Below are 112348 nucleotides of genomic sequence, written 5' to 3'. Positions count from 1 at the left end.
GCTGCCCTCGGGCGGCTACGACATCACCCACGGCACCCAGGTCTTCGCGGTGACCGAGCAGGACGTCGCACCGGTGTTCTGGAACCAGGACACCACCTCGGCGCAGTTCGCCGAGGACATCGCCCAGTTGCTCGCGAGCTGAGGAGCCCCTCGTGTCCCTGCCGGTGACCCTGTGGTCCATCCCCAGCCCGTCGGAGTCGATCTGGTACCTCGGCCCGCTGCCGCTGCGCGGCTACGCGCTGGCCATCATCGTGGGGATCGTGGCCGCGGTGTGGATCGGCGAGCGCCGCTGGGTGGCCCGGGGCGGTACGGCGGGCGAGATCGTCGACCTCGCCGTGTGGGCCGTGCCGTTCGGGCTGGTCGGCGGCCGGCTCTACCACGTGCTCACCGACTGGAGGCTCTACTTCGGGGAGGGCGAGAACCCGGTCACCGCGCTGTACATCTGGCAGGGCGGCCTCGGCATCTGGGGCGCCATCTCGCTCGGTGCCCTGGGAGTGGTGATCGGGGCCCGGGCCAAGGGCATCCGGCTGCTGCCGGTGCTCGACGCGATGGCGCCCGGCGTCCTGGTGGCCCAGGCCATCGGGCGGTGGGGCAACTGGTTCAACCAGGAGCTCTACGGCCGACCCACCGACCTGCCCTGGGGGGTGGAGATCGACGCGGCGCACCGCCCGGTGGAGTACCTCGACCAGGCCACCTACCACCCCACGTTCCTCTACGAGTTCGGGTGGAACCTGGCGGCCTTCGCCGTGGTGATCTGGCTTGACCGGCGCCTGCGGCTGGGTCACGGCCGGGTGGTGGCGCTCTATGTGATGGCCTACACGCTGGGTCGGGGCTGGATCGAGATGCTGCGCATCGACGACGTGCAGCTCGCGGACGTGTTCGGGCTGCGGCTCAACGTGTGGACCTCGATCGTGCTGTTCCTGCTCGCCGCCGGCTACTTCTGGTGGGCCACCCGGCACCGCCCGGGCCGCGAGGAGAGCGTCTACACCGACGCGCGGCTGGCCGAGACCGCCACGGAGCGTGCTGAGTAGGCTCGTCCCATGGGCCTCGGAGGTCCGCCCTCGGCGGACACCGGCAGCGAGCACCCCGACGTCACCGGCGGGTGGCTGCGACCTGCCGTGTTCGGGATGATGGACGGCCTGGTCTCCAACTGCGCGCTGATCACCGGCGTGGCCGGCGGCACCGCCGACTCCGAGGGCTCCGGCGCGGTGGTGCTGGCGGGCCTGGCGGGCCTGGCCGCCGGTGCCTTCTCGATGGCCGCGGGCGAGTACGCCTCGGTGGCCAGCCAGTCCGAGGCCGCCGAGCGCGAGGTGCGCGAGGAGCGCGAGGAGATCCTGGACAACCCGGAGGCGGAGATCGCCGAGCTGGCGAAGACCTACGAAGACCGCGGGGTGAGCCCGGAGCTCGCCACCGAGGTCGCCCGCCAGATCCACCGCAACGTGGACGCCGCCGTCTCGGCGCACGCCCACGAGGAGCTCGGTGTGGACCCCGACGACCTGGCCTCGCCCACGCTCGCGGCCGTCTCGTCGTTCTGCGCGTTCTCGGTGGGGGCGCTGGTGCCGCTCGTGCCGTTCCTGCTCGGCCGCGGCGCCCTGGCGGCCTCGGTGGTGCTGACCCTGCTGGCGCTCTTCGTGTGCGGCGCCGTGGTCACCCGGGTGACCAGCCGGGCGTGGTGGTTCGGCGGGCTGCGCCAGGTCGCCCTGGGCGGCGCCGCCTTCGCCGCGACGTACGTCGTGGGGGCCGGGGTCGGCACCCAGGTGTAGGCGCGCGAGCGGTCCGCGGTGTGGGATCTGCGACACCCGCGGGGGGTCCGCCGGGTGATAGCCTGAGGAGTCTGCTTGGGCCAATGTCGTCCCCTGTCTGATCCCACCTGCACAGCCATCCCGTCTCCGGCCCGGACCCGCTCGCGCGCCCGGGCGGCGAGACGCAGAAGACGACGGGAGAATGCTCTCCATGCACGCATTCCCGGCGCCCCAGGGCCTCTACGACCCCCGCCACGAGCACGACTCCTGTGGTGTGGCCTTCGTCGCGACCCTGACCGGCGTAGCCAGTCACGACATCGTCGCCAAGGCCCTCACGGCCCTGCGCAACCTCGACCACCGCGGCGCTGCCGGCGCCGAGCAGAACTCCGGGGACGGGGCGGGGATCCTGCTCCAGGTCCCCGACGCGTTCCTGCGAGAGGTGGTCGACTTCGAGCTTCCCACCCCGCAGGCCTACGCCGTCGGTACGGCGTTCCTGCCGGGTGACGAGGACAGCGTCGCCAAGACGAAGACACGCATCGAGGAGATCGCGGCCGAGGAGGGCCTGGCCGTGCTCGGCTGGCGCGAGGTCCCGATCGACGCCTCCAACGTCGGCGCGCTCGCGCGCGGCGTGATGCCGTCGTTCAGCCAGATCTTCGTCGCCGGCGCCGGCGGCCGGGTCACCGGGATGGCGCTGGAGCGCCTCGCCTTCTGCCTGCGCAAGCGGGCCGAGCGGGAGACCGACGTGTACTTCCCGTCGCTGTCCTCGCGCACCATCGCCTACAAGGGCATGCTCACCACCGAGCAGCTCGACGAGTTCTTCCCCGACCTGCTCGACGAGCGGGTGGCCTCCGCGCTCGCCGTCGTGCACTCGCGGTTCTCGACGAACACCTTCCCGAGCTGGCCGCTGGCCCACCCGTTCCGGTTCATCGCCCACAACGGCGAGATCAACACCGTGATGGGCAACCGCAACTGGATGCGGGCCCGCGAGGCGCTGCTGGCCTCCGACATCATCCCCGGCGACCTCGAGCGGCTCTACCCGATCTGCACCCCGGGCGCCTCGGACTCCGCCTCGTTCGACGAGGTCCTCGAGCTGCTCCACCTCGGTGGCCGCTCCCTGCCGCACTCGGTGCTGATGATGATCCCCGAGGCGTGGGAGAACCACACCGAGATGGACGAGCGGCGCCGGGCGTTCTACCAGTTCCACTCCGCGGTGATGGAGCCCTGGGACGGTCCCGCGTGCGTCGTGTTCACCGACGGCTCCCAGATCGGCGCGGTGCTCGACCGCAACGGCCTGCGGCCCTCGCGCTACTGGGTCACCGACGACGGGCTGGTCGTGCTGGCCTCCGAGGTCGGCGTGCTCGACCTCGACCCGGCCACCATCGTCCGCAAGGGACGCCTGCAGCCGGGGCGGATGTTCCTCATCGACACCGACGAGCACCGCATCATCGAGGACGAGGAGATCAAGTCCGAGCTCGCCTCGGAGCACCCCTACGACGAGTGGCTGCACGCCGGGCTGATCCACCTCGACGACGTGCCCCAGCGTGAGCACATCGTGCACACCCACGCCTCGGTGACGCGGCGCCAGCAGGTCTTCGGCTACACCTCCGAGGAGCTGCGGATCCTGCTCACCCCGATGGCCAACACCGGCGGCGAGCCGCTCGGCTCGATGGGCACCGACACGCCCATCGCGGCGCTCTCGGACAAGCCCCGGCTGATCTTCGACTACTTCAGCCAGCTGTTCGCCCAGGTCACCAACCCCCCGCTGGACGCCATCCGCGAGGAGCTCGTCACCTCACTGAACGGCTCCATCGGCCCGGAGTCCAACCTGCTCAAGCCGACGCCGGCCTCGTGTCGTCAGGTCGTGCTGCCGTTCCCGGTGATCGACAACGACGACCTGGCCAAGATCCGCCACATCAACCGTGACGGTGACATGCCGGGCTTCATCACCCACGTCTCGCGCGGCCTCTACGAGGTCGAGGGCGGGGGAGCGGCCCTGGCCCGCCGCATCGACGAGATCTGCCAGGAGGTCTCCGAGGCGATCGCCGGGGGCGCGCGGGTGATCGTCCTCTCGGACCGGCACTCCACCGCCGAGCTGGCCCCGATCCCGTCCCTGCTGCTGACCGGGGCGGTGCACCACCACCTGGTGCGGGAGAAGACCCGCACCCAGGTCGGGCTCCTGGTCGAGGCCGGGGACGTCCGCGAGGTCCACCACGTCGCCCTGCTGGTCGGCTACGGCGCGGCGGCGGTGAACCCCTACCTGGCGATGGAGTCCGTCGAGGACCTCGCCCGCGAGGGCCACTACGTCAAGACCGAGCCCGAGCAGGCGGTGCGCAACCTGGTCAAGGCGCTCGGCAAGGGCGTGCTCAAGGTGATGTCCAAGATGGGCGTCTCCACCGTGGCCTCCTACACCGGTGCCCAGATCTTCGAGGCCGTCGGGCTCTCGCAGACGGTCGTCGACAAGTACTTCACCGGCACCACCTCCAAGCTCGGCGGCATCGACCTCGACACGATCGCCGAGGAGGTCGCCCGGCGCCACGCCGCGGCGTACCCCCGCGGCGGCCTGGTCCCGGCCCAGCGCGAGCTGGCCACCGGCGGCGAGTACCAGTGGCGTCGCGACGGTGAGCCGCACCTGTTCGACCCCGAGACGGTCTTCCGCCTCCAGCACGCCACGCGCAACGGCCGCTACGACGTGTTCAAGCAGTACACCGCCCGCGTCGACGAGCAGTCCGAGCGGCTGATGACGCTGCGCGGGCTCTTCGAGCTCAAGGACGCCGAGGCGCTGGGCAGGACGCCGCTGCCGATCGAGGAGGTCGAGCCGGTCTCCGAGATCGTCAAGCGCTTCTCCACCGGGGCGATGTCCTACGGCTCCATCAGCATGGAGGCTCACGAGACGCTCGCGATCGCGATGAACCGGCTGGGCGGCAAGTCCAACACCGGTGAGGGCGGCGAGGACGCCGAGCGGCTCTACGACCCCGAGCGGCGCAGCTCGATCAAGCAGGTCGCCTCCGGGCGCTTCGGGGTGACCGCGGAGTACCTGACCAACTCCGACGACATCCAGATCAAGATGGCGCAGGGCGCCAAGCCCGGCGAAGGCGGCCAGCTGCCCGGCCACAAGGTCTACCCCTGGGTGGCCAAGACCCGGCACTCCACGCCGGGCGTGGGCCTGATCTCGCCGCCGCCGCACCACGACATCTACTCGATCGAGGACCTGGCGCAGCTGATCCACGACCTGAAGAACGCCAACCCGGCGGCCCGCATCCACGTGAAGCTGGTCTCCGAGGTCGGCGTCGGCACCGTCGCGGCGGGCGTCTCCAAGGCGCACGCCGACGTGGTGCTGATCTCGGGCCACGACGGCGGCACCGGCGCGTCCCCGCTGACGTCGCTCAAGCACGCCGGCGGACCCTGGGAGCTCGGCCTCGCCGAGGCCCAGCAGACGCTGCTGCTCAACGGCCTGCGCGACCGGATCGTGGTCCAGGCCGACGGCCAGCTGAAGACCGGGCGCGACGTGGTCATCGCCGCGCTGCTGGGGGCCGAGGAGTTCGGCTTCGCCACCGCCCCGCTGGTGGTCTCCGGCTGCGTCATGATGCGCGTGTGCCACCTCGACACCTGCCCGGTGGGCGTGGCGACCCAGAACCCGGTGCTGCGCGAGCGGTTCACCGGCCGCCCGGAGTTCGTCGTCAACTTCTTCGAGTACGTCGCCGAGGAGGTGCGCGAGCTGCTCGCCCAGCTCGGCTTCCGCACGCTCGAGGAGGCCGTCGGCCACGCCGAGGCGCTCGACACCCGCCGGGCGGTGAGCCACTGGAAGGCCGAGGGCCTCGACCTGACGCCGATCCTGCACGTGCCCGAGCTCCCCGAGGGCACGGCGCTGCACAACACGACCGAGCAGTACCACGCCCTCGACAAGGCGCTCGACAACGAGCTGGTGCGCCTCTGCGCCCCGGCGCTCGAGAGCGGCGAGCCGGTGCGTGCCCAGCTGGCGATCCGCAACGTCAACCGCACGGTCGGCACGATCCTGGGCCACGAGGTCACCAAGCGCTACCGCGCGGCCGGTCTCCCCGACGGCACCATCGACCTCACCTTCACCGGGTCGGCCGGGCAGTCGTTCGGCGCCTTCGTCCCGCCGGGCATCACCCTGCGCCTCGAGGGCGACGCCAACGACTACGTCGGCAAGGGCCTCTCGGGTGGGCGGATCGTGGTGCGGCCCGACCGCACCGCGACGTTCGCGCCGCACGAGCAGATCATCGCCGGCAACACCATCGCCTACGGCGCCACGTCGGGGGAGATCTACCTGCGCGGCGGGGTGGGCGAGCGGTTCTGCGTGCGCAACTCCGGCGTCCACGCGGTGACCGAGGGCGTCGGCGACCACGCCTGCGAGTACATGACCGGCGGCCGGGTGGTGGTGCTGGGCAAGACCGGGCGCAACTTCGGCGCCGGCATGTCCGGCGGCGTGGCCTGGGTGCTGGACCTCAAGCGCCACCGGGTCAACACCGAGCTGGTCGAGATGGGGCCGGTCGAGGGGGAGGCGGCGCTCGAGCTCGAGCAGATGGTCCGCCGCCACCTCGAGGAGACCGGCTCGAGTGTCGCCGAGGAGCTGCTGGCGGACTGGGAGACGTCGCTGCAGCGCTTCACCGAGATCATGCCCACCGACTACCGCCGGGTGCTCGAGGCCAAGGCCGCCGCAGAGGCGGCCGGGCTGAGCGAGAGCGACACCGCGGCCGCGATGATGGAGGCTCTCCATGGCTGACCCGAAGGGTTTCTTGAAGCACGGCCGCGAGAGCGCCGAGCGACGCCCCGTCGAGGAGCGCGTGCACGACTGGAACGAGGTCTACCCCGGTGGGGCGGGACGGGCGCTGCTGCCGATCATCAACACCCAGGCGAGCCGCTGCATGGACTGCGGCATCCCGTTCTGCCACCAGGGCTGCCCGCTGGGCAACCTGATCCCGGAGTGGAACGACCTGGTCTGGCGCGACGACTGGAAGGGCGCCATCGACCGGCTGCACGCCACGAACAACTTCCCGGAGTTCACCGGGCGGTTGTGCCCGGCCCCGTGCGAGACGGCCTGCGTGCTGGGCATCAACCAGGACCCGGTGACGATCAAGAACGTCGAGGTCGCCATCGCCGACAAGGCGTGGGAGTCCGGCTTCGTCACGCCTCAGCCCCCGGAGTGGCTCTCGGGGCGCACCGTCGCCGTCGTGGGCTCCGGGCCGGCCGGCCTGGCCGCCGCCCAGCAGCTCACCCGGGCCGGTCACACGGTCGCGGTCTACGAGCGCGCCGACCGGATCGGCGGACTGCTGCGCTACGGCATCCCCGAGTTCAAGATGGAGAAGCAGCACGTCGACCGGCGCGTGGAGCAGATGCGCCGCGAGGGCACCGTCTTCCGCGCCGGCGTGGCGGTGGGCGAGCAGATCACCGGCGAGGAGCTGCGCGGACGCTACGACGCGGTCGTGCTGGCGGTCGGGTCCACGGTGCCGCGCGACCTGTCCGTCCCGGGCCGGGAGCTGGCCGGGATCCACCAGGCGATGGAGTTCCTGCCGCAGGCCAACCGGGTGGCGCTCGGCGACGAGGTCGAGGGCCAGATCACCGCGACCGGCAAGCACGTGGTGATCATCGGCGGCGGCGACACCGGCGCCGACTGCCTGGGCACCTCCACCCGACAGGGTGCGGCGAGCGTGACCCAGCTGGAGATCATGCCGCAGCCCGACCAGGCGCGCCCGGCCGGCCAGCCGTGGCCGACGTACCCGATGGTCTTCCGGGTCTCCTCGGCCCACGAGGAGGGCGGAGAGCGCGTCTACGCGGTCTCCACCCAGGAGTTCCTCGGCGACGAGGACGGCAACGTCCGGGCCCTGCGCCTGGTCGACGTCCGGTTCGAGGGCGGCAAGCTGGTCGAGCTCGAGGGCACCGAGCGGGAGATCCCGGCCGACCTGGTGCTCTTCGCGATGGGCTTCACCGGACCCGAGCAGGGCGGGCTCCTCGACCAGCTCGGCGTCGAGCTCGACGCCCGCGGCAACGTCCAGCGCGACGGGAGCTACATGTCGTCGGTGGACGGCGTGTTCGTGGCCGGTGACGCCGGCCGCGGTCAGTCGCTGATCGTCTGGGCGATCGCGGAGGGGCGCGCCGCCGCCGCCGCGGTCGACGAGTTCCTGACCGGAACCACGGCCCTGCCGGTTCCGATCCCGCCCACGGAGCGTCCGCTCGTCGTCTGATCGGGCCCGCTCCACACGGCGCAACCACCCTCTCGATCGAGAGGGTGGTTGCGTCTTTTCTGCTCCGGGACACGATCCGGTGACATTCGTTGGAACGATCCAGAAGAAGCGCGTGCATGTGGCGGCGGCCAGTAAGGTCGAGGGTGTGAGGAAAGCGAAGATCGTCTGCACACTCGGCCCTGCCACCGCCAGCCCCGAGCGGATCCGTGAGCTCGTCCATGCGGGGATGGACGTCGCCCGCCTGAACATGAGTCACGGCTCCCGCGAGGACCACGCCACGTCGTACCGGCTGGTCCGGGAGGCCTCCGACCTCGAGGGACACGGCGTCGGCATCCTCGCCGACCTGCAGGGTCCCAAGATCCGGCTGGAGACCTTCGGCGACGGCCCGGTCCGGCTGGAGGCCGGCCAGCCCTGGACCATCACCACCCGCGACGTCTCCGGCGACGCCGAGATCTGCGGCACGACGTACAAGGGGCTCCCCGGTGACGTGAAGCCCGGCGACCCGATCCTGATCGACGACGGGCGGGTCCGGCTGCGGGTCACCGAGGTCCAGGGCAGCGAGGTCCGCACCGAGGTCGTCGTGGGCGGCAAGGTCTCCAACAACAAGGGCATCAACCTGCCCGGCGTGGCCGTCTCCGTCCCGGCCCTCTCGGAGAAGGACGTCGCGGACCTGCGCTTCGCCCTCCAGCTCGGTGTCGACTTCGTGGCGCTGAGCTTCGTGCGCTCCGCGGCGGACGCCGCCGACGTACGGCAGATCATGGACGAGGAGGGCATCCACCTCCCGATCATCGCCAAGATCGAGAAGCCGCAGGCGATCGAGAACCTCGACGAGATCATCAAGGCCTTCGACGGCTTCATGGTCGCCCGCGGGGACCTCGGCGTGGAGTGCCCGCTCGAGGACGTGCCGTTCCTGCAGAAGCGGGTCGTCGAGAAGGCCCGCCGCAACGCCAAGCCGGTCATCGTGGCCACCCAGATGCTCGAATCGATGATCTCCTCGCCCTCGCCGACGCGGGCCGAGGCCTCCGACGTGGCCAACGCCGTGCTGGACGGGGCCGACGCGGTGATGCTCTCCGGCGAGACCAGCGTGGGGGAGTACCCCATCCAGACCGTCGAGACGATGGCCCGGATCATCAACTCCACCGAGACGCAGCGACTCAAGAGCATCTCGCACATCGAGTGGAACCCCCGCACGCCCGGCGGCGTGATCGCCAAGGCCGCCGAGGAGGTCGCCGAGCGGGTCGGCGCCAAGTACGTCGTGGCGTTCACCCAGAGCGGCGACTCCGCGCGCCGGATGTCGCGGCTGCGGGGCTCGATCCCGATCCTGGCCTTCACCCCCGAGGACGCCACCCGCTCGCAGCTCTCGCTGAGCTGGGGGGTCGAGACCTTCCGTACCGAGCCGGTCATCCACACCGACGAGATGGTCTACCAGGTCGACGAGGCGCTGCTGCGCATCGGGCGCGTCGAGGAGGGCGACCTGGTGGTGATCGTCGCCGGCGCGCCCCCCGGCATCCCGGGCACCACCAACGCGCTGCGCATCCACAAGATGGGCGCCGCGACCTTCGAGTTCGCCCGCAGGACGCACACCTCCTGAGCGGCGGCCTGCGGCGCTGCCGCGCGAGGGTGCCCCGGGTGGGATTCGAACCCACACTGAATGGTGTTTGAGACCATCGCCTCTGCCGTTGGGCTACCGGGGCCGGCGCCCCAAGGTACCGGATCGTGACTCCCGCTCTCACCGGGCCCGCCCGCTGCGGCTAGCCTGTCTCCCGTGAGTCAGCCCGCCGCCACCCGCAGCCGTCGCGTCGTGATCGCCGAGGACGAGGCGCTGATCCGGATGGACCTCGCCGAGATGCTCGCCGAGGAGGGCTACGACGTCGTCGGTCAGGCCGGCGACGGCGCCCGCGCGGTCGAGCTCGCCGAGCAGCTCCGCCCCGACCTGGTCATCCTCGACGTCAAGATGCCCGTCCTCGACGGGATCACCGCGGCCGAGCGGATCGCCGCCCAGCGGATCGCCCCGGTGGTGATCCTGACCGCCTTCTCCCAGCGCGACCTGGTGGAGCGGGCCCGCGACGCCGGCGCGATGGCGTACCTGGTCAAGCCCTTCTCCCGCAACGACCTGGTGCCGGCGATCGAGATGGCGGTGAGCCGGTTCACCGAGGTGCAGCTGCTGGAGAAGGAGGTCCTCGACCTCGCCGAGCGGCTCGAGACCCGCAAGTCGGTGGACCGCGCCAAGGGAGTGCTGCAGCAGCAGCTGGGGCTCTCCGAGCCGGACTCGTTCCGGTGGATCCAGAAGACCGCGATGGACCTGCGCCTGTCGATGCGCCAGGTCGCCGACGGCGTGGTCACCCACGGTCCCGGCATCGCCACCGCCGCGCCGGCGGAGCCGACCGAGCCGACCGGCTGAGCAGCGCTGGGGGAGCGGGTCGCGCCCGCGCCGTGCGACGCAGATCACGAATCGGCAACGAGAACACACATTTTCGCGCTGTCCTAGGGCCCTCGACCCCCTGGAGGGGCTAGGTTCACCTGCATCGAAAGTCGATGCCCCGGCGGTCCCGGCTGCCGGCAGGTGCAACATATCTCCACGGAGGCCCCATGATCCGCCAGAACCGTGCCATGCGCACCGCAGCGGCCCTGGCCGCAGCCGCGCTCTTCCTCAGCGCCTGCGGCGGCGAGGACAGCGACGACGAGACCCAGGGGTCCGACGACGCCTCGTCCGAGGCCGCCGCGCCCCAGGGCGACGGGTCGCTGACCATCGGCTCCCTGCTGCCCCAGACCGGCGACCTCGCCTACCTCGGCCCGCCGGAGTTCGCCGGCGTCGACCTCGCGGTCAAGGAGATCAACGCCGCGGGCGGCGTGATCGGCAAGCCGATCCAGAGCTTCAAGGCCGACTCGGGCGACGGCACCCCCGACATCGCCGGCGCCTCGGTCGACAGCCTGCTCGGCAAGAACGTCGACGTGATCATCGGCGCGGCCGCCTCGGGCGTCTCGCTCAGCGTCATCGACAAGATCACCGGCGCCGGCGTCGTGCAGTTCTCGCCGGCCAACACCTCGCCGGCCTTCGACGACTACGACGACAACGGGCTCTACTTCCGCACCGCGCCCTCGGACCGGCTCCAGGGCCAGGTCCTCGGCAACCTCGCGGTCGAGGACGGCTTCACCAACGTGGCCGTCGTGGCCCGTCAGGACTCCTACGGCGAGGGCCTCGCCCAGCAGGTCGTGGACACCCTCGAGGACAAGGGCGCCGACGTCGCGGAGCACATCCTCTACGCCGCCGACGCCCAGAACTTCACCGCCGAGGTCAACAAGGTGGCCGCCGCGAAGCCGGACGCGATCGTCCTGATCGGCTTCAACGAGACCACCAAGATCGTTCCCCAGCTGGTCTCCAAGGGCGTCGGCCCGCAGGACGTGCAGCTGTACTTCGTGGACGGCAACATGGCCGACTACTCCTCGGAGAACTTCGACCTGACCGGCGTCAAGGGCACCTTCCCCGCCCCGGCCGAGGTGGACGAGAGCTTCAACAAGAAGCTGCTGTCGATCAACCCGAAGCTGAAGGACTTCACCTACGGTCCGCAGTCCTACGACGCCGTCATGCTGACCGCGCTCGCGGCGACCGCGGCTGAGAGCGACAACGGGGAGGCCATCGCCAAGGAGCTGGTCAACGTCTCCAAGGGTGGCACCAAGTGCACCACCTACGAGGAGTGCACCACGCTGATCGAGCAGGGCGAGGACATCGACTACGACGGCGTCTCGGGTCCGTGCGACCTGAACGACAACGGCAGCCCGAGCACCGCCACGATCGGCATCCAGCTCTACGACAAGGACAACAAGTACAAGCAGGTCGACGCGGTCTCCGGAACGCTGGAGTGACCTGCACCGCCTGAACCACGAAGGGCCCGGCTTCCTCTCGGAAGCCGGGCCCTTCTGTGTGCCGCCTGGATGCCTTCTGTGTGCCGTCTGGGGGCCGGCGCGGAGCGGATCAGGCCTTGGCCAGGGTCCCGAGGTAGAGCTCGATCACCTTGGGGTCGTTGCCCAGCTCCTTGCCGGTGCCGGTGTAGGCGTTGCGGCCCTGGTCGAGCACGTAGCCGCGGTCGCAGATCTGCAGGCAGCGCCGGGCGTTCTGCTCGACCATCACCACCGAGACGCCGGCCCGGTTGATCCGCCGGGTCTGGACGAACACCTCGTCCTGCATCACCGGCGACAGGCCCGCGGAGGGCTCGTCGAGCAGGAGCACCGAGGGCTCCATCATCAGCGCCCGGCCCATCGCCACCATCTGGCGTTCCCCGCCGGAGAGGCTGCCCGCGCGCTGCGCGCGCCGGTCGACGAGCGCGGGGAACAGGTCGCCGACGAACTCGAAGCGCTTGCGGAACGTCGAGGGGCGCTGGTAGACGCCCATCTCGAGGTTCTCCTGGATGGTCAGCGACGGGAAGACGTTGTTGGTCTGGGGAACGAAGCCGATCCCCTTGCTGACCAGGGCGTCGGCCCGCAGGTTGGTGATGTCCTCGCCCTTGAGCTTGACCGTCCCGGTGCCCACCTTGACGAGTCCGAAGAGCGCCTTGAGCAGCGTGGACTTGCCGGCCCCGTTGGGCCCGATGATGCCCACCAGCTCGTTCTCGCGGCAGTAGAGGTCGGCGCCGTTGAGGATGTTCACCCCGGGGAGGTAGCCGGCGATGAGGTTGTCCGCGCGCAGCACGGCTCCCTCGGCCGCGGCCAGGTGCACGCGGCGTACCTCGTCGAAGTCGCCGGCGGCGTCGCTCGGGCGGGACCCGGCGGGCGGTGGCGCGGAGGAGGGCTTGGCGAACGGGTCAGTCATGGGGCGTCTCCCTGCTCTGCTGGGCCTGGTCGAGCTCGGTCTCCGCGGCGGCGAGGATGCGCTCCTCCTCCTCGAAGTCCAGGACGGTGTCGTGGTGGGCGCCGAGGTAGGCGTCGATCACGCGGGGGTCGCTCATCACCGAGTCGGGTGGGCCCTCGGCGATGATCCTGCCCTGGGCCATCACGATCACCCAGTCGGAGATGTCGCGGACCATGTCCATGTCGTGCTCCACGAAGAGGACCGTGCGGCCCTCGTCGCGCAGCGCCTTCACGTGACCCAGCAGCGACTGCTTGAGGGCCGGGTTCACCCCGGCCATCGGCTCGTCGAGCATCACCAGCTCGGGGTCCGCCATCAGGGCGCGGGCCATCTCCAGCAGCTTGCGCTGGCCACCGGAGAGCGAGCCGGCGAAGTCCTCGCGCTTCTTGATCAGCAGGAACCGCTCGAGCAGGGCGTCGGCCCGCTTCGTGTTGGCCTCCTCCTGGGAGCGCCAGAGCGGGGCGAACATCGCCTTGAACAGGTTCTCCCCGGACTGACCGGTGGCGCCGACGCGCATGTTCTCGATCACCGTGAGCTTGGAGAGCACCTTGGTCAGCTGGAAGGTGCGCACCATCCCCAGCCGGGCCACCCGGTAGGCCGGCACCTTCGCCAGACTCTTGCCGTTGAAGGCCCACTCGCCCGAGTCCGGCCGGTCGAAGCCGGTCAGCAGGTTGAAGAACGTGGTCTTCCCGGCGCCGTTCGGGCCGATCAGGGCGGTGATCGCGCCGCGCTGGATCTCGACGTGGTCGACGTCCACCGCGGTCAGGCCACCGAAGGTGCGGACCACGTGCGAGGCCGTGAGGATCGGGTCCGGCTTGGTCGCGCCCGGCTCGTGCTCGACCCCGACGAACATCTCGCGCGGCGTCAGCCTGCCGCCCGGGGGCACCGGGGCCCCGGCGTCCTTGGTCATGTCAGCGGCCATCGATCGCCAGCTCCCTTCGGTCCCCGAAGATCCCCTGGGGCCTGTAGATCATCAGCAGCATCAGTGCCAGGCCCATGAAGATGAAGCGCATCAGGCTGGCCTGGTTCTCGGTCATGATCCAGTCCGGGATCAGGTCGTTGCGGGTGGCCTGCTCGAAGAACACGTCGAGGAAGGTGAGCAGGAACCAGAAGATGATCGATCCGACCACCGGTCCCAGGACCCGCGCCGCCCCGCCGAGCAGGAGCACGGTGTAGGCGAAGAACGTGATGTCGGTGGCGAAGAACGACGGGTTGATCGCCGCGCTGCGCAGGGCGGTGATGAAGCCGGCGAGAGCTCCGAAGAGTCCGCCGATCACCAGGGCCTGCATCTTGTACGCGTAGACGTTCTTGCCGAGGCTGCGTACGGCGTCCTCGTCCTCGCGCACCGACTTCAGCACGCGTCCCCAGGGACTGCGCATCAGCAGCCACACCACCAGGCAGGACAGGGCGACCAGGGTCCATCCGACCAGCATCACCCACGCGTCGTTGGCGCGCCAGGTGACCAGGCCGGGGATGCCGACCTCGTCGCTGAAGGGGTTCAGCGAGCGGAACGCCTGACTGAAGCCGGTCAGGCCGTCCTGGCCCCCGAAGTACTCCATCAGCGTCACCGAGCCGACCGTCTGGCGGATCATCTCCGCGGCGGCGATGGTGACGATGGCCAGGTAGTCGGCGCGCAGGCGCAGGGTGGGGATGCCGAGCAGGAGAGCCAGCAGGACCGTGAGCAGCAGGCCCACCACGATGCCGAGCCAGAACGGCAGGCCCCAGGTGGACACGATGGAGGCCATCGCATAGCCGCCGACGGCCATGAAGCCGGCCTGGCCGAAGTTGAGCAGTCCGGTGTAGCCGAAGTGCACGTTGAGGCCGATGGCGGCCAGGCAGTAGATGATCGCCGAGGGCCCCAGGCCCTGCTGGAGCGACCGGCTGATCAGGTCGAGTACGTCCACGGTGTGCTCCTAGCCGATTCGCTGTGCCCGGCCGAGGAGGCCTTGGGGACGGAACATCAAGACGACGATCAGGACGGCCATCGCCCCGACGAACTTCAGCTCGGCGGGGATGAACAGCGTCGAGACCTCGATGAAGATGCCGATGATGAACGCGCCGAGCATGGCTCCCCAGATGGTGCCCAGGCCGCCCAGCACGGTGGCCGCGAAGACCAGCAGCAGGATCTTGAAGCCGAGCTGGTAGTCGAAGCCCTGGGTCAGCCCGAGCAGGGCGCCGGACAGCGCGGCCAGCGCCGCTCCGCCCGTCCAGACCACGGCGATCACGCGCTGCACGTTGATCCCCGAGGAGGCCGACAGCGCCGGGTTGTCGGCGACCGCCCGGGTCGCCTTGCCGGTGCGGGTGTACTGCAGCAGCAGCGAGACCGCGACGAGCACGAGGAGTCCGACGACCATCACGATCGCGTCCTTGGGCGTGAGCAGGATCGGACCGATCTCCCACGGCTGGACTGCGGAGAACTGCGAGTAGTTGTGGTTCTGGCCGCCTGCGAAGTACTGGAAGACGTTGCGCAGGAAGATCGACAGGCCGATGCTCACGATCATCATCGCGATCACGCCGGTGCCGCGCATCCGCAGCGGCTTCCACAGCGCCTTGTCGTTGAGCAGGCCGAAGAGGCCGCCGACCACGAACGCGGTGATCACCGCGACGACCACCGTCACGTCGGTGCCGAACACCCGGATCGCGCCGGGCAGCTGGTCCACGGCGTAGGCGACCAGCGCCCCGAACGTGATCAGCTCGCCGTGGGCGAAGTTCGTCAGGCCGGTGGTGCCGAAGATCATCGAGAGGCCGAGTGCGGCCATCGCCAGCAGTACCGAGAAGACGATTCCGCCGACGGCCAGCTGCAGGCCCTGGGTGAGCGTGCCCGCGTTCTCGGGCAGCGCGTCGCCCACCGGGAAGGCCACGTACACGTCCGAGTCGAGCTGGATCTGCTGCTCGAGCTCGACCTGGTCGGGGTCGCGCAGGTCCGAGCCCTCGGGGAGGGTGTCGGTGTCGATCTTGATGACGTAGGTCTGGCCCAGGTTGGTGATCGCCGTGCCGGGCAGGGCCACGTCGAAGATGCCGGACTCGTCGGTCGTGGTCTCACCCACCACGGTGCCCTCGCTGTCCTCGACGGTGATCGAGACGTCGGGGACCGGGCTCGCCGGCTGGTCGCGGGTGTCGGTGAGGCAGCCCTTGATGTGGATCGTGTCGTCGTCGCGCGGCGGGGGCTGGACGCAGGTCTTCGTGTCCTCGGCCTGGGCTGCGCCTGCCCCGGGCCCGAGGATCGCCAGCAGGGCGATCGCCAGTGCGCCGAGCACGGCCACCCACGGAGCGCGCGGCGCGGCCGTGAGGAGAGGTGAGCGGGGGTGCATGGGCCTCCTGTCGCAAGGACAGACTCGAACGTGGTGCGGTGACTCCGACGACTGCGTCGCTGGACCGACCGACTCACCGCACGGCCGGGTGGCCGGGGTTTGGGGGAACACAGTAGGGCCGCAGGGCCCGTCGTGGGGGTCCGCGCGGCAACAATGGGATTACAGATGTGCTCGCACTCCGCGCGCGACGCGCCGCGGCGTCAGCGCGCCAGCACCACCAGCTGGGTGAGCGCCGGTGCCAGCAGCAGCGCCGGCAGCAGGTCGGCGACCGGGATCTCGCGGATCCGCAGCAGGCGCAGCGCGACCCCCACCAGCAGCAGGCCGCCGACCGCGGAGATCGCGGCCAGGTGCGCGTCGGGGAGCACCTCGCCGATGCCGACGCCGGCGAGGGTGAGACCACCCTGGACGACGACGATCGTGACGACGCTGGCGCCCACCCCCCAGCCGAACGACGCCGCGAAGGCGAGGGCCGCGAAGCCGTCCAGGGCGGACTTGAGGAAGAGCTGGTCGGCGCCGTTGCCCAGCCCGTCGTTCAGCGAGCCCAGGATCGTCAACGGTCCGGTGCAGAAGAGCAGCGAGGCGGCCACGAACCCCTCGACGAAGCGCTGGCGCTCACCCGAGTCGCTGCTCGCCCGCAGCCGCCGCTGCAGCCAGCTGCCGAGCTGCTCGACACGCTGCTCCAGGCGCATCGCCGACCCCCAGATGCCGCCGGCGAGCAGTGCGGCGAGCACGATCAGCAGGGGAGCGTTGTCGCCGACCGCCGAGCTGAGGGCCCCGTCGAGCACGGCGAGGGCGGTGGTGGCGGCGATGAGCAGCGTGACCAGGCCGAGGCCGTCGGTGACCACGTCGCGGGTGCGGGCCGGCAGCCGGTTGCCGAGCAGGACCCCGAGCAGGGTCCCGAGCGCGACGGCGAGCACGTTGACCACGGTGCCGATTCCGACGAACACGGGACTCCTCTGTCAGCGAAGGTGGCCTGAGCGTAGTGTGATCGCCCGGACTGCACTCGGGGGAGGTTGGCGTGGTCTTATTTCCCTTGAGGCAGCAGACCGTGGTGTCTGCGCGGACCGAACCCCAGGAGGCGCTGCGATGACACGGTCGACCGTGATCCTGCGTGATGCGACACCGGCGGATGCAGTCGCGCTGGCCGAGCTGTGGGCCGACACCCTGCGCCGCGGCGAGCGCGTCGAGCGCGCCGCCGACCTCGACGTGCTGCTCGCCCGGGCGGCGGCCGACCCCGACCTGCGCATCGTCGTCGCGGAGTGCGAGGGGCACCTCGCCGGCGGCGTCCACCTGCAGGCCACCACGCTGTCGGCGCTGAACCTCGAGCCGGTCGTGCAGGCGCTCTCGCCCCAGGTGTTCCCCGAGTTCCGCCGCCGCGGCGTCGGCCGGGCGCTGATGGAGGCCGCGGTCGTCTTCGCCGAGGAGAAGGGGATCTCGCACATCGCCACCGCGTCGTTCAGCAGCTCGCGCGACGCCAACCGATTCATGGCCCGCCTCGCGTTCGCCCCCCAGGCGGTGCTGCGCATCGCCCCCACCGCCGCGGCCCGCGCCAAGCTGACCGCCCAGCGGCCGGCGTTCGCCCGGACCACGACGAACCGCCCGCTGGGCCAGCTGCTGGCCGCGCGACGCTCGATGCGCCGCTCCGAGGTCACCCAGGGCTGAGCGCCGCGCGCGAATCGGCGACGCGCTCGGCCGCCGACGTGCACAGCCGTGCCGGGCTCAGCCGTTGAGGCGCTCGGTCGGGATCAGCGCGCAGGTGATGCGCGAGGTGCAGATCCGCTTGCCGCGCTCGTCGCTGACCACGATCTCGTAGGCGGTGCTGGTCCGGCCCAGGTGGATCGCGGTGGCCACGGCGGTCACCGTCCCGGAGGTCGCGGAGCGGTGGTGGGTGGCGTTGATGTCGACGCCCACCGCCAGCCGGTCCGGGTACGCGTGGATGGCCGAGCCGATCGAGCCCAGGGTCTCGGCGAGCACCACCGAAGCGCCGCCGTGCAGCAGGCCGTACGGCTGGGTGTTGCCCTCGACGGGCATGGTGGCCACCACCCGCTCGGCGGAGACCTCCTGCAGCTCGATGCCCATCTTGTCGTTGAGGCCGCCCATGCCGTGCGGCATGGAGGCGAGGTAGGCGTGCACGTCGAGGTGGCCGTCGGCGTCGGGCGCGGGCTGGGCGGGGGGAGTGGCGTGGCTCATGGCCGCCATTGTGGCCGACCCCATCGTCGCCGGGAGCGGGGGTGGTCCCCGATAGAGTCGGCGGGTGCCCGAGATCGCCCCTTCGCCCGACGCCCCCGCCGACCGTCCGCGGCTGCTGCTGCTCGACGGCCACTCCCTGGCCTACCGCGCGTTCTTCGCGTTGCCGGTGGAGAACTTCTCCACCAGCACCGGCCAGCACACCAACGCGGTCTACGGCTTCACCTCGATGCTCATCAACGTGCTGCGCGACGAGGAGCCGACCCACGTCGGGGTCGCCTTCGACAAGTCGCGCCAGACCTTCCGCCTCGAGGAGTACCCGGAGTACAAGGCCAAGCGGAACAAGACCCCCGACGAGTTCAAGAGCCAGCTCCCGCTGATCCAGGAGGTGCTGGACGCGCTGCACATCCCGCACATGGAGCTCGACGGCTACGAGGCCGACGACATCATCGCGACGCTGACCACCCAGGCGGTGGCGCAGGGCTTCGAGGTGCTGATCCTCACCGGCGACCGCGACTCCCTGCAGCTGGTCGGACCGACCTCCACCGTGCTCTACCCGATGCGTGGCGTGAGCGAGCTGGCCCGGATGACGCCGGAGGCGGTCCAGGACAAGTACGGCCTGCCGCCGCACCGCTACCCCGAGCTGGCGGCGCTGGTCGGTGAGGACTCCGACAACCTGCCCGGGATCCCGGGCGTGGGCCCGAAGACGGCCGCGAAGTGGATCAACACCTACGACGGCCTCGACAACGTCATCGCCCGCGCCGACGAGGTCAAGGGCAAGGCCGGCGAGAGCCTGCGCGCCCACCTGGGCGACGTGATCCGCAACCGTCACCTCAACCGCCTGGTCTGCGACCTCGCCCTGCCGGCGTCGCCCACCGACCTGCTGCGTCGTCCCTGGGACCGTCAGCAGGTGCACACCCTCTTCGACGGCCTGGAGTTCCGGGTCCTGCGCGACCGGCTCTTCGAGACCCTCGAGTCCGAGGAGCTGGTCGAGGAGGGCGGCTTCGAGCTCGACGGCAGCAGGCTGGCCCCCGGCGAGGTGGCCGGCTGGCTCGAGGCCCACGGGCGCGCCACGGACGGGGCGCGGGTCGGCGTCGCCGTACAGGGCAGCTGGCGTGCCGGGACCGGCGAGATCTGGTCGGTGGCGCTGGCCGCCTCCGACGGCACGGCCGCCTGGGTGGACACCGCCGCGCTGAGCCCCGAGGACGACGCCGCGCTGGCGGCGTGGTTCGCCGACGCCGAGGTCGCGAAGGTCCTGCACGACGCCAAGGGGCCGATGCTCGCCCTGGCCGCACGCGGCTGGCCGCTGCGCGGCCTGGTCAGCGACACCGCGCTCGCGGCGTACCTGGTCCGCCCCGATCAGCGCTCCTACGACCTCGCCGACCTCACCCTGCGCTACCTGCGCCGCGAGCTGCGCCAGGAGTCCGCCGACAGCGGTCAGCTCAGCTTCGACAGCGTCGACGACACCGGCGCCTCCGACACCGCGATGCTGCACGCCCGGGCGGTGCTCGACCTGGCCGAGGCGCTGGACGAGGCCGTCGAGGAGCACGGCGGGACGCGCCTGCTCGCCGAGGTCGAGCTGCCTCTGGTCGACCGGCTCGCGGCGATGGAGCAGACCGGCATCGCCGTCGACGTCGAGCACCTGGAGAGCCTGGAGTCGCACTTCGGTGACGAGGTGCGCACGGCGGCGCAGGACGCCTACGACGTCATCGGCAAGGAGATCAACCTCGGCTCTCCCAAGCAGCTGCAGGTGGTGCTCTTCGACGAGCTGAACATGCCGAAGACCAAGCGCACGAAGACCGGCTACACCACCGACGCCGACGCGCTGCAGCAGCTGTTCGAGAAGACCGAGCACCCGTTCCTGCAGCACCTGCTGCGCCACCGCGACGTGATCCGGCTGCGCCAGACGGTGGAGGGGCTGCTCAAGACGGTGGCCTCGGACGGGCGCATCCACACCACCTTCAACCAGATGATCGCGGCCACCGGCCGGCTCTCCAGCACCGACCCGAACCTGCAGAACATCCCGGTGCGCACCGAGGAGGGGCGGCGCATCCGCGAGGCGTTCGTGGTCGGCGAGGGCTACGACTGCCTGCTGACGGCCGACTACAGCCAGATTGAGATGCGGATCATGGCGCACCTGTCCGAGGACGAGCTGCTCATCGAGGCGTTCCGCTCGGGCCAGGACTTCCACTCCATCACCGCCGCGCGGGTCTTCGACGTCGAGCCGGACGCGGTCGGGCCCGAGATGCGCGCCAAGATCAAGGCGATGAACTACGGCCTGGCCTACGGCCTCTCGGCCTACGGGCTGGCCCAGCAGCTGCGGATCAGGCCGGGGGAGGCCCAGGGCCTGATGGACGAGTACTTCGAGACCTTCGGCGGGGTGCGCGACTACCTCGGCGGCATCGTCGACGAGGCACGGCGCTCGGGCTTCACCGAGACGATCATGGGGCGCCGGCGCTATCTGCCGGACCTGACCAGCGACAACCGCCAGCGCCGGGAGATGGCCGAGCGGATGGCGCTCAACGCGCCGATCCAGGGCTCGGCCGCCGACCTGATCAAGGTCGCGATGCTCAACGTCGACGCCGCCCTCGCCGAGCAGGGGCTGCGCTCGCGGATGCTGCTGCAGGTCCACGACGAGCTCGTGCTCGAGGTGGCGCCCGGCGAGCGCGAGAGCCTGGAGGCGCTGGTGCGCGAGCAGATGGGCCGCGCCGCGGACCTGACCGTGCCGCTGGACGTGTCGGTGGGCACCGGACGCAGCTGGCACGAGGCGGCTCACTGAGCGGGGCGGCTCACTGAGCGGGGCGGCTCACTGAGGGCGGCTCAGTGAGCGCGCTGCTCACTGGGTGGGCGGCGCCTCAGCCGGCTCCGGCGCGTTGCGGCGGCGCAGGTTGACGGCGAGCAGCATCGCCAGCAGCAGCACGTCGGCGCCGACCACCACCGCGAGCAGGGCGCCGAGACCGGTGGTGGACAGGCCGGCCGCGACCAGCACCGCCAGGGCCGCCCAGACCAGGTAGACCGAGCGCTGCCCCTGGCGGGCCAGCACGGCGTAGACGAGGAGCTGGAGCATGGACAGCACCGTGCCCAGCACCGAGAAGAGCCACAGCCGTGACTCGACGTCGGCGTAGTCCACCCCGCCGACGAAGACCATCGCCAGCCCGGGCAGCAGCGCGACCGCCAGCGTGCACAGGGCACCCAGCGCGGCCACCAGCCCCAGGCTGCGGGTCAGCGCCCGGCGACGCTCGTGCGGCGAGGACATCTCGGGGAAGGCCACCACCACGACGAACTGGGGCAGGAACAGCACGGCCTTGGTGAGGATCAGGCCGCCGGCGTACAAGCCGGCGTCGTGGTCGTCGAGCACGTTGCGCGCCACCACCACGTCGATGTTGGACAGGGCGTAGAACGCCAGCAGCGCCTGGGAGTTGTGCACGGTCTCGCGCACCACCGCGCCGGCCGCGTGGAGGCTGCTGCGCCCGCCGGTCCGGCGACCGCGCAGGACGTACCAGCCGACCAGCACCGGGGCGACGGCCCCGAGGGTCACGCCGAGCATCGCACTGGTCGCGCTCGGCTGCCACAGGATCAGGGCGATGCCGAGGAGCAGGCGCGGAACGCCGCTGGCGACGTACATCAGGGCCAGCGGGAACCAGCGCCGCTCGCCCTGGAGGATCCCGGCCTGGCCGCCCATCAGCGTGAGCGGTACCGCGGCCACCGCGACCAGCATCGCGGTGGGCAGGTGGTCCAGGCGCAGGACCAGGTTGACCACCGGTGAGAGCACCAGCATCACGACGCCGAGCGCGATCGCGCCGCGCACGGTCACCCGCATGATCACGTCCTCGATCTGCGCGACGTGCTCGGGGTCGGCGGAGATCCGGCGCGCGGCCGTGGCCTGCAGCCCGAGCTGGACCACGCTGACCACGAGCAGGGTGGCCATCAACCCGGCGAGCGCGCCGTAGGAACGGGGCCCGAGGAGGCGAGCGGCCAGCATCGTGAAGCCGTAGGTGGCGAGGTTCATCACCGCCATCGCGACGGCGATGGAGCCGCCGCTGCGCATGAACGCCCCCACATTGCGCCTGGTGTTCACCACGGGCCGGAGTGTGTCACAGGACCCCGGCGCCACCGCGTCCGGACGACTCCCAGCGGTGGCACGCCCGGCCCTCTACAGTGGGTCCCCACATGAGCGTCCGAAAGCCCTGGCACCCGAGTTCCTGGTGGTGCCTCTTCGTCTATGTCGTGCTCGGTCTCTCGATCTTCATCGAGCAGTTCGGCTCCACCACGTCGGACACCAGGCTCGACCTGACCGGCAACCCGAGCGGCTTCCTGCAGTCGAGCTTCTCGCTGTGGAATCCCCGGGTCTCGCTGGGCGAGCTGCAGAACCAGGCCTACGGCTACCTCTTCCCCCAGGGGCTGTACTTCGCGGGCCTCGACGCGCTGGGGCTTCCGGACTGGTTCTCCCAGCGGCTCTGGTCCCTGCTGCTGCTGGTCCTGGCCTGCGAGGGAATGCGCTGGCTGTGCCGCGCCATGTCGCTGCCGCCCGGCGCCGCGGCGCTGGCGGGCCTCTTCTACGGGCTGAGCCCGCGTATCGTCTCCGAGCTCGGGGTGCGCTCGGCAGAGATCCTGCCCACCGCGGTCGTGCCGTGGGCGATGCTTCCCGTGGTGCTGGTGGCCACCCACCGGATGGGGCCCAAGTCCGGTGCGATCCTCTCCGCGGCGGCGTTCGCCACCGCCGGCGGGGTCAACGGGACCGCGACCGCCGCCGTACTGCCGGTGGTGGCGATCTTCGTGCTGTGGGCGGTGCTGCGCGGCCGCACCCGCTGGACCTTCCTGCTGTGGTGGGGAGGCGCGATCGCGGCGGTCAGCCTGTGGTGGGCCGTCTCCCTGCTCACCCTCGGGCAGTACAGCCCGGCCTTCTTCGACTACGTCGAGGACGCTCCGACCACGACGTCCACGGCGGGCTTCGCCTCCTCGCTGCGCGGGGGGAGCAACTGGGTCAACTACATCGTCGTCGCGGGACGTCCCTGGTGGCCGGCCGGCTGGGAGGTCTCCTTCAACCCCTGGATCGTGTTGGCGAGCGGGGCGCTGGCGGCACTGGGCCTGCTGGGGCTCAGCCGGTACCGGGGCGCCTATCGCATGCCCCTGGTGCTGTCCGCCGCGCTCGGACTGATCTGCCTCACCTTGGCGCACACCGGGACGGGGTCGGGCTGGCTGAACCCCGTCGTGCAGGACCTGCTCGACGGCGCGCTGGCCCCGCTGCGCAACGTCCACAAGGTGGACGCGGTGCTGCGTGTCCCGTTGGCCTTCGGCGTCGGGGTGATCGCCGGCGAGCTGATCGCGGCGCTTCCACGTCGACGACCCCGCCCCAGCGCGGGGCGAACCGTGCTGGCAGGGGCCCTGTGCCTGGCCATGGTGGCGTCCCTGACCGCGATGGCGTGGCCGATCGTGCGCGGAGAGACCAGGACACCGGGCTGGCGCGCGGTCCCGTCGTACTGGACCGAGGCATCGGACTACCTCGATGAGCGTCGTGACCAGGGCGCGGCCTGGGTGGTGCCCGGGGCCGGCTTCGGTATCCAGTCGTGGGGCTGGACCATGGAGGAGCCTCTTCAGGTGCTGGGCACGGCGCCGTGGGTGACCCGATCTCAGGTCCCGCTCACCCCCGCCGCGTCCATCCGGATGATGACGTGGCTCGAGGAGCTGCTCGAGACCGGCACCGGCTCGCCGTACCTGGGCACCATCCTGCAGCGGGTCGGGATCGGGCGCATCGTCGTTCGCCACGACCTCGACCAGGAGCTGTCCGAGGCGCCGCTCTCGTCGATGGTGGCGATCGCGCTCGCACGCTCTCGTGGCATCACGCGTGCCGCGCACTTCGGGGCCGGCGACCTCGGACCGATGGTCGAGATCTTCGAGGTCGACGGCGGCGCCCCGGCGCGCTACCAGCTGCGCGACGCCGACGACGCGGTGACTGTGACCAGCAGCGTCGAGGACGCCCTGGCCGCAGTGGGCGCGGGCCTGGTGGACGACGACCAGGCGGTGATGGTGCAGGGCGACACCGGCTGGGACGAGCAGGCCGAGGTCGTGGCCGACGGCTATCGCCTCAGGGAGAGGAACTTCGGGCGGGTCCACGACGCGGAGAGCGCCGTGATGACCCCGCAGGACCCGGTCCAGATCGGCCGGGTCGTGGGCAACTATCCCGCCGCCGACGGGGCCGAGCCCGTGATCGCGCGCTACCGCGGCTTCGGCGGCATCGTCGCCTCGACCTCGAGCGGCTACGCCCAGGTGTTGGGCCCCGTCCGCCCCGAGGTGGCGCCGTTCGGGGCGCTGGACGGGGACCTCACCACCCAATGGCAGTCCGGGTACCTCGTGGAGGCGACCGACCAATGGCTGGAGCTCGACCTGGGGCGCAAGCGGACGGTGCCCTCGATCACGGTGACCTCGCCACTCGACGATCCCGCGTCCAACGCGGTCACCCGGTGGGGTGTCCGGGCCGGTGGCCGGGTGTTCTCCGCAGAGGCCGACCCGATCACCGGGATCACCCGCATCGACCTGGACGGCGTGCGGGCTCGGACCGTGCGCCTGGAGGTCGACGCCGTGGCCAGGCCCGACTCCAGTGCGCCGGTCGGGGTGGCGGAGATCGAGGTCCCGGGTGTGGTCTTCGACCGGACCCTCGAGATGCCGGCGGACCGGGCGCGGGGGGACGCGAGCTACCTGTTCAGGGCTCGTCCCGAGACCCGCTCCTGCATCACGACGCTGCTCAACGCGGACTGCTCGCTCTTCCGCGGGCGGGGCAGCGAGGAGTCCGGGGGGATCGACCGGACCTTCGTGGTGCCCGAGCGGGGCACCTGGGAGATCAACGGGCTGGCCGTGGCCAGGTCGCGCCGGGGCACCGCCAACCTGTTGGAGCCGATGACCGGCCTCTCGGGCACGGGGACGTCGTGGTTCGAGTTCGAGCCCGCGGTGTCACCGCGGATGGCCTACGACGGGGACGTGTCGACTGCGTGGCTTGCTTCGCCGGCCGACCGGACTCCCACCCTCACGCTGACCTGGCCCAAGGCCCGCACCTTCGACCGGATCTCGGTGGACGCACCGCCCGCGCCGGGGCGGGCGCCGACGAGCGTCACGATCCGTGGTGGCGGACAGCGTCGGGTCGTCGACCTGACTGAGTTCGCGATCTTCGAGCCCCTCACGGCGAAGCGGCTGGAGATCACCTTCTCGCGTCCCGACGACGAGTCCGCGATCGCGCTGGGCGCCTCGGAAGTGCGGTTGAGCGGCCCGGACGGTGCGCGGTCAGGTAGCGCGCCCGTCGACGGCGCGGTGCGCAGTGGTGCGGTCTGCGGCTGGGGACCGATCCTCGAGATCGACGGCCGGGAGTACCCGACCCAGGTCGACGGCTATCTGGGAGACGTCGTCTCGGGTGGGCAGCTCTCCGTGCAGCCGTGCGAGGGCCCGGTGCGGCTGACCCCGGGCGAGCACCGCGTCAAGCTGCGCTCGACCGAGCAGTTCCAACCGGTCTCCCTGCAGCTGCTGGCGCAGGATCGCAGGCGCACCGCGGTGTCGCCGACCAGGGATGTGGAGGTGCTGGACACCGGTTCGGTCCAGGACCGGATCAGGATCAGCGACGGACCCGAGGCGATCCTCTCCACCCCGAGGAACTTCAACGCGGGGTGGGTGGCGAGGGTCGACGGGCGAGAGCTGGAGCCCCTGCGGGTGGACGGCTGGTCGCAGGGCTGGCGTGTGCCCGAGGGCGTGCGTGGCGAGGTCGACATCACCTTCGCCCCCCAGCAGTCGTACCGGACGGGGCTCGTCGGCGGGCTCGTGCTGTTGGCGGCCGTCCTCCTCGCAGCCCTGGTCGTACTCGTGCGACACCTGGTGGCGCCCCGACCCGCGTCGGGCACGACGCGGCCGGGGCGCAGGAGGAGCAGCCGACGCCGCGGGCGCGGCAAGCGTGGCGGCGTCGCGGCCCTGGCGTGTGTGGCGATCGCAGCGGTGCTGGGCGGTCCGGCTGCGCTGGGCGGTGCCCTGTTCGCGGTCGTCCTCGCCGGAGCCCCCCGCACGCGTCTGGCAGTGCTGGTGGCGGCCCTGTTCACGGGGGTCGTGATCGGGGCGGTCGCGGTGGCGAACGAGCCTGCCTACCCACCGGGCGTCGCTGACGTCTTCACCGGCTTCGGGGCGGCCCTCGCCCTCACCATCGCCGTGCTCCCGCTCGGATTCCGGCTTCGGCGTGCTCCCCTCGGCTAGGACCCTCGGCGGGCTCGTCACCGGCATCATCCTGGCGGTGGCGGTCCTGGGCCCGGTGCTGCTGCTCGAGGGCTACACCCTGCGCGGCGACATGGTCTTCGTCCCGCGCCAGCCGTGGAAGGACGCCTGGCTCGGGCTGGACGGCTCGGTGCCGCGTGCGGTGCCGATGGACGCGGTGATCTCGGTGCTGACCCAGGTGGTGCCGGGGTGGCTGGTGCAGCGGCTGCTGCTGGGGGGCGCTGTCATGGCCGGGGTGCTCGGGGTGCACCGGATGCTCCCTGCGTATCCCTGGTACGCCCAGGCCGGGGCGAGCGTGCTCTTCGTGTGGAACCCCTGGGTGGCCGAGCGCCTGCTGATCGGCCAGTGGGCCACCGTGCTGGGCTACTGCCTGCTGCCGTGGGTGGTGCTGGCGGCGCTGGCGCTGCGCGAGGACGTACGGCGGGGGTGGCCCGCGCTGGCGCTGGCGCTGGCCCTCTCGGCCGTGGCGAGCCCGTCCTCGGGACTGATGGCCGGTCTCGTCGCCGGGGTGCTGCTTGCCGGTCGATGGGCCGCCTGCGCGGTGGCCGGTGGCCTCTGGCTGGCCACGAACCTGCCGTGGATCGTGCCGGGAGTGCTCGCGGTCTCGGCGGGTGCCGCCACCGGCGAGGGCTTCGAGGCGTTCGCCGCCCGTGGCGAGTCCTCGGCCGGGCTGCTCGCCAGCCTGCTCTCGCTCGGCGGCATCTGGAAGGGCTCGGTGCACCCGGTCGAGCGCACCAGCGCCGTGCTGGTGCTCATCTCGTGCGCGCTCACCGTGGTCGCCCTGCTCGGGCTGCGGCACGCGGCTCGCCGAGAGCCGCCCCGGGTGCTCGTAGCGCTGGGGGTCGTCGCCGCGGTGTCCTTCCTGGTGGCGCTGCTCGCGGCGGCTCCCGGGGGAGCGCAGCTGATGGGTCGGCTGGCCGAGTGGCTGCCCGGGCTGGCGATGCTGCGCGACTCGCACCGGTTCCTGGCTCCGGCGGTGCTGGTGCTGCTCCCCGGCCTCGCGGCGGCGCTGGTCTGGCTGCGCGAGCGCGCCGGACCCGGGAGGGAGGCGCTGCTGGGCGTCCTCGCCCTCATCGCCGTGCTCCCCGTGCTGCTGCTGCCGAGCCTGGCCTGGGGCGCCACCGGGGCCCTGGAGCCGGTGGACTACCCCGAGGAGTGGCACGACGTGGCGGCGATGCTGGAGCGGGAGGGGCCGGCCCGCACGGTGGTCCTGCCCTGGACCGGCAGCTACCGGGGGTTCGACTGGAACGAGCACCGCGCGGTGCTGGACCCCGCGCCGCGGTTCTTCCCCGGCGAGGTGCTGATCGACGACCGGGTGCTGCTCGGCGACGAGGTGATCGCCTCCGAGGACCCGGCGCTGGGGCGGATCGCCCAGGCTCTCGACGCCGCCGACCAGGCGGCCGCGCTGCGTGCGCAGGGCGTGCGCTGGGTGCTCATCGAGAAGGGGCACCGGATCGGGCGGCAGCCGGCGGGGGAGGTGGTCCACGACGGACACGGACTCAGACTGATCGACCTCGGGAGACCGGAGTCGAATTCTCCGCCGGACTCTGCCCATCTGCCGGTCCTGGGCGCTATGTTACTCACTGGTCTGGTCGTTGGTGCGGCATTGGTCACACGACTGCGTCACACCAGGTAGTCTTCGGCCACTGAAATATGTTCTAGAGAGGATCCCCGTGATCAACAGTCTTATCGCCGCCGTCGCCGGCAGCGTCCTGGCCAGCGTCACGCTGGTCGGTGGAGTGAACCTCTACCAGTCCAGCGGCGAGAGCGAGCCCGTCTCCTCCTCCGAGCTCTACACCTACGCGGACGAGTAGACCTCCGCACCCGATGCGGGGCTTCGGCCCTCGCCCACCACACGACGCGACCGGGGGTCGCGCCGTCCCTGCTGCAACGGATGGGAGGGCCGTCACTTGCTGCAACTGATCATTCCTGCGTTCAACGAGGAGCACCGACTTCCGCGCACCCTGCGTGACCTGCGCAACTACGTGGCGGGCCGCAGCAGGATCCCGGGCGGGGTCGAGGTGATCGTCGTCGACAACGCCAGCACCGACGCCACGGCCGACCGGGCGCGTGCGGCGCACAGCCCCGCCCTGCCGGTGCGCGTGATCTCCTGCCCCACCCCGGGCAAGGGCGCCGCGGTGCGGGCGGGCGCCGCGGCCACCGACGCCGACCTCGTCGGCTTCATGGACGCCGACGGCGCCACCGCGCTCGAGGCCATCGACGAGGCCTGGCGCCTGCTGGCCGTGGGCGCGGACGTCGCCATCGGGTCGCGGGCGGTCAGCGGCTCGGTCACCCAGGCGCGTCACTCCTGGCTGCGCGAGCAGGGCGCCCTGGCCTATCGCCGGGTGGCGTCGCAGATCGTGCCGGGGGTGCAGGACACCCAGTGCGGCTTCAAGGTCATGCGCGGCGACCTCGCCCGCTCGGTGTTCTCCGAGGTGCGCACCACCGGCTTCTCCTTCGACGTCGAGCTTCTGGCCCGCGCCCGAGCCGGCGGGGCGAGGATCGCGGAGTTCCCGGTCGTGTGGACCGACGTACCCGGCTCCACCTTCGACCCGGCGCGAGACGGCGCGGGCTCGTTCCGCGACCTGGCGCTGATCGCCTGGCGTCTGCGCGACGTCCGCTCGGGTGCCCGGGTGGCCTCGCTCGTCCCGGCCGTCGCCGTCCCGGCGACCACCGCAGCCGAAGGCTGAGGTCCGAGGTGGTCACCGGCACCCGCGTCGCGGTCCTGAACTGGCGGGATCTGGGGCACGCCCTCGCGGGCGGCTCGGAGCGCTATGCCTGGGAGGCTGCTCGTGCGCTGCACGAGGAGGGTGCCCGGGTCGAGTTCGTGACCGCCCGCGAGCCGGGCGACCGCGCGGTCGAGGTCGTCGACGGCATCACGGTGCGCCGACGCGGTGGCCAGTTCACCTACTACTTCTGGGTGGTCTGGTACCTGCTCACCCGGCGTCGCAGCCTGGACGTCGTCATCGACCCCGAGTGCGGGATCCCCTCCTTCGCGCCGCTGTTCGTGCGCCGCCGCACCGCGGTCGTGCTGGTCGTGCACCACGTCCACCTGCGTCAGTTCGACGCCTACTTCCCCCGACCGCTGGCACTCCTCGGCCGCTTCCTCGAGGGGTGGCTGATGCCGCGCGTCTACGCGCGCACCCGCACGGTGGCGGTCTCGGAGTCCACCCGCCAGGAGATGCGCGACCTGCTCGGCTTCCGCAGCGAGATCGAGATCCTCGCCAACGGCGCGAGCGTGCCCGCCGACGAGGCGGTCCATGTCGCGGACAAGGATCCGGACCGGCTCCTGGTGCTGGGCCGGCTGGTGCCGCACAAGCGGGTGGGGCTGGTGATCCGGGCCGTCCGGGCGCTGGCCCAGGAACGGCCCGCCCTGCGCCTGGACATCTGCGGGCGCGGCCCCGAGGAGGAGTCGCTGCGCGCGCTGGTCGCCGAGCTCGGCCTCGAGGACCGGGTGACGCTGCACGGCTTCCTGCCCGAGGAGGAGAAGGCGACACTGCTGCGCCGCAGCGGGCTGCACGTGTGCGCCTCCGATCTCGAGGGCTGGGGGCAGGTCGTCGTCGAGGCGGCCGGGTACGGCGTGCCGACCGTGGCCCGCGACGTACCCGGACTGCGCGACTCGATCCGTCCCGGGCAGACCGGGTGGCTGGTCCCCGACATCCCGGGGGACTCCGATGCTCTGAGCCTCCGCATCACCGAGCAGCTGCGAGTGACCCTCGCCGAGCTCGACCAACCAGAGGTCCGCGCCCAGACGTTCAAGGCGTGCCGGGAGTGGGCCTCGACGTTCAGCTGGCACCGGATGCGTGCCGAGACCCGCCAGCTGGTCGCCGAGGAGCTCGCCCGGCGCCGCTGAGCGCCGCCACTGACCGTTCCCGGGCGTCGGACCCCGCCGCCCGCCATCTGACCACAACCAACGAAACGCCAAACGGCCCGCGAGTGGTTCGCGTGCCGCATGAGTGAGAGGGAACCACCCCCATGCGTCGAAAAATCGGCCCCATCCTCGTCGGATTGGGTGTCTTCCTCCTGGTGGCTGCCGCCCTGATGCGGTTCTACGCCTACCCGGCGCTCGCCGTCGCGCCGGACGACCAGAACTCCGTGACCAAGCTCGAGGCCGAGGGGGCCACGCTGTTCGACAGCGACCCCGAGGTGCTCGAGACGTTCACCACCGACCTCTCCGCCGTCAACCGCACGGTCAGCGACGCCGAGGCCACCAAGGACGCCCCCGAGGGCGTCCTGATCTACAGCGGCACGCAGTCGGTCTCCGACGGTGACGGCGTCGTCCGCTCGCGCAGCGCCGAGCGGGTCGCCTTCGACGAGGTCTCCGGGGCGGGCGTCGACTGCTGCGACACCTTCGAGGAGGCCGAGGAGGGCAAGGTCGAGGTCGTCACCCGCAAGGGCCAGGTGCTGAAGTTCCCCTTCGACACCCAGAAGAAGGACTACGACTTCTGGGACGGCGACCTGCGCGACGCCACCCCGGCCAAGTACGAGGGCGAGGAGGAGATCAAGGGCCTCAACACCTACAAGTTCGTCCAGACGATCCCCGAGACCGAGGTCGGCACCCGCTGGGTCCCGGGCTCGATCCTGAACTCCGACGAGGACACCGTCGAGGCGAACATCCTCTACCGCAACACCCGCACCATGTGGGTGGAGCCGGTGACCGGTGCCATCATCGACCGCACCGAGGACCAGCACAGCCAGTTCGAGTACGAGGGCGAGCTGCTCACCACCACCGAGGCCGTCCTGAACTACACCGACGACCAGGTGCAGGAGAACGTCGACGAGTACGGCAGCAAGGCGCTCCTGCTCGGCGGCATGCACGGCACGTTCCCGCTCGTGGCGCTGCTGCTCGGCCTGATCCTGATCGTCGCCGGCGTGCTCCTCGCCCGGCGCCAGGAGCAGGAGCCGGGGGAGAGCACCACCCACCGCGGAGACCCGGTCCCGCTCAACAAGTGATCCCGGGGCCGGGCCCGCAGGTCTGACCTGCGGGGCCCCTCAGCCGGGCAGCGCGGCGTCGATGTGTGCGAGGAGCTCCTCGCACACGTCGGCGCCGTGTGTCTTTCCGCGCCCGCGCAGGGTGAGCGTGGTGCCGGCGCCGAGCACCGTCGCGCAGCCCAGCGAGATGCCCGATCCGCCGCCGGTGACCGGGTAGAACGCGAGGTCACGCACGCCGGGGGCCCGGATCTCGCCGAGGTGCGAGACCAGGACCGTGGAGCCCAGCCGTGCCGAGAGCAGGCGCAGGCCGAGACCCATCGCGCGGGCCAGCACAGGATGGCCGCCGCCCCCCGGCTCAGCCTCGGGCGCTGCTTCGCGCAGCCGTCGGCGTACTTCCTGGGAAGTGAGCCGCTCGACCTCGAGCAGGCGCAGCAGCGCGCTGCGATCGGCGATGACGAGGTCGTCGCCGGAGCGACGCGAGGCGCCCACCGCCACCGCGACGCGCCGCGTCGGCCTGCCCCGCTCACCGTGGTACGCCGCGACGCCGGCGGCCGCGGCCACGACCAGGTCGGCGACCCGGGGTGAGCCGGGGCGTCGGCGCGCCACGCAGGTGTCGCCGGGGTGGCCCCGACGCCCGGAGCCGGGTGCGACCCGGGCCGGTGGGCGCACGGCCACCTCGGCGAGGCGGCGCAGGATCGCGGCTGCACCCCCCGGCGCCGCGGGACGCTCTCCGAGTCCCCGCGCGGAGCTGGTCACCTCGAGGCCGGTCAGCCGGTGCAGGAGGCCGAGCAGTCCCAGCCCGTCCACGTGCTGGTGGTGTGCCGCGACGACGATCGTGTCCTGGCTGACCCCGACCAGGGCGGGTCGAGCCGGCGCGGTGCTGAACCGGGCCACGAGCTCGCCGGGATCCGCCGCGGTCTCCACGGGGGCGGGGCGCCAGCCGAGCTCGGCGGCGACGACCTCGAGCCGGGAGCGGACCTCGGCCACGTCCGGCGGGTCGACGAGGCGGGCGGCCAGCACGACGTTCCACACCACGGTGGGATCGGCGACCCAGTGCGGGGGCTCGGGCGGTGGCTGTGGCGGCGTCATCGGGCGAGGTCGGCGATGTAGACGGCCGTGCCCGGGGTCAGTCGTCCGCGCACGCCCGACCAGCCGCCCCACACCCGCTCGTGCCCCTCGGGCCACTCCGGCTCGGCGATGTCGACGAGCACGAAACCGTGCCGGTGCAGGATCCGGACCCAGTCCCCGATGGTGCGGTGGTGCTCGACGTAGGAGACCCGCTCGGTCTCCGCGTCGACCTCGACGTAGGGGCGCCGGTCCCAGTAGGACTGCGAGGCGGTCAGGCCCGCCTCGCCGGGGTCGTCGGGGAACATCCAGCGGGTCGGGTGGGTGATGGAGAAGCTGAACCGGCCTCCCGGGCGCAGAACTCGGGCGACCTCGGCCACCGCGGTGTCGGCCTCGGCCACGAACTGCAGCGCACCGAAGGAGGAGAACACCACGTCGAAGGAGCCGGCGCGGAACGGCAGCGCCGTGGCGGTGCCGTGGATGTTGGCGACCGCGACACCACTGGACTCGTCGATGCGCCGGGAGTGCTGCAGCTGGCGGAAGGACAGGTCGAGCCCGACCGCCCAGGCCCCCTGGGCGATGGTCCACCGAGAGCACTGCCCGGCACCGGAGCCGACCTCGAGCACGTCCTTGCCGGCCAGCGGGCCCAGGAACCCGGCCTCGTCCTCGGTGAGGCCCTCGGGGCCCCACACGAAGCCGACGTCGCCGAGGAACTCCCCGTGCGTGGACTGGTACTCGTCGGCGTAGGCGTCCCAGTCGCGCCGGTTGGCGCGCACCGAGTCGGACTCGGTGACGGGCTCGCGCTCCACCCGGATCGCCGGCTGTGGTGCCCAGGGGATCGGCCGGTCGCTCATCGGGGCTTCACGGCGCGGGCCACGATGCTGATCCCGGGCAGGTCGCGCACCGGCAGGAAGCGCTCGGTGGCGACCGCGAGGCGCAGCCCGGCGTTGACGAGGGGGTGCACCTCCTCCATCTCGCTGTCCCCGGTGTTGGAGCGGCGTCGTACCTGGGCGACGGGGCGCAGCAGCACGTTCCACGACATCACGTCGCGCACCTCGAACCCGGCCTTCTCCAGCAGCGCGGTCAGGTCGGCCTTCTCGTAGCGGCGCAGGTGACCCAGGGCGACGTCGTGGCCGCTCCACAGCTTCATGCTGCAGGGCACGGCGACCAGGGCCCGGCCTCCGGGGCGCAGCACCCGGAAGGTCTCGCGGGCCACGGCCTCGTCGTCGTCGACGTGCTCCCACATGTCGGTGGACATGACCAGGTCGACCGAGGCGTCGGCGAAGGGGAAGCGACGCGCGTCCGCGCGCACCACCGGCAGGTCGCGGGAGGCGGCGAGGGCGGCGGCGACGGGGGAGTACTCCAGGCCGGCCACCTGCCAGCCGAGGTCGCGCAGCACCGCGGTGTTGCCGCCCGAGCCGCAGCCGATGTCGAGGGCGCGCCCGGGGGGCAGCGGCGAGACCAGCCGCCGGACCAGCGCGCGTCGCTCGGCGTACCACCAGTGCCGCTCCTCGAGCGACGCCGACTTCCTGATCTCCTGCTCGTCCACCGTGCTCCTTCGCCGCGTCCGCCGGCAGCGGACGTCCTGGCGCAGACTTTACTGGCCCCGAAGGGGCGCCCGGTGGCGGTTGAGCGGAATCCGCTCCGCGCGCTCGCCGGGGCGTGTGAGGAGGGACCCCGCAATGCGCGCTCCGGGTTGGACGCGGCCCTCCCGCGCGCGTAGTCTCTAGCCTGCGCCGAGGTCTGCCTGGGTTCCAGACGGAGCGGACCCTCGCTCGCTATCAGCGCCGACGCCCTCCGGGGTGCCCGGCGCGTCACCGCGATAGTGAACAACTGACCTCATCAGCGCTCCCGCACGACCCCATCCATCCAAGGAAATCCTTCCCTTATGACGAGTAGCATCTCCATTCTTCCTGACTACGATGCGCCCCAGGTGGCCATCAACGACATCGGGTCGGAAGAAGACTTCCTCGCGGCGATCGACGCGACCATCAAGTACTTCAACGACGGTGACATCGTCGAGGGCACCATCGTGAAGGTCGACCGTGACGAGGTCCTCCTCGACATCGGTTACAAGACCGAAGGTGTCATCCCCTCCCGTGAGCTCTCGATCAAGCACGACGTCGACCCCTCCGAGGTCGTTTCCGTGGGCGACAAGGTCGAGGCCCTGGTCCTCCAGAAGGAGGACAAGGAGGGTCGCCTGATCCTGTCCAAGAAGCGCGCCCAGTACGAGCGCGCCTGGGGCACCATCGAGCAGGTCAAGGAGGAGGACGGCGTCGTCGAGGGCACCGTCATCGAGGTCGTCAAGGGCGGCCTCATCCTGGACATCGGCCTGCGCGGCTTCCTGCCCGCGTCGCTGGTGGAGATGCGCCGCGTCCGCGACCTGCAGCCCTACGTGGGCCAGACGCTCGAGGCGAAGATCATCGAGCTCGACAAGAACCGCAACAACGTCGTGCTCTCGCGTCGTGCGTGGCTCGAGCAGACCCAGTCGGAGGTTCGCCAGGGCTTCCTGACCCAGCTGCAGAAGGGCCAGATCCGCAAGGGCGTCGTGTCCTCGATCGTCAACTTCGGTGCGTTCGTGGACCTCGGCGGCGTCGACGGTCTGGTGCACGTCTCCGAGCTGTCCTGGAAGCACATCGACCACCCCTCCGAGGTCGTGGCCGTGGGCGACGAGGTCACCGTCGAGGTGCTCGACGTGGACATGGACCGCGAGCGTGTCTCCCTCTCGCTCAAGGCGACGCAGGAAGACCCGTGGCAGCACTTCGCCCGCACCCACCAGATCGGCCAGATCGTGCCGGGCAAGGTCACCAAGCTGGTGCCCTTCGGCTCGTTCGTCCGGGTCGAGGAGGGCATCGAGGGCCTGGTGCACATCTCCGAGCTCGCCGAGCGTCACGTCGAGATCCCCGAGCAGGTCGTGCAGGTCAACGACTCGGTCATGGTCAAGATCATCGACATCGACCTCGAGCGTCGCCGGATCTCGCTGTCGCTCAAGCAGGCCAACGAGACCGCAGCCGCGTCTGACTCCGAGGACTTCGACCCGACGCTCTACGGCATGACGGCGTCGTACGACGAGCAGGGCAACTACATCTACCCCGAGGGCTTCGACCCGGAGACCGGCGAGTGGCTCGAGGGCTACGACGAGCAGCGCGCCACGTGGGAAGAGCAGTACGCCAAGGCTCACGCCCGCTGGGAGGCCCACGTCAAGCAGCAGGCCGAGGCCAAGGTTGCCGAGGCGGAGGCCGGCGAGGCCACCTCGTACTCCAGCGGTTCCGAGGAGGTCGCCGAGGCCGAGACCGGCGGTTCGCTGGCTTCGGACGAGGCGCTCCAGGCGCTGCGCGAGAAGCTCACCGGCGGTCAGTGATCCACTGACCCCGGCCCGCGCCGTGACGGCGCGGACCTGAGCACGAGGGCGAGGGCCCCGTCCACCTCCGGGTGGGCGGGGCCCTCGTCCGTCAGCGGCCCAGGGCGGTCAGCGCCAGCCCGAGCAGGAGCCGGTCCCGGGCGTCGCCGAGGCTGCGTCCGGTCAGGCCCTCGATCTGGCGCATCCGGTAGATCACGGTGTTGCGGTGGCAGAACAGCGACTCCGCCGCGTGGGTCGGTGAGCCGTTGTGGGTCAGCAGTGCCGAGAGCGTCTCCAGCAGCACCTGCCCCTGCTGCGAGGGCAGCGCCAGGACCGGTCCCACGGTCTCGGCGACCAGCAGGTGGGCGACCTCCGGGCTGGCCCCCAGCAGGACCTCGGGCAGCCGCTCGGCGACCGAGACGACCCGCGCGGTGCCGCGGGGCAGCGTCCCCGAGGCCTTCTCCGCCAGCCGGTAGGCGGTGTGGATGCCGGCCAGCCCGTCCGGGCTCTGGGCCACGCCCACCCGCCCGGTGGCGCCGGGGGCGAGCAGGGCGACGAGGTCGCTGACCGTGAGCTCGCCCAGGGAGACGAGACCGAAGTTGATCTCGCCGCGCACCCGCCAGTACGACGTCAGGCCGCTGCGCTCGAGCCTGTCGTCGGCGGCGCGAAGGGGGCCGTCGAGCTGTCCGTCGAAGTGGCCGACCACGCAGGCGACGGCGTCGTCCGGGGTGAAGCCGAGCACCTCGCGCACCTCGGCCAGGAAGGCGGCGTCGTGGTTGCCTCCCTCGACGAGCCGCTCGAGGAGGTGCTCCTGGCGCCTTCGGTCCTGCCGCTCCAGGCGAGCGCTCTCCCGGCGGTAGGCGTCGATCAGCGTGGAGCTCTGCAGGTCCAGGGCCGACCAGATCCGCTGGCCGGCGGTGAGCAGCACGCTGTCGTCCTCGTCGAGCACGCCGCGGTCGCGCTGCTCGACCAGCGCCTCCCACAGGACCCGGGTGCCGAGCGTGTAGGCGTTGAGCACGTGCTCCAGGGGCACGCCCTGGGCAGCGCGCCGCCGGCCGGTGTCGCGCCACACGTGGATGGCGCCCTCACCCGGCTCCGCGAGCCCGGCCATCGTCCGGATGCCGCGCCGCACGTGCTCACGGGTGCTGGCCCGGATGTCGGCGCGCAGCTCCGGCTGGTCGGCGTACCAGTCCTTCTCCTTTTCCAGGAGCGTCAGGGTGATGTCGTCGGCGATCGCGTCCGCCCGGTCCAGAAGCGTCGCCCAGGCGCTCTGGATCCGCTGCTTCAGGTCGGGCTCGCCTCCCCGGTGCCACGCGGGCAGCTGAGGGCGCGATGTGGCGGGCGTCACAGACATGGGCTTACGATTGCACGCTGCGCACAGGTCGCCAACCCCTCCTGGGGTGATTGGGGCGTCGCGCACGACGGATCTTGGGCGCTGAGCCCATATCGCCCGGTGGGCGCGGAGACCAAAGTGAGGGGCGTCACATTCGACGCCCCGCACGAGGTGCGGGGTTCTGCCCCAGGAGGCACCGATGGGAGCGAGCTCCTCGCCCGCGTCGCCGGTCCCGCCCACGTCCGTCCCTCCCGGCGAGCCGGTCTTCACCATGCGCGACGTGTCGGTGAACTTCGGCGGCGTGCACGCGCTGACCGGGGTCTCGCTCGAGGTGGCCGATCACCAGGTCCTCGGGGTGATCGGGCCCAACGGAGCGGGGAAGACCACCCTGTTCAACGTGGCGTGCGGGTTCGTGCGCCCCGACACCGGCCGGTTGGGCTGGCAGGGCCGGGACGTGACCGGGCTGCGTCCCCACCAGCTGGCCGGCCACGGGATCGCCCGGACCCTGCAGAGCCTCGGCCTCTTCGACCGGATGCCGGTGCTGGAGAACGTGATGGTCGGCGCCGGGCGGCACGCCCGCGGCGGGTTCTGGTCGGCCCTGGCCGGGGTGGGGCGGGGCCCGCGTGAGGACGCCGAGCTGGCCCACCACGCGATGGCGATCCTGACCGAGCTGGGCATCGCGGACTGCGCCTGGCGCTACCCCGCGAGCCTGCCCTACCCGGTGCGCAAGCGGGTCGCCCTGGCGCGTGCGCTGGTCACCCAGCCCCGCCTGCTGCTGCTCGACGAGCCGGCCAGCGGGCTCTCCCACGACGAGATGCAGGAGCTCGGCGAGCTGATCCGGGGGCTGACCGATCGGATGGCGGTGATGCTCGTGGAGCACCACATGGACCTGGTGATGAGCGTGTGCGACGACATCACCGTCCTGGACTTCGGCAAGGTCATCGCGCAGGGCGGGCCCGAGCAGGTTCGCCGCGATCCTGCGGTGCTCGCGGCGTACCTGGGCGACGAGGTGGCCCCCGACGAGGACGGCCCGGACCGCTCGGGCGACGCGACGGGCGAGGGGCGGGTCCGATGAGCGCCTTCGAGGTGCGTGGCCTGACCGCCCGCTACGGCGCGGTGACCGCGCTCGACGGGGTCTCCTTCGCGGCGCCGCAGGGCAAGATCACCGCCGTGCTCGGCGCCAACGGGGCGGGGAAGACGACGCTGCTGCGCGCCGCCTCGGGGCTGGTGCGCGCCGCGGGGGGCCAGGTGATCGTCGGCGGGGACGACGTGACCCGCAGGCCGGCCGAGCGGATGACCGACATCGGCGTCGCCCACGTGCCCGAGGGGCGCGGGGTGATCACCCAGCTGACCGTCGCCGAGAACCTGCGCCTGGGCGGCCTGCACCGGACCGAGGGCTCGGACCCGATCGAGGTGGAGCAGATCTACGAGCTGTTCCCGGTGCTGGGCGAGCGCCGCGGCGCGGTGGCCCACGTGCTCTCCGGGGGCGAGCGGCAGATGCTGGTGATCGGGCGGGCGATGATGGCCTCGCCGCGGGTGCTCCTGCTCGACGAGCCCTCGCTGGGCCTCGCGCCCCGCATCGTCGCCCAGATCTTCGCGCTGATCCGCGGCCTCGTCGAGAGCCAGGGGCTCACCGTCGTGCTGGTCGAGCAGAACGCGCGCAGCGCGCTGTCCATCGCCGATCGCGGCGTCATCCTCAACCTCGGCCGGGTCGTGGCCCACGACGATGCGGCCGTGCTGTCGGGTGACGAGCAGCTGCGCCACGCCTACCTCGGATTCTGAACGGGAGATCACGTGCAACAGCTCCTCACCACCTCGCTCACGGGCCTGACCCTGGGGGCGGTCTACGCCGCGTTCGCCCTGGCGCTGTGCCTGATCTGGCGCTCCACCCGGATCGTGAACTTCGCCCAGGCGCCGATGGCGATGGTCACCACCTACATCGCGCTGATGATCATCGACGCCGGCTACTCCTACTGGCTCGGCTTCGCCGCGGCCCTGGTCTGCGGGCTGGTCCTCGGTGCCGTCGTCGAGCGGGTGCTGGTGCGTCCGGTGGAGGGCAAGAACGAGATCAACGCGGTCATCCTCACCCTCGGCCTGTTCGTCGTGCTGCACTCGGGTGCGGCCCTGGTGTTCGGGTCGCGCTACCGGTCCTTCCCGGCGCCGTTCGGCATCCGCGGCTTCGAGGTCGGCGACACCACGCTGGCCATCACCGGGTTCGGCGTCTTCAGCATCGTCGCCGTCGCGGTGGTGCTGGTGCTGCTGGTGCTGCTCTTCCGCGGCACCGACCTCGGCCTGAAGATGCGGGCGTCCGCCTTCAACCCGGAGGTGGCGCGGATCCTCGGGGTCAAGGTGGGGCAGATGCTCACCCTCGGCTGGGCCCTGGCCGCCGTCGTCGGCTCCCTCGCGGGACTGCTGATCGCCGGCGGGAGCCTGGTGCACCCGGCGTACATGGACTCCGTCGTGGTCTTCGGCTTCGTGGCTGCCGTCCTGGGCGGGCTGGACAGCCCGGTGGGCTCGGTCCTCGGCGGCATCCTGCTCGGCCTGTCGCTGAGCTTCGTCAGCGGGTACGCCGGCTCCGAGCTGGTGCCGCTGGCCGCCCTGATGATCCTGATCGCGGTGCTGCTGGTGCGCCCCGGTGGCCTCTTCTCCCACACCGTCGAGCGGAGGGTCTGACCATGACCGCCACCATCCCCGAGTCCACCAGCAAGCCGTCCAGCGCCCCGGCGCGCGACCGCCGGCTGCCGCGGCTGCGCGCCTGGTGGCGCCGCTCGGTGCTCGGTCGACACCTCGTCATCGCCGGGCTCGGCCTGCTCCTGGTGGTGGCCGTGCTGGAGAGCGTCGACCCGTTCCGGGCCGTCCAGCTGACCTCGATGGCCTACCTGGCCATCGCCGCCGGTGGGCTGACCGTGCTGACCGGCCTGAACGGCCAGCTCTCGCTGGGCCATGGCGCGTTCATGGCCATCGGCGCCTACACCGCCGCGCTGATGCTCAATGACGGCGAGCCGCCGGTTCCGCTGGTGGGAGTGCTGGTGGCCTCCACCCTGGTGGCGCTGCTCGTGGGCGCGGTGGTCGGCCTGGCCGCGGCCCGCCTGCACGGCCCCTACCTCGCCGGCGCCACCCTGGCCCTCGCGGTCGCCGTGCCCAGCACCGCGCTGTACTTCGACGACCTCGGTGGCGAGCAGGGGGTCACCGTGCTGGTGCCCCCGATCCCCGACTGGGTCCTGGACGCGTCCTTCTTCGTGCTCGGCACCGAGATCGACCGGACCCGCTACATCGCCTACATGGCCTGGATCAGCCTGCTCGTCTGCTTCGTCCTGCTGGCCAACCTGAGCCGCAGCCGGGTCGGGCGCAGCTGGCGGGCGGTGCGCGACGACGACGTGGCCGCCGAGCTGGCCGGCATCCACCTGGGCCGGACCCGGGTCCTCGCCTTCCTGGTCAGCGCCGGGTGCGCGGGCCTAGCCGGCGCGGTGATGGCGATGGCCGTGCGCATCGCCGCGCCCAGCGGCTTCACGCTGACGCTGTCCCTGACCCTGCTCAGCGCGGTGGTGCTGGGCGGGCTCGGCAGCCTGACCGGGGCACTGATCGGCGCCGCGCTGATCACCTTCCTGCAGCCTCTGGTCACCGACCTCGGGCTGAGCGCGGGGCTGAGCGACGTCCGGGCCGCCGAGCTCGCCCCGTTGGTCTACGGCCTCACCACGATGGCCGTGATCCTCCTCGTCCCAGCCGGCATCGCCGGCACCGCCCGGATGGCCTGGCTGACCCGTCAGCAACGCCGTCCCTGAAGCCCCGACGCGCAGCTCCCATCACCCGAAGGAAGGCACCATCCATGAAGAGTCCGCACATCTCGAGGAACCGTGGCGCAGTGGCGCGCCGGAGTGTCCAGCTCGCCGCCGCGGTCACCGCCACCTCCCTGATCGCGGCCTGCGGCGCCGGCGGGCGTGAGGAGGGCGACGAGGGCAACGACGCCGGCTCGTCGGTCGGCGTCACCGCCGACACGATCAAGATCGGCGGGCACTACCCGCTGACCGGCGTGGCTGCCCCGGGCTACAGCGAGATCCCGACCGGTCACAAGGCCTACTACGACTTCGTCAACGCCAACGGCGGGATCAACGGCCGCCAGATCGAGTACCTGGTCAAGGACGACGCCTACAACCCCACCAACACCTCCACGGTCACCGACGAGCTGGTCCTGCAGGAGGAGATCTTCGGCATGGTGGCCGGCCTGGGCACGCCGACCCACAGCGCGGTGATCGACTTCCTCAACGGCGAGGAGGTGCCCGACCTGTTCGTCTCCAGCGGGTCGCTGGCCTGGGGTGACGACCCGGAGAAGTACCCGTGGAGCTTCGGCTGGCAGCCGGACTACGAGATCGAGGGCAAGATCATGGGGCAGTACGTCGCCGAGAACATGCCCGACGCCAAGGTGGGCTTGTTCCTCCAGGACGACGACTTCGGCGAGGACGGCGAGAAGGGCGCGCGCCAGTTCCTCGACGACCAGATCGTCGAGACCGTCTCCTACACGCCGGGCAACACCGACGTGGCTCCGCAGATCGCCAAGCTCAAGGCGGCCGGGGTCGACCTGGTGCTCGGCTTCAACGTGCCCTCCTACACCGCGCTGAGCCAGCTGGTGTCGATGAAGATCGGCTTCACGCCGACCTGGTTCTACAGCAACGTCGGCGCGGACCCGGCCCTGGTCGGCTCGCTGCTCGCGCGGTTCTCCGAGGGAGCGGTCAAGGACAGCGCCAGCCTGCTCGACGGCGTGATGACCACCGAGTACATCCCCGGCGTCGACGCCCCGGACGACCCGTGGATGCAGCTGTGGCAGAAGGTCTGGGACGAGCACGGCGAGGGTGAACTCACCAACTACGTGGTCTACGGCATGTCGCAGGCCTACACCTTCGTCCAGGCGCTCCAGGCGGCCGGGGACGACCTCACCCGCGAGCGCGTGGTGGAGGTCCTGGAGGAGGAGGGCGGCGACTTCGAGGGTCCGGCCCAGGCGCCCTTCCGCTACTCCGAGGACAGCCACCTCGGCATCTCCGGCATGGCCGTCGTCGAGCTCAAGGGCGGCAAGGCCGAGCCGCAGACGCCGGTGCTGGTCACCGACATCGGCGACGCCGAGATCACCGAGGACGAGTCGGCTGCCGGCGACGCGCCGCCGGAGAGCGGCCTGCCCGAGTAGTGCCGGCACCCGCGACCCGGGAGATCCTGTGACCCTGCTGAGCCTGGCCTCCGTCCTCGCCGAGCCGGCGCGCCGTACCCCGCACCACACCGCCGTGGTGGAGGGCGAGCTGCGTGTCGACTACGCGACGCTGTGGGAGGAGGCCAGGCGCAGCGCGGCCGCGCTGGTCGAGCGGGGCGTGGGGCCGGGCACCCGGGTCGCGCTGATGGCGCCGAACGTCGTCGACTTCGTGCGCACCTACTACGCCATCCTCGCCGCCGGGGGAGTCGTGGTCCCGATCCCGACCCTGCTCGGGCCCCAGGAGGCGACGTACCTGGTGCGACACAGCGGGGCCGGGCTGGTGCTCCATCACGCCTCCTTCGCGCAGATCGCCGAGCAGGCCGCGCACGAGGCCGGAGCGGTTGCCCTCGCGGTCGAGGGGCTCGGTGCCGGGTGCGAGCCGCTGCCGGCGGCCGCGCCGCGGGAGGCAGAGGACCCAGCGGTGATCTTCTACACCAGCGGCACCACCGGGCGACCCAAGGGCGCGGTGCTCACCCACCTGAACCTGGTGCTGAACGCGACCGCCAACGCCTTCGACGCCAACCCGTTCCTGCGCGAGGACGTGGTGATGGGCTGCCTGCCGTTGTTCCACACCTTCGGGCAGTCGGTGTCGATGAACTCGGCCTTCCGGGTCGGGGCCACGCTGCTGCTGCAGCCGCGCTTCGACGCGGCGAGCGCGATCGAGCTGATGGTGCGTGAGCGGGCCACGCTGTTCTTCGGGGTGCCGACGATGTACGTCCAGCTCCTGCAGGCCGCCCGCGAGCTGCTCGGTGCGGGCCCCGGGGCGCAGCTGCCCACCCTGCGCGACTGCGTCTCGGGCGGCGCCTCGCTGCCGGTGGCGGTCCTGGAGGAGTTCGAGAAGGTCTTCGCCACTCGGGTCTTCGAGGGCTACGGGCTCTCGGAGACGTCCCCGACGGCCACCGTCAACCAGCCCTGGTTCGGCACCCGACCGGGCACCGTGGGCCATCCGATCTGGGGGGTGGAGGTCGAGATCGCCGAGGCCGACGTGGAGGCGCGCATCGAGCTGGTCGAGACCGGCCGGCTGGGGGAGATCGTGGTGCGCGGACACAACGTCTTCGCCGGCTACCTCGACGATCCCGAGGCCACCGCGGCCGCGATCGTGGACGGCTGGTTCCGCACCGGCGACATCGGTCGCAAGGACGACGACGGGTTCGTGGAGATCGTGGATCGCAAGAAGGACCTGATCATCCGCGGCGGGTTCAACGTCTATCCGCGCGAGGTCGAGGAGGTCCTGGCGCGCCACCCGGCGGTCGCCCAGGTGGCGGTCATCGGCCTGCCCGACCTCGAGCGCGGGGAGGAGGTCTGTGCGGTGGTCGTGGCGCTTCCCGGCGCCGCGCTGGACGCCGAGGAGCTGCGGGCCTGGTCGCGGGAGCGGCTCGCCGGCCACAAGTACCCGCGCCGGGTCGAGGTGGTCTCCGAGCTGCCGCTGGGGCCGAGCCACAAGGTGCTCAAGCGGGAGCTGCGCCGCCGGCTGAGCGACGCCGAGGGCTGAGCGACGCGGTCAGCGGCTGAGCCCTTCGCTGCGGGTCTCCACGCGATGCGAGCCGGGTGGCGGCAGCCCGCCGCGGCTGTCACGCCGTACGGCGTGGGCGGTGCCGAGAGCGGTCAGCAGGGACAGGATGATCAGGATCGCCAGGAAGGTCATGGCAGAAAGTCTGCGCTGCGTGGGTTCCTGCCACGAGTGGCAGGAATGACATTGCTCGTTGATTATCTGCCATCACCGGGGCAGACTCTGCTCATGCGCAAGGTGGCGGTCCTGGTCCAGGACGGAGCCGAGCCGTTCGGGCTGGGCACGATCTGCGAGGTGTGGGCGGAGCCCTACCACCCCGAGGACGACAACCCCGTCTTCGAGTTCGTGGTGGCGGCGCCGCGCCCCGGGCGGGTCGCCGGCGCGTCGGGCTTCGACCTGTACGTGGAGAACGGGCTCGAGGCGGCCGCCGACGCCGACCTGGTCTGCGTGGTCCCGAAGCGGGACTTCCTCGCGCCCTCCCCGGAGGTCGCCGAGGCCGTCGGCGCCGCGCACCGGCGCGGGGCGCTGGTGATGGCGCACTGCACCGGCACGTTCGTGCTGGGGGAGGCCGGGCTGCTGGACGGGCGGCGGTGCACGACGCACTGGCGCCACGTGGGCGCGCTGGTCGAGCGGCACCCGCTGGCCCGCGTCGACAAGGACGTCCTCTACGTCCAGGACGGGCGGGTCGTCACCGGAGCCGGATCGGCCGCCGGGCTCGACGCCGCCCTGCACCTGATGCGCCAGCAGTTCGGCGCCCGCACCGCCGCCACGACGGCCCGCCGGATGGTGGTGCCGCCGCACCGCGACGGAGGCCAGGCCCAGTTCATCGCCTCGGCGGTGCCCGACTGCGACGCCGAGACCCTGGGACCGCTGCTGAGCTGGATGGTGGAGCACCTCGCCGAGGACCTCAGCGTCGAGGCGCTGGCCCGCCGCTGCCACATGTCCGCGCGGACCTTCGCGCGCCGGTTCCGCGCCGAGACCGGCACCACCCCGCACAGCTGGGTGGTGGCGCGGCGCGTCCAGGCGGCCGAGGAGCTGCTCGAGGCCACCGACCATCCCGTGGACTGGGTGGCGGCCCAGGTCGGCTTCGGCAACGCCGCCGGGCTGCGCCACCACTTCACCCGGGTTCGCGGGCTGAGCCCACAGCGCTATCGCCGTTCGTTCCAGACCCCCGCCTGACCGGCTCTGCCGCCCCACCCGAGAGGGACCCATGCCCCAAACCCTGATCACCGTCCGCGGCAGCCACACCTCGCACCGGCCTCCCGAGCGGGCGACGGTCCGCCTGCGGGTCGGGCTCGAGGGGGCTGCCGCTCACCAGGTGTTCCAGGCGGTGGCCGACGCCTCGGCGGCGGTGTCCGCCGGGCTCGTCCGCCTGCACGACCCCGACGCCGGCCCCGTCACGTGGTGGTCCAGCGAACAGGTGCGGACCTGGGCGCAGCGCCCCTGGAACCAGGAGGGCAAGCAGCTGCCGATCGTCCACCATGCGCAGACCCACTTCCAGGCCAAGTTCCGCGACTTCGCCGCGCTCGGGCGCTGGGTGGGCGAGGTGGTCGAGATCGCCGGCGTGAGCGTGGCGGGCATCGACTGGGCCCTCACCGAGGCGCGCCGCGTCGAGCTGGCCGGCCGGGCCCGTACCGCGGCGGTGCGCGACGCGGTCGACAAGGCGCAGTCCTACGCCGACGCGCTGGCCCTCGGCCCGGTGACGGTCGTCGCCATCGCCGATGCCGGCATGCTCGGCGAGGGGCTGCACCCGGTCTCGAGCGCCGGCGTCGCGATGAGCTCCCGGGCAGCGGCCGGGGGAGGCCCGGCGGACCTCAGCTTCACCCCTGAGGACATCGGCGTCTCGGCGGCGGTCGACGCGCGGTTCGCGGTGGGCTGAGGGGGCGGTACGACGGAGCGGGCGCGGCGGCGTACAGCGAGCGGTGCACCAGAGGCGCAGGTGACTGCAGAGACGGTGGGGGTAGGGCCGCCTGTCAACTACTGAACTTGTCGGGCGAAGTTTCGGCCGACAAGTTCAGCGTTCCCCGGTCGACCGGGGAAACCAGCACCCGCGGCGTACGAAACCAGCACCCGGACGCACCCCACCAGCCCCCGCGGGCTACCGCTCAGCCCGGAGCCTGCGCGGCGTTCTCGGCGAGCTCGAGACGGCGCACCTTGCCGGTGGCGGTGCGGGGCAGGTCGGTGAGCAGGTGGTACTCCTTGGGGCGCTTGGCCGGGCCCAGCCGCTCACGCGCCCAGGCGTCCAGCTCGGCCACGGTGACCGAGCCGACGACGGCGGCGCAGACCCGGTGCCCCCAGACGTCGTCGGGTACGCCGTACACGGCGACGTCCTCGACGCCGGGCAGCTCGCGCAGCGCGTTCTCGACCTCCAGGGGGTAGACGTTGACCCCGCCGGTGATGACCAGGTCCTCGCGCCGGCCGTCCAGCCACAGGTAGCCGTCGTCGTCCATCCGGCCGAGATCGCCGACGGAGAAGGCGGGGCCGTGGGGGGTGGTGCGCCACGCGGCCGCGGTCTTCTCCGGGGCGCCGAGGTAGCTGAAGCGGGCGTGCTCGGGGACCACGCACCAGATCGTTCCGTCCGGGTCCACGGTGAGCAGGCGACCCGGCCGGGCCCGCCCCACGGTGCCGGGTCGCTCAAGCCACTCCTCGCTGCGGCACGCGGTGAACTGGCCCTCGGTCGAGCCGTAGAACTCCCAGGTCGAGCCGGCCGGGAACAGGTCGATCAGCCGGTGCTTGATCGCCGGCGGGCACGGCGCGCCGGCATGCGCGACGAGCCGGAAGCACGACAGGTCGGGGACGCCGACCTCCGCCCAGTGGGCGAAGAGCCGCTGCAGGTGCGCCGGGACGCAGAACATCGTGGTGGGGCGCTCGGTGCGGATCGCCTCGGTGACGGCGGCGGCGTCGAAGGGGCCGGGCACCACCAGCCGCCCGCCGGCCAGGCGGGTGCCCATCGCGAAGCGGAGCGGCGCGGAGTGGTGCAGGGGACTGAGCACCAGGTTGACGTCGTCGGCGCGGAAGCCCCACAGCTCGCGCTCCTCGGCGACCAGCGCCGCGGCGCGCTCCTGGTCGAGCAGGCCCGAGTCGACCGCCTTGGGGGAGCCGGTGGTGCCGCTGGTGACGTGCATCGGGCGCCCCAGCGGCAACCCCGGCGCCCCGGCCACCGGGCCGGCCGTCGAGCTGGGTGCCGAGCCGAGCAACGACTCGAGCAGCGGCGCGAGCTGGTCGGGGGAGTCGAGAACAACCGCCGGGTGCAGGTCGGCCAGCAGCCGTCGGCGCTCGTACGCCGTGAGTCGGGGATCGAGCGGCACCGGGAAGACCCCGGCCGCCAGCAGCGCGAGCACCAGCTCGACGTAGTCCGCCGAGCCGGGCACCAGGAAGGCCACCCGGTCCCCGGGCTCCAGGTGCGGCACCCCGTCCCCGGTCTCCAGCGTCTGCCCGCCCTCTGCGTCCTCGCTCACGGCGCCATCCTCTCAAACCGCGCCCCCTCACGACCGCGCCGGCGGGCTGGGATACTGCCCGCGTGACGATTCGAGTGGGGCTCACCGGCGGCATCGCGTCGGGCAAGAGCACGGTGTCGGCGATCCTGCGAGAGCTCGGAGCGGTGGTGATCGACGCCGACCAGCTGGCGCGCGAAGTGGTCGCCCCGGGGACCGAGGGGCTGGAGGAGATCGTGGCCGCCTTCGGCGAGCAGGTGCTGACCGCGGACGGCGAGCTGGACCGCCCCGCGATGGGCGCGCTCGTCTTCGCCGACGAGGACCGGCGTCGGGCCCTCGAGGCGATCATCCACCCGCGGGTGCGGGCGCGCAGCGCGGAGATTGAGGCCGCCGCGCCGCCCGACGCGGTGGTCGTGCACGACATCCCGCTGCTCGCCGAGAGCGCGATGGCGGGCACCTTCGACGCGGTCGTCGTGGTCGACGTGCCGCAGGAGGTGCAGCTGGACCGGATGGTCTCCCTGCGCGCGATGTCGCCCGAGGATGCCCGGGCCCGGATCGCGGCGCAGGCCACCCGCGCGCAGCGCCGGGAGATCGCCACGCACCTGGTCGACAACACCGGAACACGCGAAGACCTCCGCCACCGGGTGACGGAGGTCTTCGAGAGCGTGCGTCGGATGAGCTGAGGAGGCCCGGCCCGGCCCGGTGCCGCGGTCAGGCAGCCAGGTCGGGGTCGGCGAAGCCCCGCAGCTTCTGCAGCGCCTCGCGCTCGAGCTGGCGCACCCGCTCGGCGGAGATGCCGTGCCGCGCGCCGATGTCGGCGAGCTTGTGCTGGCGACCGTCGACCAGGCCGTAGCGCGAGCGGATGATGTCGGCAGCGCGCTCGTCGAGCAGCTCCACCAGCCGGTTCAACCGGTCGCGGGCCTCGGTGTCGAGCACCTCCAGGTCGGGGCTCGGCGTGGTCTCCTGGGCCATCAGGTCACCCAGCGAGGTGTCGCCGTCCTCGTCGACGGGAGTGTCGAGGCTGACGTGCTCGCGCCCCCACGCCATCAGGTCCAGGACACGGTCGACGTCCATGCCGAGCTCCTCGGCGATCTCGTGCGGCTCGGGGTCGCGGCCGAGCTGACGCTCGAGCGTGCGACGGGCGCCGCCCACCTGGTTGAGCTCCTCGACCACGTGGACGGGGAGCCGGACCACGCGCGCCTGCTGGGCGATGCCGCGGGTGATCGCCTGGCGCACCCACCAGGTGGCGTAGGTGGAGAACTTGTAGCCCTTGGCGTAGTCGAACTTCTCGACCGCGCGGATCAGGCCGGTGTTGCCCTCCTGGATCAGGTCGAGCATCGGCATCTGCGCGCGGCCGTACTTGCGGGCGATGGAGACGACGAGTCGCAGGTTGGCGGTGATGAAGGTCTGGACGGCACGCTGGCCCTCCTCGGCGAGCCACTCGAGCTCCGCCTGGGTGGCCGACATCGGGGCGCCGCCCTTGCGCCGACCCACCCGGCCCTCCTTGAGCAGGTGCTCGGCGAGCAGGCCGGCCTCGATCGTCTTGGACAGGTCGACCTCGGTGACCGCGTCGAGCAGCGGCGTGCGGGCGATCTCGTCCAGGTACAGACCGACGCTGTCGCGACCCTCGATCTCGCGCGCTCCGGTCGCCCGGGTTGCAGTGCTGGTAGCCATGAGCCCTCCTCATCAGGTGGGTACCCGTCCCGCGGGAAACCCACACTTTCTGCAACTCATCCGTCACCGGGTCGATTCCCGGATTGGTGCTGCGTACACCCTGTAACGACGAGTGGGTTTGCCGAGGAGTTGCCGGCCAGGCTGGTTCTCAGGGACTTCTCAGGGCCGGCGCGCTCTTCTCAGGCCCGGACCACGGTTTTCGAGCATCGGTGCGAAGCGCGGGCTCAGCTGTCCGCGAGCCCCATCCGGTCCAGGATCCAGGCCAGCGAGAAGGCCCGGTCGTGCCAGGACTTGTAGCGTCCCGAGACCCCGCCGTGGCCGGCGCTCATCTCGGTGCGCAGGCAGAAGTCGCGCCGTCCGGTCGCGGTGGCCCGCAGCCTGGCGATCCACTTGGCCGGCTCGACGTAGAGGACGCGGGTGTCGTTGAGCGAGGTCTCGGCCAGGATCGGCGGGTAGTCGACCGCGGCCACGTTGTCGTACGGCGCGTAGCCGCGCATGTAGGCGTAGACCTCCGGGTCGGCCTCGGGGTTGCCCCACTCGTCGTACTCGGTGACGGTCAGCGGGAGCGTCGCGTCGAGCATGCTGGTGAGCGCGTCGACGAAGGGCACGCTGGCGACGACGCCGCCGAAGAGCTCCGGGGCCTGGTTGACGACCGCCCCCATCAGCAGCCCGCCGGCGCTGCCGCCCTCGGCGACCAGCCGCTGCGGCGTCGTCCAGCCGGTGTCGACCAGGTGGCGGGCGCAGGCGATGAAGTCGCCGAAGGTGTTCTGCTTGTGCAGCAGCTTGCCCTCGTCGTACCAGCCGCGTCCCATCTCCCCGCCTCCGCGCACGTGCGCGATCGCGAACGCCGCGCCTCGGTCCAGCAGGGAGAGCCGGCCGATCGAGAAGTAGGGGTCGACCGAGTGCTCGTAGGCGCCGTAGCCGTAGAGCAGCACCGGGACGGGACCGTCGGCGCGGGCCCCGCGGCGGCAGACCAGCGAGATCGGCACCCGGGCGCCGTCCTCGGCCTCGGCCCACAGCCGGTGCTCCTCGTAGTCGTCGGGGTCGTAGCCGCCGAGCACGGGGGTACGACGCAGCAGCGTGAGGCTGCGCTCGCGCACGTCGTAGTCGTAGACCGAGGGCGGCACGGCCATCGTCGTGTAGCCCAGTCGCACGGTGGGCTGCGCGAAGTTGGGGTTGCCCCCCGCCCCGACGGTGTAGACCGCCTCGTCGAAGCCGATCAGGTAGTCCTCGCCCAGCCCCTGCTCGGCGGTGTCGTCGAGCTCGATGATGCGCAGCTGGGTGAGCCCCTCGCTGCGCTGGTGGACGACCAGGTGGCCGGCGAAGGCGTCGACGTCCTCGAGCCGGGTGGCCGGGTCGTGGGCGATCAGCGGGACCCAGGACTCCGCCGGGGTGGGACGGATCGGGGCGCGGCCCAGCTCGAAGTCGGGGCCGGTGGCGTTGTGCATCACCAGGAAGACGTCCTCCCCGCCGATCACCGCATGCTCCAGGGAGTACTCCAGGCCCTCGCGCCGCTCGCAGAAGACCTCGAAGCCGCGCTCGGGGTGCTCGGTGTCGAGGAAGCGGTACTCCGAGGTGGTCTTCGAGCCCGAGGCGATCATCAGGAACCGGTCGGTGCGGGTGCGGCCGACCCCGACCCAGAACCGCCCGTCGGTCTCGTGGTGCACCAGCTCGTCGTCGGCCTGGGTGGTGCCCAGGCGGTGGCGCCAGATCTTGTCGGCGCGCCAGGTCTCGTCGACGGTCGTGTAGTAGAGCTCGCTCCCGTCGCGCGACCAGGTGACGCCGCCGAGGACGCCGGTGATCTCGTCGGGCAGCAGCTCACCGGTGGCGATCTCCTTGACCCGCACCGTGTAGCGCTCATCGCCCACGGTGTCGCTCGACCAGGCGATCAGCGTGTCGTCGGGGCTGACCGCCGAGCCGCCGAGGGAGAAGAACTCGTGGCCCTCGGCCAGCTCGTTGAGGTCCAGCAGGCGCTCCTCGCCCGGCAGGGCCGGCTGGTCGGGGGCGCAGTCCTCGACCGGCTGGGGCGGGGTCCAGTCGTCCTCGGCGACGACGGGAACCCGGCACGACGCGCCGTACTCCTTGCCCTCGAAGGAGCGGCCGTAGTACCAGTAGCCACGCCGGCGGGTGGGCACCGACAGGTCGGTCTCCAGGGTGCGGGAGCGGATCTCCTCGAAGATCGTCTCCCGCAGGCCCGCCAGGTGGGCGGTACGGCGCTCGGTCCAGGCGTTCTCGGCCTCGAGGTAGGCGGTGACCTCGGGGGAGTCCTTCTCGCGCAGCCACTCGTAGTCGTCGACGCGGGTGTCGCCGTGCACCGTGGTCTCGACCGGCCGGCGCTCGGCGAGGGGAGCGGAGTCGGCTCCGCTCGCCGCGTCGCCCGGCGATCCGTGGGCCGGTGCGGCGGGCGGGTGCTGTTCGGTGCGGGAGGACTCCATGGCGCAGACGATAACGACGTGGCCCTGATCGCCCTCAGCTGCCGTCGTCGGTGCCCGGGGGTGCGAGGCCGGCCGGGTCATCGTCGGTCGACTCCGCCGTGGGTCGTTGCGCCGTCAGCTCGGGGTCGTCGGCGCGGAAGGAGCGCACCGGCCCGGGCCCGGTCTCGGCGGTCTCGAAGCGGACGGTGACCACCCCGCGTCCCGAGCCCCACACCCAGCCGGGGCCGTGCACGGCGTGCACGACGTCCATCCCCGGAGCCCAGGTCTGCTGCCGGGAGGTCTCGGGCAGCACGATCTCCTGCTCGGGCTCCTCCTCCTGGCCGACCTCCCCGAAGAGGTCCTCCTGCACCCAGTCGGCCAGCCCCGAGACCCCCACGCCGAGCAGGCGGACGCCGTCGGAGACGTCGAGGCCGGCGAGCAGCGCACGGACGGTGCGGGCCAGGACCACGGGGTTGTCGGTGGGGGAGGCCAGGGTCGAGGAGCGGCTGAGCGTGGTGAAGTCGTGCAGGCGCACCTTCAGCGACACCGTGCGCCCCGAGAGGCCGTTCTTGCGCAGCCGGGCGGCCACGTCGCCGGCCTGGCGGGTGAGCAGCCCCTCCATCAGCCGGCGATCGGTGAGGTCGGTGTCGTAGGTGCCCTCGACGCTCACCGACTTGGCCTCGCGGTCGGCCGTCACCGGGCGGTCGTCGCGGGCCCGGGCCATCGCGTACAGGCCGTGGCCGTGTGCGTTGCCGACCAGCCGGACCAGCTCGTCGAGGGGGAGCTGCTCCAGCTCGGCGACGGTGTTCACCCCGACTCGCCGCAGCCGCTCGACGGTGGCCGGGCCGACCCCGGGCAGCACCCGCACGTGCATGGGCCGCAGCAGCTCCTGCTCGGTGCCCGGAGGCACGACCACGAGCCCGTCGGGCTTGTCGAGGTCGCTGGCGATCTTGGCGAGCAGCTTGGAGGTGGCCACGCCGACGGAGGCGGTGATGCCTCCGGTCGCCTCCCGGACCCGCTCGCGGAGCTCCTCGGCGAGCTCGGTCACCGTGGCCACGGAGCAGTCGGACAGCCCGGCCTGCTCGAGGTCGACGAACGCCTCGTCCAGCGAGAGCGGCTCGACCAGGGGGGAGACCGAGCGCAGCAGCGCCATCACGGTGTCGCTGGTGGCGCGGTAGGCGTGGAAGCGGCCGCTGAGGTAGGCGGCGTGCGGGCACCGGGACCGGGCCTCCCGGGTGCTCATCGCCGAGCGCACCCCGAAGCGCCGCGCCTCGTAGGAGGCGGTGGACACCACCCCGCGCCCGCCCACGCCCCCCACCACGACGGGCTTGCCGCGCAGTGAGGGCTTGTCGCGCTGCTCGACCGAGGCGAAGAACGCGTCGAGGTCGAGGTGCAGGACAGAGGCCTCCTGACGCATCACGAGCTCCGGTCACCGGCCATGGGCGGCAAACTACCTGGCGCCGCCCCCAGCCCGGTCAGCGTGCACAGGGTCTGACTCCACGGCGCTTCTCCACAGGCGGGAAGGGGCCGGGTGAGGAGTCGAAGCCCCGGGGCAGGAGGCAGCCATGACCTCCTCGACCCGCTACACCGCGCAGACGCCCGACGACCTGCTCGCCCTGGTCCCCGTCGTCCTCGGCTTCGTCCCCCACGGCTCGGTGGTGATGCTGACCTTCGCGGCATCGGCCGACGCGCGGGAGCGACCCGCGGGCGCTGAGCCCGCCCGTCCCTTCCACGCGCGGATCGACCTGCCCGACGCGCACGACCCGGGGGAGGTCGCCGAGATGGTCGCCGCCCTGCTCGACCCGGTGCTGCGCCACCGGCTGGGTCGCGTCGTGTTCGTGCTCTACACCGACGCCGCCGGTGACGCCGTCCGGGTCGCCGACGCGCTGTGCGTCCACTTCGCCTCGGCCGGCATCGAGGTGCTGGAGGTGCTGCGCGCGGACGGCCGGCGCTGGTTCCCGATGCTGCCGGGCCGGCCGCCGGCCACCTACGCGGGCATCCCCTACGACGTCTCGGCGCACCCGTTCCTGGTGCGCTCGGTGCTCCAGGGGCAGGTGACCCACGCCTCCCGGGCGGAGCTGGCCGACACCCTCGCGCCCGCGCAGGTGCTCGACCCCGGAGCCCTGGCGCCGGCGCTGGCGACCCTCGAGCGGCTGGGGGAGCCAGGCCAGCTCGCCGCCGAGGCCGCCTGGCTGCGGGCGACGTTGCGCCGCCACCTCGAGCAGCGCTCGACGCCTGACGACGCGGAGGCCGCCCGGATCCTCGCCGGGGTCCGCGAGATCGAGCTGCGCGACGTGGCCTGGTCGCTGATGGACCAGCGCGGCGCCACGCGCCATGTCGAGCTGTGGACGGGGCTGCTGCGCCGCGCTCCCGTGGCGCTCGCGGCGCCGGCCGGCGGGTTGCTGGCCTTCGCGGCATGGCTGTCGGGACACGGCGCGCTCGCCTGGTGCGCGGTCGACCGCTGCACCGCGGTGGAGCCGGACTACCGGCTGGCCGGATACGTGGCGCAGGCGCTCATCCACGCCGTACCGCCCTCGGCCTGGGAGCCGCCGGCGGCCGTGGGGCTGGCCGCCTTCGACCCTGTGTGACGGCACACCTCCGCGGTTGGCGGCCGTCAGGGTGGGTACGACGTGCGCATGACACGCACCCTGGGCATCGAGGAGGAGCTGCTGCTGGTGGACCCGGAGACGCGGGAGGTCACCGCCCGCTCGCACCGGGTGATGAAGCACCGGCGCGAGCACCCGGAGCACCCGCTGGTCCCCGCCGCGGCGACGGCCACCGGCGACCTCGACCAGGAGCTGTTCCTGCACCAGGTCGAGACCCACACCGATCCCGTCGTCGAGCTGGACCGGGCCCTGGAGCAGGTGGTCGCCGCCCGGCGTACCGCAGGTCGCGCCGCGCGCGCCGCGCAGGCGGTCGCGGTGGCGGCCGGCACGCTGCCCTTCAGCGCCGGGCCGTCCCGGGTCACGCCCGAGGACCGCTACCGCTCGATCGTGGACACCTTCGGCGCGGTGGGACGCACAGGCGGCACCTGCGGCATGCACGTCCACGTGGCGGTGGACTCCGACGAGGAGGGCGTCGCGGTCCTGGACCGGATCCGGCCGTGGCTGCCGGTGCTGCTCGCGGTGAGCGCCAACTCGCCCTACGCCGACGGCGCGGACAGCGGCTACGCCTCGTGGCGGGCCCAGGTCTGGGGACGGTGGCCGACCGCCGGGCCCGCGGAGCCGTTCGGCAGCGCCGCGCGTTACCGGGAGGTCACCGCCCGGCTCCAGGCCTACGGCGCCGCGCTCGACCCGGGGATGCTCTACTTCGACGCCCGGCTCAGCGCGGCGCACCCGACGGTCGAGATCCGGGTCGCCGACGTGTGCACCGACCCCCTCGACACGGGGCTGGTCGCCGCCTTGGCCCGCGCCCTGGTGGAGACCGCGGCCCGGGAGTGGCACGAGCAGCGCCCGGCGCCGTCGTGGCGCAGCGACCTGCTGAGAGCCGCACACTGGCGGGCCTCGCGCGACGGGACCGCCGGCTCGCTGGTGCATCCGCTCCAGGGCGTGCTGGCACCCGCCCGGGAGGTGCTCGAGTCGCTGGCCGAGGCGGTCGCCCCGGCCCTGGCCGAGGCGGGCGACGCGTCGTTCGTGGCGACCGGGATCGAGCGGGTCCTCGCCGTGGGCGGCGCGGCGCGCCAGCGGGCGGCGTTCGAGCGCGCGGGCGACCTGGCAGCCGTGGTCGACGACCTCGTCGCACGCACCGAGTCCTCGTGGTCTGACTAAGGTTCGCTCATGGGTGAAGAGGTCGAAGCACAGGAGTTCTCCCGCACCGACCGCACGCGGTACCGGGAGAAGGTGCGGCGCTGCCTGGACGTCTTCGCGCGGATGCTGCGCGAGGAGCGCTTCGACACCGACGACCCGATGACCGGGCTGGAGGTGGAGCTCAACCTCGTCGACGAGGCCGGGGACCCGGCGATGAAGAACGCCGAGGCGCTCGCGGTGATCGCCGACCCCGACTTCCAGACCGAGCTCGGGCAGTTCAACGTCGAGATCAACGTGCCGCCGGCCCGCCTGCGCGAGGGGGGCCTGGCCACCTTCGAGTCCCACCTGCGCAGCAGCCTCAACGCGGCCGAGAGCCGGTCGTCCTCGGTGGGGGCCCACCTGGTGATGATCGGGATCCTGCCCACCCTGGCCGAGGGGCACATGGGCCCCGGCGCGTTGAGCGCGAACCCTCGCTACCGGCTGCTGAGCGACCAGATCCTGCACGCCCGCGGGGAGGACATCGAGATCTCGATCGCCGGCGCCGAGCGGCTGCGCACGACGTCGGAGACGATCATGCCGGAGGCGGCCTGCACGAGCACCCAGTTCCACGTGCAGACGTCTCCCGACCAGTTCGCGGCCTACTGGAACGCCTCGCAGGCGATCGCCTCGGTGCAGCTCGCGATCGGCGCCAACTCGCCGTACCTGCTGGGCAAGGAGCTGTGGCGCGAGACCCGGATCCCGCTCTTCGAGCAGGCCACCGAGACCCGCAGCGACGAGCTCAAGGCCCAGGGGGTCCGGCCGCGGGTCTGGTTCGGGGAGCGCTGGATCACCTCGGTCTTCGACCTCTTCGAGGAGAACGTGCGGTTCTTCCCCGCGCTGCTGCCGATCACCGCGCCCGAGGACCCGCTGGAGGTCCTGGAGCAGGGCGGCGTGCCCCACCTGGGCGAGCTGCGGCTGCACAACGGGACCGTCTACCGCTGGAACCGCCCGGTCTACGACGTGGCCAACGGGGTCCCCCACCTGCGCGTCGAGAACCGCGTGCTGGCGGCCGGGCCCACGATCGCGGACACGATGGCCAACGCGGCGTTCTACTTCGGTCTGGTCCGCGCGCTGGCCGAGGGGGAGCGGCCGCTGTGGTCGCAGATGTCGTTCAGCGCGGCGGAGGAGAACTTCCACGTCGCCGCCCGGCAGGGCATCGAGGCGCAGCTCTACTGGCCCGGGGTGGGCCAGGTGGGGGCCGCCGAGCTGACCCTGCGCCGCCTGTTGCCGCTGGCCGACCACGGGCTCCAGGCGTGGGGAGTGGAGGCCGCCGAGCGCGACCGGCTGCTGGGGATCATCGAGCAGCGCTGCCTGCTCGGCAGCAACGGAGCGGAGTGGTTCGTGCGGCGGATGCGGCAGGAGGGCCCACGCGTCGACCGGTACGACGCCCTGCGCTCGTCCCTGCGCGACTACCGCGAGCGGATGCACACCAACGACCCGGTGCACACCTGGGAGTAGCCGCCTCAGCGCTGACGGAGCCGGACCCACTCGCGCCGCACGCCGGTGCGCGCGTCGCGCCACCCCCGCCGGGTGACGATCACCAGCGGCAGCGTGAGCCCGCACTCGAGCGCCGCGCCCTCGGTGGCGCCCAGCCAGGCGGCGTCCTCGTCGTGCACCGTCAGCTCGCCGCACCGGGTGAGCCACAGCGCGGGGGCCGAGCCGTGGCGCAGCGCGCGGTCGAGCAGGGCCACCACCAGGTCCGTGCGCAGCGCCGCGTCGAGCTCGGGGGTGGGCGGGGCGACCAGGGACTCCCGGGCCCCGCCGGGCGTGCCCGCGTGCAGGGCGGGCGCGAACTGCCGCCGCCCGCGGGTGAGCACGTTCAGCTCCGCCACGGCCGCGCGCCAGCGAGCCCGCTCGCCGGCGGGCACCGGCTCGTGCAGGGCGCCGTCCGCCCGGACCGTGTCTGCCGCCAGGGGGTGGGCGAGCGGCGGCGGGTCCACCCGTGCAGCCTGCCGCAACCCGGGGTGTGGCGCTCAGAGTCCTCCACAACCCATGCCCTCCTGCACGGGGATCGGCTACGGTGCCAACGACGCCCGGTTCGCGGCGTCGTGTCTCGTACGAGGAGGGTCCATGGGGACCGTGGTGGTGGGTTACGTGCCCAAGCCGGAGGGCGAGGCCGCTCTGGAGAAGGCGATCGCCGAGGCCGAGTTGCGGGGCCTCAAGCTCGTCGTCGTCAACTCGCACCGCGGAGGGCACGAGTTCGACCGGGAGGCGCCGCAGGTCGAGACCGAGCTCGCGTCGGTGCGCGCGCGCCTGGACGACTCCGGCGTCGAGTACGACCTGCGCCAGCTGGTGCGTGGCTTCGAGCCGGCCGAGGACCTGATCAGCATCGCGGAGGCCAGCTCCGCCGAGCTCATCGTCATCGGACTGCGCCGGCGCTCGCCGGTCGGCAAGCTGATCCTCGGCAGCAACGCCCAGCGGGTGCTGCTCGACGCGCACTGCCCGGTGCTGGCGGTGAAGGCCGACGCCTGACCCGCCGGGGTCGGTGCGCGATACTCACGCCATGGCTTTCCACATCACTGGCGAGTCCAGCAGCGACGCCGTGCTGGACGAGTATCCGTTCGCGCTGCTGGCCGGGATGATGCTCGACCAGCAGTACCCGATGGAGCACGCGTTCCGCGGACCGGCGAAGGTGCTGGAGCGGTTCGGGTCGCTCGATCCGGGGCGCATCGCCGGCGCGGACCCCGAGGAGTTCGCCGCGCTGTGCGCGACCCCGCCCGCCGTACACCGCTTCCCGGGGTCGATGGCGGCCCGGCTGCAGGCGCTCGCCGCGCTGGTCGAGGAGCGCTACGACGGCGACGCCGCCCGGTTGTGGACCGAGGCCACCTCCGGCAAGGACCTGCTCAAGCGGGTGATGGAGCTTCCCGGCTTCGGCAAGCAGAAGGCGCAGATCTTCGTGGCGCTGCTGGCCAAGCAGTGCGACGTGCGCCCCGAGGGGTGGGAGCAGGCGGTCGGCGACTACGCGCTGGAGGGGTTCCGCTCGGTCGCCGACGTCGTCGATCCCGACTCGCTGCAGCGCGTCCGTGACTTCAAGAAGCAGAAGAAGGCCGCGGCCAAGGCGCAGGCGGGCTGACCTGCGGCGTTACGCATTCTTGGCCACCTCAGTCCGCACAGAGTCCGCAAGAAGGGCGAAGGCGGTCCGCCCGTCGATGGTCTTGAGTTCGTCGAGCGCGCGCGCCAGACCGATGACCGCGGCCCAGTCCGCCACGACAAGTGAGCGGATAGCCCGGGTGGATGTCGGATCGTCGAGCATTCCACTCGACTTGCCGAGGTCGTCATGACCTCCGGTCAGAACAGCGGCTGCGAGATAGTCGTTCCACTCGAGCAACCGATCCTCCGCGTCATTCTTGATGTGCTGCGCCTCAGCGATCGGGCCCGCACTCGCAACGAAGCTCATGGTGCCCACAGGAATGCGCCGTGGTCTCCATGGCCTGCAGATGCCTGATGTGGTCGGGTCGGTTGGACGGATGGTGATGTAGCGCAGGGGTAAGCGCGCACGCCAGTACGCCCATGCGTGTCCGGCTTCGTGAACTGCGGCGCGGGTCATTTGGCAGTCTGCATGTCGGTAGGGGTGACTGACAGTGCGGTCAGCGCCGCGTCCATGACGTCCCGAGTTCGGTCGTCGTCGCCGGGCCAGAGGTGCGCGTAGGTCTTCAATGTGATGACCGCGGACGCGTGCCCGAGGACTGTCTGAACCTGCTTGACCGAGGCGCCGCCCGAGATGAGCGCCGAGGCGAAGAAGTGCCGCAGTCCATGGGCGGTGAAGTCCACGCCGGCCACCTTGGCTGCGTGCGTCCACAGCGTCTTCCAGCGGCGGTAGGCGAGCGGCTCGCCGAGCTCGTCGACGAAAAGCGCGTCATCGCTCGGGTACGCCGCCAGGTGAGCGGCGAGCGCGTCGATCACTACCTGGCCAACCGGGACGGTGCGCCGAGATGACGCCGACTTCACCGGGGCAACCTGACCCGATTGCATGCGCTGGCGCTCGACGCGGATAGTTCGCCGAAGGAAGTCAACGTCCGAGACCTGTAGGCCCAGCAACTCTCCGATGCGCAGTCCGGACCCGGCCAGCGTGATGACGACGGCGCGCCATCTGTCGCCGATCGCGTCCGCCGTTGCCATCACCTGCTCGAGCGTGGGCGGCACAACCTCGCCCCCCTCGCCCTTCGGCAGGCGGATCTTGCGACACGGCGACGACGCGATGAGCCGGTCGTCCACCGCGGCCGAGAAGACTTGGGAGGTGACGTGGTAGATCACGCGCACCGAACCAGCAGACAGGCCCTTGCTCTCGAGGCTCTTCACAAAGCCCTGCACCGCAGAAGGGCGCACGGTTGCGATCGGGTGCTGCCCAAGGGCGGGGTAGAGGTGCAGGCGTAGGGCGTTGTCCACGATGCGCTTGGTGCCCTCGCTAGAGACCTGCACGGCCTCCCAGGCGGCTCCGTAGTCGCGCACGGTGACCTTGCCGGCCTTCGGGTCCACGTAGTCCCCACGGACCACGGAGGCCGTTACCTGGTCAATCCAGCGCTGAGCGTCAGTCTTGCGATCGAAGTGGCGCGCGTGCTCCTTGCCTGCAACATCGCGGTAGCGGGCTCGCCACTTGCCGTTGTCGCGCTTCTGGATGCTGGCCATCTACTCGGCCTCGAGGTGGCGCAGCATCGTTCGCGCTTCGTCCGTCATCTGTCCACCCTTGCGGCCCTGTTGGCCGCCCGTGAACAGTCGTGGACTTGCGTCACGTCGCGCCCACGAAAGCAGGTCGCGCACCGCTGATCGACTCATGTGGAACTCACTGGCCACATACTCGAGCGTCCGACCCTCGGCCTGCGCCTTCTCCACGGCGGCGAGGATGCGGAGCTTCTCAAGCAGTGATCGCTGGGGCGGTCGTCCAGGCTTGTGGGCCTTCGGGGTGAGAAGTGCCTTCGCCTCAGCGGACAGGGACTTCGTCGCCTTCGACCCCCTCGCAAGGCTCTCTCGCGCCTTCTCGAGCAGTCGGCCTTGGGAGGCGTGCTCGAAGACGTAGCGGGGGATTCCGACCGGGTCGAACGGCCCCTCGCCGAGGGCCTCGTCACGAGCCTGACTCTCCATGGCCTCCAGTGCCTGATGCAGGTTCACGACATCGTCGAACATCCGCTCCCCGCGCCGGATCTGCCTGACGCGGAACTCGACGCAGACGGGGTCACCCTGTTCGCTCTGCACGTAGGCGGCGACCACCGCCCAACCGACGCGCCCGCTGCGGCGGTCCATCACTTCGCTGCTGATCGTAACGAGGCCCTCGGTCATCTGCTTCTCATCTCTGTCCAGTGCGAGTTAGTCAACAGTGGCATACTGTCGGGCAACCTGTCAACAGAGACACCGCCGATTCGCGGTGGTCAACGTTGAGAGGGGCAGGGAGATGGGCAAGTACCTGACTACCCAGGAAGTCGCCGATGCGCTGCGAACATCGGCCGAGACCGTCCGCTACTGGCGCCACAAGAACAAGGGTCCGAAGTCGTTCAAGGTCGGCAGGCGGGTCCTCTACGCCGTCGAGGACGTGGAGGCGTTCATCGCGGCCGCTCGAGAGGGCGTGCTGGCGTGACCGATACCTGCGCAAGGAGAAACCGCCCCGAGCTGGCACTCGAGGCGGCTAGTAGTCACTGGCTGGCGACTACTCATGAGTTTACGCAGACTCTCGACAACCCGTCACTCGGTGATGGCCGATGAAGAGCATCACCGTCACCCTCGGCCCGAGCTATGCCAACGTCGCCGGCTTCATGGCGCGGGAGCTGATCGTCCAGGCGGGTTGCGCCTCCCCGATGTGGTTGCCGCGCCTCAAGGTCTGGAACTGCTCCCGCCATCGGGGCCTGGACGTCATCGCGGCTGCGGAGCGTCGGGGATACGTGGTCACGGTGGCAGAAGAGGTGCCACCTAAGCCGAAGCCGGGGCCTGTCGCGCTCGGTGAGGCGATCGAGGAACTGGCTCTCTGGTGAGCGCCGAGCGCAGGCAGTGGGCGGCACGCATGATGGCGGCGGCCGAAGGTCATCCGATCCCTTACGGGTCACCGGAGTGGCTGGCGCTGCCTGATGCCGATCGCCGCAAGGTGGCTTCGGTCGTCCGCGCCGCTGAGAGCTGGGCTCGTGATGGAGACGAGCTCGAAGTGCGGTTGCTCGCGGAAGTCCTGGCCGGCAGCCGTGCCCACAAAGCTCTCGACGACGCTGAGTTCTTCGCCCGCCGTGACGAGCACCGCGAGTCATGGACGGGCCGTGGCTTCAAGCCTGACCCTCGCACGCTCGAGGACATTGCTCGCGAGTGGGAGCAGTGGGCCGCGGGGGAGCAGGCATGAAGCGCCCCAAGAAGCACCTCGAGAGCGTCGCGTGGGCACGCCACTACCAAGACGTCTGGCACGAGCGCTCGGGGAACCACCGACTGCCGCGCTGGCTGCGTGTGGTGGCTCTGGCCTACGGCTGCCACGACAACGACGGGCACGCCCGGTTCAAGCGCGGCGAGATCGCACTCGTCCTCGGCACCGTCGACCACGAGACCGGGGCCGTCGTGCCCCTGACTCGCCAGCGCGTCTCCGAGGCCGTCAAGCAGGCCGTGGACCTGGGCTTCCTCGGCGTCGGGTCCATCCCCATGTGCCTGATCGTGCCGGCCCACGACGTCAAGAAGGGGCCACTCGACACCCCATCGAAGCCCTGCCCCATCCACATCAGGAGAGCGGCATGACCGCCGAAACGTCACGGAAAAACCGTGACGTTAGGTCCGAAACGTCTCGGACAAACCGTGACGTTTCGACCGAATGTCACACCTCAAACGTGACGTTTCAGCCTGAGCCTTCTCTTTCTTTCTGCACCACCCACCGACCTCACACGGAAGGCAACCCCAACCCCATGACCATCCAGTCCTATTGGCTCGACTGCGCCCATCCCGGCTGCAACCGCGGGACGTTCGCGGACCCTCGCCACCTCGCCAACATCGCTGCCTCTGGCGGCTGGTACTGCGGCACCCACGACGAGGAGGCGTGATGAACGCCAAGCAGCTCGAGCTCATTCCTGACCAGATGCTCAGCGGTCGAGACACCGCCCGCCTTATCTGCTGGCTTCGGGAACGCGGCTGGCACATGACGCTCCTCGAGCTCGACAGCGAGCGGCGACGGAGAGGCATTCAGCGAGGACGACTCGACGCCGGTCCGCAGCAGACCACCCGCGCCACCCACGTGAGCACCACCAACTAAGGAGCACCCGATGCCCGCAAGCGAGGAGCACCCGATGACTGAGAACGATCCCGCCGAAGAGAGGCGCGCCTGGCTGCGCGAGCTGATCGCACGATCGCAGCCCCACTCGCGCCGCTTCATCTTCGCCCCCAAGCCGTCCACCACCGACAACAACAGGAGCAACTGATGCCCATCACCGCACACACCACCCTCTCCCAGGTCCGCCAGCACTTCCGCCACCTCGGACTCTCCATGCCGAGCAAGGTCGAGGCAGCCTTCGCCGACATCGACAACGCCACCCTGAAGTTCGATCCGGCCAATGCCGGCGGCGTGCTCGAAGCTGCGATGGCGGCACAGGTGGACGGACGCGACCCTGCCACTGACGAGGCGGTCCGAACCGCGCTCACACGGATGCTGCTCGTGCACCACTCCGGCGCGATCTCCGCGGCACAGGAGGGCAGGCAGGAGGACGCCCGCAAGGCGGCCCTGGTCAAGCACGCACCTGTGCTGATCGAGACCATGCGCCCCGTCGTGGAGGCTGCCGAGCACGACATCGCCAAGGCCCGGGAAGTGTTGGGGACGAGCACGCTGCGACTTGACGACCACAAGATGGTCAGCTCGCTGGACTCCACCCGGCTCGGACCTTGGGCAGTCGCTCGAGAGGCCCTGCTGCGAGTTGAGCGCGTCGAGGAAGCTTGGGTCTTCCTTGCCCTTGCGACCCGGCTGGCAGCCGTATCGGACGGCACCAAGGCCCTCATCGTGACGGATGTCGACGACCTCACGCCGATCTCCCAGCGGAGTCGAGGCTTCGACGTCGCTCACAACGTCACCAGCGCCCGGGCGGTCGTGGAGGCCGGCCTTTCCCTGTCGCTCGCGACCTTCGAGCAGTACCGAGACAGGGTCGCTGCGGTCAGTGAGCGTGAGCAGACCAATGCCGAGCGGGCTCGCGTGCGTGTGGAGCAGCAGCGGTTCCCGTCAAACACGATCCGCGTCCCGCAGGCGTCGGCCTGAGGAGAGGGGCGGGTGGCCCCCATCGGTCACCCGCTCCGCACCTCTTTGGCATAGGCGAAGACCCCCCACGGACTCCCCAAACAATCGGCCCTAGGAGGCCCAGAATGGCCGCAACGGCACCCAAACCACCCGGTGACCTGCAACGGTCTGGCCGCGCCTTGTGGCGCGCCGTGGTAGCCGACTTCGACCTTGACGAGCACGAGCGTCAGTTGCTCCACGAGACCTGCCGGACGCGTGACCTGTGTGACCGCTTGCAGACCGTGCTCGACGCCGAGGGCGTCATGAGCAGCTCTTCCCAAGGTGTCCGCGTTCACCCTGCGGCGGTGGAGCTTCGCCAGCAACGGATCGTGCTGGCTCGCTTGCTCGCGGCTCTCAATGTCCCGTCCGGAGAAGAGGAAGCGCCTAGTGCTAAGCCGCGTGGCGTCTATGCCATCCGTGGCGGCGCCGGATGAGACGCCGGCCCAAAGAGATCGCGAACGACCCCGATCGTCGCCCGTTGCATCTCACTCGCTATCGGACCGAGGACTGGATCGAGACCCCCGCGCCAGCCGACTCGGGCTTCAAGCCGGGGTGCACCGTCTGCGCCTACTGGCTCGCACAGGGCGAGTGGAGCGAGGCGCACCCCGACGCCCCACTCGACTTCGACTTCGACATGCCGGATGACCCATGGCATCCCGAGCTCATCTGACCAAGACCAATCCGGTTCCGCGCACCGGGCAACCGAAAGGAACCACCATGACGCAGGAAATGCAGGATGCCGGCCGCGGGATCGACCTCGCTCGCCGGGCGCTGATCGCCAAGAGCGAAGACGACGACGCTCGAGCCCTCTCGATCCTCAACGAGGCCAGGACCCTGGGTGAGCTCGGGTATGCCGCGGGTGTGCTGCTCTCGTGCACCTGGGACGCAGCGTTGCATATCAACAAGGGTGACAAGCGCAAGGCCGCAGGGCGTCTCCGGATGGCTGCCCAGCGACTCAACGAGTCCGCGGTGCTGGCTCAGGTCGAGCTGATCGTGCGAGACGCTGCGCGGGGTGATCTCGATGGCTGAGATCGGGACTGCGTTTGTCACGATCGCTCCGAGCCTAAGGGGCTTCGGTGGCACGATGAACCGCCAGCTCGGGGCCCCGGTCGATTCGGCTGGCAAGTCGGCCGGCAAGCGCTTCGGGGCTGCGTTCAAGGTAGGCGCTGCGGTAGCCGCGGTGGCAGTCACAGGCTTCCTCAAGGGCGCGGTCGACGAGGCGTCCGACCTATCCGAGTCGACGTCGAAGGTCGGCGTCGTCTTCGGCAAGTCGTCGGCGCAGATCGTCAAGGCATCCGAGACGGCTGCCAGGTCGATGGGTCTCACCAAGAGCGCCTACCTCGGCGCCACGGGCTCGCTGGGCAACCTGCTGGTCTCGCTCGACCTCGCGCCGAAGAAGGCCGCGGACATGTCGCAGCAGATGGTGAAGCTCGCGGGCGACCTTGCGTCGTTCAACAACGTCTCCCCCGAAGAGGCGTTGGCGGCCCTGCAGTCTGGCCTCACGGGCGAGACGGAGCCGCTGAAGAAGTTCGGCGTCAACATGAATGACGCCACGCTCAAGGCCGAGGCGCTCAAGATGGGCCTGATTGCCTCCACGAAGGAGGCGCTGGACCCGCAGACCAAGGCGCTCGCTGCCCAGGCGCTCATCATGAACCAGACGAAGACGGCTCAGGGCGACTTCGCCCGCACGTCTGGCGGGCTGGCCAACCAGCAGCGCATCCTCTCGGCGCAGTTCGGCGACCTTAAGGCGACCATCGGGACGGCGCTACTGCCCGTGGTCACACGCTTCGTGACGATGCTGAACAAGTCCGGCCCGGTGTTCACTCGCGCCGGCAAGGCGCTGCAGCCCTTCGGTGGGACGCTCCGCAAGATCGGCGCGGACGTCAAGGTGTTCGCCCAGCAGTTCTCGGCTCAAGTCGCCCCCGTGCTGGCTCGCGTGGGGCAGACGGTCCGCACCAACTTCCTGCCCGTGCTGCAGACGGTGGCCAGCGCCTTCCGCACCACGATCCTGCCTGCCGTGACGGCGCTGGCCACGTACCTGGCGTCCAAGATGCTCCCGGTCTTCCATCAGGTGACCGGCATCATCGCCAACAACGTGGTCCCGATCATCGCCCGCCTGGGCCAGTTCCTCTACGGCACGCTCTACCCGGCCGTCATGGGCATCGTCACTGCGGTCGCGAAGAACTTGCGCCCCGTCTTCGAGCAGCTCGTGAAGACGTACCAGGCACAGGTGCTCCCGGCCGTGCAGAAGCTGCTGGTGAAGTTCCGCGAGTGGCAGCCGACGCTCGAGAAGATCATCATGACGGTGCTCAAGTTCGTGGGCTCGGTGCTCAAGATCGCCTCGGCCATCCTCGGCAAGGTGCTCCCGCCGCTCATCAAGCTGGCGGGCTTCCTGATCGGCACCATGTTCCGCAACCTGGGCGTCATCATCACGGTGGTTCTCAAGGTCATCTCGAAGCTGATCGACTTCCGTGCGGCGCTCCTCAACGGCGCCAAGACGGTGCTGGACTTCGCCAAGAAGGTCGGCGATTCGATCGGCAAGGTGATCGGCTGGTTCCGGGATCTGCCGGGCAAGGTCACCAAGGCTGTCGGTGACCTGGGCACTCTGCTCAAGAACGCCGGCCGCGAGTTGATCCAGGGCCTGCTCGACGGCATCGACGAGAAGTTCGACGACCTCAAGGCCAAGGCCGGCAAGGTCGCGGGCGCGATCAAGGATCTGTTCCCTGGCTCGCCGGTCAAGAAGGGGCCGCTGACGTCGTGGAACCGCGGCGGCGGCGTCTCTGGCGCTGGCTACCGGCTCGCCGAGGGTCTCGCCAAGGGCATGGACGACGGCGCTCAGGGCGTCAAGAAGTCGGCCGAAAAGCTGGCGAAGAAACTGCGCGACACGATCCAGAAGAAGCTGGACGCCAAGTGGACGGTCTTCGACTCGTTGAAGTCGGAGTTCGCTTCGGTGCGCGAGTCCATCGCGGGTTCGTTCCAGTCTGGTTTCTTCGACGCAGCCACGGTGAGCGAGGCCCTGGCGAAGGGCTGGGAGCAGGTCACCAACGGGCAGGCGGTCGAGCAGGCTTTCGCGAAGCTGCGGAAGATGGGCGCCAAGAATGAGTTCCTGAACGGGCTGCTCGGCTCGGGGAACACGGCCCTGATCTTGGACTTCGCGCGCGGCGCCAAGGCGGACCTGCTCAACGCGCAGTCGATGTTCAACTCCACCAACGCGACTGCGGACCGAATCGGGTACGCGGCGGCGCAGGTCTTCGAGGTCAACGGCAAGCAGCTCAGCAAGTCGCTGCTCAGCCTGGAGAAGGAGATCCTCGCGCTGAACCGCCGGCTCGGCGGCAAGGGCGCGAAGGGCAAGGCGGTGGCGACCCCCAAGGCGACGGTGACGGGGCCGCGGGTGACGCGACCGCGGGTCACGCTGGCGGCGGCCTCGGTTCCGCAGGCGGCTCAGCAGCCGCGCCAGATCGTCATCCAGGGCGTCTCTGATCCGTCTCGTGCGGCTCAGGAAGTCATCCGTCGCGAGTCGTGGGCTGGGAGGGTTTGAGCCTTCGAACGCCGGCGTTCGATGAAGTACCCGCTAGTTAGCTAGCACCTGACAACAGAAGGCCCCCGCCACTTCGGATGGCGGGGGCCTTCTGTGCTGTCTGGGCCCTGGACTAGTGGCCCGGATCGGATTCAGGCACGCTCGCGAGGATGCGCGCTGCCGCCTCGATCTGCTGGGGCGTTGGTGGCGGCGCCGAGGCGGCCAACAAGGCGCCGGCCTCGCGAGGTGTCATCGTGGTCATGTCTCACTCCCAATCGTGATGGCCGGCCTCTCGAAGCCCGTCACGCACGGCTTCGAGAACGTGAATTGCACGCTCGACGATAGCCAGCCTGCTCTCCTCATCGGTCATGACGGAGACACTTCCGACGTGGTTGCCGGGAGTCCCGCCGTCGTGCTCCAGCATGAGCACCACCGGGTGCACGTCGTGGGCGCCGTGGACGTCCTGCTCAGTCCGTAGGTACTTGATCAGTCCCTCCGGGTCGGAGATGCCCGCGTTGAAGCTCACCGAGCGCCCCTCGGTGTCGGTGCGGTGGAATCCCTCGATGACGGTACGGGCGCCGCTCATGCCGTGACCGTCCTCTCGCACACAGCCGCGGCCTCGGAGACGGCGAGGGCCAGCGCGACGCTGAACTCTCGCGCCTGCGCCGGCGCCAGGACGTCCAGCGTCGGCTTGACCTTGACGTCGACCGTCGGAGCGTCCGTCTCGTAGACGCCTTCGGTTGCGTCGTCGTCCACGCTCGTGAGCATCAGTGCCTCGACGGTGAACAGGTCCGTCTTGGCGATGGTCTTGCTGCACACGAACGATCCGCCCCAGGTGAACTCGCCGGGGGAGTGGTCGACCTCGCACCACTCCACACACGGCGGATTGGGTGCACTGCGCCACCACGGCGCAGCGAGTTCGAGGGTAGGGGTAGCGCTTTCGGGCGCAGGGGTAGTACGTTCTGTCTCAGTCACTTACTTTCCCTTTCCAGAGGGACCTGGCCCCGGTGTTCCAGCACCGGGGTTTCTTCATGTCCGGGGGCGTTTCCAGGCGCCCAGCCGGCACGGTGATCTCACGTGACGCGTCACGTCGCGAGCGCTCAGCGGGCTGCCGGCGCACCACCCCCCTTCATGGCGTGGCAGTCCGCACAGAGTCCGCAGGACGTCCACAAACGCTCACCGGTGTTCACCGGGTCAGATAGCGTTGTCGCAGGTCGCGAGCGGTGGGGACTATGACAGTCACCGCTAGCCACCACGAGGGGCCACAAGAAGCAGAAGAAGGCCGCCGCCAAGGCCGCCCAGGGCCCCGCTCCGGGCCACTGACCCGGTAGCGGCGGGTGCCGCGCTCGGTGTCGAAACCGGGGTAGGGCGTCCGCCTCACCAGGGTCGTGGCAGAATACAACTCGCGGCAGTTGACGTTACCGGGCCTTGCCGCGCCCCTATGTCTTTCACGAGAGGTGTTCGTGTCCTCGAACCCACGCAAGACGCTCCCCGCCGAGGTGCTGGCGCACCCCGCCGTCGCCACCCTCATCGAACGCGGTACGCCCACCGGGACGGTCAGTCCGGATGAGGTCCGCCGGGCCAGCGAAGACGCTGCCGTCGAGCCACGCCACCTGAAGGCGTTGCTGGGTCACCTCAGCAGCCTCGGCATCTCGGTGCAGATCCCCGCCAGCACCGGGCGCGCAGTGGCCGCGTCGAGTGCGCGCAAGACGACGACGGCGCGAGCCGGGAAGTCGGGCGAGGCCGCGGCCAAGGCGCCGGTGAAGAAGACGGCCGCCAAGAAGGCGAGCGCAGCGAAGCCCGATCCCGAGGTCGCCGTCGAGGTGGCAGCCGCCGTGCTGGCCCCCCTCGTGGTCGGCCCCGACGGGAAGAAGGTCCTCCCCGACATTCCCGACGAGGAGTTCGAGAAGGACGTCAAGACGGACCCGACGATCGTCGCGGACGAGAAGCAGGCGACGTTCGTCGTCTCGGCCGCCGACGAGACCGACGAGCCCGAGCAGCAGGTCATGGTCGCCGGCGCCACCGCCGACCCGGTCAAGGACTACCTCAAGCAGATCGGCAAGGTCCCCCTCCTCAACGCCGAGATGGAGGTCGAGCTGGCCAAGCGGATCGAGGCCGGCCTCTTCTCGGAGGAGAAGCTGGCCAAGGGCGGCAAGATCAGCGCCAAGGTCCAGGAGGAGCTCGAGTGGATCTCCGAGGACGGGCGTCGCGCCAAGAACCACCTGCTCGAGGCCAACCTGCGTCTCGTGGTCTCCCTGGCCAAGCGCTACACCGGTCGCGGCATGCTCTTCCTGGACCTGATCCAGGAGGGCAACCTCGGTCTGATCCGCGCGGTCGAGAAGTTCGACTACACCAAGGGCTACAAGTTCTCCACCTACGCGACCTGGTGGATCCGGCAGGCGATCACCCGCGCCATGGCCGACCAGGCGCGGACCATCCGCATCCCGGTGCACATGGTCGAGGTCATCAACAAGCTGGCCCGCGTGCAGCGCCAGATGCTGCAGGACCTGGGTCGCGAGCCCACCCCGGAGGAGCTCGCCAAGGAGCTCGACATGACCCCCGAGAAGGTCATCGAGGTGCAGAAGTACGGCCGGGAGCCGATCTCGCTGCACACGCCCCTGGGTGAGGACGGCGACTCCGAGTTCGGCGACCTGATCGAGGACTCCGAGGCGATCGTGCCCGCGGACGCGGTCTCGTTCACGCTGCTGCAGGAGCAGCTGCACGCCGTCCTCGACACGCTCTCCGAGCGGGAGGCCGGCGTGGTCAGCATGCGCTTCGGGCTGACCGACGGCCAGCCCAAGACGCTCGACGAGATCGGCAAGGTCTACGGCGTGACGCGCGAGCGGATCCGTCAGATCGAGTCCAAGACGATGTCGAAGCTGCGTCACCCCTCGCGCTCGCAGGTGCTGCGCGACTACCTGGACTGACCCGCTCCTCGACGAGACCCCCTCGCCGCTCAGCTCTTGAGCGGCGAGGGGGTCTCGTCGTTTCCGGGCCGCGACCCGGTGGCCCCGGGCGGGACGAAAAACGGTTGTACGGCGGGCGCGGGGGAGTCGCATGCTGGGGCGAAGCGCACCACCCCCCAGGAAGGAACCGCCATGACCAGCCCCCGCATCAGCCCCCGCAGTCGAGCCGCACGCCCCGCCCGGCGTCGCCGTACCGTGGCGGGCCTCCTGGCGGCCGGAGCCGTCGCCTCCATGGTCCAGATCGCACCGGTGCAGGCCCAGGCCCAGGCGCCGCGCGAGAGCGCCAGCGCCGCACGTGCGACCGCGGTCTTCACCGACGCCGCCGGCGACATCGCCCACGGGGCCGACCTCAGGCGGGTCCGCGTCGTCAACGCGAACGAGGTCCGGGTCCGCGTCACCCACGCCGACCTGCGACGCAGCTGGCGCAGCGGCAGCAGCCTGACCGTCTACTTCGACACCGATCGAGGCCAGGCCGGCCCCGAGTTCGCCTTCGCGGGCGGCACCTTCCAGGGCACGGACTACGCGCTGGTGCGCACCGACGGCTGGCGCCTGCGCAGTGGTGGCACGCCGAGCCGCTGCACCTACGACATGACCCTCGACTACGCCGCCGACACCGCCCTGATCCGCATCGCGCGCCGGTGCCTGGGGCTGCCCGAGGGGCTGCGCGTCGCGGTGAGGACCGCCGGGGAGCAGCCGGACGGCGACACCGTGGTGGACTGGCTGGGACGCCGCCGTCAGCTCACTCGCCTGGTCGCGCGCGACTGACGGAGCGGTTGGCTCAGGTCGCGAGGACCCCGCCCACCCAGACCAGGGTGGCGGCGGTCGCTGCGGTGAGCTCGATCAGGATGCTGGCCCCCACGGCCTTGAGCGCGGAGACCGTGGCGGGCCAGGCGGCGCCGGAGCCGACCCGGCGCAGCTCCGCGAGGTAGACGCCCACCACGAAGCCGACCAGCAGACCGACGACCGGGATCACGAAGAACCCGACGACGGCGCCGGCGGCGCCCAGCCAGAGCGTGGACCCGGGCACGCCGGCGGTCTTCATCTGGCGTCCCGGGAGCAGGTACTTCACGACCGTCCCGGCGGCCAGCAGGGCGGTCGCCACGGCGAAGCAGACCCAGGCGGTGGGACCGCCGACCTCGACGGCCCAGACCAGGATCGCGCCGAGGACCAGGACTGTGCCCGGGAGCACCGGGACGATGATGCCGACCAAGCCGACGAGGATGACCAGGGCGACGCCGACTTCGAGGAGACTCACGGGGTCAGCCTGTCACAGCCGCCCGCACCGCTCGGGTCACGGATCGCGCCGACATGCAGAACGACCCCGGACCAGCAGGTCCGGGGCCGTTCGCAGTCTGGGATCAGTCGGCGGTAATCGGGAGACTCAAGACGGGTTGCTCTCGAGCTTGTGCGTCTCGTCCACGACAGCGACGGCGACCTCGCGAAGCTTGTCGCCGTGCTCGCGGGCGTGGTGGGCGCAGAAAAGGAGCTCGCCGCCAGCCTGCAGCTCTACACGGAGGTAGGCCTGGGCTCCGCAACGGTCACAACGGTCAGCCGCAGTCAAGGCGGCAGTGCTGGGGGCAACTGCAGTGGTCACATCGGCCTCATTTCTCTCCATCGTCGTCTGGTCCAACGTAGCGTCCGGGATAAAAGATTCCGTGCGGCTAGGTGTTCCGGACCACTCCATCCAACCACGGGACTCCTACCCAGTCTCGCACTGCTCAACCCTCGACCGCGGACCCCCCGGGAGGCATGCGACTCGAACGCCGATTGCGGAACTGTAGCGGCCCGTCGGTGAGGGGCGCGGTAGGCGTGCCTTCGCGAAGGTTCGGCGCGTCGCGGGTAGATTCGGGCGCGACGACGACGAGCTGGACAGGAATCACGTGGCAGGCACGATCAAGACCGCTGACAACGGGAGCAAGAAGATCGACAACACCTACAACGCGGCGCACCTGCTGGTCCTGGAGGGCCTCGAGGCGGTGCGCAAGCGTCCCGGCATGTACATCGGCTCGACGGACACCCGCGGCCTCATGCACTGCCTGTGGGAGATCATCGACAACGGCGTGGACGAGGCGCTCGCCGGCGCCGCCACCCGGATCGAGGTGACCCTGCACGCCGACGACTCCGTCGAGGTCTACGACGACGGCCGCGGCATCCCGGTCGACAAGGAGCCCAAGACGGGGCTGCCCGGTGTCGAGGTGATCTTCACCAAGCTGCACGCCGGCGGGAAGTTCGGCGGCGGCTCGTACGTCGCCACCGGCGGCCTGCACGGCGTGGGCGCCTCGGTGGTCAACGCGCTCTCCTCGCGCCTCGACGTCGACGTCGACCGCTCGCCCGCCCAGCAGGGGATGTCCTTCCAGCGCGGCGCGCCGGGCGTCTTCGACGGCGAGGGACCCGGCCGGCCGTTCACGCCGCAGTCGGGGCTGACCCGCAAGGGCAAGCGGGTGGCCAAGGGCAAGTCCGGCACCCGGATCCGCTTCTGGCCCGACCGCCAGATCTTCACCCGCGACGCGACGTTCGTCTACGACGAGCTGATCACCCGCGCCCGCCAGACGTCGTTCATCGTGCCCGGGCTCGAGCTGGTCATCCGCGACCTGCGCGGCGAGGAGCCGGTCGCGGAGAGCTTCCGCCACGACGGCGGCATCGCCGAGTTCACCGAGTTCCTCTCCAGCGGGGAGCCGGTCACCGACGTGCTGCGGCTGCAGGGCCAGGGCAGCTTCACCGAGACCGTGCCGTTGCTCGACGACCTGGGGCACATGACGCCGCAGGAGGTGCAGCGCGAGCTGGTCGTCGACGTCGCCGTGCGCTGGAACACCGGCTACGACACGGAGCTGCGCTCCTTCGTCAACGTCATCGCCACGCCCAAGGGCGGCACCCACCTCAGCGGCTTCGAGCAGGCGGTCACCAAGACGTTCAACGAGGTGATGAAGCAGACCAAGGTGCTCAAGGTCAACGACGCGGACGTGATCAAGGACGACGTGCTCGAGGGGATGACCGCGGTGGTCGCGGTCCGCCTCGCCGAGCCGCAGTTCGAGGGGCAGACCAAGGAGATCCTCGGCACGCCCGCCGCGCGCTCCGTCGTACGCAACGTGGTCGCCAAGGAGCTCAAGGAGTTCCTGACCTCCTCCAAGCGCGTCGAGAAGGCGCAGGCCAAGCTGGTCATGGAGAAGGTCCTGGGGGCCTCCAAGACCCGGCTGGCGGCTCGGCAGCACAAGGAGACGCAGCGCCGCAAGAACGCGCTGGAGTCCTCGGCGCTGCCGGCCAAGCTCGCGGACTGCCGGGCGGCCGACAACGACCGCACCGAGCTGTTCATCGTGGAGGGCGACTCCGCGCTCGGCACCGCGAAGCTGGCCCGCAACTCCGAGTTCCAGGCGCTGCTGCCGATCCGGGGCAAGATCCTGAACGTGCAGAAGGCCTCGGTCGGCGACATGCTCAAGAACGTCGAGTGCGCCTCGATCATCCAGGTCGTCGGCGCCGGCTCGGGGCGCACCTTCGACATCGAGGCCGCCCGCTACGGCCGGATCATCTTCATGGCCGACGCCGACTCCGACGGCGCCCACATCCGGTGCCTGCTCGCGACGCTGTTCTTCAAGTACATGCCCGACCTGATCGCCCAGGGCCGGGTCTACTCGGCGGTGCCGCCGTTGCACCGCATCGAGCTGTCCAACCCCAAGAAGGGGATGGACAAGTACGTCTACACCTACTCCGACGACGAGCTGCAGCGGAAGCTGGCGGAGCTGAAGAAGAAGGGCGTGCGCTGGAAGGACCCCGTCCAGCGCTACAAGGGCCTCGGCGAGATGGACGCCGACCAGCTGGCGGAGACCACCATGGACCCCCGTCACCGGACCCTGCGCCGCATCACCGTCGACGACGCCGACGCAGCCGCCAAGGTCTTCGAGCTGCTGATGGGCTCCGACGTCGCTCCCCGCAAGGAGTTCATCGTCCAGGGGGCCTACGAGGTGGACGTGGAGGCGCTGGACGCCTGAGTCTGGGCTGGGCGGCCTCCAGGCCGCCGTTTGGTCCCCAACGGCGTGATTTCGACGTCGCGAGGGTCCGTCTCTGACCAAACGGCGGCCCTGGCGGTGCTGCCTGGCGAGCGGCGCCCGCGGGCGGCGCTGCGTCGTACGACGGCAGTGCCTCGCCGCCGGCACCCATCCAGGGGGAGTGGGCGGTCCCGGCCCTGAGGGACAGCGGCGCTGGGTCCCTGGAGGGGCCGGGACGTCACCGAATGGTCAGAAACGGCATGCCATTCACCGTATTTGCGTCCGTTGGGGACCAAACGGCGAGCCCGGGCGGTGCTGCCTGGTGCGCGTGGCGTCCGCGGGCGGGGGGCGCTGCGTCGTACGACGGCAGTGCCTCGCCGCCGGGGCCCGTCCAGGGGAGTGGGCGGTCCCGGCCCGGAGGGGACGGTGCTGGGTCCCTGGAGGGGCCGGGACGTCACCGAATGGTCAGAAACGGCATGCCATTCACCGTATTTGCATCCGTTGGGGACCAAACGGCGTCGACGCGGTGGCCGTTTCGGGGAAGCGGGCGCAGCGGCCGACGCGGGCGGGTCAGACGTGCTGCTCGACGCGCCCGGTGTCGACGTCGTAGATGAAGCCGCCGACCTTGACGGTGTCGGGGATCAGCGGGTGGGAGGTGACCCGGTGGACGTCCTCGCGCAGGGTCTCCACCTGGTTGGTGACCACGTTGAAGGACTGCCAGGTCACGTCCATGCCAGCGGACTCGCCGACCTTCTCGTGGAGCTCGTCCTCGGTGTTGCTGGCCACCGCGCACCGGGTGTGCGGCACGATCAGGATGCGGTCGACACCCAGCAGGTGCGCGCCCAGGACCAGCGCCTCGAGGGCGGCGTCGGTGACGCGGCCGCCGGGGTTGCGGAAGATCTTGGCGTCGCCGTGGCGGAGCCCGAACATCGCGAGCGGGTCGATGCGCGAGTCCATGCACGTGACGAGGGCGACGCCGGCATGGGCCTTGCCGTCGAACCCGCCGAGGCGGAAGGTGCTGGCGAACTGCTCGTTGGCTGCGATCAAGTCGTCGAAATCTGCGTTCACGAGCACGAACGCTAGCCCAGGCGCCCCGGCGGCCTGCCAGCACGTCCACCTAGGGTGACGCCATGGCCCTCACCAGACGCAAGCTCCTGCTGGCGGGCGCGGGATCGGCCTGCGTCGTCGTGGCCGGATCGGGCGCCCTCGTCGAGTACGACGTGCTGCCGGGCCGCACCCGGGCCCACGAGCTGCTGGGCCTCAACGGCGACCCCGGTCGGATCCCGCAGGTCGAGCCGGGGCCGCGGCTCACCGGGACCCTCCCGTCGCGCCGCGTGCCCGACGACCCGTCCTGGACCGTCGCCTACCCGCCCGGTGCCTCCCCGGGGGACCGGCTGCCGGTCGTCCTGGCCCTGCACGGGGCCGACATGCGCGCGGAGACGCTGCTCGCCCGGCTGGGTCTGGACCGGTTCCTCGCCGCATCGGGGCTCGGCGTCGCGGTGGCCGCGGTCGACGGCGGCCGGGACTACTGGCACGCCCGCGAGAGCGGCCGCGACCCGGGGGCGATGGTGCTCGAGGAGCTCGTCCCGTTCCTGGCCGAGCAGGGGCTCGACGTGCGGCGACCGGCGTTCTGGGGCTGGTCGATGGGCGGCTTCGGCGCGATGCTGCTCGCGGCTCGGCGCCAGGCCGCCGGGCACGAGGTGGGCCCGGTGCTGGCCGTCAGCCCCGCCATCTGGGACAGCGCCGAGCAGGCCAACGCGGGGGCGTTCGACGGGGAGGACGACTTCCGCGCGTGCATGGAGCTGGTGGAGGCCGACGCCCGTCCGCGCACCCGCGTCGACTGCGGCTCCGGCGACCCGTTCTACCGCAACGTCGTGGACTTCTGCGAGCGCGAGGACGTGGAGACCCGCTTCGACCCGGGGGCCCACGACGCGGACTACTGGACCCGGATGGTGCCGTCCCAGCTGGCCTGGCTGGGCCGCGGCGTCACCGGCTGAAGCCGGCCAGCGGCCCCGACGTCTGCGGGGTACGGGTCTGCGCCCCGCGGAACAGGGCCAGCGCCAGCACCGCGGCGACCACGGCGCACACCGCGGCCCCCTGGAAGACCGTGTGCTCCTGGGCGATGCCCGCCTCCTTGAGCAGCAGCGTGAAGGCGTCACAGCGGCTGGAGCCGCCGCAGACCTCGCGGATCGGGGGCAGGTCGGCCTGCTCCGCGTAGTAGCGGCGCAGCCCGAGGGTGGTCAGCGCCGAGATGCCGACCAGCATGCCGACCATCCGGGCCACCACCACCATCGCGCTGGTCAGCCCGTGCACGGCGTCGGCGGTGCTGGCCAGCACCGCCGCGTTGACCGGAGCCAGCGCCAGCCCGAAGCCCAGCCCGGTGAGCACCAGCGTCACGTTGGAGGCGGCGCCCTCCAGTGAGGTCAGCCCCCAGGTGCTCATCCACCAGAAGCCGGCCGCGGTCATCAGCATGCCGACGGCGGTGATCGGCCCGGCGTCCACGCGCCGCAGGAGGTAGCCGCCGAGCACCGCGCCCACCGGGAGCGCGATCAGGAACCGGACCAGCACCAGCGCGGCCATCAGCTGGGAGTCGGAGTGGACGGTGGTGCGGGCGAACAGCGGGATGTCGATCAGCGCGGCGATGAGCGCGGCGCCCACGAAGAAGCTGACCAGCAGCGAGCCCCACGCCGCGGTGGCCGCCATGGCGCCGGGCGGCACCAGGGGACGGGGCGTACGGTGCAGGTGCAGCACGAAGCCGGCGGCGCCCAGCGCCGCCCCCAGCAGGTACCAGTGCCCCTGGTCGGAGAAGACGGCGACCTCGGGGTCGGCCGTCGCGAAGGCGAGGATCACCCCGCCGAGAGCGACCGCGAGGAGCACCGCGCCGACCAGGTCCGCCTCCCTCATGCTGCGCGCCCAGCCGCGGACGTCGACGAGCGGGCGCCGGGCGGTGGCGCAGCGCACGACGAGGCCGAGGGCGGCGGCCATCGCGACCACGCCGATCGGGGTCAGCCAGCGGCCGTCGCCGGTGTAGGGCACGAAGAGCTCACCCCAGGTGAGGTCGCGCAGCAGGGGGGCCGGTCGGACGAAGACGAGACCACCCGCGACGAGGGCGACCACGGCGAGCAGCGCGCCGAGCAGGTCGGGCCGCCCGGGTCGCGGCGGATCGTCCGGCGGGACCGGGCGGTCGGTCGGCGCGACCCGCCCCAGCCCGCGCACCGCCGCGGCGAGGACCAGGCCGACCGCCAGGTTCAGCGCGAAGATCGCCCGCCAGTCGGCCACGGAGAGGATCACCGCGCCCAGCAGCGGGCCCAGCACCGAGCCGATCTCCTGGACCGCCGAGACCAGCCCCAGCGGCACGCCGCGGCGCTCGACCGGGTAGAGGTCGGCCACCAGCGCCAGCGTGGCGGGCACCAGCCCGCCGCCACCGACGCCCTGGAAGAACCGGCCCACCACCATGCTCGGCATGTCGTAGGCGAGCGCGGTGACCAGCGAGCCGAGCGCGAACACGACCAGCGCCATCACCAGCACCGGCACCCGGCCGCGCAGGTCGGCGATCCGACCGATCAGCGGCAGCATCGCCACGTAGCCGAGCAGGAAGCCCGAGACGATCGGGGCGGCCCGCTGCAGCTCGTCGAGGGGGATGCCGACGCTGCCCATCATCTCGGGCAGCGCGAGCACCACGACGTAGGTGTCCGCGGCCGCGAAGGCCACTGCGACAGCAGCCAGCCCGAGCAGGATCCGGGCCTGGCGGGTCATGGGGCGCTGATGTCCTTGTCCGTGCCGTACTCGTCGAACCCGATGGTGTAGGTCATCGACTCGGTGTCGGGGTAGAAGACCCCGGTCAGCACGACCTTGCGGAGCTCGTCGTCGTCGGTGATCGTGTACGTCGCGTCGAAGTCGCCCGAGGCGCTGGGGATCACGTTGGCCACGACGTCGCCGGGCACGGTGCCGGTGTAGGTGGTGAGGATCTCGTCGTTGTCGGCCCCGCCGCGCTCCTGGTCGCCCTTCTTCAGGTCCTCGGTGGCCGGCAGCAGCGAGGAGAACCCGTTGTCGGTGCTCATCAGGTCCGCGGGGTCCGGCGCGCCGTACTCGGCCGGGTCGATGTCGGACCAGCCGGAGGTGAACGGCAGCTGGGCGTAGACGGTGTCGTCGACGGCGACGATCGGGACCTCGGGGGTGAGACCCGCGTAGGCCACCGTGATCGTGCCGTCGAACGCGGGCGCGTGGGTGCCGATGCCCTCGGCGGCGGTGATGCCCTGCACCCCGTCGGGCAGCTCCTCGGCCGACAGGTCGATGTGCACGCCCGAGGTCTCGTCGAGGGTCTCCTTCGCCTGCGCGAGGACCTCCTCGGGGGTGGTGTCGTCGGCGGTCTCGGAGTCGTCGCCGGCGCACCCGGCGAGGGCGGCGGTGCTCAGGAGGGCAGCGGAGACGAGGGCGGCCCGCAGGGCCGATGGGTAGCGCGGCATGGGCTCAGCCAACCACATCGTCGGTGGGCTCGGCCCCGCTCGCGACCCGGGTCGCGAGCGGTGCCGCGATCGCGATCACCGGCTGGCTCGCCGCCACTCCCGAGCCGTCGCGGCGCCCGTTCGCCTCGGGCAGGTCCACCGGTGCGCCGCTCGCGGCCGCGGCCCGGGCGGGGGAGTGCCCGGCCCAGGCGAGCACGATCGTGTCCTCGCCGCGCAGGAACCGGTGGCAGCGCACGCCGCCGGTGGCGCGGCCCTTGGCCGGGTACTCCGCGAACGGCGTCACCTTCACCGACCCCGGCTCGGTGCCCGGCAGCGCGGTCGAGGAGCCGGAGATGGTGACCACCACGGCGTCGGCCGGGTCGACCGCGCCGAACCAGACCGCGCTCGCGCCCGCACCGAGCCGGATGCCGGCGACGCCGCCGCCGGCGCGGCCCTGCGGGCGCACCTGGTCGGCGTTGAAGTGCAGCAGTTGCGCGTCGGAGCTCACGAAGCAGAGCTCCTCGGTGCCGCTGGACAGGTCCACGGCGCCCACCAGCCGGTCGCCGTCGGCGAGCCGGATGATCTCCCAGTCGTCGCGGTTGGGCACGTCGTGGTTGACCCGCTTGACGATGCCCTGGCGGGTGCCGACGGCGAGTCCCGGCCCGTCGCCCTCCAGCGACATCAGCGCGAGCACGCTCTCGCCGGAGTCGAGGGAGACGAACTCCGCGACGGGCGCCCCGCCCTGCAGGTGGGGGTCGTTGGCGGTCGCGGGCAGCGTCGGCAGGTCCAGCACTCCCAGTCGCAGCACCCGCCCGGCGGTGGTCACCAGTCCCACCTCGCCGCGCGCGGTGGCGCGCACCGCCGAGACGATCACGTCGTGCTTGGCGCGTGACTCGCCGGCACCGGGGCTCTCGTCGGTGGTGGTGCGGGCCAGCAGGCCGCTGGAGCTGAGCAGCACGAAGCACGGGTCGTCGGCCACCTCGAGGGGGACCCCGGTGGTGGCGGGCACGCCCGCCGACTCCAGCAGGACGGTCCGACGCGGCGTGCCGTAGGTCTTCGCGACCTCGCCCAGCTCGTCGGAGACCACCTTGCGCAGCAGCTTCTCGTCGGCCAGGATCGCGTCGAGCGCCTCGATCTCGCGCTGCAGCTCGGCCTGCTCCTTCTCCAGCTCGATGCGGCTGAACTTCGTCAGCCGGCGCAGGGCCATGTCGAGGATGTGGTTGGCCTGGATCTCGGAGAGCTCGAAGACGTCCATCAGCCGCTCGCGCGCGATCGTCGCGTTGTCGCTGCCGCGGATCAGCTGGATCACCTCGTCGATGTCCAGGATGGCCACCAGCAGCCCCTCGACGAGGTGCAGCTTGGCGGCGGCCTTCTCCCGGCGGAACTGCGAGCGGCGACGCACCACGTCGTAGCGGTGGCCGAGGAAGACCTCGAGCAGCTCCTTGAGGCCCAGCGTGCGGGGCTGACCGTCGACCAGGGTGACCGCGTTGATGCTGAAGGACTCCTCCAGCGGGGTCGCCTTGTAGAGCTGCTCGAGCAGCGCCTCGGGGTGGAAGCCGTTCTTCACCTCGATGACCAGGCGGGTGCCGTTGGCCATGTCGGTGAGGTCCTTGACGTCGGAGATGCCCTGGATCTTCTTGGCCTGGACCAGGGTCTTGATCCGCTCGACGATCTTCTCGATGCCCACGTTGTAGGGCAGCTCGGTGACCACGATGCCCTTGCGGCGCGGCGTGATCGACTCGATCCGCGCGGTGGCCCGGATCCGGAAGCTGCCGCGGCCGGTCTCGTAGGCGTCGCGCACCCCGTCCAGGCCGACGATCTTGCCGCCGGAGGGCAGGTCCGGGCCGGGGATGAAGCGCATGATGTCGTCGAGGCTGGCCCGGGGGTCCTTGACCAGGTGGCGCAGCGCCTGGACCACCTCGATCAGGTTGTGCGGCGCCATGTTGGTGGCCATCCCGACCGCGATGCCGGTGGTGCCGTTGACGATGAGGTTCGGCAGCGCCGCGGGGAGCACCGAGGGCTCCATCTCGCGGCCGTCGTAGTTGGGCCGGAAGTCGACGGTGTCCTCGTCGATCGACTCGGTCATCGCCACCGCCGGCGGCGCCATCCGGCACTCGGTGTAGCGCATCGCCGCGGGGCCGTTGTCGGGGGAGCCGAAGTTGCCGTGGCCGTCGATCATCGGCAGCCGCAGCGACCAGGGCTGGGCCTGGCGCACCAGCGCGTCGTAGATCGCGCTGTCGCCGTGCGGGTGCAGGCGGCCCATCACCTCGCCGACGACGCGCGCGCTCTTCACGTGGCCGCGGTCGGGACGCAGGCCCATCTGGCTCATCGTGTACAGGATGCGCCGCTGCACCGGCTTCAGCCCGTCGCGCGCGTCGGGCAGCGCCCGGGAGTAGATGACCGAGTAGGCGTACTCCAGGAACGAGGAGCGCATCTCGTCGCCCACGTCGATGTCGAGGATGTGCTCCTCGAAGTCGTCGGGGAGCTCTTGCTTCGTGCCACGCCTTGCCATGGCACGCATTCTCCCCGGACACGCGCGCTGCTGAGCGGCGGGCACGCCGTACGGGGGTGATCCGCGCTAGATTTCGGCCGTGACCGCAGTCAACGAGGACACCGCCATCCCGGACCCGCCGCAGCACTGGGAGGCCGACGTCCTGTTGCGCGACGGGCGCACCGCGCACATCCGTCCGGTGCGCGCCTCCGACGCCGAGCTCCTCGTCGAGTTCTACGCCCGGGTCTCCGACGAGTCGAAGTACTACCGCTTCTTCACCCCGATGCCCCGGCTCTCCGCGCGCGACGTCAAGCGCTTCACCCAGGTCGACCACGACAAGCGGGTCGCGTTCGTCCTGCTGGTGGCCGGGCAGATGATCGCGATCGGCCGCTACGACGTGGTCTCCGACGGGACCGCCGAGGTCGCCTTCCTCGTCGAAGACCAGCACCAGGGCCGCGGGATCGCGCAGGTCCTGCTCGAGCACCTCGCCCAGGCGGGCCGCGAGCGCGGCGTGGAGAAGTTCGTCGCCGAGGTGCTCCCGGACAACCAGCGGATGATCCTGACCTTCCGCGACGCCGGCTACCAGGTGGTCAGCGGCTACGAGGACGGCGTGATCTCGCTGGAGTTCCCCATCGATCCCACCGAGACGGCCATCGGGGTGATGCAGCAGCGCGAGCACCGCGCGGAGTCGGCCTCGATCGAGGCGTTCTTCAACGCCCGCTCGGTGGCCGTGGTGGGCGCCAGCCGGCGCGCCGACAGCATCGGCCGGGCGATGGTGCGCAACCTGGTCACCGGCGACTTCACCGGCCGCGTCTACGCGGTGAACCCGACCGCCAAGGCCGTCTCGGGGATGCCGACCTACGCCTCGGTCAGCGACATCCCCGGCGAGGTGGACGTCGCCATCGTCGCGGTGCCCGCCGAGTCCGTGCAGGACGTCGTCCTCGACTGCGCCGCCAAGGGCGTGCACGGGCTGGTGGTGATCTCCTCGGGCTTCGCCGAGACCGGCGACGAGGGGCGCCAGCGCCAGCGCCGGCTGGTCGGGCTGGCCCGCTCCTACGGCCTGCGCCTGATCGGCCCCAACTGCCTGGGCGTGATCAACACCGACCCCGAGGTCTCGCTCAACGCCTCCCTCTCGCCGCTGATGCCGCCCCGGGGCCGGGCCGGGTTCTTCTGCCAGTCCGGAGCGCTCGGCACCGCGATCCTGGAGAAGGTCAACGGCCGCGGGCTGGGCCTCTCCACGTTCGTCAGCGCCGGCAACCGCGCCGACGTGTCCGGCAACGACCTGCTCCAGTACTGGGAGGAGGACGACTCCACCGAGGTGGTCCTGCTCTACCTGGAGTCGATCGGCAACCCGCGCAAGTTCTCCCGGATCGCGCGACGCGTCTCGCGGCGCAAGCCGATCGTCGCGGTGCGCTCGGGGCGTACGACGCAGGGTGTGCCGCGCGGGCACGCGGTCCGGGCGATCGCCGCCCCCCGCCAGGCCGTGGACGCGATGTTCCGTCAGGCCGGGGTGATCCAGGTCGACACCCTGGAGGAGATGTTCGACGTGGCCCAGCTGCTGGCCCACCAGCCGCTGCCCCAGGGGCGGCGGGTGGCCGTGGTCGGGAACTCCGACGCGCTCGGCCTGCTCGCCATCGACGCCGCGGCGTCTGTCGGGCTGGTCGTCAACAAGTCCGTCTCGCTGGGGGCCGAGGCCACCGCCGAGGACTTCGAGGACGCGCTGGACGCGGCCATCGACGACCCCGAGGTCGACTCGGTGGTGGCGGTCTACTTCCCGCCGCTGAACACCACCGGCGAGGACGTCGCCAACGTGCTGGCCGCGGTGGGCGAGCAGTCGGACAAGCCGCTGGTGTCCACGTTCCTCGGGGCGGAGGGCGTGCCCGAGCTGCTGCGGGTGCCCGACGTCGCCGGCTCCACCGCCGGGCGCGGCTCCGTGCCGTCGTACCCGGCCGTGGAGTCCGCGGTGCGCGCGCTGGCCCGGGTGGTCGACTACAGCCTGTGGCTGCGGGCCCCCGACGGCGCCCCGGTCGCCGAGGACGACCTCGACACCCACGCCGCCCGGCGGCTGGTCAGTGAGGTGCTGACCCGCCATCCGCAGGGGCGCGACCTGGCCGGGGAGGAGCTCGACGCGCTGCTCGCCGCCTACGGCATCGAGATGTGGCACACCCACCCTGTCGCCTCGCTGGCCGAGGCCCAGGCCGCGGGGGAGGCCCTGGGCTGGAACGTGGTGCTCAAGGCCACCGCGGAGCATCTGCGCCAGCGCCCCGACCAGGCGCACGTGTGGCGCAGCATCGACGACGCCGGCGAGATGGCCGACGCCTGGCAGGCGCTGAACACCGTCATCTCCGACCCCGCCCAGGCCGACTTCGTGGTCCAGAGGAACGCCCCGCCGGGGGTCCCGGTGGCGATCGGCACCATCGAGGACCCGCTGTTCGGTCCGGTGGTGTCGTTCAGCATCGCCGGGCCGCTGACCGAGCTGGTCGGCGACAAGGCCTACCGGATCCCGCCGCTGGGCGAGCGCGACGCCGCGGAGATGGTCCGCGAGGTGAAGTCCTCCCCGCTGCTGTTCGGCTACCGCGGCAGCGAGGTCGTCGACGTCGCCGCCGTCGAGGAGCTGGTGCGCCGGGTGGCGCAGCTGCAGAACGACCTTCCTCAGCTGCGCTCGCTCGACCTGCCGCTGGTGCTCGCCGGCCCGGACGGCGCCCGGGTGCTCACCGCCAGCGCCCGCGTCGAGCCGGTGGTGGATCCGCGCTCGGACTGGTTCGTGCGCAGGCTCACCGCGATGCCGGGGGACTCGCTGCAGGACTGAGCGTGGGCCGGGTGCCGGGTAGTCGCCACCGGGGTCCGGGGGGCGTGACAGACTGCACTCATGCGCAGCCGCACTGCTGATCAGGATCGTTCGTTCGAGCTCAAGGACGCGATCGACCGCACCGGGTACTACCCCGAGGTCGTCGCCGACGGGGTGAACGGCGCGGTGGCCGGCGAGCAGGTCGTCGCGTTCTACGTGCACCACGAGCCGACCATCGAGCGCGACGAGGTACGCCGTCACATCACCGTGGTCGTGCTGACCCCCTCACGTCTGATCCTGGCGCACACCGACGAGCACGCCGGCGACGACCTGCTGCCCGAGCCCTACACCTCCACCTCCACCGAGGCGATCTCGCTGAGCTCGGTGAAGTCGGTGGTGGTGACCCGGATGATCGCCAACCCGACCGGTGGCCCGACCCCGCCCGCCGAGGCCGTGATGACCATCGGCTGGGGCGGCGTGGGCCGCATCGACCTCGAGCCGGCCGGCTGCAGCGACCCCCAGTGCGACGCCGACCACGGCTACACCGGGGTGCTCGCCTCCGACGACTTCTCGCTGCGCGTCTCCGAGGCCGCCGACGGTCACGACGCGGTCGCGGGGCTGCTCGCGTTCGCCGAGCAGCTCTCCGCCAAGACCCACGGCGCCTGAGCCGCAGCGCGTGGGCCCGGGGGCAGGCAGCACCACGACCGAGCCCGAAGGGGCGTCCTTCGTCGAGCCCGCCTACCACCGGCGCTCCCTGGGCGACGTGGTTCCCGCCGTCGCGCAGGCGCTCGGGGTCGGCCCGCTGCTGCCCGACTCGCCGGGACCGGGCCTGGTGCTGCCGGGGGCGTCGTCGTACGTGGTGTTCCTCGTCGACGGTCTCGGCGCCGAGCTGCTGCGCCGCTACGCCCACTGCGCCCCGTTCCTCTCCTCGCTGCTGGAGGAGCAGCAGGACGGGACCGCGGGCGTGCCATCGACGACCGCGACCAGCCTGACCTCCCTGGGCACCGGACTGACCCCGGGCACGCACGGACTGGTCGGCTTCACCTCGCGCGTCCCGGGCACCGACCGGCTGCTGAACGCGCTGCAGTGGGACAAGCAGGTCGACCCGCTGTCCTGGCAGCCGCACCCCACCGCGTTCGCCCGGATGGCGGCCGCCGGAGTCGCCATGACGGTCGTCAACAAGCGCGACTTCCAGGGCAGCGGACTGACGCTTGCCGCCCACCGCGGGGCCGCCTACGTGGGGGCGGACCGGGTCGGCGAACGGATCGCGGCGGTGGTCGCCGCGGCGGCGGCGCGCCCGTCGCTGACCTACTGCTACGAGGGTGACCTGGACTGGACCGGGCACAAGTTCGGGGTCGCCTCGACGCAGTGGCTCCAACAGCTGCTGATGGTCGACGCGGAGGCCGAGCAGCTGCGCGAGGCGCTGCCGGCCGGGACCCGGCTGCTCGTCGTCGCCGATCACGGGATGGTCGACAGCCCGCCCGAGAGCCGCCTCGACGTGGACGAGCACCACGAGCTGCGCGCGGGCGTGAGGCTGCTGGGCGGAGAGGCGCGCTTCCGTCACCTCTACTGCGACGGCGGCGCGGTCGGCGACGTGCTCAGCGCCTGGCGCGAGGTGCTGGGGGAGCGTGCCGAGGTGCTCAGCCGCGACGAGGCGATCGCCCGCGGCTGGTTCGGCCCGGTCGAGCCGGGGGTGCGCCCGCGGCTGGGCGACGTGATGGTCGCCTGTCGCGGCGACGCGGCCGTGATGAGCAGCCGCGACTTCCCCTACGAGCAGACCCTGGTGGGGCTGCACGGCTCGTTGACGCCGGCCGAGATGCTGATCCCCATCCTGATCAGCTGACCTGCCCCGGCGTCGGGGCGCCTCAGCCGAACGGCAGCGGCTCGGGGGCCAGCGACACGGCCTTGGCCCGCGCCGCCGTGAGCCGGCGCCGGTGGTGCTGGCGGCAGAGGACCTCGTAGGCGACCTCGATCTCGTCGGGCTCGTGGCGCTCGGTGTCCCCTACGACGACGACCTCGCCCTCGGTCACCATCACCCCGTTCTCGGTGCGCGCATTGTGCGTGGCCCGCTTGCCGCACCAGCACAGCGCCTCCACCTGCAGCACGTGCATCCGGTCGGCGATCTCCACCAGCCGGGCGCTCCCGGGGAACAGGGCGGTGCGGAAGTCGGTGAGGATGCCGAACGCGAAGACGTCGATCTGCAGCTCGTCGACGATCTTGGCCAGCTGGTCGATCTGTCCGCGCGAGTAGAACTGCACCTCGTCGCAGATCACGTAGTCGATGCGTCCGCCCTGGGTCAGGGTGCGCACCACGTAGCCCCAGAAGTCGAAGTCCGGGTCGACCTCGATCGCGTCATGGGTCAGGCCGAGCCGGCTGGACAGCGTCGCCTCCCCGGCCCGGTCGTGGGCGGTGAAGATCCGGCCGACCCGCCCCCGAGCGGCATGGTTGTGGTTGGTCTGGAGCGCCAGCGTGCTCTTTCCCGAGTCCATCGTGCCGGTGAAGAATTGGAGTTCAGCCACGGGCGCAGAGTCTTTCACAACCAGCCGGGCGCCAGGTCCGGCGGTCGGGCCCGTATGGCTAGAGTCGCCGAATGGACTTCAGATACCTCGGCAACAGCGGTCTCAAGATCTCCGAGATCACCTACGGCAACTGGCTCACCCACGGCTCCCAGGTCGAGAACGACGTCGCCACCCAGTGCGTGCACGCCGCCCTCGACGCGGGCATCACGACGTTCGACACCGCCGACGTCTACGCCAACACCCGCGCGGAGTCCGTGCTCGGCGAGGCGCTGGCCGGACAGCGCCGTGAGTCCCTGGAGATCTTCACCAAGGTGTACTGGCCCACCGGGCCCGGTGGGCCCAATGACTCCGGGCTCTCCCGCAAGCACATCCTGGAGTCGATCAACGGGTCGCTGTCGCGTCTGGGCACCGACTACGTCGACCTCTACCAGGCCCACCGCTTCGACACCGAGACCCCGCTGGAGGAGACCATGCAGGCCTTCGCGGACGTGGTCCGCGCGGGCAAGGCGCTCTACATCGGCGTCAGCGAGTGGACCGCCGAGCAGATCCGGGCCGGCGCGGAGCTGGCCCGCGAGCTCGGCTTCGGCCTGATCTCGAGTCAGCCGCAGTACTCCATGCTCTGGCGGGTGATCGAGGACGAGGTGGTCCCGACCTGCCGCGAGCTCGGGCTCTCGCAGATCGTCTGGTCGCCGATCGCGCAGGGGGTGCTGACCGGCAAGTACCAGCCGGGGCAGGCGCCGCCGGCCGGGTCGCGCGCGACCGACGAGAAGGGCGGCGCGGACATGATCAGCCGGTTCATGAACGACGACGTGCTGACCCGCGTCCAGGCCCTGCGCCCGGTGGCGGAGTCGCTGGACCTGACCATGGCCCAGCTCGCGGTCGCCTGGGTGCTGCAGAACGACAACGTGGCCAGCGCCCTGGTCGGAGCCTCGCGCCCCGAGCAGGTCCACGAGAACGTCCGGGCCGCCGGCGTGCGGATCCCGCCCGAGGCGATGGCCCGCATCGACGAGGCACTCGGCGGCATCGTCGAGCGCGACCCGGGCAAGACCGCGGCGAACGCCCCGGCCACGCGTCCCACGTGAGCCCGATCGGGCGCTCCCCGCTGGTCACCCCCGCCGAGCTGGGTGACCTGCTGGGCGACGTCAGCGTCCTCGACGTCCGCTACCGCCTCGGCAGTGACGACGGGCCGCGGCAGTACGCCGCCGGGCACGTGCCGGGGGCGCTCTACGTCGACCTCGACACCGAGCTGGCCGCCAGTCCGGGCGAGGGCGGGCGCCACCCGCTGCCCGACCCGGCCCTGTTCCAGGCGGCGATGCGCCGTGCGGGCGTGGAGGGCGCCCGTCCGGTCGTCGTCTACGACGACTGGTCGAGCCATGCGGCCGCCCGGTGCTGGTGGCTGCTGCGCTTCCACGGGCACGGCGACGTCCGGGTGCTCGACGGCGGCTGGCGCGCCTGGGTGGAGGACGGCGGAGAGGTCGCGGTCGGCGAGGTCGGACCCGGCCGGCCGGGCGACTTCGTCGCGCGGCCCCCGGCCATGCCGGTGGTGGCCGCCGACGACCTCGCGGGCGTGGACGTGCTCGTCGACGCCCGGGCCCCCGAGCGGTTCCGCGGGGAGGTCGAGCCGGTGGACCCGGTGGCCGGGCACATCCCGGGCGCCGTCAACGTCCCCACCGCGCGCAACCTGGACCCGCGGGGCCGCCTCCTCCCGGCCGCGGAGCTGGCCGCCCTGTACGCCGAGGTCGGCGCCGTCGGTGGGGCCGAGGTGGCCGCCTACTGCGGCTCCGGGGTGACCGCGGCGCTCGACGTGCTCGCGATGGAGCTCGCCGGGGTGCGCGCCGCGCTGTACCCGGGCAGCTGGAGCGGCTGGATCACCGACCCGGGGCGCCCCGTCGAGACGGGGCCGGGCGCCGGGCCGGCGCGCTAGCCGGTCAGTCGCTCTTGCCGCCGCCGAACATGATCTCGTCCCAGCTCGGCACCGAGGCGCGACCACGGCTCTTGCGCACGGGGCGACGGGCGGGCTGCTCGGTGCTCTCGTCCTGGGCCGGCGGCTGCTCCTGGGGTGCCTGAGGCTGGCTCTCACGAACGGCGCGGCGGCTCTCCGGCGCGACGGAGGGCTGCTCGGGCATCGTGGGGCGCCCGCGTCCCGCGCGCACCCGGGCGGCGGTCTCGGTGAGGTCCAGCGTGGACTCCTCCGGGCCGAGCACGTCCGTCGCGTCGGCCGGCTGGCCGGTGGCCCGGTCGGGGGTCTCGTCGGCCTGCTCCGGCGCGGGGTTGACCAGGTCGATCACGTCGTCGCCCAGCTCGGGCTGCTGGCGTCCCTCGCGCTGTGCCGGGGCTCCGGAGCGCTGCATGCCGCGCAGCTCGTCCTCGGCGAAGGGGAGCTGGTCCTCGCCGTCGGCGACCGCGCTCAGCCGCCGCTCGCGCGCCTGGCTGAGGTCGTCGCGCGAGGGCGCGGGAGCGGCGATCGGCTCGCCGACGAGCCACCGGGCGTCGTCGTTCTCGGCGACCACGTAGTTGCCCGGGAGGTCGAAGACGTAGGTCGCGGCGCCGCTGCGCCGGCCCGCGGCGTACGACGCGGTGAGCGTCCAGCGCCCGTCGTCGCGGCGCCAGGCGTCCCACTGCACCGAGGTGGGGCTCACCCCGTCCGTGCGCAGCTGTGCGGCCACCGCGTCCCCGAGGGTGCGCGCGCCGTGCTCGCCGGACTTGCGGCGCACCGAGGAGCGCTGGGCGCGGTCGGCGACGTGCTCCCGCTCGGCGAGCACGGGGCCGGCGTAGATGAGGATCTTCTCGACGCTGCTGCCCGCCGCGTCGGCGACGTCCTGGGGCGACTCCCCGGCTCGGATCCGGGCCTGGATGTCGCGGGGGCGAAGTGCGCTGTCCATCTTGGTCTCCAACTGGCCTGGGCGTGCGTTGTCGCCGCGCAGGGCGGCCCGGAGTCGCGCGTCGACGTCGAGGGTGAACTCGAGGCCGGCGTCGTCGGAGAGCAGCAGGCGCGCGCCGTTGTCGCGCACGCCGAGGAGCGTGAGATGCCTCATCGACTCCTCCTGCTCCTGCCTGGTCACGAGACTGTCCGCTGCCCTCGGCACGGGGCTGTGCTGAGTCATGGTCACCTCTCGTCTGCGTGCACCGACGTCTCCGGTGGGGCGAGCCTACGCCAGCGGAGGCGCGGCTCGGCACAGCGTGCGCGGCGTGCCCGGGAGGTAACCTCCGCGAGTGCCCAACTTGTGCCCGCCGCGGCTCCGGCCGCGTCCCGTTCCGCCGACGGCGGTGTGGTGACGATGCTCGTCGTCCTCGAGCTCGTGGGCATCTTCGTCTTCGCCATCTCCGGCGCGCTGGTGGGGGTCCGCAAGGAGCTCGACATCTTCGGGATCCTGGTGCTGGCCGGCACCACCGGCCTGGGCGGCGGGTTCCTGCGCGACGTGCTGATCGACGCCACGCCGCCGGCGGCGCTGCTCGACTGGCGCTACCTGATGGTGCCGGTGGCGGCCGGGGTGCTCACGTTCCTGTTCCACCCGGCGGTGGGCCGGATGGAGCGGCTGGTCAACGTCTTCGACGCGTTCGGGCTCGCCCTGTTCTGCGTCACCGGGGCGCTCAAGGCTCTCGACTACGGGCTGGGCCCGGTCCCCGCGGCGCTGATGGGCATGGTCACCGGGATCGGCGGCGGGATGCTGCGCGACGTGCTCGCCGGACGGGTCCCCGACATCTTCCGCGGACCGCTCTACGCGACCCCCGCGCTGACCGGCGGGGGGATCGCGGTCGCCGGCGTCGAGGCGGGGCTCCCGCTCGGACTGGTCGCCCTGCTCGGCGGCGGGGTGTGCCTGGTGTGGCGTCTGCTCGCCATCTGGCGCAACTGGCAGGCGCCCCGGCCCCGGGGCCCGGCCAGCGTCTGAGCCGGCCAGCGTCTGATCGGCCAGCGTCTGATCGGCCAGCGTCTCCAGTGACGGCTGCTCAGCTGCCCAGCACGCGCCGCAGGTAGTCGTTGGCGAAGACCCGGTCCGGGTCCAGCCGCTCGCGCAGCGCCAGGAAGTCCCCGAACCGGGGGTAGGCCGGGGCCAGGTCGTCCGCCGTGCGGGTGTGCACCTTGCCCCAGTGCGGGCGACCGCCGTGGGCGAGCATCACCTGCTCGACGGCGCCGAAGTAGGCGGCGTGGTCCACGTCGCGGTGGGTGTGGAAGGCCAGGTAGACCGAGTCCTGGGCGTAGGCGGTGGACAGCGCCACGTCGTCGGCCCGGGCCACCCGGATCTCGACCGGGAAGCTGATCCGCCAGCGCGACGCCTCGATCACCCGGCGCGCCTCGCGCAGCGCCGCGAGCCCGGCGGCGCGCGGCACGGCGTACTCCATCTCGCGGAAGACGACGTCGCGCGGGGTGGTGAACACCCGGTGTGCCACGTCGCTGTAGCGGCGCTCGCTCAGGGCCCGCGCCGAGACCTGGTTCAGCACCGGCACCACCCGGGGCGCGAGGTTCGCCCCGGCGCCCAGCGCGCCGAACACGGTGTTGGAGAGGAATCGGTCGTCGAGCCACTCCCGCCAGCGGGGGAGGGGAGCCGCCTCGGCCGGCTCCGCGTCGAGCCGGTCGTTGGTCTTGGTGAGCACCCGATCGGTGTGCGGGAACCAGTACATGTCCACGTGGTGGTGCTCGGCGACCCGCTCGTCGAAGCCGCCCAGGCCCTGCTCCCAGGTCATCGGCTGCTCGTGCGCCTCCAGCACGAAGAGCGGCTCCACGGCGAAGGTCACGGTGGTGAGGATCCCGAGGGCGCCCAGACCGACCCGCGCCAGGTCGAAGACCTCGGGGTTCTCCTCCCGGCTCGCGCGCAGCACCTCGCCGGTGCCGGTGACCAGCTCGAGCGCCGCCAGCTGCCCGGCGAGCCCGGCGACGACGCCGCCGGTGCCGTGGGTGCCGGTGGACACCGCCCCGGCCAGCGTCTGCTCGGCGATGTCGCCCATGTTGTGCAGGCTCAGCCCGTGCCGCTCGAGCTCGGCGTTGAGCCTCTTCAGCTGCGTGCCGGCGCGGGCGGTCACGGTCATCGCGGCCCGGTCGATCTCGACGATGCCGCTCATCGCGCCGGGGCGCAGCAGGGTGTGGTCAGGCGCCGAGATCGCGGTGAAGCTGTGCCCGGTGCCGGCCATCTTCACGGTGGTCCGCTCGGCGCGGGCGCGCTCCACCGCGGCCACCACCGCCGCGGTGTCCACCGGGGTCTCGACGCGCCGCGGGTGCGCCGACTCCAGTCGCGACCAGTTGCGCCAGGTCTCACCGCTCACGACCGTCTCCTCCACGTGGTCCCGCCTCCGGGCCGAGGCCCTGCGGGGGCAGCGTAGTGCTCGCCAGCCGGTGCGCGTCGCTGTCCGCGCCCGCCGGCGTACGCCGGGTGGCCAGCGCCGCGGCGGCGCCCAGGGCCCCGGCGGCCGTCGCGACGAGGAAGGCGGCCGAGGCCCCGTGGGCGTCGGCGACCGCACCGGCCACGGCCGCCCCGGGCGCCACCCCGGCGGCCATGCCGGTGGAGAGCACCGACATGCCCTCGGTGAGCCGAGCGGCCGGCACGCTGCGCTCGGTGGCGGCCAGGGAGGCGATCAGCGTGGGCGAGATCGCCAGACCGCCCACCAGCAGCACCACCCCCAGCAGCGGCAGCGAGCCGATGAAACTCAGCGGCGCCAGGGTCAGCGCCAGCGCGACCGTCCCCCAGCGGACCCGGATCGCCGGGTCGCCACGCCAGTGCACGGCGCCGGTGAGGATGCCCGAGGTCATCGACCCCAGCGCCCACAGTGCGAGCAGCACACCGGCCATCTGGGGAGCGTCCACCTCCTCGGCGAACGCGACCGTCGACACCTCGGTGGCCCCGAACAGCCCGCCCAGCGCCAGCGAGACGACGGTGAGCGGGATGATCGTGCGCCACGGCATCGCCGGACGTGGCCCGCTGGCGTGGTCGTGGCGGTGCGGCGGGGGCTGGGTGCCGCGCTGCGCGGCGAGCACGAAGGTGCCGACCAGCCCGGCCAGGACCGCCACGGCGAGTCCCGCCACCGGGTGCCAGGCCACCGCCAGGAAGGTGACCAGCACCGGGCCGAGCACGAAGATCGTCTCGTCGACGACGGCCTCGAGGGCGTAGGCGGTCTGGACCTGGGCGGGGTCGGACAGCACGTGCGACCACCGGGCCCGCACGCACGACCCGATCTGCGGGTACGCCGCACCGGCCACCGCGGCGCAGGCGTGCACCAGCACCAGGGACGCGCCGCTCTCGACGCTCCAGACCAGGGCCGCCATCGCCAGCGCGAAGACGACCACCGCGGCCGGCAGCGCCCGGTGCTGGCCCCAGCGGTCGGCCAGGCGGCCGTGCAGCACGGCCAGCGCCGCGTTGGCCAGCACGTAGGCGGCCGAGACGCTGCCGGCGACCCCGTAGGAGCCGCGGTCGGCCGAGACCAGCAGGACGATGCCCAGCCCCATCGTGGACACGGGCAGCCGGGCGACGAGGCCGGCGAGGCAGAAGGCGCGCGCTCCGGGGACCGTGAGCACCCGACGGTAGGTGGTGAGCATGGCGAGCGCGAGCGTACGACCCGTCCCCGTCGTGGGCCGCATTGTCGAGCGCTCCTACGATGTCGACATGAGTTCCGACGCCCGCCCCTACGACGCTCTGCTGCTGCTCTCCTTCGGCGGGCCCGAGAAGACCGAGGACGTGGTGCCGTTCCTCGAGAACGTGACCCGGGGCCGCGGGATCCCGCGCGAGCGGCTCGAGGAGGTCGGCGAGCACTACTTCCTGTTCGGCGGCAAGTCGCCGATCAACGACCAGAACCGCGCCTTCCTGCGGGCCCTGCGCGCCGACCTCGACGAGCACGGCGTCGACGTCCCGGTCTACTGGGGCAACCGCAACTGGGAGCCCTACCTGAGCGACACGCTGCGCCAGATGGCCGCCGACGGGCACCGCCGGATCGCGGCGATCTTCACCTCGGCGTACTCGTCGTACTCGGGGTGTCGGCAGTACCGCGAGGACCTGGCCGCCGCGGTGGCGTCGCTGCGTGAGGAGGACCCGGACGCATCGCAGCTGCAGATCGACCGGCTGCGGATGTACTTCAACCATCCCGGGTTCGTCGACGCCAACGTCGACGCCACCCTCGCCGCGCTCGACGAGCTGCCCATCGACGTGCGCGACGAGGCCCACCTGACCTTCGTCACCCACTCCGTCCCGGTCACGATGAACGACGGCGCGGGCCCCGACGGCGGCGCCTACGTCGCCCAGCACGAGGACCTGATGGCCGAGATCGTGGCGCGCGTGCAGGAGCGCACCGGCCGCCGCCACGACCACGCCCTGGTCTACTGCTCGCGCTCCGGCGCGCCGCACATCCCCTGGCTCGAGCCCGACGTCAACGACCACCTGCGCGAGCTGGCCGAGGCCGGCACCCCCGGCGTGGTGATGGCGCCGATCGGGTTCGTCTCCGACCACATGGAGGTCATCTACGACCTCGACACCGAGGCGATGGCCACCGCCGAGGAGCTGTCCCTGCCGGCCGCGCGCGCCGCCACAGCCGGGACCGACCCCCGGTTCGTGGCCGCCGTGCGCGAGCTGCTGCTCGAACGGGCCGCCGCCGAGCGCGGCGAGCAGCCGCAGCGCGCCGTCTGCGGCCGGCTGGGCCCGGTCTGGGACCGCTGCGCGGTGGACTGCTGTCCGAACCCGCGGGCACCCCGCCCGGTGCTGGCGGGCGTCGACGACCCGAGCGTGGCGAGCGCGTGAGCCCGGCCGCCGGACCGGACCGTGACGCCCTGGGCGGCGAGCTGCTGGAGGTCGCCCGCCGCGCCGCGCGCGAGGCCGCGGCGCTGGTGGCCCAGCGTCGTGCCGCGGGGGTCAGCGTCGCGGCCACCAAGAGCAGCTCGGTCGACCCGGTCACCGAGGCCGACCGGGCCAGCGAGGAGCTGCTGCGCCGGGTGATCGCGGCCGCGCGACCCGACGACGCCTTCCTCGGCGAGGAGGGCGGGGAGCGCGACGGCGCCGCAGTGGGCACCGGGGTGCGCTGGGTGGTCGACCCCATCGACGGCACCGTGAACTTCCTCTACGGACTTCCCGAGTACGCCGTGTCGGTGGCCGCCGAGGTCGACGGCGAGGTGGAGGCGGGCGTCGTGCTCAACGTCGCCACCGGCGTCGAGTACTGGGCCCTGCGCGGCGGCGGCGCCTGGCGGGACGGGGCCCCGCTGTCGGTGCGCGCCGCGGCGCCGCTGGAGCAGCGGTTGGTGCTGACCGGGTTCAGCTACGACGCCGAGCGCCGGGTGCGCCAGGCGGGCGCGGTGGGCCGGCTGATCGGCCGGGTGCGCGACATCCGCCGGATGGGTTCGTGCGCGCTCGACCTGTGCCACGTGGCGGAGGGGAGCGCCGACGCCTACGTGGAGGAGGGCGTCAACCTGTGGGACCACGCCGCCGGGGCGCTGGTGGCGCGCGAGGCCGGAGCGCGCACCGAGCTCCTGGCGGGCGCGGGTGGCGCCGAGCTGCTGCTGTGCGCGCCGGCTCACGGCTTCGCGGAGTTCCGCTCGGCGGTCCTCGAGGCGGGCTTCGCGGCGGCGTCCGCGGAGTAGCTCTGCACCCGGTGGAGAGGGAATAGCGCCGAGCGTGCTTGCGTTGGTCGATCGACGGGCACCGGATGTAGGACCCCCCGAGGCCATGGTGCACAATCTGGCGCCGGGCAACCAGACTTTCTGCAGACCTGCTCATAGGAGTGGATGACGATGGCGACTGACTACGACGCACCGCGCAAGAACGAAGAGGACCAGAGCGAAGAGAGCATCGAGGAGCTCAAGGCCCGTCGTCACGACAAGAACTCCGGCAAGGTCGACGAGGACGAGGCCGAGGCCGCCGAGTCGTTCGAGCTGCCCGGCGCCGACCTCTCCCACGAGGAGCTCGCCGTCGAGGTGAAGCCGCGCCAGGACGACGAGTTCACCTGCATGAGCTGCTTCCTGGTGCACCACCGCAGCCAGCTCGTCGACGCCGAGAACCTGATCTGCCGCGACTGCGCCTGAGCCGCGCAGGGCTCGCACGCACGAGACCACAAGGGCCGCCACCCGGCAGGGTGGCGGCCCTTCGTGCGTCCGTGGCCGAACCGGCGCCGATCAGTAGGCGGTGGCGCCGTTCTTCTTGGAGTCCTGGTCGTCCTTGACCAGGTCGGGCGGCAGGTGGCCGGTCGAGCGGGTGTAGTAGTCGGCCGCCTTGCGGGCGGCGAGCATCCGGGCGATCGCGATGATCGTCCCGCTCGCGGCCGCCCACATCACCGCCTCCCACAGGTCGACGTCGGGGTCGGCCGGGTTGGCGGGAGGGTTCTTCCCGGTGGCGGTGCGCCACGACGTGTTGAGGGCCTTCTTCGCGACCGCGGCGCCGAGCAGCGCCGATCCGAGCGAGAAGACCGACCAGATCTTGGAACCCGATGCCATCGGTCCTCCTGTGAGTGCGGCCAGGGCTGGCCGAGGGTGGGGAATGTCGTTCTTGCGCAGACCTCACACTACCCAGCCGGCGGCCGGCTCATGCGTGGCTCAGCCGCCGTGCGAGGCGCGGGCGACGTTGCGCGCCGCGGCCAGCACCGTGGCGAGGCGCTGGGGGTGGCGGGTGCTGACCAGCCAGTACGGCGTGGGGTCGGCCGGGTCTTCGATGGCCACGCGCACCGAGCGCTTGAGGTAGGGCCGCAGGACCAGGTGCGCGCGAGCGTCGGCGTCGCGTCCGGCGATCAGCCGCGTCTCCTGGGCGTCGAGCTGCTCCACCGGCCCGATCAGCCGCACCGGGATGTGGGCGGAGCCGGCCCGGAAGACCCCGTCCGCCACGCTCACCCGCGCTGCGCCGTACGACGTGAGCGAGAGGACCAGCAGCAGCACCATCACGGCCGTGGCGCCCCACGCGGCAGCCGCCGGCATGGCGACGATGACGGCCAGCCACATGCTGGCCACCAGCATGGTTCCCTGGACCCACCACCGCAGCGGGACGGTGAGCCTCTCTGCGTACTCCACGCTTAGATCCTGCCACTCGGCTCCGCGCGGTGAAGCATCGGGTGGCGTGGACGCGGGCCGGGATGGGACAGCCAGGAGGCCGTGCCGACCCGGGTTGGATAGGGTCGTCGGGCCATGACCCAGACCCCGCCGCCGAGCCCCTCGGTCGACCAGCGCCAAGCCCGCCCGGAGGCGGGTGATGTCGAGGTGAGGCTGGTCCGGCTCGACCGCGAGCTGCCCGCCCCCGCCTACGCCCACCCCGGCGACGCGGGCGCGGACCTGATGACCACGATCGACCTGACCCTGGCGCCGGGGGAGCGGGCGCTGGTGCCGACCGGGATCGCGATCGCGCTCCCGCTCGGGTTCGTCGCGCTGGTCCACCCACGCTCGGGGCTGGCCGCGCGGCACGGGCTGTCCATCGTGAACACCCCCGGGACCGTGGACGCTGGTTACCGTGGGGAGATCAAGGTCATGCTGATCAACCACGATCCGGCCACCCCGGTGGAGCTGCGTCGCGGCGACCGGATCGCCCAGCTGGTCATCCAGCGGGTGGAACGGGCCGCGTTCCTCGAGGTGGACCGGCTTCCCGACTCCGATCGTGGCGCCGGGGGTTACGGTTCCACCGGCGGTTTCGGTCCGCTCTGACCTGCCGCACCCGATCGAGGAGTCACAGTGAAGTTCCGTCGCAAGTCCCAGCAGGTCGAGACCGACCCGGCCGAGCCGCAGACGCCCGCGACCGGGCCGGGGTCTGACGACGCCGCGTCGGCCGAGCCGGGCAGCGCGCAGTCGGGCGAGAGCGAGGTGCGTCCGCGTGACGTCGACGAGATCGATCTCGCCGACGGGGTGCAGCGCATCGACCTGGGCTCGCTGCTGATCACTCCCTCGCCGGGGCGCGAGCTGCGCCTGCAGGTGGACGAGAAGACCAAGGCGGTTCAGTCGGTGGTCATCGCCGCCCCCGACGGCGCGCTGGAGCTGAAGGCGTTCGCGGCGCCGCGCGGTGGCGGCCTGTGGGACGACGTCCGCCCCCAGATCGCCGCCGACATGACGCAGCGCGGCGGCACGGTGACCGAGCAGGAGGGACCGTTCGGCACCGAGCTGGCCTGTCAGCTCACCGTGCGTCGCGCCGACGGCACCACCGCCGTCCAGCCGTCGCGGATCATCGGCTTCGACGGCCCCCGCTGGCTGCTGCGCGCCACGCTGCTCGGCCGCCCGGCCGTCGACCCCGAGGCCGCCGCTGAGTGGGAGGCCACGATCTCGGGCGTCGCCGTGCGCCGCGGGGCGGTCGCCATGCCGGTGGGCGACGCCCTGGCCCTGGTGATGCCGGCCAACGCCCGGCGCAGCAGCGAGTAGCGCCCGCGATGAGTCCCGAGAGGAGCCCGCTGCGTCGGCGGATCAGCCGGTGGGCCAGCTCCAGCGACCAGGAGGCCCGCGAGCTGCGCAAGACGCACAGCGAGCCGGGCGGGATCTCCATCGCGCTGGCCCCGGACCGTGAGCGCGTCCGGCTCCGCGGGACCCTGCGCACCGTCACCCTGCGCCCGCGAGGCGGCGCGCCGGCCCTCGAGGCGGAGCTCTACGACGGTTCCGGGGTGCTCACCCTGATCTGGCTCGGGCGCCGGCGGATCGCCGGCATCGCCCCTGGGCGCGCCCTGCAGGTCGAGGGGCGCATCGGCGTCCAGGAGGGCGTCCGCGTGATGTTCAACCCCCGTTACGAGCTGCGCCCATGAGCCAGCCCGAGCGCGACACACCCCCGGCGGGGGCCCCGGAGCCGCAGGCTGCGGCCTCGCTCGACACGGTCGAGGCGGTGGTGCGTCAACAGCTCTCGCGCGCCCTGGGCGGCCGGCGGGGGATGATCGAGGCGGCCGTGCCCACCGTGCTGTTCACCGCGACGTGGCTGCTGGGCGACGACCTGCGGACTGCGCTGCTGGTCAGCCTGCTGGTCGCCGGCCTGCTGTTGGTGGTGCGCGTGGTCCAGCGCTCCACCACCCAGTTCTGCCTCAACGCCATCTTCGGCATCGGCATCGGCTGGCTCTTCGTGCGGATGTCGGCAAGCTCCGGAGGCAGCGCAGACGACCAGGCGCTGGCCTACTTCCTGCCCGGGATCCTCTACAACGGCGGGTACGCCGTCGTGCTCGGCCTGACCTGCGTGATCGGCTGGCCGCTGGTCGGCTTCATGGTCGGCAGCGTCACCGGTGACGCCACCGCCTGGCACCGTGATTCGCAGGTGGTGCGCCTGTGTTCCCGGCTGACCTGGGTGCTGGTGGTGCCGTGCGCGCTGCGCGTGCTGCTGCAGGCCCCGATCTGGTGGGCAGGCTCCTCGGGCGCCCTGGAGGCCGACACCGCGGTCGCGGCACTGGGCATCCTCAAGATCGCGCTCGGGTGGCCGCTGCAGCTGGCGTCGCTGGCGACGATGGCCTGGCTGCTGAGCCGGAACCGGACGCCGCTCAGCACCGCGGGCTGAGTGCTCCGCGGCTGAGTGCCGGGCTGAGTGTTCCGCGGGCTCAGGCCCGGTGGGTGCCGGGGGCGAGCAGACGCTCCAGCACCGCCTCGACGTCCTCGGGCACCACGAAGAGCAGCTCGTCGCCCGCCTCGAGCGGCTGCTCGGGGTCGGGTGTGTAGACCTGGCCGTCGCGCAGGATCGTGACCAGCGCGCAGTTCTCCGGGAACGGCACCAGCCCCGAGGGGGTGCCGACGTGGGGGGAGTCCGCGGGCAGGGTCATCTCCACGAGGTTGGCGTTGCCCTGGCGGAAGGTGAACAGGCGCACCAGGTCGCCGACCGTCACCGCCTCCTCGACCAGCGCGGACATGATCCGCGGAGTGGACACGCTCACGTCGACGCCCCAGGCCTCGGTGAAGAGCCACTCGTTGTTGGGGTGGTTGACCCGCCCGACCGTGCGGGGGACGCCGAACTCGGTCTTCGCCAGCAGCGCGGTGACCAGGTTGGCCTTGTCGTCCCCGGTGGCCGCGATCACCACGTCGCACTGGTCGAGACGGGCCTCCTCCAGCGAGGACAGCTCGCAGGAGTCCGCGAGCAGCCACTCGGCGTGCGGCACCCGCTCGGGCTTGATCGACTCGGCGTTCTTGTCGATCAGCAGGATCTCGTGGCCGTTCTCGATCAGCTCCCGGGCGATCGAGCGACCGACCGCACCCGCTCCGGCGATGGCGACCCGCATCAGTGCTCTCCTGCCTCGTGGCCGGTCACTCGTGCACCGGGCCGCTCTCGATGACGCTGTAGGCGTGCGCCGCGGACTCCTCGCGCATCACCAGGTGCAGCAGATCGCCCTCCTGGATCACCGTGTCCCGGGTGGGCAGCATCCCCTCACCGAGCCGGTCGATCCAGGCGATCCGGCTGCGTGACTGCTGCTGGAAGTCGATGGTGCGGTGACCGATCCACCGCTGGGGGACCGGCACGTGGTCGAGCCGGATCGTGCCGGAGGGGTCACGGAAGTCCGGCTCCGCGCCGGCGGGCAGCAGCCGGCGCAGGACCTGGTCGGCGGTCCACTTGACGGTGGCGACGGTGGTGATCCCGAGCCGCTGGTAGACCTCGGCGCGTCCTGGGTCGTAGATCCGGGCCACCACCTGCTGGATCCCGAACGTCTCGCGCGCCACCCGGGCGGCGATGATGTTGGAGTTGTCACCGCTGGAGACCGCGGCGAAGGCGTCTGCCCGCTTGATGCCGGCCTTGGCCAGCACCGCCTGGTCGAAGCCGTAGCCGGTGACCTTGTCGCCGTTGAACGACGGGCCCAGTCGCCGGAAGGCGTCGGGGTTGCTGTCGATCACCGACACGGTGTGGTTGCGGTCCTCGAGGCTGCGCGCGAGTGTCGAACCCACCCGGCCGCAGCCCATGATCACGACATGCACGAGGGCACCGTATCCCAGCGGCGGACCGCCCAGGACCCGATCGTGTCGTGCATCCACCGCAGTTGTTCGCCGTTGATGTGAGTGTCGGGTGCGCGGGCGGTCTAGTGTGTCCGATCGTGAGTGTCGGCGACGTCTCGAAGAGGATCCTGCTGGGGCGCAAGCTCCGCAGCTCCCAGCTGGGGGAGACACTGCTCCCCAAGCGCATTGCTCTTCCGGTCTTCGCCAGCGACGCACTCTCGTCGGTGGCCTACGCCCCGGACGAGGTCTTCATCATGCTGTCGCTCGCGGGCGCGTCCGCCTACGTGTGGTCGTGGAAGATCGGGATCGCGGTCGCGCTGGTGATGTTCGCGGTGATCGCCTCGTACCGCCAGACCGTGCACGCCTACCCCAGCGGCGGTGGCGACTACGAGGTGGCGACCGTCAACCTGGGCCGCACCGCCGGCACCACGGTGGCCAGCGCGCTGCTGGTGGACTACGTGCTGACCGTGGCGGTCTCGGTGTCCTCGGGGGCCCAGTACGCCGCGGCGGCCCTGCCCTTCCTCAGCGGGCACGAGGCGGTGTTCGCGACGCTGCTCGTGATCCTGCTGATGGCGATGAACCTGCGTGGGATCCGGGAGTCGGGGACCTTCTTCGCCGTCCCGACCTACCTCTTCATGCTCGCCATGCTCGCGATGTGCGGCTACGGGCTGATCCGGCTGCTGCGCGGCACGCTGCCGCAGGTGGAGAGCGCCGACCTCCAGATCGTCGCGGCGCCGGGCTACGAGGGCCAGCTGACCACAGTGGCGCTGATCTTCCTGCTGGCGCGGGCGTTCTCCTCGGGCTGCGCGGCGCTGACCGGCGTGGAGGCCATCTCCAACGGCGTGCCGGCGTTCCGCCGTCCCAAGAGCCGCAATGCCGCGACCACGCTGCTGCTGCTCGGCTCCATCGCCATCACGATGATGCTCTCGGTGACCCTGCTGGCCCGCGAGATGGGGCTGAAGTACGTCGATCCCCACGACATCGACCGGCTGCGCACCGCCACCGGGGAGATGCTGCCGGCGGGCTACGACCAGCACACGGTGATCGCCCAGATCGCGGCCGCGGTATTCGACGGCTTCCCGGCCGGGTTCTACCTGGTGGTCACCGTCACCGGCGTGATCCTGGTGCTGGCCGCCAACACCGCGTTCAACGGGTTCCCGGTGCTGGGCTCGATCCTGGCCCAGGACGGCTACCTGCCCCGGGCGCTGGGCTCGCGCGGCGACCGGCTCGCCTACAGCAACGGCATCCTGTTCCTGGCCCTGATGGCGATCGCGCTGATCCTCGCCTTCGACGCGCAGGTGACCCGGCTGATCCAGCTCTACATCGTCGGCGTCTTCGTCTCGTTCAACCTCAGCCAGCTCGGGATGATCCGGCACTGGACCCGGCACCTGGCCAGCGAGTCGTCGCCGGTCGAGCGCCGCCGGATGCAGCGCTCGCGCGCGATCAACGCGATCGGGCTGGTGTTCACCGCGGTCGTGCTGGTGATCGTGCTGGTCACCAAGTTCCTGGAGGGCGCCTGGATCGCGATCCTGGCGATGGCCGGCTTCTTCGTGCTGATGCGCGCCATCCGGCGCCACTACGAGCGGGTCTCCGACGAGCTCGCGGCCGACGAGCAGGACGGGGTGCTGCCGACCCGCGTCCATGCGATCGTGCTGGTCGGCAAGCTGCACAAGCCCACCCTGCGGGCACTGGCGTTCGCGAAGGCCACCCGCCCCAACGTGCTCGAGGCGATCTACGTCGGCGTCGACGACGAGGCGACCAACCAGCTGCTGGACGAGTGGGACGAGCGCAACCTCGACGTTCCGCTGAAGGTCCTGCACTCGCCGTTCCGCGAGCTGGTCAAGCCGGTCGTGGACTACGCCGCGGAGATCCGGCGCCACCACCCCCGCGGCGTGGTCGCGGTCTACATCCCCGAGTACGTCGTGGGCCACTGGTGGGAGCAGCTGCTGCACAACCAGACCGCGCTGCGACTCAAGGGCAGGCTGCTGTTCAGCCCCGGCGTGATGGTGATCTCGGTGCCCTACCAGCTGCACTCCTCGATCAACGTCCACGAGCGCGAGGAGCGCGAGCTCAGCCGGGTCCGTGCCGGCGACGTGCGCCGCGGACGACTCCGTGCCAACACCCCTTCCCGCAAACGACAGACACCCCGGTGATCCGATGACCCGCTCCCACCGTCCACGCCGCCCCGGCCCCCGCCACTCCGCTCCTCGCCCGCGCAAGGAACGCGGTCGCTCCCGGGTCGGTGAGCGCTTCACCGCCACCGTGGGGCCGATCGCGCACGGCGGCCACTGCGTCGTACGGGTCAGCGATCCGGCCGCGGCGCCCGCACCGGACGGCTCGCCCGGCACCCGGGTGGTGTTCACCCGGCACGCGATCCCCGGCGAGGAGGTCGTCGTGCAGATCACCGAGGGCACCGACGGGGACCGCTTCTGGCGAGGCGACGCGGTCGAGGTGCTGGTGCCGTCCCCGCACCGGGTCACCCCGCCGTGCCCCTACGCGGGACCGGGCCGCTGCGGCGGCTGCGACCTGCAGCACGTGGAGCTCGGCCATCAGCGCGAGCTGAAGGCCGCCGTGGTGCGTGAGCAGCTGGCCCGGTTGGCCGGCCTGGACCTCCCGGTCACCGTCGAGGCCGTGCCCGGCGACGTGGACGGGCTGCGCTGGCGCACCCGGGTGCAGTTCGCCACCACGCCCGAGGGCGGACGCGGCATGCGGGTGCACCGCTCCCGGGCGGTGATCGCGGTCGACGAGTGCCTGATCGCCCACCCCGACGCGCGGATCGCGGGGGAGAGCGCCGACGACGTGGTCGTCGAGACCGTGCACGGACGCGGGGTCGAGCACGACGAGGCCCCCGGACAGCAGTTCGTGGTGGAGGCCGACGGGTTCTGGCAGGTGCACCCCGGGGCCCCGGACGTCCTGGTGGACAGCGTGCTGGGGTTCCTCGAGCCGCGCGCCGGGGAGCGGGTGCTCGACCTGTACGCGGGAGTGGGCCTGTTCTCCCGCTTCCTCGCCGAGGCGGTCGGGGAGGGTGGCTCGGTGGCCGCGGTGGAGGGTGACCGCCGTGCCTGCCAGCACGCCGCGGCGAACCTGCGCGGACTGCCGGTGAGGGTCGAGCACGGCTCGGTGGACCAGGTGCTCGCCGACAGGCTGGACGAGCCGTTCGATCTGGTCGTCCTGGACCCGCCGCGCGAGGGCGCTCGTCGCCAGGTCGTGGAGCAGGTGGTCGATCGGGCTCCGCGGGCGGTGGCCTACGTCGCCTGTGACCCCGCGGCGCTCGCGCGCGACCTGGCGATCTTCGCCGAACACGGCTACCGGGTCAGTGGGCTGCGCGCCTTCGACCTCTTCCCGATGACCAGTCATGTGGAGGTTGTCGCGCAACTCGTGAGACGCGGACCTGACCTGCGCTGATGTGACTCGTGGTCTCGGCGTCGATCGTGCGGACCGCGTTGGGGCTCGCTTTGAGCTCAGTTCGAAGTCGGCCCGAAAATGTGGACAACCATTCGTCGTGCCCATCTCGTTGAACGGCCAGGAGGTCGTCGATGCGTGAGGCTGGGGTCATGGAGGTGTCGCCGACGTTCGAGGAGTACGTCGCGACGCGTGGCCGTGCCCTGTGGAGGAGCGCATGGCTTCTCACTGGTGACGCTCAGCGAGCCGAGGACCTGGTGCAGACGGCGTTGGTGAAGTGCTGGCGCCGGTGGGACAGGATCGCGGCGGACGGTTCGGTCGACGGGTATGTCCGCCGCGCGATGGTCACCACGTTCACGGACTGGCGGCGCCGCCGATGGGAAGGCGAGGTGCCCACCGCCGAGCTGCCCGCCGGTTGGAACGGCGACGCCGACCTCGCGGTGCGGCGCGACGTGCTGTCCGCACTGGCTCTGCTGCCGCGTGGCCAGCGAGCGGTCATCGTCCTGCGGTTCTACGACGACCTCACCGAGTCGCAGACGGCGCATGTGCTCGGCATCAGCGTCGGGACCGTCAAGAGCCAGACGGCTCGCGCGCTCAAGACGTTGCGGATGTCGGAGTTCCTGGAGGAGTCATGAGTGAGCAGAGCCTGCGAGATCTCCTGAAGCGCGCTGTGCCGGAGGCACCGGATCTGGACGTGGCGGCCCTCGAACGTCGCGCCGCGCGTGAGCGGCGCAACCGCATGTCAGTTGCGGCAGGGGGTGCGGTTGTGGTGGCCGTCGTCGCGGGGTCGCTGGCACTCACCACGCTCACTCTGGACGATGGTCGGCCTCCGTCGCCGAGCAAGATCGCTACCGAGCCCCCTACCGCCAGCGATGTTCCGGATGGTCCAGTGGCGCCCTACGACCCGCCGCCGTGCCCCGCGCGTCTGCCGGCCCCCGCGGAGAGCGGCCACGTCGTACCCGACCTGGGAGAAGTCGCCGCGATTCGTCTGTGCCCGGATCTGAATCCGCGCGGGGATCGAGCGTGGCAGCCGTCCGCCGATGAGGTCGCCCAGCTTGACGACGCCGATGCGCTGGTGAGTGATCTTGCGGGCTTCGCAGTCGCCCTGGGGCAGATTCCCCCAGGGCTTCCCGATTACTGCGCCGACGGCGAGGACTCGTACGAAAGGTATTCGTTCGCGTTCTATCGGCCGGACGGGACGCGGGTGATGGTGGGTGCGGCTGGCTGTGAGCCGGTCACGATCGCCGGCCAGGACGTCGACAGCGACGCAGTTCGGCAGATCTACCTGGCGTTCTTGGAGCGACAACGGGACACCCTGACCTACTCGCGACCGTTCGACGACGAGCTCACCTGCGGGTCGCAGGAGCGCGGTGGGCCGATCCGGCCAGGGCGGGAACGACTGGTCGCGGCGATCGCGTGCGACATCCCGCCGGGAGCCGAGTCGATCCCGATGGACCTCGAGCCCGTCGAGTTGGACGCCAGGGCGCTCGATGAGCTCGAGCGTGCGTGGAGCAAGCCCGGCGATCCGATCGTCCGTGAGTCGAGTGGGGTGAACGAGTGCGTCGATCCACCGGAACCGCCGTCATACATCCTGGCAGGGACCGACCGCAGCGATGTCGTGCGGTTGATCGACAGTCCCTGCGGCTTCCTGGTGTGGCACGGCTGGGAGGACAGCGACGGTGCCACGATCCCCACGACGCTGAGCGGCCTGGGCGTCGAGTAGCGGCTGTCATAATCCTTGAAAGTCTTCTAGGATTGTGTTCATGGGAGCAGTCAGCGTTGCCCAGGCCGCAGAGCGGCTCGGCGTCAGCGTGTCCCGGATCCACCAGCGCATTTCCGACGGCTCGCTGGTCGCGGAGCGGATCGGGTCCCAGTGGGTCGTGGACGAGCGTTCGCTCCTGAGGGTTCAGGAGCGGAGCAAGGCTGGTCGCCCGCTCTCCGCCCGGTCCGCCTGGGCTGTGATCGCGGCGTCGGAGAACGATCGCGACCGATTGCGCTCGGGCGGATCGGCTGCGTCGGCGCGTGCACGGATGCAGTTGCAGCGGCTGCTTGGACCGGCCGTTGAGCCGGTCGCCAATGAGGACGCCGTCGGTGACCTCGCGGCGTCGCTTCGCTCCGTACTCCGCAGCCGGGCCACGCGTCGCTTGTTCCGGGCGGCCGCCGCGTATCTTCCGGACCTCCGGGCCGACGATCGTTGGCTCATGGTCGTCGACTTGGCGGTGAGAGGCATCGCATCTGCCGACGTCGAGGGATATCTCGGCGAGTCCGATGTGGACGGACTCGTCAAGGACTACCTCCTGGTCGCCGCCGACAGCGACGCGAACGTTGTCCTTCACGTCGTGGCTGACGGGCAACATCCGTTCCCGGACTCACGCCTTCGACTTGCGGCTGATCTGGCCGAGCATCGGGGGCCGCGCGAGGAGGCACGGGCCACCGAGTTGCTGCACGAGCTCGCCATGGAGTGGAAGGCCGCAGAGGGATGATCGTCCGAGCGCGCCAGCCTGCGCCAAGGAATCACCGGTAGTCCGACCTTGCCGACCGCGGGCGGGACCCAAGCACTTCAGCGCAGCGAGACCGTCACGGTGTCGGTCGCTGGACGCGAAGGAGCCGTCCGGCGGCCCAACCTGGTCGGCGCCTTCGTCGGCAAGGCGGCCGCACTCAGCAACGTGGGCGACCCGGGTCTGGAAGGACCGCGCGACCCTGCTCGAGATCCCGAACGCCGAGGACTCGCTCGCTCGGCTCGTCATGGCGGTGGAGGTGGAGCCGTGAGGCTGCTGTCGTTTGCGATCGTCGGGGGCCGGAGACACGAGGGCTGGGATTGGGCTCGCTGTGATTCGCAAACGCCCGACCGCAATCGATCGCGCTCACGCTCAGCCCCATTGATGTGTTCCCGATGACGCACCACGTGGAGTGCGTCGCGCTGCTGGAAAGAACCAGCTCTGACCTGCGGTGACGCCCAGTCAGGGCCGCGGTTCTCAGCCGACCCCTATCAGCCGCAGGCGGGACCGGATCGGCAGATCCTGCGGCGCTCCGGCGCCGGTGAAGGAAAGGACCTGCTCCAAGACGAGCTCGCGCGGCTCCACGTCGGTGTCGACCGCGAAGACCACCCGACCCAGGGCGGCGTGGCTCGAGGCCTTGAGTCCCTCACGACGGACGGGCTGGGCGCCGTCGAGGGTGACGACAGGCGCACTCATCCGCGCCGGGAACCACGCGTCACCGGCAGCGTTCTCCACGGTGCTCGCGCGGTAGAGCTGGAGCCGGAGGTTGGCCCACAGCGTGCCCTCGTCGGCCCACCCGAGCGCCGCGTCATAGGGGTAGAGGGTGAGGTGGCTGGAGGTGTAAGTGGCCAGTCCCGGTCGCAGCGGCGAGTCGGGGTCCGCGGCGACGAACGCGCACGCGCTTGTCTCGGCGCAGGCGGTCGAGAAGTTGCGGTTCCCGTCGTACAACGCCTCGGCCACGCCGGCATCGATCTCGCCCGACTCGACGTGGGCGGTCTGGGTCAGGCCGTCGTACTCGACCTCGACCGTGAGGTCCTCGACGCTGGGTCGCCCCTCGATGCCGACGGCGATCGAGGTCGGGTCGTCACCGGAGTCGCTGCTGGAGTCATCGAGCACGATCGAGGCCAGGTCGACGCGCTGGTCGCCGACGACGAGGCGGACCTCGACCGGGTTCGGGTCGCGATGCGTGGACCAGCCGACCTTGCGGACCTCCCAGCTGACCGGGATCAGGCTGCCGTCCTTGGGGGCGGCCAGGTCCTGCGACTCGTCCCACGTGGGGTCGCCGTAGTCGACCTCCATGAGCTCGTGCCCGAGGGTCTCGACGGGGGCGCCGACCCGGACCGTGACCTCGCTGCCAGGCACCTGCACCGTCACGGAGCGGCCGTAGGTCGGCGAGCTCAGCGGCAGCTGCTCGCCCACCTCGGCCGCGACCGTCGGCCCGTCGTCGACCGCGCGCCACACCATGATGCCGAGGACGAGGACGACCACGGCGAGTGCTACCGACAGGAGTGAGGCCAGCGCGCGGAGGCGATCGCTGCGACGAGCGTCGGTGGTGGGGGTGGTGCTGGGGGTGGTGGTCGTCATGAAAGGTCCCCGCCCGGGATGGTCCACTGGAAGTGCACGGGCCGCCGCTCGCGGGCGAAGGGCTCGCGGTCGACGGCCGGTCCCTGGTAGTCGAACCGCAGGGCGGGGGTCGGCTTCCCCTCCGCGATGTCGAAGACGAACTGCTCGGGGTCATCGGGGTCCGAGAAGCTCAGCGGCCCCGCGTTGAGGTCGTTGACATCCGCGGGCGGGGAGAGCGGTTCGGCGTTGCCGAGGCGCGCTGAGAACTGCAGATCGCCGGCATCCCAGTACGTCGAGGCGTCCCCGCTTCCGCTGACCAGGGATAGGCGGCGGGGGCGGACGACGTGCACCACCAGGAACTCGCGGCCCTCGTCGGCCCAGCCCAGCCCGTCGACGTACGGCGTGCGCAGGGTGAGCTGGACGCGGCACTCCAGGCCGGATCGGTAGAGGACCCTGATCCCGCTGTCGTCGAGACGCCTCGGCGTGCCGCACGGGGTCGACTCCATCTCGGCGAGCTCCTTCTGGGACGGGAGCTCGCCGAGGCGGTCCGCCTGTCCGCCCTCGACTGACCCGTCGGAGGCGTCCACGACCTGGGTCACGCCGTCGACGGTGACGCGCACCTCGAGTTCGGTGGGATCGCCGTCGACGGCTACCCAGACCCCGCCTCCCTGCTTGAAGGGCCCGTTGGGATCCAGGACGAGCCCGTCACGCCCGGACAGGGGGTAGTCGCGGCCGTCGGCGCGCAGGACCACCTCGGTCTCCTGCGCGTAGGGCCTGCCGATCGAGGACAGCGGGATGATGTGGTCCTCCTCGAGCCTCACCTCGACCCGCACGAAGCGGCCATCCTCCGGCGCCCGCACGTTGGCCTCCGCCCCGAGCAGCTCGGGCAGTTCCTCGCGTGGGGCCCCCGCCCCGGCCTTCGTCCGCGCCCACGGAAGTAGGACCTGGCCGTAGTGCGGCAGGTCGTCCTCCGCGAACGGCACGTCGAAGAGCTGGCCGACCTGGGCCCGGGGCCGGTCGTCCTCACCGCCCCGTATCACGACCAGCGCTGCCGAGAGCCCGACCACGAGCACCGCCAGCAGGGCGACCAAGGGCCAAAGGTTCCGCCGCTCGGTCCGGGGCGGTGCCGGACGGACCGGCTCGTTGGGCTCGGCGGGCTCGGCGGCAACCTCCGGCTCGACCGAACTCTCGGGGTCCATGCGCTGCACCGTCCCCAGCGGGCGCCACGGCGAAACTCCAGAGGGGCGCAAGGGATTGCGCGCGACCCGCGGCTGCGGCCGGTCTCCTCACCCCGGTAGGTGGTTTCCGATTGTGCCTCGACATCGTGTATCTTGATATCGAGATACATTCGCTCGCGACGGTCGCACCGCCGACCAGGGGAGCGGCACCCGGGTAAGGGGAACCTTCCTTTCGTGCCCTCCGCGGCGGCGGCAAGATGGGCCGCGAGCGAACCCATGAAGACGTCACGAGGAGATGGCTGATGGCCAGTCAGGACAGCTTTGGTGCGAAGAGCACTCTCGATGTGGACGGGAAGTCCTACGAGATCTTCCGCCTCGACGCAGTCACCGGGGAGGGCTTGGACGTCGCGTCCCTGCCGTACTCCCTGAAGGTGCTGCTGGAGAACCTCCTGCGCACCGAGGACGGCGCGAACATCACCGCCGACGACATCAAGGCGCTCGCCGGCTGGGACGAGACGGCGCAGCCCGACAAGGAGATCCAGTTCACGCCCGCGCGCGTGATCATGCAGGACTTCACCGGCGTGCCCTGCGTCGTGGACCTCGCCACGATGCGCGAGGCGATGGCCGACCTCGGGGGAGACCCGGCGAAGATCAACCCGCTGGCGCCGGCCGAGATGGTCATCGACCACTCCGTCATCGCCGACGTGTTCGGCACGCCCGAGGCCTTCGAGCGCAACGTCGAGATCGAGTACGAGCGCAACCGCGAGCGCTACCAGTTCCTGCGCTGGGGCCAGGGCGCCTTCGACGACTTCAAGGTCGTCCCCCCGGGCACCGGCATCGTGCACCAGGTCAACATCGAGCACCTGGCGCGCACCGTCTTCACCCGCGAGGTGGACGGCGAGCTGCAGGCCTACCCCGACACCTGCGTGGGCACCGACTCGCACACCACGATGGTCAACGGCATCGGCGTCGTCGGCTGGGGCGTGGGCGGCATCGAGGCCGAGGCCGCGATGCTCGGCCAGCCGGTCTCCATGCTGATCCCGCGCGTCGTGGGCTTCAAGCTGAACGGCGACCTCCCCGAGGGCGCCACCGCCACCGACCTGGTGCTGACGATCACCGAGATGCTGCGCAAGCACGGCGTCGTCGGCAAGTTCGTCGAGTTCTACGGCCCCGGCGTCTCGGCGCTGCCGCTGGCCAACCGCGCCACCATCGGCAACATGTCGCCCGAGTTCGGCTCCACGATCGCGGTCTTCCCGATCGACGAGGAGACCACCAAGTACCTCGAGCTCACCGGCCGCTCCGCCGAGCAGCTCGCCCTGGTGGAGGCCTACGCCAAGGAGCAGGGCCTGTGGCACGACCCGGCCGCCGAGCCGCGCTTCTCCGAGAAGCTCGAGCTCGACCTGGCCACGGTCGTTCCGTCCCTGGCCGGCCCGAAGCGCCCCCAGGACCGGGTCTCGCTCACCGAGGCCAAGCCCGCCTTCCGCACGGCCCTGGCCGACTACGTCAGCGCCGACGAGACCGGCACCGAGGACCGCAAGCCCGGCGTCCCCGCCCAGGAGCAGCCCTTCGGCGTCACCTCCAAGGTCGACGAGGCCTCCGCGGAGTCCTTCCCCTCCAGTGACGCCCCCGCCTCGAACGGCGGGGCCGGCGGCGGCAACGGCTCCGGTGCGCCCGACGACTGGCACACCCACGCCGCGGCCTCCGCCGAGGGACGTCCCTCGAACCCGGCACGCGTCACCCTGGCCGACGGCACGGAGTTCACGATCGACCACGGCGCCGTCACCATCGCCGCGATCACCTCGTGCACCAACACCTCGAACCCGTCGGTGATGATCGGCGCCGCCCTGCTGGCCAAGAAGGCGGTGGAGAAGGGCCTCGAGCGCAAGCCGTGGGTCAAGACGACGCTGGCGCCCGGCTCGAAGGTGGTCTCGGACTACTACGAGAAGTCCGGCCTCACGCCGTACCTGGACAAGCTGGGCTTCAACCTCGTCGGCTACGGCTGCACGACCTGCATCGGCAACTCCGGGCCGCTCATCCCCGAGGTGAGCCAGGCCGTCAACGACAACGACCTCGCGGTCGTCTCGGTGCTGTCGGGCAACCGCAACTTCGAGGGCCGGATCAACCCCGACATCAAGATGAACTACCTGGCCTCCCCGCCGCTGGTGGTGGCCTACGCCCTGGCCGGCTCGATGGACGTCGACCTGTTCAACGACCCGCTGGGTCAGGACACCGACGGCAACGATGTCTACATGCGCGACATCTGGCCGACCGCCGCCGAGATCGAGGAGGTCGTCGCCAGCGCCATCACCTCGGAGATGTTCGACGACGGCTACTCCGACGTCTTCGCCGGTGACGAGCAGTGGCGCTCGCTGCCCACGCCCGAGGGCAAGACCTTCGCGTGGGACCCCGAGTCCACCTACGTCCGCAAGCCCCCGTACTTCGACGGCATGCCGGCGGAGCCCGAGGCGGTCACCGACATCGAGGGCGCCCGGGTGCTGCTCAAGCTCGGTGACTCGGTGACCACCGACCACATCTCGCCGGCCGGTGCGATCAAGAAGGACTCGCCGGCGGGCAAGTACCTCGCCGAGCACGGTGTCTCGCAGCGCGACTTCAACTCCTACGGCTCGCGCCGCGGCAACCACGAGGTGATGATCCGGGGCACGTTCGCCAACATCCGGCTGCGCAACCAGCTGGCTCCCGGCACGGAGGGCGGGTTCACCCGCGACTTCACCGGGAACGGCGACGTCACCACCGTCTTCGAGGCCTCGGAGAAGTACATCGCCGCCGGTACGCCGCTGGTCGTGCTCGCCGGCAAGGAGTACGGCTCCGGCTCGTCGCGTGACTGGGCCGCCAAGGGCACCGCGCTGCTCGGGGTCAAGGCGGTCATCGCCGAGTCCTACGAGCGGATCCACCGCTCGAACCTGATCGGCATGGGCGTGCTGCCGCTGCAGTTCCCCGAGGGCCAGACCGCAGAGTCCCTGGGTCTGACCGGCGAGGAGACCTTCAGCTTCACCGGGGTCACCGAGCTGAACGAGGGGCGCATCCCGCGCACCGTCAAGGTCAAGGCCGGTGACGTCGAGTTCGACGCCGTCGTCCGCATCGACACCCCCGGTGAGGCGAACTACTACCGCAACGGCGGCATCATGCAGTACGTGCTGCGCAGCCTGCGCGGCGCCTGAGAGCCCTCTGACGGCCTCAACGCGAGCACCGGAAGGCCCGTCGTCCCCTCGGGGACGGCGGGCCTTCCGCGTCTCCTGAGACCCGGTCGCGGCCGCCGGGAGACACGCTCTGCGAGCGGCGAGCTCGCCCCTCGGGTCTGTGCCGGGGGTCACGCGCTCTCGATTTGCCCGGCCAGCAGGGGCGGGGCTAATGTTCTGTCTGTCGCCGAGAGCGGCGGGGAGCAAGGCCCTGAAGAGGGTGCGGGCTCCCGGCTCCGGTTGATCTTCTCTCTCTGATGCTCCTGCTGGGGTGGTCGGGTCTCGCCTTTCGGGGTGTGGCTGGCTGGCCTGGTTGTGGTGTGTCTGGGGGAGGGGCGGTCTGGTTCTCGCCGGTTTGACCGGGTGGGGCGGATCGGGTAAGTTTCTGCAGGTTGCCCCGGCGCCTGATCGCCACCTGATGGTGGTGGTTGGGGTGGTGCGCGTGTGATGTTTGAGAACTCAACAGTGTGTCATATTAGTCGACGAATTAGTTTGATGCCTCGTCGATCACCTTTGG

Annotated in this window: 104 protein-coding genes and 1 tRNA gene (1 of these 105 cut by a window edge); 66 read left to right on the top strand and 39 right to left on the bottom strand. The window is 71.5% G+C overall.

The genetic code is table 11. The features are described from left to right. The 6 genes from AC6EH9_RS07005 to pyk form a co-directional block, all read left to right on the top strand. A protein-coding gene (locus AC6EH9_RS07005) for an SCO family protein (protein WP_498421787.1) crosses the window boundary here: on the top strand, positions 1-142 show its final stretch. 512 nt of this gene lie to the left of the window's left edge; only the last 142 of its 654 coding nucleotides appear in the window; its start codon lies beyond the left edge, outside the window; the stop codon is at positions 140-142. Between the two features lie 10 nt (positions 143-152). After that, on the top strand, positions 153-1031 hold the full coding sequence (lgt, locus tag AC6EH9_RS07000; RefSeq protein ID WP_498421786.1) for a prolipoprotein diacylglyceryl transferase: 879 nt from the start codon (positions 153-155) through the stop codon (positions 1029-1031). A 9-nt stretch (positions 1032-1040) separates the two neighbouring features. Next, complete coding sequence (locus AC6EH9_RS06995) at positions 1041-1763, top strand: VIT1/CCC1 transporter family protein (RefSeq protein WP_498421785.1); 723 nt, start codon at positions 1041-1043, stop codon at positions 1761-1763. A gap of 190 nt (positions 1764-1953) precedes the next feature. After that, a complete protein-coding gene (gltB, locus tag AC6EH9_RS06990) occupies positions 1954-6486 on the top strand; it encodes a glutamate synthase large subunit (protein WP_498421784.1) in 4533 nt (1510 codons plus the stop codon). After that, a complete protein-coding gene (locus AC6EH9_RS06985; protein WP_498421783.1) occupies positions 6479-7945 on the top strand; it encodes a glutamate synthase subunit beta in 1467 nt (488 codons plus the stop codon). The genes gltB and AC6EH9_RS06985 overlap by 8 nt, the downstream gene beginning before the upstream one ends. Before the next feature lie 145 nt (positions 7946-8090). Next, on the top strand, positions 8091-9536 hold the full coding sequence (gene pyk, locus AC6EH9_RS06980) for a pyruvate kinase (protein WP_498421782.1): 1446 nt from the start codon (positions 8091-8093) through the stop codon (positions 9534-9536). 30 nt (positions 9537-9566) lie between these two features. Here the strand turns inward: pyk and AC6EH9_RS06975 are convergent. Continuing rightward, positions 9567-9639 (bottom strand) — tRNA-Leu (locus tag AC6EH9_RS06975). A 71-nt stretch (positions 9640-9710) separates the two neighbouring features. On the opposite strand from AC6EH9_RS06975, the gene AC6EH9_RS06970 reads away from it, so the two are divergent. Beyond that, positions 9711-10346 carry an ANTAR domain-containing response regulator gene (locus tag AC6EH9_RS06970; protein ID WP_498421781.1) on the top strand — a complete coding sequence of 212 codons (636 nt, stop codon included), beginning with the start codon at positions 9711-9713 and terminating at the stop codon, positions 10344-10346. 188 nt (positions 10347-10534) lie between these two features. Further along, positions 10535-11809: an ABC transporter substrate-binding protein gene (locus AC6EH9_RS06965; RefSeq protein WP_498421780.1), complete on the top strand. Its 1275-nt coding sequence runs from the start codon at positions 10535-10537 to the stop codon at positions 11807-11809. Positions 11810-11918: 109 nt separating this feature from the next. On the opposite strand, the gene AC6EH9_RS06960 is transcribed toward AC6EH9_RS06965, so the two are convergent. The 5 genes from AC6EH9_RS06960 to AC6EH9_RS06940 form a co-directional block, all read right to left on the bottom strand. Further along, on the bottom strand, positions 11919-12752 hold the full coding sequence (locus tag AC6EH9_RS06960) for an ABC transporter ATP-binding protein (RefSeq protein WP_498421779.1): 834 nt from the start codon (positions 12750-12752) through the stop codon (positions 11919-11921). Next, on the bottom strand, positions 12745-13710 hold the full coding sequence (locus AC6EH9_RS06955; RefSeq protein WP_498421778.1) for an ABC transporter ATP-binding protein: 966 nt from the start codon (positions 13708-13710) through the stop codon (positions 12745-12747). The genes AC6EH9_RS06960 and AC6EH9_RS06955 overlap by 8 nt, the downstream gene beginning before the upstream one ends. Next, positions 13700-14692 carry a branched-chain amino acid ABC transporter permease gene (locus AC6EH9_RS06950; RefSeq protein ID WP_498421777.1) on the bottom strand — a complete coding sequence of 331 codons (993 nt, stop codon included), beginning with the start codon at positions 14690-14692 and terminating at the stop codon, positions 13700-13702. The genes AC6EH9_RS06955 and AC6EH9_RS06950 overlap by 11 nt, the downstream gene beginning before the upstream one ends. Before the next feature lie 9 nt (positions 14693-14701). After that, entirely contained in the window at positions 14702-16099 is a 1398-nt protein-coding gene (locus AC6EH9_RS06945; protein ID WP_498421776.1) for a branched-chain amino acid ABC transporter permease, read from the bottom strand. A 200-nt stretch (positions 16100-16299) separates the two neighbouring features. Then, positions 16300-17046 carry a DUF554 domain-containing protein gene (locus tag AC6EH9_RS06940; protein ID WP_498421775.1) on the bottom strand — a complete coding sequence of 249 codons (747 nt, stop codon included), beginning with the start codon at positions 17044-17046 and terminating at the stop codon, positions 16300-16302. A gap of 139 nt (positions 17047-17185) precedes the next feature. Between AC6EH9_RS06940 and AC6EH9_RS06935 the strand changes: the two genes are divergently transcribed. Beyond that, positions 17186-17761 (top strand): GNAT family N-acetyltransferase, encoded by a 576-nt coding sequence (locus tag AC6EH9_RS06935; protein ID WP_498421774.1) that lies wholly within the window; start codon positions 17186-17188, stop codon positions 17759-17761. A 57-nt stretch (positions 17762-17818) separates the two neighbouring features. Here the strand turns inward: AC6EH9_RS06935 and AC6EH9_RS06930 are convergent, their stop codons facing one another. After that, positions 17819-18289 (bottom strand): hotdog fold thioesterase, encoded by a 471-nt coding sequence (locus AC6EH9_RS06930; protein WP_498421773.1) that lies wholly within the window; start codon positions 18287-18289, stop codon positions 17819-17821. A 64-nt stretch (positions 18290-18353) separates the two neighbouring features. On the opposite strand from AC6EH9_RS06930, the gene polA reads away from it, so the two are divergent. Beyond that, entirely contained in the window at positions 18354-21065 is a 2712-nt protein-coding gene (gene polA / locus AC6EH9_RS06925) for a DNA polymerase I (protein WP_498421772.1), read from the top strand. Between the two features lie 57 nt (positions 21066-21122). Here polA and AC6EH9_RS06920 read toward each other — a convergent pair whose 3' ends face one another. Further along, positions 21123-22367 carry a lipopolysaccharide biosynthesis protein gene (locus tag AC6EH9_RS06920; protein ID WP_498421771.1) on the bottom strand — a complete coding sequence of 415 codons (1245 nt, stop codon included), beginning with the start codon at positions 22365-22367 and terminating at the stop codon, positions 21123-21125. 89 nt (positions 22368-22456) lie between these two features. Here AC6EH9_RS06920 and AC6EH9_RS06915 point away from each other — a divergent pair, with 89 nt between their 5' ends. The 6 genes from AC6EH9_RS06915 (at position 22457) to pgfA (ending at position 31483) form a co-directional block, all read left to right on the top strand. Beyond that, positions 22457-26512, top strand: a complete 4056-nt coding sequence (locus tag AC6EH9_RS06915) for an alpha-(1->3)-arabinofuranosyltransferase domain-containing protein (protein WP_498421770.1) — start codon at positions 22457-22459, stop codon at positions 26510-26512. Next, positions 26496-28166: an MmpA family trehalose lipid delivery protein gene (locus tag AC6EH9_RS06910; RefSeq protein ID WP_498421769.1), complete on the top strand. Its 1671-nt coding sequence runs from the start codon at positions 26496-26498 to the stop codon at positions 28164-28166. Before AC6EH9_RS06915 ends, AC6EH9_RS06910 begins: the two co-directional genes overlap by 17 nt. A 37-nt stretch (positions 28167-28203) precedes the next feature. Next, on the top strand, positions 28204-28344 hold the full coding sequence (locus AC6EH9_RS06905) for a hypothetical protein (RefSeq protein ID WP_498421768.1): 141 nt from the start codon (positions 28204-28206) through the stop codon (positions 28342-28344). A gap of 96 nt (positions 28345-28440) precedes the next feature. Then, positions 28441-29220: a glycosyltransferase gene (locus AC6EH9_RS06900; protein ID WP_498421767.1), complete on the top strand. Its 780-nt coding sequence runs from the start codon at positions 28441-28443 to the stop codon at positions 29218-29220. An 8-nt stretch (positions 29221-29228) separates the two neighbouring features. Continuing rightward, the gene (locus tag AC6EH9_RS06895; RefSeq protein WP_498421766.1) at positions 29229-30383 is read left to right on the top strand and encodes a glycosyltransferase family 4 protein; all 1155 of its coding nucleotides are present in this window, start codon (positions 29229-29231) and stop codon (positions 30381-30383) included. A 122-nt stretch (positions 30384-30505) separates the two neighbouring features. Further along, positions 30506-31483 carry a cell envelope lipid trafficking protein PgfA gene (gene pgfA / locus AC6EH9_RS06890; protein ID WP_498421765.1) on the top strand — a complete coding sequence of 326 codons (978 nt, stop codon included), beginning with the start codon at positions 30506-30508 and terminating at the stop codon, positions 31481-31483. A gap of 39 nt (positions 31484-31522) precedes the next feature. Here pgfA and AC6EH9_RS06885 read toward each other — a convergent pair whose 3' ends face one another. From AC6EH9_RS06885 to AC6EH9_RS06875, 3 genes are read right to left on the bottom strand one after another with little or no spacing between them, the layout of a single operon-like run. Continuing rightward, positions 31523-32551: a hypothetical protein gene (locus AC6EH9_RS06885; protein WP_498421764.1), complete on the bottom strand. Its 1029-nt coding sequence runs from the start codon at positions 32549-32551 to the stop codon at positions 31523-31525. Next, a complete protein-coding gene (locus AC6EH9_RS06880) occupies positions 32548-33381 on the bottom strand; it encodes a class I SAM-dependent methyltransferase (RefSeq protein WP_498421763.1) in 834 nt (277 codons plus the stop codon). Before AC6EH9_RS06880 ends, AC6EH9_RS06885 begins: the two co-directional genes overlap by 4 nt. Continuing rightward, positions 33378-34076, bottom strand: coding sequence for a class I SAM-dependent methyltransferase (locus tag AC6EH9_RS06875; RefSeq protein ID WP_498421762.1), 699 nt, complete (start codon positions 34074-34076; stop codon positions 33378-33380). Before AC6EH9_RS06875 ends, AC6EH9_RS06880 begins: the two co-directional genes overlap by 4 nt. 339 nt (positions 34077-34415) lie before the next feature. On the opposite strand from AC6EH9_RS06875, the gene rpsA reads away from it, so the two are divergent. Then, the gene (gene rpsA / locus AC6EH9_RS06870; RefSeq protein ID WP_498421761.1) at positions 34416-35888 is read left to right on the top strand and encodes a 30S ribosomal protein S1; all 1473 of its coding nucleotides are present in this window, start codon (positions 34416-34418) and stop codon (positions 35886-35888) included. Between the two features lie 91 nt (positions 35889-35979). Here rpsA and AC6EH9_RS06865 read toward each other — a convergent pair whose 3' ends face one another. After that, positions 35980-37221 carry a PucR family transcriptional regulator gene (locus AC6EH9_RS06865; protein WP_498421760.1) on the bottom strand — a complete coding sequence of 414 codons (1242 nt, stop codon included), beginning with the start codon at positions 37219-37221 and terminating at the stop codon, positions 35980-35982. Positions 37222-37399: 178 nt separating this feature from the next. Between AC6EH9_RS06865 and AC6EH9_RS06860 the strand changes: the two genes are divergently transcribed. From AC6EH9_RS06860 to AC6EH9_RS06835, 6 genes are read left to right on the top strand one after another with little or no spacing between them, the layout of a single operon-like run. Next, entirely contained in the window at positions 37400-38275 is an 876-nt protein-coding gene (locus tag AC6EH9_RS06860) for an ABC transporter ATP-binding protein (RefSeq protein ID WP_498421759.1), read from the top strand. Beyond that, entirely contained in the window at positions 38272-38982 is a 711-nt protein-coding gene (locus AC6EH9_RS06855; RefSeq protein WP_498421758.1) for an ABC transporter ATP-binding protein, read from the top strand. Before AC6EH9_RS06860 ends, AC6EH9_RS06855 begins: the two co-directional genes overlap by 4 nt. Before the next feature lie 12 nt (positions 38983-38994). Further along, a complete protein-coding gene (locus tag AC6EH9_RS06850; RefSeq protein ID WP_498421757.1) occupies positions 38995-39873 on the top strand; it encodes a branched-chain amino acid ABC transporter permease in 879 nt (292 codons plus the stop codon). A 2-nt stretch (positions 39874-39875) separates the two neighbouring features. Then, a complete protein-coding gene (locus AC6EH9_RS06845; RefSeq protein WP_498421756.1) occupies positions 39876-40982 on the top strand; it encodes a branched-chain amino acid ABC transporter permease in 1107 nt (368 codons plus the stop codon). A gap of 44 nt (positions 40983-41026) precedes the next feature. After that, positions 41027-42376 carry an ABC transporter substrate-binding protein gene (locus AC6EH9_RS06840; RefSeq protein WP_498421755.1) on the top strand — a complete coding sequence of 450 codons (1350 nt, stop codon included), beginning with the start codon at positions 41027-41029 and terminating at the stop codon, positions 42374-42376. Between the two features lie 28 nt (positions 42377-42404). After that, positions 42405-43928, top strand: a complete 1524-nt coding sequence (locus AC6EH9_RS06835; protein ID WP_498421754.1) for a long-chain-fatty-acid--CoA ligase — start codon at positions 42405-42407, stop codon at positions 43926-43928. Positions 43929-43937: 9 nt separating this feature from the next. On the opposite strand, the gene AC6EH9_RS06830 is transcribed toward AC6EH9_RS06835, so the two are convergent. Continuing rightward, a complete protein-coding gene (locus tag AC6EH9_RS06830; RefSeq protein WP_498421753.1) occupies positions 43938-44081 on the bottom strand; it encodes a hypothetical protein in 144 nt (47 codons plus the stop codon). 93 nt (positions 44082-44174) lie between these two features. On the opposite strand from AC6EH9_RS06830, the gene AC6EH9_RS06825 reads away from it, so the two are divergent. Together AC6EH9_RS06825 and AC6EH9_RS06820 are read left to right on the top strand one after the other, a co-directional pair. Then, positions 44175-45125: a GlxA family transcriptional regulator gene (locus tag AC6EH9_RS06825; RefSeq protein ID WP_498421752.1), complete on the top strand. Its 951-nt coding sequence runs from the start codon at positions 44175-44177 to the stop codon at positions 45123-45125. A 31-nt stretch (positions 45126-45156) separates the two neighbouring features. Then, positions 45157-45825, top strand: a complete 669-nt coding sequence (locus AC6EH9_RS06820; protein ID WP_498421751.1) for an SIMPL domain-containing protein — start codon at positions 45157-45159, stop codon at positions 45823-45825. 226 nt (positions 45826-46051) lie between these two features. Here AC6EH9_RS06820 and AC6EH9_RS06815 read toward each other — a convergent pair whose 3' ends face one another. Further along, positions 46052-47404 carry a class I adenylate-forming enzyme family protein gene (locus tag AC6EH9_RS06815; protein ID WP_498421750.1) on the bottom strand — a complete coding sequence of 451 codons (1353 nt, stop codon included), beginning with the start codon at positions 47402-47404 and terminating at the stop codon, positions 46052-46054. A gap of 68 nt (positions 47405-47472) precedes the next feature. Between AC6EH9_RS06815 and coaE the strand changes: the two genes are divergently transcribed. Continuing rightward, on the top strand, positions 47473-48063 hold the full coding sequence (gene coaE / locus AC6EH9_RS06810) for a dephospho-CoA kinase (RefSeq protein WP_498422256.1): 591 nt from the start codon (positions 47473-47475) through the stop codon (positions 48061-48063). Positions 48064-48091: 28 nt separating this feature from the next. Here the strand turns inward: coaE and AC6EH9_RS06805 are convergent, their stop codons facing one another. The 3 genes from AC6EH9_RS06805 to AC6EH9_RS06795 all read right to left on the bottom strand — a co-directional run bounded on the left by AC6EH9_RS06805 (position 48092) and on the right by AC6EH9_RS06795 (position 52885). Further along, positions 48092-49054 (bottom strand): sigma-70 family RNA polymerase sigma factor, encoded by a 963-nt coding sequence (locus AC6EH9_RS06805; RefSeq protein ID WP_498421749.1) that lies wholly within the window; start codon positions 49052-49054, stop codon positions 48092-48094. A 224-nt stretch (positions 49055-49278) separates the two neighbouring features. After that, complete coding sequence (locus AC6EH9_RS06800; protein ID WP_498421748.1) at positions 49279-51489, bottom strand: S9 family peptidase; 2211 nt, start codon at positions 51487-51489, stop codon at positions 49279-49281. A gap of 34 nt (positions 51490-51523) precedes the next feature. Then, a complete protein-coding gene (locus AC6EH9_RS06795) occupies positions 51524-52885 on the bottom strand; it encodes a DNA polymerase IV (protein ID WP_498421747.1) in 1362 nt (453 codons plus the stop codon). A 148-nt stretch (positions 52886-53033) separates the two neighbouring features. On the opposite strand from AC6EH9_RS06795, the gene AC6EH9_RS06790 reads away from it, so the two are divergent. Genes AC6EH9_RS06790 through AC6EH9_RS06780 form a run of 3 tightly spaced genes read left to right on the top strand, consistent with a single transcriptional unit; the run spans position 53034 to position 56711 of the window. Next, positions 53034-54056 (top strand): DUF4192 domain-containing protein, encoded by a 1023-nt coding sequence (locus AC6EH9_RS06790; protein ID WP_498421746.1) that lies wholly within the window; start codon positions 53034-53036, stop codon positions 54054-54056. Between the two features lie 48 nt (positions 54057-54104). Then, a complete protein-coding gene (locus AC6EH9_RS06785; protein WP_498421745.1) occupies positions 54105-55235 on the top strand; it encodes a carboxylate-amine ligase in 1131 nt (376 codons plus the stop codon). A 9-nt stretch (positions 55236-55244) separates the two neighbouring features. Then, positions 55245-56711, top strand: coding sequence for a glutamate-cysteine ligase family protein (locus AC6EH9_RS06780; RefSeq protein WP_498421744.1), 1467 nt, complete (start codon positions 55245-55247; stop codon positions 56709-56711). Between the two features lie 5 nt (positions 56712-56716). Here AC6EH9_RS06780 and AC6EH9_RS06775 read toward each other — a convergent pair whose 3' ends face one another. Beyond that, complete coding sequence (locus AC6EH9_RS06775; RefSeq protein WP_498421743.1) at positions 56717-57193, bottom strand: hypothetical protein; 477 nt, start codon at positions 57191-57193, stop codon at positions 56717-56719. A 130-nt stretch (positions 57194-57323) separates the two neighbouring features. On the opposite strand from AC6EH9_RS06775, the gene AC6EH9_RS06770 reads away from it, so the two are divergent. Both AC6EH9_RS06770 and AC6EH9_RS06765 read left to right on the top strand, forming a co-directional pair. Beyond that, a complete protein-coding gene (locus tag AC6EH9_RS06770) occupies positions 57324-57725 on the top strand; it encodes a universal stress protein (RefSeq protein WP_498421742.1) in 402 nt (133 codons plus the stop codon). A 31-nt stretch (positions 57726-57756) separates the two neighbouring features. Further along, positions 57757-58326 (top strand): HhH-GPD-type base excision DNA repair protein, encoded by a 570-nt coding sequence (locus AC6EH9_RS06765; protein WP_498421741.1) that lies wholly within the window; start codon positions 57757-57759, stop codon positions 58324-58326. 9 nt (positions 58327-58335) lie between these two features. Here AC6EH9_RS06765 and AC6EH9_RS06760 read toward each other — a convergent pair whose 3' ends face one another. The 3 genes from AC6EH9_RS06760 to AC6EH9_RS06750 all read right to left on the bottom strand — a co-directional run bounded on the left by AC6EH9_RS06760 (position 58336) and on the right by AC6EH9_RS06750 (position 60527). Beyond that, positions 58336-58650 (bottom strand): hypothetical protein, encoded by a 315-nt coding sequence (locus tag AC6EH9_RS06760; protein WP_498421740.1) that lies wholly within the window; start codon positions 58648-58650, stop codon positions 58336-58338. 146 nt (positions 58651-58796) lie between these two features. Further along, entirely contained in the window at positions 58797-59879 is a 1083-nt protein-coding gene (locus AC6EH9_RS06755; RefSeq protein ID WP_498421739.1) for a tyrosine-type recombinase/integrase, read from the bottom strand. Beyond that, positions 59880-60527, bottom strand: a complete 648-nt coding sequence (locus AC6EH9_RS06750) for a hypothetical protein (RefSeq protein ID WP_498421738.1) — start codon at positions 60525-60527, stop codon at positions 59880-59882. Positions 60528-60639: 112 nt separating this feature from the next. Between AC6EH9_RS06750 and AC6EH9_RS06745 the strand changes: the two genes are divergently transcribed. From AC6EH9_RS06745 to AC6EH9_RS06690, 12 genes are all read left to right on the top strand, one after another. After that, positions 60640-60822: a helix-turn-helix domain-containing protein gene (locus AC6EH9_RS06745; protein ID WP_498421737.1), complete on the top strand. Its 183-nt coding sequence runs from the start codon at positions 60640-60642 to the stop codon at positions 60820-60822. A gap of 121 nt (positions 60823-60943) precedes the next feature. Continuing rightward, positions 60944-61213 carry a hypothetical protein gene (locus AC6EH9_RS06740; protein WP_498421736.1) on the top strand — a complete coding sequence of 90 codons (270 nt, stop codon included), beginning with the start codon at positions 60944-60946 and terminating at the stop codon, positions 61211-61213. Then, the gene (locus AC6EH9_RS06735; protein ID WP_498421735.1) at positions 61210-61566 is read left to right on the top strand and encodes a DUF2742 domain-containing protein; all 357 of its coding nucleotides are present in this window, start codon (positions 61210-61212) and stop codon (positions 61564-61566) included. Before AC6EH9_RS06740 ends, AC6EH9_RS06735 begins: the two co-directional genes overlap by 4 nt. Next, the gene (locus AC6EH9_RS06730) at positions 61563-61949 is read left to right on the top strand and encodes a hypothetical protein (protein WP_498421734.1); all 387 of its coding nucleotides are present in this window, start codon (positions 61563-61565) and stop codon (positions 61947-61949) included. The genes AC6EH9_RS06735 and AC6EH9_RS06730 overlap by 4 nt, the downstream gene beginning before the upstream one ends. Before the next feature lie 164 nt (positions 61950-62113). Further along, positions 62114-62248: a hypothetical protein gene (locus AC6EH9_RS06725; protein ID WP_498421733.1), complete on the top strand. Its 135-nt coding sequence runs from the start codon at positions 62114-62116 to the stop codon at positions 62246-62248. Beyond that, a complete protein-coding gene (locus AC6EH9_RS06720) occupies positions 62248-62457 on the top strand; it encodes a hypothetical protein (RefSeq protein WP_498421732.1) in 210 nt (69 codons plus the stop codon). Before AC6EH9_RS06725 ends, AC6EH9_RS06720 begins: the two co-directional genes overlap by 1 nt. Positions 62458-62491: 34 nt before the next feature. After that, positions 62492-62623, top strand: a complete 132-nt coding sequence (locus AC6EH9_RS06715; RefSeq protein ID WP_498421731.1) for a hypothetical protein — start codon at positions 62492-62494, stop codon at positions 62621-62623. Next, complete coding sequence (locus AC6EH9_RS06710; protein WP_498421730.1) at positions 62623-63447, top strand: hypothetical protein; 825 nt, start codon at positions 62623-62625, stop codon at positions 63445-63447. Before AC6EH9_RS06715 ends, AC6EH9_RS06710 begins: the two co-directional genes overlap by 1 nt. A gap of 104 nt (positions 63448-63551) precedes the next feature. Next, complete coding sequence (locus AC6EH9_RS06705) at positions 63552-63899, top strand: hypothetical protein (protein ID WP_498421729.1); 348 nt, start codon at positions 63552-63554, stop codon at positions 63897-63899. Positions 63900-63943: 44 nt separating this feature from the next. After that, positions 63944-64135 carry a hypothetical protein gene (locus AC6EH9_RS06700; protein WP_498421728.1) on the top strand — a complete coding sequence of 64 codons (192 nt, stop codon included), beginning with the start codon at positions 63944-63946 and terminating at the stop codon, positions 64133-64135. A 47-nt stretch (positions 64136-64182) separates the two neighbouring features. After that, positions 64183-64494 (top strand): hypothetical protein, encoded by a 312-nt coding sequence (locus tag AC6EH9_RS06695; RefSeq protein ID WP_498421727.1) that lies wholly within the window; start codon positions 64183-64185, stop codon positions 64492-64494. A gap of 55 nt (positions 64495-64549) precedes the next feature. Next, on the top strand, positions 64550-67003 hold the full coding sequence (locus AC6EH9_RS06690) for a phage tail protein (RefSeq protein WP_498421726.1): 2454 nt from the start codon (positions 64550-64552) through the stop codon (positions 67001-67003). A 244-nt stretch (positions 67004-67247) separates the two neighbouring features. Here AC6EH9_RS06690 and AC6EH9_RS06685 read toward each other — a convergent pair whose 3' ends face one another. Both AC6EH9_RS06685 and AC6EH9_RS06680 read right to left on the bottom strand, forming a co-directional pair. Next, positions 67248-67568 (bottom strand): hypothetical protein, encoded by a 321-nt coding sequence (locus AC6EH9_RS06685; RefSeq protein WP_498421725.1) that lies wholly within the window; start codon positions 67566-67568, stop codon positions 67248-67250. Further along, positions 67565-67801, bottom strand: a complete 237-nt coding sequence (locus AC6EH9_RS06680; RefSeq protein WP_498421724.1) for a hypothetical protein — start codon at positions 67799-67801, stop codon at positions 67565-67567. Before AC6EH9_RS06680 ends, AC6EH9_RS06685 begins: the two co-directional genes overlap by 4 nt. A gap of 638 nt (positions 67802-68439) precedes the next feature. Between AC6EH9_RS06680 and AC6EH9_RS06675 the strand changes: the two genes are divergently transcribed. Then, positions 68440-69909, top strand: a complete 1470-nt coding sequence (locus AC6EH9_RS06675) for an RNA polymerase sigma factor (RefSeq protein WP_498421723.1) — start codon at positions 68440-68442, stop codon at positions 69907-69909. 171 nt (positions 69910-70080) lie between these two features. Then, on the top strand, positions 70081-70713 hold the full coding sequence (locus AC6EH9_RS06670) for a hypothetical protein (protein ID WP_498421722.1): 633 nt from the start codon (positions 70081-70083) through the stop codon (positions 70711-70713). 13 nt (positions 70714-70726) lie between these two features. On the opposite strand, the gene AC6EH9_RS06665 is transcribed toward AC6EH9_RS06670, so the two are convergent. Together AC6EH9_RS06665 and AC6EH9_RS06660 are read right to left on the bottom strand one after the other, a co-directional pair. Further along, positions 70727-71203 carry a DUF456 domain-containing protein gene (locus AC6EH9_RS06665; protein ID WP_498421721.1) on the bottom strand — a complete coding sequence of 159 codons (477 nt, stop codon included), beginning with the start codon at positions 71201-71203 and terminating at the stop codon, positions 70727-70729. A gap of 126 nt (positions 71204-71329) precedes the next feature. Then, positions 71330-71563 (bottom strand): DUF7455 domain-containing protein, encoded by a 234-nt coding sequence (locus tag AC6EH9_RS06660; RefSeq protein ID WP_460798842.1) that lies wholly within the window; start codon positions 71561-71563, stop codon positions 71330-71332. 265 nt (positions 71564-71828) lie between these two features. Between AC6EH9_RS06660 and AC6EH9_RS06655 the strand changes: the two genes are divergently transcribed. Continuing rightward, positions 71829-73931 (top strand): DNA gyrase/topoisomerase IV subunit B, encoded by a 2103-nt coding sequence (locus AC6EH9_RS06655; RefSeq protein WP_498421720.1) that lies wholly within the window; start codon positions 71829-71831, stop codon positions 73929-73931. A gap of 567 nt (positions 73932-74498) precedes the next feature. Here AC6EH9_RS06655 and AC6EH9_RS06650 read toward each other — a convergent pair. Then, positions 74499-74996, bottom strand: coding sequence for a beta-class carbonic anhydrase (locus AC6EH9_RS06650; RefSeq protein ID WP_498421719.1), 498 nt, complete (start codon positions 74994-74996; stop codon positions 74499-74501). Positions 74997-75058: 62 nt separating this feature from the next. On the opposite strand from AC6EH9_RS06650, the gene AC6EH9_RS06645 reads away from it, so the two are divergent. After that, on the top strand, positions 75059-75925 hold the full coding sequence (locus AC6EH9_RS06645; protein WP_498421718.1) for an alpha/beta hydrolase: 867 nt from the start codon (positions 75059-75061) through the stop codon (positions 75923-75925). On the opposite strand, the gene AC6EH9_RS06640 is transcribed toward AC6EH9_RS06645, so the two are convergent. From AC6EH9_RS06640 to AC6EH9_RS06630, 3 genes are read right to left on the bottom strand one after another with little or no spacing between them, the layout of a single operon-like run. Then, entirely contained in the window at positions 75915-77684 is a 1770-nt protein-coding gene (locus AC6EH9_RS06640) for an MFS transporter (protein ID WP_498421717.1), read from the bottom strand. The two genes, AC6EH9_RS06645 and AC6EH9_RS06640, sit on opposite strands and share 11 nt — an antisense overlap. Then, positions 77681-78394, bottom strand: a complete 714-nt coding sequence (locus AC6EH9_RS06635; protein ID WP_498421716.1) for an LppX_LprAFG lipoprotein — start codon at positions 78392-78394, stop codon at positions 77681-77683. Before AC6EH9_RS06635 ends, AC6EH9_RS06640 begins: the two co-directional genes overlap by 4 nt. A 4-nt stretch (positions 78395-78398) precedes the next feature. Continuing rightward, complete coding sequence (locus tag AC6EH9_RS06630; RefSeq protein ID WP_498421715.1) at positions 78399-80885, bottom strand: DNA gyrase/topoisomerase IV subunit A; 2487 nt, start codon at positions 80883-80885, stop codon at positions 78399-78401. A gap of 79 nt (positions 80886-80964) precedes the next feature. On the opposite strand from AC6EH9_RS06630, the gene AC6EH9_RS06625 reads away from it, so the two are divergent. The 3 genes from AC6EH9_RS06625 to AC6EH9_RS06615 are packed head-to-tail and all read left to right on the top strand — an operon-like array spanning position 80965 to position 85495. After that, positions 80965-83673, top strand: a complete 2709-nt coding sequence (locus tag AC6EH9_RS06625; protein WP_498421714.1) for a bifunctional acetate--CoA ligase family protein/GNAT family N-acetyltransferase — start codon at positions 80965-80967, stop codon at positions 83671-83673. Between the two features lie 60 nt (positions 83674-83733). Continuing rightward, on the top strand, positions 83734-84318 hold the full coding sequence (locus AC6EH9_RS06620; protein WP_498421713.1) for a DUF5998 family protein: 585 nt from the start codon (positions 83734-83736) through the stop codon (positions 84316-84318). A 10-nt stretch (positions 84319-84328) separates the two neighbouring features. After that, a complete protein-coding gene (locus AC6EH9_RS06615; RefSeq protein WP_498421712.1) occupies positions 84329-85495 on the top strand; it encodes an alkaline phosphatase family protein in 1167 nt (388 codons plus the stop codon). Between the two features lie 22 nt (positions 85496-85517). Here the strand turns inward: AC6EH9_RS06615 and AC6EH9_RS06610 are convergent, their stop codons facing one another. Continuing rightward, positions 85518-86171 (bottom strand): thymidine kinase, encoded by a 654-nt coding sequence (locus tag AC6EH9_RS06610; RefSeq protein ID WP_498421711.1) that lies wholly within the window; start codon positions 86169-86171, stop codon positions 85518-85520. A 71-nt stretch (positions 86172-86242) separates the two neighbouring features. Here AC6EH9_RS06610 and AC6EH9_RS06605 point away from each other — a divergent pair, with 71 nt between their 5' ends. Together AC6EH9_RS06605 and AC6EH9_RS06600 are read left to right on the top strand one after the other, a co-directional pair. Beyond that, positions 86243-87253: an aldo/keto reductase family protein gene (locus AC6EH9_RS06605; protein WP_498421710.1), complete on the top strand. Its 1011-nt coding sequence runs from the start codon at positions 86243-86245 to the stop codon at positions 87251-87253. Then, a complete protein-coding gene (locus tag AC6EH9_RS06600) occupies positions 87250-88095 on the top strand; it encodes a sulfurtransferase (protein ID WP_498421709.1) in 846 nt (281 codons plus the stop codon). The genes AC6EH9_RS06605 and AC6EH9_RS06600 overlap by 4 nt, the downstream gene beginning before the upstream one ends. 4 nt (positions 88096-88099) lie before the next feature. On the opposite strand, the gene sepH is transcribed toward AC6EH9_RS06600, so the two are convergent. Further along, positions 88100-89206: a septation protein SepH gene (gene sepH, locus AC6EH9_RS06595; protein ID WP_498421708.1), complete on the bottom strand. Its 1107-nt coding sequence runs from the start codon at positions 89204-89206 to the stop codon at positions 88100-88102. 243 nt (positions 89207-89449) lie between these two features. On the opposite strand from sepH, the gene AC6EH9_RS06590 reads away from it, so the two are divergent. Next, positions 89450-90061, top strand: coding sequence for a trimeric intracellular cation channel family protein (locus AC6EH9_RS06590; protein WP_498422254.1), 612 nt, complete (start codon positions 89450-89452; stop codon positions 90059-90061). A 58-nt stretch (positions 90062-90119) separates the two neighbouring features. On the opposite strand, the gene AC6EH9_RS06585 is transcribed toward AC6EH9_RS06590, so the two are convergent. Then, positions 90120-91430, bottom strand: coding sequence for a D-arabinono-1,4-lactone oxidase (locus tag AC6EH9_RS06585; protein ID WP_498421707.1), 1311 nt, complete (start codon positions 91428-91430; stop codon positions 90120-90122). Then, complete coding sequence (locus AC6EH9_RS06580; RefSeq protein WP_498421706.1) at positions 91420-92697, bottom strand: MFS transporter; 1278 nt, start codon at positions 92695-92697, stop codon at positions 91420-91422. The genes AC6EH9_RS06585 and AC6EH9_RS06580 overlap by 11 nt, the downstream gene beginning before the upstream one ends. Before the next feature lie 67 nt (positions 92698-92764). On the opposite strand from AC6EH9_RS06580, the gene AC6EH9_RS06575 reads away from it, so the two are divergent. From AC6EH9_RS06575 to AC6EH9_RS06565, 3 genes are all read left to right on the top strand, one after another. Continuing rightward, positions 92765-93889 (top strand): ferrochelatase, encoded by a 1125-nt coding sequence (locus AC6EH9_RS06575; protein WP_498421705.1) that lies wholly within the window; start codon positions 92765-92767, stop codon positions 93887-93889. Continuing rightward, the gene (locus AC6EH9_RS06570; protein ID WP_498421704.1) at positions 93886-94722 is read left to right on the top strand and encodes an inositol monophosphatase family protein; all 837 of its coding nucleotides are present in this window, start codon (positions 93886-93888) and stop codon (positions 94720-94722) included. The genes AC6EH9_RS06575 and AC6EH9_RS06570 overlap by 4 nt, the downstream gene beginning before the upstream one ends. A 150-nt stretch (positions 94723-94872) precedes the next feature. Then, positions 94873-95163, top strand: a complete 291-nt coding sequence (locus AC6EH9_RS06565; RefSeq protein ID WP_498422252.1) for a DUF4193 domain-containing protein — start codon at positions 94873-94875, stop codon at positions 95161-95163. 90 nt (positions 95164-95253) lie between these two features. Here AC6EH9_RS06565 and AC6EH9_RS06560 read toward each other — a convergent pair whose 3' ends face one another. Next, positions 95254-95571, bottom strand: coding sequence for a DUF4235 domain-containing protein (locus tag AC6EH9_RS06560; RefSeq protein ID WP_498421703.1), 318 nt, complete (start codon positions 95569-95571; stop codon positions 95254-95256). Between the two features lie 99 nt (positions 95572-95670). After that, entirely contained in the window at positions 95671-96138 is a 468-nt protein-coding gene (locus AC6EH9_RS06555) for a DUF3093 domain-containing protein (RefSeq protein WP_498421702.1), read from the bottom strand. A 114-nt stretch (positions 96139-96252) separates the two neighbouring features. On the opposite strand from AC6EH9_RS06555, the gene dut reads away from it, so the two are divergent. The 4 genes from dut to AC6EH9_RS06535 are packed head-to-tail and all read left to right on the top strand — an operon-like array spanning position 96253 to position 98575. Continuing rightward, a complete protein-coding gene (gene dut, locus AC6EH9_RS06550) occupies positions 96253-96762 on the top strand; it encodes a dUTP diphosphatase (protein ID WP_498421701.1) in 510 nt (169 codons plus the stop codon). A gap of 27 nt (positions 96763-96789) precedes the next feature. After that, entirely contained in the window at positions 96790-97467 is a 678-nt protein-coding gene (locus tag AC6EH9_RS06545) for a DUF3710 domain-containing protein (RefSeq protein WP_498421700.1), read from the top strand. Between the two features lie 8 nt (positions 97468-97475). Next, the gene (locus AC6EH9_RS06540) at positions 97476-97841 is read left to right on the top strand and encodes an OB-fold nucleic acid binding domain-containing protein (protein WP_498421699.1); all 366 of its coding nucleotides are present in this window, start codon (positions 97476-97478) and stop codon (positions 97839-97841) included. After that, positions 97838-98575, top strand: coding sequence for a DUF3159 domain-containing protein (locus AC6EH9_RS06535; RefSeq protein ID WP_498421698.1), 738 nt, complete (start codon positions 97838-97840; stop codon positions 98573-98575). The genes AC6EH9_RS06540 and AC6EH9_RS06535 overlap by 4 nt, the downstream gene beginning before the upstream one ends. A gap of 40 nt (positions 98576-98615) precedes the next feature. Here the strand turns inward: AC6EH9_RS06535 and AC6EH9_RS06530 are convergent, their stop codons facing one another. Then, positions 98616-99287, bottom strand: a complete 672-nt coding sequence (locus AC6EH9_RS06530) for a potassium channel family protein (RefSeq protein ID WP_498421697.1) — start codon at positions 99285-99287, stop codon at positions 98616-98618. Between the two features lie 25 nt (positions 99288-99312). Further along, positions 99313-99975 carry a potassium channel family protein gene (locus tag AC6EH9_RS06525; protein ID WP_498421696.1) on the bottom strand — a complete coding sequence of 221 codons (663 nt, stop codon included), beginning with the start codon at positions 99973-99975 and terminating at the stop codon, positions 99313-99315. A gap of 116 nt (positions 99976-100091) precedes the next feature. Between AC6EH9_RS06525 and AC6EH9_RS06520 the strand changes: the two genes are divergently transcribed. The 5 genes from AC6EH9_RS06520 (at position 100092) to AC6EH9_RS06500 (ending at position 105878) form a co-directional block, all read left to right on the top strand. After that, positions 100092-102146: an APC family permease gene (locus AC6EH9_RS06520; RefSeq protein WP_498421695.1), complete on the top strand. Its 2055-nt coding sequence runs from the start codon at positions 100092-100094 to the stop codon at positions 102144-102146. A 4-nt stretch (positions 102147-102150) separates the two neighbouring features. Further along, a complete protein-coding gene (locus AC6EH9_RS06515) occupies positions 102151-103398 on the top strand; it encodes a class I SAM-dependent RNA methyltransferase (RefSeq protein ID WP_498421694.1) in 1248 nt (415 codons plus the stop codon). Positions 103399-103547: 149 nt separating this feature from the next. Next, positions 103548-104030 carry a SigE family RNA polymerase sigma factor gene (locus AC6EH9_RS06510; RefSeq protein ID WP_498421693.1) on the top strand — a complete coding sequence of 161 codons (483 nt, stop codon included), beginning with the start codon at positions 103548-103550 and terminating at the stop codon, positions 104028-104030. Further along, on the top strand, positions 104027-105118 hold the full coding sequence (locus tag AC6EH9_RS06505) for a hypothetical protein (protein ID WP_498421692.1): 1092 nt from the start codon (positions 104027-104029) through the stop codon (positions 105116-105118). The genes AC6EH9_RS06510 and AC6EH9_RS06505 overlap by 4 nt, the downstream gene beginning before the upstream one ends. A 40-nt stretch (positions 105119-105158) precedes the next feature. Next, entirely contained in the window at positions 105159-105878 is a 720-nt protein-coding gene (locus AC6EH9_RS06500) for a helix-turn-helix domain-containing protein (RefSeq protein WP_498421691.1), read from the top strand. A gap of 492 nt (positions 105879-106370) precedes the next feature. On the opposite strand, the gene AC6EH9_RS06495 is transcribed toward AC6EH9_RS06500, so the two are convergent. Both AC6EH9_RS06495 and AC6EH9_RS06490 read right to left on the bottom strand, forming a co-directional pair. Further along, complete coding sequence (locus tag AC6EH9_RS06495; RefSeq protein WP_498421690.1) at positions 106371-107477, bottom strand: hypothetical protein; 1107 nt, start codon at positions 107475-107477, stop codon at positions 106371-106373. Further along, complete coding sequence (locus tag AC6EH9_RS06490) at positions 107474-108655, bottom strand: hypothetical protein (RefSeq protein WP_498421689.1); 1182 nt, start codon at positions 108653-108655, stop codon at positions 107474-107476. Before AC6EH9_RS06490 ends, AC6EH9_RS06495 begins: the two co-directional genes overlap by 4 nt. A gap of 281 nt (positions 108656-108936) precedes the next feature. On the opposite strand from AC6EH9_RS06490, the gene AC6EH9_RS06485 reads away from it, so the two are divergent. Next, positions 108937-111813, top strand: coding sequence for an aconitate hydratase (locus AC6EH9_RS06485; RefSeq protein WP_498421688.1), 2877 nt, complete (start codon positions 108937-108939; stop codon positions 111811-111813). Positions 111814-112348 lie beyond the last annotated feature (535 nt).

It is taken from the genome of Nocardioides sp. Z21_20 (genome assembly GCF_059766585.1).
Note: the sequence above shows the minus strand (reverse complement) of the source record. Positions and strands in the feature narration are given on the sequence as shown.

Excerpts from the sequence above, each read along its gene's own strand:
- AC6EH9_RS06995 (WP_498421785.1), top strand. The coding sequence starts at position 1,041 with ATGGGCCTCGGAGGTCCGCCCTCGGCGGACACCGGCAGCGAGCACCCC.
- gltB (WP_498421784.1), top strand. The coding sequence starts at position 1,954 with ATGCACGCATTCCCGGCGCCCCAGGGCCTCTACGACCCCCGCCACGAG.
- AC6EH9_RS06985 (WP_498421783.1), top strand. The coding sequence starts at position 6,479 with ATGGCTGACCCGAAGGGTTTCTTGAAGCACGGCCGCGAGAGCGCCGAG.
- AC6EH9_RS06965 (WP_498421780.1), top strand. The coding sequence starts at position 10,535 with ATGATCCGCCAGAACCGTGCCATGCGCACCGCAGCGGCCCTGGCCGCA.
- AC6EH9_RS06960 (WP_498421779.1), bottom strand. The coding sequence starts at position 12,752 with ATGACTGACCCGTTCGCCAAGCCCTCCTCCGCGCCACCGCCCGCCGGG.
- AC6EH9_RS06955 (WP_498421778.1), bottom strand. The coding sequence starts at position 13,710 with ATGGCCGCTGACATGACCAAGGACGCCGGGGCCCCGGTGCCCCCGGGC.
- AC6EH9_RS06945 (WP_498421776.1), bottom strand. The coding sequence starts at position 16,099 with ATGCACCCCCGCTCACCTCTCCTCACGGCCGCGCCGCGCGCTCCGTGG.
- AC6EH9_RS06935 (WP_498421774.1), top strand. The coding sequence starts at position 17,186 with ATGACACGGTCGACCGTGATCCTGCGTGATGCGACACCGGCGGATGCA.
- AC6EH9_RS06930 (WP_498421773.1), bottom strand. The coding sequence starts at position 18,289 with ATGAGCCACGCCACTCCCCCCGCCCAGCCCGCGCCCGACGCCGACGGC.
- AC6EH9_RS06915 (WP_498421770.1), top strand. The coding sequence starts at position 22,457 with ATGAGCGTCCGAAAGCCCTGGCACCCGAGTTCCTGGTGGTGCCTCTTC.
- pgfA (WP_498421765.1), top strand. The coding sequence starts at position 30,506 with ATGCGTCGAAAAATCGGCCCCATCCTCGTCGGATTGGGTGTCTTCCTC.
- AC6EH9_RS06885 (WP_498421764.1), bottom strand. The coding sequence starts at position 32,551 with ATGACGCCGCCACAGCCACCGCCCGAGCCCCCGCACTGGGTCGCCGAT.
- AC6EH9_RS06880 (WP_498421763.1), bottom strand. The coding sequence starts at position 33,381 with ATGAGCGACCGGCCGATCCCCTGGGCACCACAGCCGGCGATCCGGGTG.
- rpsA (WP_498421761.1), top strand. The coding sequence starts at position 34,416 with ATGACGAGTAGCATCTCCATTCTTCCTGACTACGATGCGCCCCAGGTG.
- AC6EH9_RS06865 (WP_498421760.1), bottom strand. The coding sequence starts at position 37,221 with ATGTCTGTGACGCCCGCCACATCGCGCCCTCAGCTGCCCGCGTGGCAC.
- AC6EH9_RS06860 (WP_498421759.1), top strand. The coding sequence starts at position 37,400 with ATGGGAGCGAGCTCCTCGCCCGCGTCGCCGGTCCCGCCCACGTCCGTC.
- AC6EH9_RS06855 (WP_498421758.1), top strand. The coding sequence starts at position 38,272 with ATGAGCGCCTTCGAGGTGCGTGGCCTGACCGCCCGCTACGGCGCGGTG.
- AC6EH9_RS06845 (WP_498421756.1), top strand. The coding sequence starts at position 39,876 with ATGACCGCCACCATCCCCGAGTCCACCAGCAAGCCGTCCAGCGCCCCG.
- AC6EH9_RS06840 (WP_498421755.1), top strand. The coding sequence starts at position 41,027 with ATGAAGAGTCCGCACATCTCGAGGAACCGTGGCGCAGTGGCGCGCCGG.
- AC6EH9_RS06830 (WP_498421753.1), bottom strand. The coding sequence starts at position 44,081 with ATGACCTTCCTGGCGATCCTGATCATCCTGTCCCTGCTGACCGCTCTC.
- AC6EH9_RS06825 (WP_498421752.1), top strand. The coding sequence starts at position 44,175 with ATGCGCAAGGTGGCGGTCCTGGTCCAGGACGGAGCCGAGCCGTTCGGG.
- AC6EH9_RS06820 (WP_498421751.1), top strand. The coding sequence starts at position 45,157 with ATGCCCCAAACCCTGATCACCGTCCGCGGCAGCCACACCTCGCACCGG.
- AC6EH9_RS06805 (WP_498421749.1), bottom strand. The coding sequence starts at position 49,054 with ATGGCTACCAGCACTGCAACCCGGGCGACCGGAGCGCGCGAGATCGAG.
- AC6EH9_RS06800 (WP_498421748.1), bottom strand. The coding sequence starts at position 51,489 with ATGGAGTCCTCCCGCACCGAACAGCACCCGCCCGCCGCACCGGCCCAC.
- AC6EH9_RS06795 (WP_498421747.1), bottom strand. The coding sequence starts at position 52,885 with ATGCGTCAGGAGGCCTCTGTCCTGCACCTCGACCTCGACGCGTTCTTC.
- AC6EH9_RS06790 (WP_498421746.1), top strand. The coding sequence starts at position 53,034 with ATGACCTCCTCGACCCGCTACACCGCGCAGACGCCCGACGACCTGCTC.
- AC6EH9_RS06785 (WP_498421745.1), top strand. The coding sequence starts at position 54,105 with ATGACACGCACCCTGGGCATCGAGGAGGAGCTGCTGCTGGTGGACCCG.
- AC6EH9_RS06780 (WP_498421744.1), top strand. The coding sequence starts at position 55,245 with ATGGGTGAAGAGGTCGAAGCACAGGAGTTCTCCCGCACCGACCGCACG.
- AC6EH9_RS06770 (WP_498421742.1), top strand. The coding sequence starts at position 57,324 with ATGGGGACCGTGGTGGTGGGTTACGTGCCCAAGCCGGAGGGCGAGGCC.
- AC6EH9_RS06765 (WP_498421741.1), top strand. The coding sequence starts at position 57,757 with ATGGCTTTCCACATCACTGGCGAGTCCAGCAGCGACGCCGTGCTGGAC.
- AC6EH9_RS06760 (WP_498421740.1), bottom strand. The coding sequence starts at position 58,650 with ATGAGCTTCGTTGCGAGTGCGGGCCCGATCGCTGAGGCGCAGCACATC.
- AC6EH9_RS06755 (WP_498421739.1), bottom strand. The coding sequence starts at position 59,879 with ATGGCCAGCATCCAGAAGCGCGACAACGGCAAGTGGCGAGCCCGCTAC.
- AC6EH9_RS06750 (WP_498421738.1), bottom strand. The coding sequence starts at position 60,527 with ATGACCGAGGGCCTCGTTACGATCAGCAGCGAAGTGATGGACCGCCGC.
- AC6EH9_RS06745 (WP_498421737.1), top strand. The coding sequence starts at position 60,640 with ATGGGCAAGTACCTGACTACCCAGGAAGTCGCCGATGCGCTGCGAACA.
- AC6EH9_RS06740 (WP_498421736.1), top strand. The coding sequence starts at position 60,944 with ATGAAGAGCATCACCGTCACCCTCGGCCCGAGCTATGCCAACGTCGCC.
- AC6EH9_RS06730 (WP_498421734.1), top strand. The coding sequence starts at position 61,563 with ATGAAGCGCCCCAAGAAGCACCTCGAGAGCGTCGCGTGGGCACGCCAC.
- AC6EH9_RS06725 (WP_498421733.1), top strand. The coding sequence starts at position 62,114 with ATGACCATCCAGTCCTATTGGCTCGACTGCGCCCATCCCGGCTGCAAC.
- AC6EH9_RS06720 (WP_498421732.1), top strand. The coding sequence starts at position 62,248 with ATGAACGCCAAGCAGCTCGAGCTCATTCCTGACCAGATGCTCAGCGGT.
- AC6EH9_RS06715 (WP_498421731.1), top strand. The coding sequence starts at position 62,492 with ATGACTGAGAACGATCCCGCCGAAGAGAGGCGCGCCTGGCTGCGCGAG.
- AC6EH9_RS06710 (WP_498421730.1), top strand. The coding sequence starts at position 62,623 with ATGCCCATCACCGCACACACCACCCTCTCCCAGGTCCGCCAGCACTTC.
- AC6EH9_RS06705 (WP_498421729.1), top strand. The coding sequence starts at position 63,552 with ATGGCCGCAACGGCACCCAAACCACCCGGTGACCTGCAACGGTCTGGC.
- AC6EH9_RS06695 (WP_498421727.1), top strand. The coding sequence starts at position 64,183 with ATGACGCAGGAAATGCAGGATGCCGGCCGCGGGATCGACCTCGCTCGC.
- AC6EH9_RS06690 (WP_498421726.1), top strand. The coding sequence starts at position 64,550 with ATGAACCGCCAGCTCGGGGCCCCGGTCGATTCGGCTGGCAAGTCGGCC.
- AC6EH9_RS06685 (WP_498421725.1), bottom strand. The coding sequence starts at position 67,568 with ATGAGCGGCGCCCGTACCGTCATCGAGGGATTCCACCGCACCGACACC.
- AC6EH9_RS06670 (WP_498421722.1), top strand. The coding sequence starts at position 70,081 with ATGACCAGCCCCCGCATCAGCCCCCGCAGTCGAGCCGCACGCCCCGCC.
- AC6EH9_RS06660 (WP_460798842.1), bottom strand. The coding sequence starts at position 71,563 with ATGGAGAGAAATGAGGCCGATGTGACCACTGCAGTTGCCCCCAGCACT.
- AC6EH9_RS06645 (WP_498421718.1), top strand. The coding sequence starts at position 75,059 with ATGGCCCTCACCAGACGCAAGCTCCTGCTGGCGGGCGCGGGATCGGCC.
- AC6EH9_RS06640 (WP_498421717.1), bottom strand. The coding sequence starts at position 77,684 with ATGACCCGCCAGGCCCGGATCCTGCTCGGGCTGGCTGCTGTCGCAGTG.
- AC6EH9_RS06635 (WP_498421716.1), bottom strand. The coding sequence starts at position 78,394 with ATGCCGCGCTACCCATCGGCCCTGCGGGCCGCCCTCGTCTCCGCTGCC.
- AC6EH9_RS06630 (WP_498421715.1), bottom strand. The coding sequence starts at position 80,885 with ATGGCAAGGCGTGGCACGAAGCAAGAGCTCCCCGACGACTTCGAGGAG.
- AC6EH9_RS06620 (WP_498421713.1), top strand. The coding sequence starts at position 83,734 with ATGCGCAGCCGCACTGCTGATCAGGATCGTTCGTTCGAGCTCAAGGAC.
- AC6EH9_RS06605 (WP_498421710.1), top strand. The coding sequence starts at position 86,243 with ATGGACTTCAGATACCTCGGCAACAGCGGTCTCAAGATCTCCGAGATC.
- sepH (WP_498421708.1), bottom strand. The coding sequence starts at position 89,206 with ATGAGGCATCTCACGCTCCTCGGCGTGCGCGACAACGGCGCGCGCCTG.
- AC6EH9_RS06590 (WP_498422254.1), top strand. The coding sequence starts at position 89,450 with ATGCTCGTCGTCCTCGAGCTCGTGGGCATCTTCGTCTTCGCCATCTCC.
- AC6EH9_RS06580 (WP_498421706.1), bottom strand. The coding sequence starts at position 92,697 with ATGCTCACCACCTACCGTCGGGTGCTCACGGTCCCCGGAGCGCGCGCC.
- AC6EH9_RS06575 (WP_498421705.1), top strand. The coding sequence starts at position 92,765 with ATGAGTTCCGACGCCCGCCCCTACGACGCTCTGCTGCTGCTCTCCTTC.
- AC6EH9_RS06565 (WP_498422252.1), top strand. The coding sequence starts at position 94,873 with ATGGCGACTGACTACGACGCACCGCGCAAGAACGAAGAGGACCAGAGC.
- AC6EH9_RS06560 (WP_498421703.1), bottom strand. The coding sequence starts at position 95,571 with ATGGCATCGGGTTCCAAGATCTGGTCGGTCTTCTCGCTCGGATCGGCG.
- dut (WP_498421701.1), top strand. The coding sequence starts at position 96,253 with ATGACCCAGACCCCGCCGCCGAGCCCCTCGGTCGACCAGCGCCAAGCC.
- AC6EH9_RS06540 (WP_498421699.1), top strand. The coding sequence starts at position 97,476 with ATGAGTCCCGAGAGGAGCCCGCTGCGTCGGCGGATCAGCCGGTGGGCC.
- AC6EH9_RS06535 (WP_498421698.1), top strand. The coding sequence starts at position 97,838 with ATGAGCCAGCCCGAGCGCGACACACCCCCGGCGGGGGCCCCGGAGCCG.
- AC6EH9_RS06530 (WP_498421697.1), bottom strand. The coding sequence starts at position 99,287 with ATGCGGGTCGCCATCGCCGGAGCGGGTGCGGTCGGTCGCTCGATCGCC.
- AC6EH9_RS06515 (WP_498421694.1), top strand. The coding sequence starts at position 102,151 with ATGACCCGCTCCCACCGTCCACGCCGCCCCGGCCCCCGCCACTCCGCT.
- AC6EH9_RS06510 (WP_498421693.1), top strand. The coding sequence starts at position 103,548 with ATGGAGGTGTCGCCGACGTTCGAGGAGTACGTCGCGACGCGTGGCCGT.
- AC6EH9_RS06505 (WP_498421692.1), top strand. The coding sequence starts at position 104,027 with ATGAGTGAGCAGAGCCTGCGAGATCTCCTGAAGCGCGCTGTGCCGGAG.
- AC6EH9_RS06500 (WP_498421691.1), top strand. The coding sequence starts at position 105,159 with ATGGGAGCAGTCAGCGTTGCCCAGGCCGCAGAGCGGCTCGGCGTCAGC.
- AC6EH9_RS06495 (WP_498421690.1), bottom strand. The coding sequence starts at position 107,477 with ATGACGACCACCACCCCCAGCACCACCCCCACCACCGACGCTCGTCGC.
- AC6EH9_RS06490 (WP_498421689.1), bottom strand. The coding sequence starts at position 108,655 with ATGGACCCCGAGAGTTCGGTCGAGCCGGAGGTTGCCGCCGAGCCCGCC.
- AC6EH9_RS06485 (WP_498421688.1), top strand. The coding sequence starts at position 108,937 with ATGGCCAGTCAGGACAGCTTTGGTGCGAAGAGCACTCTCGATGTGGAC.